At 59.6% G+C, this 112,651-nt stretch carries 104 protein-coding genes and 1 pseudogene (2 of these 105 cut by a window edge); 54 read left to right on the top strand and 51 right to left on the bottom strand.

What is annotated here, in order from left to right; all coding sequences use genetic code 11:
- From KW841_RS15330 to KW841_RS15350, 5 genes are all read left to right on the top strand, one after another.
- Positions 1-393 carry the 3' portion of an amino acid ABC transporter permease gene (locus tag KW841_RS15330; RefSeq protein WP_218477565.1) on the top strand. Its footprint begins 789 nt before the window's first position, so only the last 393 of its 1,182 coding nucleotides appear in the window; the start codon falls outside the window, past its left edge; its stop codon occupies positions 391-393.
- A 10-nt stretch (positions 394-403) separates the two neighbouring features.
- Positions 404-1,501: an amino acid ABC transporter permease gene (locus tag KW841_RS15335; RefSeq protein WP_102698484.1), complete on the top strand. Its 1,098-nt coding sequence runs from the start codon at positions 404-406 to the stop codon at positions 1,499-1,501.
- A gap of 10 nt (positions 1,502-1,511) precedes the next feature.
- Entirely contained in the window at positions 1,512-2,276 is a 765-nt protein-coding gene (locus KW841_RS15340; protein WP_007972685.1) for an amino acid ABC transporter ATP-binding protein, read from the top strand.
- Between the two features lie 270 nt (positions 2,277-2,546).
- The gene (locus KW841_RS15345; RefSeq protein ID WP_007972687.1) at positions 2,547-3,206 is read left to right on the top strand and encodes a FadR/GntR family transcriptional regulator; all 660 of its coding nucleotides are present in this window, start codon (positions 2,547-2,549) and stop codon (positions 3,204-3,206) included.
- Positions 3,196-4,500 (top strand): CynX/NimT family MFS transporter, encoded by a 1,305-nt coding sequence (locus tag KW841_RS15350; RefSeq protein WP_218477568.1) that lies wholly within the window; start codon positions 3,196-3,198, stop codon positions 4,498-4,500. Before KW841_RS15345 ends, KW841_RS15350 begins: the two co-directional genes overlap by 11 nt.
- Before the next feature lie 9 nt (positions 4,501-4,509).
- Here the strand turns inward: KW841_RS15350 and KW841_RS15355 are convergent, their stop codons facing one another.
- From KW841_RS15355 to KW841_RS15375, 5 genes and pseudogenes are all read right to left on the bottom strand, one after another.
- Positions 4,510-5,160, bottom strand: a complete 651-nt coding sequence (locus KW841_RS15355; RefSeq protein WP_218477578.1) for a DUF1120 domain-containing protein — start codon at positions 5,158-5,160, stop codon at positions 4,510-4,512.
- Between the two features lie 91 nt (positions 5,161-5,251).
- Positions 5,252-5,875 carry a DUF1120 domain-containing protein gene (locus KW841_RS15360; RefSeq protein WP_218477580.1) on the bottom strand — a complete coding sequence of 208 codons (624 nt, stop codon included), beginning with the start codon at positions 5,873-5,875 and terminating at the stop codon, positions 5,252-5,254.
- 84 nt (positions 5,876-5,959) lie between these two features.
- A pseudogene (locus KW841_RS15365) lies at positions 5,960-7,101 on the bottom strand (DUF1120 domain-containing protein).
- A 10-nt stretch (positions 7,102-7,111) separates the two neighbouring features.
- Complete coding sequence (locus tag KW841_RS15370; RefSeq protein WP_218477589.1) at positions 7,112-9,580, bottom strand: fimbria/pilus outer membrane usher protein; 2,469 nt, start codon at positions 9,578-9,580, stop codon at positions 7,112-7,114.
- A gap of 141 nt (positions 9,581-9,721) precedes the next feature.
- Positions 9,722-10,438, bottom strand: coding sequence for a fimbria/pilus chaperone family protein (locus KW841_RS15375; RefSeq protein ID WP_218477590.1), 717 nt, complete (start codon positions 10,436-10,438; stop codon positions 9,722-9,724).
- A 357-nt stretch (positions 10,439-10,795) separates the two neighbouring features.
- Here KW841_RS15375 and KW841_RS15380 point away from each other — a divergent pair, with 357 nt between their 5' ends.
- The 4 genes from KW841_RS15380 (at position 10,796) to KW841_RS15395 (ending at position 13,345) form a co-directional block, all read left to right on the top strand.
- Entirely contained in the window at positions 10,796-11,419 is a 624-nt protein-coding gene (locus KW841_RS15380; RefSeq protein ID WP_218477592.1) for a response regulator, read from the top strand.
- A 110-nt stretch (positions 11,420-11,529) separates the two neighbouring features.
- Entirely contained in the window at positions 11,530-12,000 is a 471-nt protein-coding gene (locus tag KW841_RS15385; RefSeq protein ID WP_218477594.1) for a nuclear transport factor 2 family protein, read from the top strand.
- A 40-nt stretch (positions 12,001-12,040) separates the two neighbouring features.
- Positions 12,041-12,325 carry a GIY-YIG nuclease family protein gene (locus KW841_RS15390; protein WP_218477595.1) on the top strand — a complete coding sequence of 95 codons (285 nt, stop codon included), beginning with the start codon at positions 12,041-12,043 and terminating at the stop codon, positions 12,323-12,325.
- 84 nt (positions 12,326-12,409) lie between these two features.
- Positions 12,410-13,345 (top strand): glutathione S-transferase family protein, encoded by a 936-nt coding sequence (locus KW841_RS15395; protein ID WP_218477597.1) that lies wholly within the window; start codon positions 12,410-12,412, stop codon positions 13,343-13,345.
- Positions 13,346-13,452: 107 nt separating this feature from the next.
- On the opposite strand, the gene KW841_RS15400 is transcribed toward KW841_RS15395, so the two are convergent.
- Both KW841_RS15400 and yejK read right to left on the bottom strand, forming a co-directional pair.
- Positions 13,453-13,803 carry a glutaredoxin family protein gene (locus tag KW841_RS15400; protein WP_218477599.1) on the bottom strand — a complete coding sequence of 117 codons (351 nt, stop codon included), beginning with the start codon at positions 13,801-13,803 and terminating at the stop codon, positions 13,453-13,455.
- Positions 13,803-14,807, bottom strand: a complete 1,005-nt coding sequence (gene yejK, locus KW841_RS15405) for a nucleoid-associated protein YejK (protein WP_007972706.1) — start codon at positions 14,805-14,807, stop codon at positions 13,803-13,805. The genes KW841_RS15400 and yejK overlap by 1 nt, the downstream gene beginning before the upstream one ends.
- Before the next feature lie 396 nt (positions 14,808-15,203).
- Between yejK and KW841_RS15410 the strand changes: the two genes are divergently transcribed.
- On the top strand, positions 15,204-15,485 hold the full coding sequence (locus tag KW841_RS15410; protein WP_007905514.1) for an HU family DNA-binding protein: 282 nt from the start codon (positions 15,204-15,206) through the stop codon (positions 15,483-15,485).
- 302 nt (positions 15,486-15,787) lie between these two features.
- Positions 15,788-16,225: a DUF3757 domain-containing protein gene (locus KW841_RS15415; RefSeq protein ID WP_218477601.1), complete on the top strand. Its 438-nt coding sequence runs from the start codon at positions 15,788-15,790 to the stop codon at positions 16,223-16,225.
- 156 nt (positions 16,226-16,381) lie between these two features.
- Here the strand turns inward: KW841_RS15415 and rlmF are convergent, their stop codons facing one another.
- From rlmF to KW841_RS15445, 6 genes are all read right to left on the bottom strand, one after another.
- Positions 16,382-17,407 (bottom strand): 23S rRNA (adenine(1618)-N(6))-methyltransferase RlmF, encoded by a 1,026-nt coding sequence (gene rlmF, locus KW841_RS15420; protein WP_218477603.1) that lies wholly within the window; start codon positions 17,405-17,407, stop codon positions 16,382-16,384.
- Positions 17,408-17,635: 228 nt separating this feature from the next.
- The gene (locus tag KW841_RS15425; RefSeq protein ID WP_218477606.1) at positions 17,636-18,115 is read right to left on the bottom strand and encodes a hypothetical protein; all 480 of its coding nucleotides are present in this window, start codon (positions 18,113-18,115) and stop codon (positions 17,636-17,638) included.
- Positions 18,116-18,280: 165 nt separating this feature from the next.
- Positions 18,281-21,127, bottom strand: a complete 2,847-nt coding sequence (locus KW841_RS15430) for a valine--tRNA ligase (RefSeq protein ID WP_218477622.1) — start codon at positions 21,125-21,127, stop codon at positions 18,281-18,283.
- Between the two features lie 240 nt (positions 21,128-21,367).
- On the bottom strand, positions 21,368-22,684 hold the full coding sequence (locus tag KW841_RS15435) for an MFS transporter (protein ID WP_218477624.1): 1,317 nt from the start codon (positions 22,682-22,684) through the stop codon (positions 21,368-21,370).
- A 240-nt stretch (positions 22,685-22,924) separates the two neighbouring features.
- Positions 22,925-24,166 carry a transporter associated domain-containing protein gene (locus tag KW841_RS15440; RefSeq protein ID WP_218477634.1) on the bottom strand — a complete coding sequence of 414 codons (1,242 nt, stop codon included), beginning with the start codon at positions 24,164-24,166 and terminating at the stop codon, positions 22,925-22,927.
- Between the two features lie 12 nt (positions 24,167-24,178).
- Positions 24,179-24,991, bottom strand: coding sequence for an inner membrane protein YpjD (locus KW841_RS15445; RefSeq protein ID WP_007972717.1), 813 nt, complete (start codon positions 24,989-24,991; stop codon positions 24,179-24,181).
- A gap of 210 nt (positions 24,992-25,201) precedes the next feature.
- On the opposite strand from KW841_RS15445, the gene ffh reads away from it, so the two are divergent.
- The 11 genes from ffh to KW841_RS15500 all read left to right on the top strand — a co-directional run bounded on the left by ffh (position 25,202) and on the right by KW841_RS15500 (position 35,761).
- Positions 25,202-26,578 (top strand): signal recognition particle protein, encoded by a 1,377-nt coding sequence (ffh, locus tag KW841_RS15450; protein ID WP_218477635.1) that lies wholly within the window; start codon positions 25,202-25,204, stop codon positions 26,576-26,578.
- Positions 26,579-26,986: 408 nt separating this feature from the next.
- A complete protein-coding gene (rpsP, locus tag KW841_RS15455; RefSeq protein WP_007972721.1) occupies positions 26,987-27,238 on the top strand; it encodes a 30S ribosomal protein S16 in 252 nt (83 codons plus the stop codon).
- 5 nt (positions 27,239-27,243) lie between these two features.
- Positions 27,244-27,780: a ribosome maturation factor RimM gene (gene rimM, locus KW841_RS15460; protein WP_007972729.1), complete on the top strand. Its 537-nt coding sequence runs from the start codon at positions 27,244-27,246 to the stop codon at positions 27,778-27,780.
- Between the two features lie 2 nt (positions 27,781-27,782).
- On the top strand, positions 27,783-28,535 hold the full coding sequence (gene trmD / locus KW841_RS15465; protein WP_007897583.1) for a tRNA (guanosine(37)-N1)-methyltransferase TrmD: 753 nt from the start codon (positions 27,783-27,785) through the stop codon (positions 28,533-28,535).
- A gap of 45 nt (positions 28,536-28,580) precedes the next feature.
- A complete protein-coding gene (gene rplS / locus KW841_RS15470) occupies positions 28,581-28,931 on the top strand; it encodes a 50S ribosomal protein L19 (protein WP_003175895.1) in 351 nt (116 codons plus the stop codon).
- Positions 28,932-29,029: 98 nt separating this feature from the next.
- Positions 29,030-29,926, top strand: coding sequence for a site-specific tyrosine recombinase XerD (gene xerD / locus KW841_RS15475; RefSeq protein WP_218477644.1), 897 nt, complete (start codon positions 29,030-29,032; stop codon positions 29,924-29,926).
- Between the two features lie 265 nt (positions 29,927-30,191).
- On the top strand, positions 30,192-30,923 hold the full coding sequence (dsbC, locus tag KW841_RS15480) for a bifunctional protein-disulfide isomerase/oxidoreductase DsbC (protein ID WP_007971283.1): 732 nt from the start codon (positions 30,192-30,194) through the stop codon (positions 30,921-30,923).
- Positions 30,924-31,056: 133 nt separating this feature from the next.
- The gene (locus KW841_RS15485) at positions 31,057-32,361 is read left to right on the top strand and encodes a homoserine dehydrogenase (RefSeq protein WP_008053502.1); all 1,305 of its coding nucleotides are present in this window, start codon (positions 31,057-31,059) and stop codon (positions 32,359-32,361) included.
- 66 nt (positions 32,362-32,427) lie between these two features.
- Positions 32,428-33,837, top strand: a complete 1,410-nt coding sequence (gene thrC, locus KW841_RS15490) for a threonine synthase (RefSeq protein WP_218477646.1) — start codon at positions 32,428-32,430, stop codon at positions 33,835-33,837.
- A gap of 119 nt (positions 33,838-33,956) precedes the next feature.
- Positions 33,957-35,312, top strand: coding sequence for a transporter substrate-binding domain-containing protein (locus tag KW841_RS15495; protein WP_218477648.1), 1,356 nt, complete (start codon positions 33,957-33,959; stop codon positions 35,310-35,312).
- 161 nt (positions 35,313-35,473) lie between these two features.
- A complete protein-coding gene (locus KW841_RS15500; protein WP_007971293.1) occupies positions 35,474-35,761 on the top strand; it encodes a DUF3509 domain-containing protein in 288 nt (95 codons plus the stop codon).
- 170 nt (positions 35,762-35,931) lie between these two features.
- Here the strand turns inward: KW841_RS15500 and KW841_RS15505 are convergent, their stop codons facing one another.
- Together KW841_RS15505 and KW841_RS15510 are read right to left on the bottom strand one after the other, a co-directional pair.
- On the bottom strand, positions 35,932-36,900 hold the full coding sequence (locus KW841_RS15505) for a TIGR02285 family protein (protein ID WP_218477650.1): 969 nt from the start codon (positions 36,898-36,900) through the stop codon (positions 35,932-35,934).
- Positions 36,854-38,053 carry a CaiB/BaiF CoA-transferase family protein gene (locus tag KW841_RS15510; RefSeq protein ID WP_218477663.1) on the bottom strand — a complete coding sequence of 400 codons (1,200 nt, stop codon included), beginning with the start codon at positions 38,051-38,053 and terminating at the stop codon, positions 36,854-36,856. The genes KW841_RS15505 and KW841_RS15510 overlap by 47 nt, the downstream gene beginning before the upstream one ends.
- A gap of 147 nt (positions 38,054-38,200) precedes the next feature.
- Here KW841_RS15510 and KW841_RS15515 point away from each other — a divergent pair, with 147 nt between their 5' ends.
- The 3 genes from KW841_RS15515 to KW841_RS15525 all read left to right on the top strand — a co-directional run bounded on the left by KW841_RS15515 (position 38,201) and on the right by KW841_RS15525 (position 41,906).
- Positions 38,201-38,743 carry a YaeQ family protein gene (locus KW841_RS15515; RefSeq protein WP_007971297.1) on the top strand — a complete coding sequence of 181 codons (543 nt, stop codon included), beginning with the start codon at positions 38,201-38,203 and terminating at the stop codon, positions 38,741-38,743.
- A 66-nt stretch (positions 38,744-38,809) separates the two neighbouring features.
- A complete protein-coding gene (gene recJ, locus KW841_RS15520; RefSeq protein ID WP_218477665.1) occupies positions 38,810-40,519 on the top strand; it encodes a single-stranded-DNA-specific exonuclease RecJ in 1,710 nt (569 codons plus the stop codon).
- 280 nt (positions 40,520-40,799) lie between these two features.
- The gene (locus KW841_RS15525; RefSeq protein ID WP_007971299.1) at positions 40,800-41,906 is read left to right on the top strand and encodes an NADH:flavin oxidoreductase/NADH oxidase; all 1,107 of its coding nucleotides are present in this window, start codon (positions 40,800-40,802) and stop codon (positions 41,904-41,906) included.
- Between the two features lie 67 nt (positions 41,907-41,973).
- Here KW841_RS15525 and glpD read toward each other — a convergent pair whose 3' ends face one another.
- From glpD to KW841_RS15545, 4 genes are all read right to left on the bottom strand, one after another.
- Positions 41,974-43,512, bottom strand: a complete 1,539-nt coding sequence (glpD, locus tag KW841_RS15530) for a glycerol-3-phosphate dehydrogenase (protein WP_218477667.1) — start codon at positions 43,510-43,512, stop codon at positions 41,974-41,976.
- A gap of 325 nt (positions 43,513-43,837) precedes the next feature.
- Entirely contained in the window at positions 43,838-44,593 is a 756-nt protein-coding gene (locus KW841_RS15535; protein WP_007971301.1) for a DeoR/GlpR family transcriptional regulator, read from the bottom strand.
- A 95-nt stretch (positions 44,594-44,688) separates the two neighbouring features.
- On the bottom strand, positions 44,689-46,194 hold the full coding sequence (glpK, locus tag KW841_RS15540; RefSeq protein ID WP_104449299.1) for a glycerol kinase GlpK: 1,506 nt from the start codon (positions 46,192-46,194) through the stop codon (positions 44,689-44,691).
- 74 nt (positions 46,195-46,268) lie between these two features.
- Positions 46,269-47,120: an MIP/aquaporin family protein gene (locus tag KW841_RS15545; RefSeq protein ID WP_218477669.1), complete on the bottom strand. Its 852-nt coding sequence runs from the start codon at positions 47,118-47,120 to the stop codon at positions 46,269-46,271.
- A 349-nt stretch (positions 47,121-47,469) separates the two neighbouring features.
- On the opposite strand from KW841_RS15545, the gene ybaK reads away from it, so the two are divergent.
- Both ybaK and KW841_RS15555 read left to right on the top strand, forming a co-directional pair.
- On the top strand, positions 47,470-47,940 hold the full coding sequence (ybaK, locus tag KW841_RS15550) for a Cys-tRNA(Pro) deacylase (RefSeq protein WP_007971306.1): 471 nt from the start codon (positions 47,470-47,472) through the stop codon (positions 47,938-47,940).
- A 94-nt stretch (positions 47,941-48,034) separates the two neighbouring features.
- Entirely contained in the window at positions 48,035-48,817 is a 783-nt protein-coding gene (locus KW841_RS15555) for a PhzF family phenazine biosynthesis protein (RefSeq protein WP_218477671.1), read from the top strand.
- 124 nt (positions 48,818-48,941) lie between these two features.
- Here KW841_RS15555 and KW841_RS15560 read toward each other — a convergent pair whose 3' ends face one another.
- Both KW841_RS15560 and argF read right to left on the bottom strand, forming a co-directional pair.
- Positions 48,942-50,051, bottom strand: coding sequence for an ABC transporter ATP-binding protein (locus KW841_RS15560; protein WP_116262071.1), 1,110 nt, complete (start codon positions 50,049-50,051; stop codon positions 48,942-48,944).
- Positions 50,048-50,968: an ornithine carbamoyltransferase gene (gene argF / locus KW841_RS15565; protein WP_033047492.1), complete on the bottom strand. Its 921-nt coding sequence runs from the start codon at positions 50,966-50,968 to the stop codon at positions 50,048-50,050. Before argF ends, KW841_RS15560 begins: the two co-directional genes overlap by 4 nt.
- A 573-nt stretch (positions 50,969-51,541) precedes the next feature.
- On the opposite strand from argF, the gene KW841_RS15570 reads away from it, so the two are divergent.
- Both KW841_RS15570 and grxD read left to right on the top strand, forming a co-directional pair.
- Complete coding sequence (locus KW841_RS15570) at positions 51,542-53,650, top strand: molybdopterin oxidoreductase family protein (RefSeq protein ID WP_218477674.1); 2,109 nt, start codon at positions 51,542-51,544, stop codon at positions 53,648-53,650.
- Positions 53,651-53,747: 97 nt separating this feature from the next.
- Entirely contained in the window at positions 53,748-54,089 is a 342-nt protein-coding gene (gene grxD, locus KW841_RS15575; RefSeq protein ID WP_007971318.1) for a Grx4 family monothiol glutaredoxin, read from the top strand.
- A 250-nt stretch (positions 54,090-54,339) separates the two neighbouring features.
- On the opposite strand, the gene bfr is transcribed toward grxD, so the two are convergent.
- Positions 54,340-54,816: a bacterioferritin gene (bfr, locus tag KW841_RS15580; RefSeq protein ID WP_007985870.1), complete on the bottom strand. Its 477-nt coding sequence runs from the start codon at positions 54,814-54,816 to the stop codon at positions 54,340-54,342.
- Positions 54,817-55,016: 200 nt separating this feature from the next.
- Complete coding sequence (locus KW841_RS15585) at positions 55,017-55,235, bottom strand: bacterioferritin-associated ferredoxin (protein WP_007971322.1); 219 nt, start codon at positions 55,233-55,235, stop codon at positions 55,017-55,019.
- Positions 55,236-55,546: 311 nt separating this feature from the next.
- Here KW841_RS15585 and KW841_RS15590 point away from each other — a divergent pair, with 311 nt between their 5' ends.
- A complete protein-coding gene (locus KW841_RS15590; RefSeq protein ID WP_007971324.1) occupies positions 55,547-56,149 on the top strand; it encodes a peroxiredoxin in 603 nt (200 codons plus the stop codon).
- Between the two features lie 192 nt (positions 56,150-56,341).
- Here KW841_RS15590 and rnt read toward each other — a convergent pair whose 3' ends face one another.
- Both rnt and pyrC read right to left on the bottom strand, forming a co-directional pair.
- Positions 56,342-57,019: a ribonuclease T gene (gene rnt / locus KW841_RS15595; protein WP_007972317.1), complete on the bottom strand. Its 678-nt coding sequence runs from the start codon at positions 57,017-57,019 to the stop codon at positions 56,342-56,344.
- Positions 57,016-58,062, bottom strand: a complete 1,047-nt coding sequence (gene pyrC, locus KW841_RS15600) for a dihydroorotase (RefSeq protein WP_218477676.1) — start codon at positions 58,060-58,062, stop codon at positions 57,016-57,018. Before pyrC ends, rnt begins: the two co-directional genes overlap by 4 nt.
- A 159-nt stretch (positions 58,063-58,221) precedes the next feature.
- Here pyrC and KW841_RS15605 point away from each other — a divergent pair, with 159 nt between their 5' ends.
- Positions 58,222-59,127 (top strand): OmpA family protein, encoded by a 906-nt coding sequence (locus KW841_RS15605; protein WP_218477679.1) that lies wholly within the window; start codon positions 58,222-58,224, stop codon positions 59,125-59,127.
- 129 nt (positions 59,128-59,256) lie between these two features.
- On the top strand, positions 59,257-60,474 hold the full coding sequence (locus tag KW841_RS15610) for an argininosuccinate synthase (protein ID WP_007972320.1): 1,218 nt from the start codon (positions 59,257-59,259) through the stop codon (positions 60,472-60,474).
- Between the two features lie 148 nt (positions 60,475-60,622).
- Here KW841_RS15610 and KW841_RS15615 read toward each other — a convergent pair whose 3' ends face one another.
- Complete coding sequence (locus tag KW841_RS15615; protein WP_116581123.1) at positions 60,623-61,333, bottom strand: hypothetical protein; 711 nt, start codon at positions 61,331-61,333, stop codon at positions 60,623-60,625.
- 474 nt (positions 61,334-61,807) lie between these two features.
- Here KW841_RS15615 and KW841_RS15620 point away from each other — a divergent pair, with 474 nt between their 5' ends.
- Positions 61,808-62,434 (top strand): response regulator transcription factor, encoded by a 627-nt coding sequence (locus KW841_RS15620; protein WP_007972324.1) that lies wholly within the window; start codon positions 61,808-61,810, stop codon positions 62,432-62,434.
- A 78-nt stretch (positions 62,435-62,512) separates the two neighbouring features.
- Here KW841_RS15620 and KW841_RS15625 read toward each other — a convergent pair whose 3' ends face one another.
- The 8 genes from KW841_RS15625 to metG form a co-directional block, all read right to left on the bottom strand.
- On the bottom strand, positions 62,513-62,692 hold the full coding sequence (locus KW841_RS15625) for a PA3496 family putative envelope integrity protein (protein ID WP_110660665.1): 180 nt from the start codon (positions 62,690-62,692) through the stop codon (positions 62,513-62,515).
- Between the two features lie 106 nt (positions 62,693-62,798).
- Positions 62,799-63,437: an endonuclease III gene (gene nth / locus KW841_RS15630; RefSeq protein WP_218477681.1), complete on the bottom strand. Its 639-nt coding sequence runs from the start codon at positions 63,435-63,437 to the stop codon at positions 62,799-62,801.
- Positions 63,438-63,462: 25 nt separating this feature from the next.
- Positions 63,463-64,047: an Rnf-Nqr domain containing protein gene (locus KW841_RS15635; protein ID WP_218477684.1), complete on the bottom strand. Its 585-nt coding sequence runs from the start codon at positions 64,045-64,047 to the stop codon at positions 63,463-63,465.
- Positions 64,040-64,651 carry an RnfABCDGE type electron transport complex subunit G gene (locus tag KW841_RS15640; protein WP_218477686.1) on the bottom strand — a complete coding sequence of 204 codons (612 nt, stop codon included), beginning with the start codon at positions 64,649-64,651 and terminating at the stop codon, positions 64,040-64,042. Before KW841_RS15640 ends, KW841_RS15635 begins: the two co-directional genes overlap by 8 nt.
- Positions 64,648-65,634 carry an RnfABCDGE type electron transport complex subunit D gene (locus KW841_RS15645; RefSeq protein WP_218477689.1) on the bottom strand — a complete coding sequence of 329 codons (987 nt, stop codon included), beginning with the start codon at positions 65,632-65,634 and terminating at the stop codon, positions 64,648-64,650. Before KW841_RS15645 ends, KW841_RS15640 begins: the two co-directional genes overlap by 4 nt.
- A complete protein-coding gene (gene rsxB, locus KW841_RS15650) occupies positions 65,621-66,634 on the bottom strand; it encodes an electron transport complex subunit RsxB (RefSeq protein ID WP_218477713.1) in 1,014 nt (337 codons plus the stop codon). The genes KW841_RS15645 and rsxB overlap by 14 nt, the downstream gene beginning before the upstream one ends.
- A complete protein-coding gene (locus KW841_RS15655) occupies positions 66,631-67,200 on the bottom strand; it encodes an electron transport complex protein RnfA (RefSeq protein WP_218477715.1) in 570 nt (189 codons plus the stop codon). The genes rsxB and KW841_RS15655 overlap by 4 nt, the downstream gene beginning before the upstream one ends.
- Positions 67,201-67,383: 183 nt before the next feature.
- Positions 67,384-69,435, bottom strand: a complete 2,052-nt coding sequence (gene metG / locus KW841_RS15660; RefSeq protein ID WP_007978555.1) for a methionine--tRNA ligase — start codon at positions 69,433-69,435, stop codon at positions 67,384-67,386.
- Between the two features lie 221 nt (positions 69,436-69,656).
- Here metG and apbC point away from each other — a divergent pair, with 221 nt between their 5' ends.
- Positions 69,657-70,751, top strand: coding sequence for an iron-sulfur cluster carrier protein ApbC (gene apbC / locus KW841_RS15665; RefSeq protein WP_218477728.1), 1,095 nt, complete (start codon positions 69,657-69,659; stop codon positions 70,749-70,751).
- Between the two features lie 95 nt (positions 70,752-70,846).
- Here the strand turns inward: apbC and KW841_RS15670 are convergent, their stop codons facing one another.
- Complete coding sequence (locus tag KW841_RS15670) at positions 70,847-71,605, bottom strand: SDR family oxidoreductase (protein ID WP_218477730.1); 759 nt, start codon at positions 71,603-71,605, stop codon at positions 70,847-70,849.
- 166 nt (positions 71,606-71,771) lie between these two features.
- On the opposite strand from KW841_RS15670, the gene KW841_RS15675 reads away from it, so the two are divergent.
- The 4 genes from KW841_RS15675 to groL all read left to right on the top strand — a co-directional run bounded on the left by KW841_RS15675 (position 71,772) and on the right by groL (position 75,284).
- Complete coding sequence (locus tag KW841_RS15675) at positions 71,772-72,503, top strand: HugZ family protein (protein ID WP_218477733.1); 732 nt, start codon at positions 71,772-71,774, stop codon at positions 72,501-72,503.
- Positions 72,504-72,569: 66 nt separating this feature from the next.
- A complete protein-coding gene (locus KW841_RS15680; RefSeq protein ID WP_015096676.1) occupies positions 72,570-73,046 on the top strand; it encodes an FxsA family protein in 477 nt (158 codons plus the stop codon).
- A 248-nt stretch (positions 73,047-73,294) separates the two neighbouring features.
- The gene (locus tag KW841_RS15685) at positions 73,295-73,588 is read left to right on the top strand and encodes a co-chaperone GroES (RefSeq protein ID WP_007978564.1); all 294 of its coding nucleotides are present in this window, start codon (positions 73,295-73,297) and stop codon (positions 73,586-73,588) included.
- A gap of 49 nt (positions 73,589-73,637) precedes the next feature.
- Positions 73,638-75,284, top strand: a complete 1,647-nt coding sequence (groL, locus tag KW841_RS15690; RefSeq protein WP_015096675.1) for a chaperonin GroEL — start codon at positions 73,638-73,640, stop codon at positions 75,282-75,284.
- Positions 75,285-75,476: 192 nt separating this feature from the next.
- Here the strand turns inward: groL and KW841_RS15695 are convergent, their stop codons facing one another.
- Positions 75,477-76,220, bottom strand: a complete 744-nt coding sequence (locus tag KW841_RS15695; RefSeq protein WP_218477755.1) for a phosphatase PAP2 family protein — start codon at positions 76,218-76,220, stop codon at positions 75,477-75,479.
- A gap of 217 nt (positions 76,221-76,437) precedes the next feature.
- Between KW841_RS15695 and colR the strand changes: the two genes are divergently transcribed.
- From colR to KW841_RS29705, 5 genes are all read left to right on the top strand, one after another.
- Positions 76,438-77,121 carry a two-component system response regulator ColR gene (gene colR / locus KW841_RS15700; RefSeq protein ID WP_007985839.1) on the top strand — a complete coding sequence of 228 codons (684 nt, stop codon included), beginning with the start codon at positions 76,438-76,440 and terminating at the stop codon, positions 77,119-77,121.
- A complete protein-coding gene (locus KW841_RS15705) occupies positions 77,111-78,385 on the top strand; it encodes a HAMP domain-containing sensor histidine kinase (protein ID WP_218477765.1) in 1,275 nt (424 codons plus the stop codon). Before colR ends, KW841_RS15705 begins: the two co-directional genes overlap by 11 nt.
- A gap of 154 nt (positions 78,386-78,539) precedes the next feature.
- Positions 78,540-79,208, top strand: coding sequence for a class I SAM-dependent methyltransferase (locus tag KW841_RS15710; protein ID WP_218478244.1), 669 nt, complete (start codon positions 78,540-78,542; stop codon positions 79,206-79,208).
- Positions 79,209-79,212: 4 nt separating this feature from the next.
- The gene (locus KW841_RS15715; RefSeq protein WP_218477768.1) at positions 79,213-79,926 is read left to right on the top strand and encodes a lipopolysaccharide kinase InaA family protein; all 714 of its coding nucleotides are present in this window, start codon (positions 79,213-79,215) and stop codon (positions 79,924-79,926) included.
- A gap of 2 nt (positions 79,927-79,928) precedes the next feature.
- A complete protein-coding gene (locus tag KW841_RS29705) occupies positions 79,929-80,156 on the top strand; it encodes a hypothetical protein (RefSeq protein WP_015096670.1) in 228 nt (75 codons plus the stop codon).
- Positions 80,157-80,338: 182 nt separating this feature from the next.
- Here the strand turns inward: KW841_RS29705 and KW841_RS15720 are convergent, their stop codons facing one another.
- The 7 genes from KW841_RS15720 to KW841_RS15750 all read right to left on the bottom strand — a co-directional run bounded on the left by KW841_RS15720 (position 80,339) and on the right by KW841_RS15750 (position 92,271).
- Complete coding sequence (locus tag KW841_RS15720; protein WP_218477770.1) at positions 80,339-83,365, bottom strand: multidrug efflux RND transporter permease subunit; 3,027 nt, start codon at positions 83,363-83,365, stop codon at positions 80,339-80,341.
- A gap of 13 nt (positions 83,366-83,378) precedes the next feature.
- Positions 83,379-84,527 carry an efflux RND transporter periplasmic adaptor subunit gene (locus KW841_RS15725; RefSeq protein WP_218477773.1) on the bottom strand — a complete coding sequence of 383 codons (1,149 nt, stop codon included), beginning with the start codon at positions 84,525-84,527 and terminating at the stop codon, positions 83,379-83,381.
- Positions 84,528-84,726: 199 nt separating this feature from the next.
- A complete protein-coding gene (locus tag KW841_RS15730) occupies positions 84,727-85,827 on the bottom strand; it encodes a DUF1513 domain-containing protein (protein ID WP_218477775.1) in 1,101 nt (366 codons plus the stop codon).
- Positions 85,828-85,841: 14 nt separating this feature from the next.
- A complete protein-coding gene (locus KW841_RS15735) occupies positions 85,842-86,906 on the bottom strand; it encodes an imelysin family protein (protein ID WP_218477776.1) in 1,065 nt (354 codons plus the stop codon).
- A 27-nt stretch (positions 86,907-86,933) separates the two neighbouring features.
- Entirely contained in the window at positions 86,934-88,361 is a 1,428-nt protein-coding gene (locus KW841_RS15740) for a di-heme oxidoredictase family protein (RefSeq protein ID WP_218477778.1), read from the bottom strand.
- A 283-nt stretch (positions 88,362-88,644) separates the two neighbouring features.
- Complete coding sequence (locus KW841_RS15745; protein ID WP_218477781.1) at positions 88,645-89,988, bottom strand: imelysin family protein; 1,344 nt, start codon at positions 89,986-89,988, stop codon at positions 88,645-88,647.
- A 231-nt stretch (positions 89,989-90,219) separates the two neighbouring features.
- The gene (locus tag KW841_RS15750; RefSeq protein ID WP_218477784.1) at positions 90,220-92,271 is read right to left on the bottom strand and encodes a bifunctional diguanylate cyclase/phosphodiesterase; all 2,052 of its coding nucleotides are present in this window, start codon (positions 92,269-92,271) and stop codon (positions 90,220-90,222) included.
- Between the two features lie 1,433 nt (positions 92,272-93,704).
- Between KW841_RS15750 and KW841_RS15755 the strand changes: the two genes are divergently transcribed.
- Positions 93,705-93,968 (top strand): DUF6124 family protein, encoded by a 264-nt coding sequence (locus KW841_RS15755; RefSeq protein WP_218477787.1) that lies wholly within the window; start codon positions 93,705-93,707, stop codon positions 93,966-93,968.
- A 180-nt stretch (positions 93,969-94,148) separates the two neighbouring features.
- Here the strand turns inward: KW841_RS15755 and KW841_RS15760 are convergent, their stop codons facing one another.
- The 3 genes from KW841_RS15760 to KW841_RS15770 form a co-directional block, all read right to left on the bottom strand.
- The gene (locus KW841_RS15760) at positions 94,149-94,745 is read right to left on the bottom strand and encodes a superoxide dismutase (protein WP_008022038.1); all 597 of its coding nucleotides are present in this window, start codon (positions 94,743-94,745) and stop codon (positions 94,149-94,151) included.
- A gap of 164 nt (positions 94,746-94,909) precedes the next feature.
- A complete protein-coding gene (locus KW841_RS15765) occupies positions 94,910-95,512 on the bottom strand; it encodes a LysE/ArgO family amino acid transporter (RefSeq protein ID WP_007978535.1) in 603 nt (200 codons plus the stop codon).
- 6 nt (positions 95,513-95,518) lie between these two features.
- Complete coding sequence (locus KW841_RS15770) at positions 95,519-95,920, bottom strand: ACT domain-containing protein (protein WP_218477790.1); 402 nt, start codon at positions 95,918-95,920, stop codon at positions 95,519-95,521.
- Positions 95,921-96,016: 96 nt separating this feature from the next.
- On the opposite strand from KW841_RS15770, the gene KW841_RS15775 reads away from it, so the two are divergent.
- The 4 genes from KW841_RS15775 (at position 96,017) to KW841_RS15790 (ending at position 100,075) form a co-directional block, all read left to right on the top strand.
- Positions 96,017-96,910, top strand: a complete 894-nt coding sequence (locus tag KW841_RS15775) for a LysR family transcriptional regulator ArgP (RefSeq protein WP_007978530.1) — start codon at positions 96,017-96,019, stop codon at positions 96,908-96,910.
- Positions 96,911-96,964: 54 nt separating this feature from the next.
- A complete protein-coding gene (locus KW841_RS15780) occupies positions 96,965-97,957 on the top strand; it encodes an NAD(P)-dependent oxidoreductase (RefSeq protein ID WP_015096658.1) in 993 nt (330 codons plus the stop codon).
- 116 nt (positions 97,958-98,073) lie between these two features.
- Positions 98,074-98,946 carry an ATPase gene (locus KW841_RS15785; protein ID WP_218477792.1) on the top strand — a complete coding sequence of 291 codons (873 nt, stop codon included), beginning with the start codon at positions 98,074-98,076 and terminating at the stop codon, positions 98,944-98,946.
- A 280-nt stretch (positions 98,947-99,226) separates the two neighbouring features.
- Positions 99,227-100,075: a cache domain-containing protein gene (locus tag KW841_RS15790; RefSeq protein WP_007978522.1), complete on the top strand. Its 849-nt coding sequence runs from the start codon at positions 99,227-99,229 to the stop codon at positions 100,073-100,075.
- Between the two features lie 133 nt (positions 100,076-100,208).
- Here the strand turns inward: KW841_RS15790 and KW841_RS15795 are convergent, their stop codons facing one another.
- Both KW841_RS15795 and pobA read right to left on the bottom strand, forming a co-directional pair.
- Entirely contained in the window at positions 100,209-101,726 is a 1,518-nt protein-coding gene (locus KW841_RS15795) for an MDR family MFS transporter (protein ID WP_218477801.1), read from the bottom strand.
- Between the two features lie 78 nt (positions 101,727-101,804).
- Positions 101,805-102,989 carry a 4-hydroxybenzoate 3-monooxygenase gene (gene pobA, locus KW841_RS15800; protein ID WP_218478246.1) on the bottom strand — a complete coding sequence of 395 codons (1,185 nt, stop codon included), beginning with the start codon at positions 102,987-102,989 and terminating at the stop codon, positions 101,805-101,807.
- Positions 102,990-103,180: 191 nt separating this feature from the next.
- On the opposite strand from pobA, the gene KW841_RS15805 reads away from it, so the two are divergent.
- Positions 103,181-104,077 carry a helix-turn-helix domain-containing protein gene (locus KW841_RS15805; protein ID WP_218477810.1) on the top strand — a complete coding sequence of 299 codons (897 nt, stop codon included), beginning with the start codon at positions 103,181-103,183 and terminating at the stop codon, positions 104,075-104,077.
- Positions 104,078-104,085: 8 nt separating this feature from the next.
- On the opposite strand, the gene KW841_RS15810 is transcribed toward KW841_RS15805, so the two are convergent.
- Together KW841_RS15810 and KW841_RS15815 are read right to left on the bottom strand one after the other, a co-directional pair.
- Entirely contained in the window at positions 104,086-104,262 is a 177-nt protein-coding gene (locus KW841_RS15810) for a hypothetical protein (protein ID WP_007978514.1), read from the bottom strand.
- Positions 104,263-104,459: 197 nt separating this feature from the next.
- Complete coding sequence (locus tag KW841_RS15815; RefSeq protein WP_218477819.1) at positions 104,460-105,365, bottom strand: LysR family transcriptional regulator; 906 nt, start codon at positions 105,363-105,365, stop codon at positions 104,460-104,462.
- A 222-nt stretch (positions 105,366-105,587) separates the two neighbouring features.
- Here KW841_RS15815 and KW841_RS15820 point away from each other — a divergent pair, with 222 nt between their 5' ends.
- Together KW841_RS15820 and KW841_RS15825 are read left to right on the top strand one after the other, a co-directional pair.
- Positions 105,588-106,469, top strand: a complete 882-nt coding sequence (locus tag KW841_RS15820; protein ID WP_218477822.1) for an MBL fold metallo-hydrolase — start codon at positions 105,588-105,590, stop codon at positions 106,467-106,469.
- 213 nt (positions 106,470-106,682) lie between these two features.
- Positions 106,683-107,297 (top strand): NAD(P)-dependent oxidoreductase, encoded by a 615-nt coding sequence (locus tag KW841_RS15825; protein ID WP_218477823.1) that lies wholly within the window; start codon positions 106,683-106,685, stop codon positions 107,295-107,297.
- Between the two features lie 115 nt (positions 107,298-107,412).
- On the opposite strand, the gene KW841_RS15830 is transcribed toward KW841_RS15825, so the two are convergent.
- A complete protein-coding gene (locus KW841_RS15830; RefSeq protein ID WP_218477825.1) occupies positions 107,413-108,294 on the bottom strand; it encodes a LysR substrate-binding domain-containing protein in 882 nt (293 codons plus the stop codon).
- 159 nt (positions 108,295-108,453) lie between these two features.
- Between KW841_RS15830 and KW841_RS15835 the strand changes: the two genes are divergently transcribed.
- The 3 genes from KW841_RS15835 to KW841_RS15845 all read left to right on the top strand — a co-directional run.
- Positions 108,454-110,091, top strand: a complete 1,638-nt coding sequence (locus KW841_RS15835; RefSeq protein WP_218477827.1) for a 5-guanidino-2-oxopentanoate decarboxylase — start codon at positions 108,454-108,456, stop codon at positions 110,089-110,091.
- Positions 110,088-111,536 carry an aldehyde dehydrogenase family protein gene (locus tag KW841_RS15840; protein ID WP_218477829.1) on the top strand — a complete coding sequence of 483 codons (1,449 nt, stop codon included), beginning with the start codon at positions 110,088-110,090 and terminating at the stop codon, positions 111,534-111,536. Before KW841_RS15835 ends, KW841_RS15840 begins: the two co-directional genes overlap by 4 nt.
- Positions 111,537-111,856: 320 nt before the next feature.
- A protein-coding gene (locus KW841_RS15845) for an extracellular solute-binding protein (RefSeq protein WP_007978499.1) crosses the window boundary here: on the top strand, positions 111,857-112,651 show its 5' portion. It continues 309 nt past the right edge of the window; only the first 795 of its 1,104 coding nucleotides appear in the window; it begins with the start codon at positions 111,857-111,859; its stop codon lies beyond the right edge, outside the window.

Here is a 112,651-nt window from a genome sequence, read left to right on the forward strand (position 1 = left end):
CTGACCCTGGCTTTGACCGTGTACACCGCGGCATTCATCGCCGAGATCGTGCGCTCGGGCATCAAGTCGGTCAGCCACGGCCAGACCGAAGCGGCGCATTCCCTCGGCCTGCGCAACGGTCCGACCCTGCGCAAGGTGATCATCCCGCAAGCCCTGCGCGTGATCATTCCACCGCTGACCAGCCAATACCTGAACCTGGCGAAGAATTCCTCGCTGGCGGCCGGTATCGGTTATCCGGAAATGGTCTCGCTGTTCGCAGGAACGGTGCTGAACCAGACCGGCCAGGCGATCGAGGTGATTGCGATCACCATGAGCGTGTACCTGGCGATCAGTATCAGCATTTCCCTGCTGATGAACTGGTACAACAAGCGCATTGCGCTGATCGAGCGGTAAGGAAAAGCGCATGAGCACTCATACTTTCAAACCTGACATGCCCCCACCGAGCAGCAGCATCGGTGCGGTGGCGTGGATGCGCGCGAACATGTTCTCCAGCTGGCTCAACACGCTGTTGACCCTGTTTGCGTTCTATCTGATTTACCTGGTTGTCCCGCCGATCCTGCAGTGGGCGATCCTCGATGCCAACTGGGTTGGCACCAGCCAGGCCGACTGCACCAAGGAGGGCGCCTGTTGGGTGTTCATCCAGCAGCGCTTCGGCCAATTCATGTACGGCTACTACCCGCCGGTACTGCGCTGGCGCGTGGACCTGACGGTGTGGCTGGCGATCGTTGGCGTGGCGCCGTTGTTCATCTCGCGCTTTCACCATAAGGCGGTGTACGGGCTGAGCTTTCTGGTGCTGTACCCGATCATTGCCTGGTGCCTGCTGCATGGCGGCGTATTGGGTCTGGACGCCGTGGCGACCAGCCAGTGGGGCGGCCTGATGCTGACCCTGGTGATCGCCACCGTCGGCATCGCCGGTGCGCTGCCGCTGGGGATTGTCCTGGCCCTGGGGCGTCGTTCCAACATGCCGGCGATTCGCGTGGTCTGCGTGACCTTCATCGAATTCTGGCGCGGCGTGCCGTTGATCACGGTGCTGTTCATGTCCTCGGTGATGCTGCCGCTGTTCCTGCCTGAAGGCATGAACTTCGACAAGCTGCTGCGGGCCCTGATCGGCGTGATCCTGTTCCAGTCGGCCTACGTGGCCGAGGTGGTGCGCGGTGGTCTGCAAGCGATTCCCAAGGGGCAGTACGAAGCGGCTGCAGCGATGGGGCTGGGCTACTGGCGCAGCATGGGCCTGGTGATTTTGCCGCAAGCCCTGAAGCTGGTGATCCCAGGCATCGTCAACACCTTCATCGCGCTGTTCAAGGACACTAGCCTTGTGATCATCATCGGCCTGTTCGACCTGCTCAACAGCGTCAAGCAAGCCGCCGCCGATCCGAAGTGGCTGGGCATGGCCACCGAAGGCTATGTGTTCGCTGCCCTGGTGTTCTGGATTTTCTGTTTTGGTATGTCGCGCTATTCCATGCATCTGGAACGCAAGCTCGACACAGGCCACAAGCGTTAGGAGTTCTTTTATGAGCGAAGCAAATAAAAAGCCTGTGAGCCCTGAAGGCATTATTCAGATGCAGGGCGTGAACAAGTGGTACGGCCAGTTCCACGTGCTGAAAGACATCAACCTCAACGTCAAGCAGGGCGAGCGTATCGTGTTGTGCGGTCCGTCGGGTTCCGGCAAGTCCACCACCATCCGCTGCCTCAACCGCCTGGAAGAACACCAGCAGGGCCGCATCGTGGTCGATGGCGTGGAACTGACCAACGACCTCAAGCAGATTGAAGCGATCCGCCGCGAAGTCGGCATGGTGTTCCAGCATTTCAACCTGTTCCCGCACCTGACCATCCTGCAGAACTGCACGCTGGCGCCGATGTGGGTGCGCAAGATGCCCAAGCGCAAGGCCGAGGAAATCGCCATGCACTACCTGGAACGCGTACGCATTCCGGAGCAGGCGCATAAATACCCGGGGCAATTGTCCGGCGGCCAGCAACAGCGTGTGGCGATCGCCCGCGCGCTGTGTATGAAACCGAAAATCATGCTGTTCGACGAGCCGACGTCGGCCCTCGACCCGGAGATGGTGAAAGAGGTACTGGACACCATGATCGGCCTGGCCGAAGACGGCATGACCATGCTCTGCGTGACCCACGAAATGGGCTTCGCCCGCACCGTGGCCAACCGCGTGATCTTCATGGACAAGGGCGAAATCGTCGAACAGGCCGCGCCGAACGACTTCTTCGATCACCCACAGAATGATCGCACCAAGCTGTTCCTAAGCCAGATCCTGCATTGATCGAACCCAGGCACTGGAATAAACCCGGACATGTTCCGGGTTTTTTTTGCCCGCGATTTAACGTCCGAATGCAAAAAACTGTGGGAGCGGGCTTGCTCGCGAAAGCGGAGTGTCAGGCAACATACTCGTTGAATGTTAAGCCGCCTTCGCGAGCGAGCCCGCTCCCACAGGGGGTGTGCTACGCGCCAATTCTGAACGGTTGCCCTCTTGGAATATGTTGACTAACATGTCAGAAAATTCATCCTATGATTGGATGAGAGGGCGAATTCCATGTCAGAAATCTCTCCATTGGTAAAACGATCCCTGGTCGATCAGGCCCTGGACCAACTGCGCCAGCGTATCAACCAGGGCATCTGGGTCGTTGGCCAGCGATTGCCCACCGAGCCCGAGTTGTCGGCGGAACTGGGCATCAGCCGCAACACCGTGCGTGAAGCCATGCGCGTGTTGGCGTTTTCCGGGTTGATCGAAATCCGCCAGGGCGACGGCAGTTACCTGCGGGCGGTGGTCGATCCGCTCGATACCCTGAAGGCGCTGTCCCGTTGCTCCCTTGAGCAGGCCCGGGAAACCCGGCACATCCTTGAAGTCGAGGCCATCGGCCTGGCAGCCATGCGCCGCACCGATGAAGACCTGGTGGCATTGCGCGAGGCGCTGGGTGTCAGCGGCAGTCACTACCATGGCGATCTCGACACCTACATTGCCTGCGATCTGGTGTTCCACCGCCGTCTGGTGGACGCCGCGCATAACCCGACCCTCAGCGAGTTGTATCGCTATTTCTCCAGCATCGTCGGCGCACAGTTGCGCCAGACCCTGAGCATCGTTCCGCGCCGCCAGGAAGTGTTCGACCTGCATATCGAATTGCTCGATGCCGTCGAACAACGCGATCCGGAGCGGGCCAAATCCTTGTCGAGGCAGTTGATCAATGAACCTTGAAACCGAGAAGTCGATACCGCGCAGCGATTTATCCACAGGCGCAAAACGTTCGGCAGAGCTGGAAGAGCTGCTGATCGACGCCGAGGCTGATGACGAACAGGTTCAGCAAACCCACCCGGTTCTGCGCCGGCCGTGGTTGTTGCTGCTGGGCCTGATTCTGGTGGCGCTGAACCTGCGCCCGGCGCTGTCGAGCATGGCGCCGATGCTCAGCGAGGTCTCGAAGTCCCTCGGCTTGTCGGCGTCTGCGGCAGGATTGCTGACCACGTTGCCGGTGCTGTGCCTTGGCCTGTTTGCGCCCTTGGCACCGCTGCTGGCCAGACGCTTTGGGGCTGAGCGGGTGGTGCTGGGCATTCTTCTGACGCTGGCTGGCGGGATCATCCTGCGCAGTTCATTCGGTGGGATCGGCCTGTTTGCAGGCAGTGTGCTGGCCGGTGCCAGCATCGGCGTGATTGGTGTGTTGCTGCCAGGCATCGTCAAGCGCGATTTCCCGAAACAGGCCGGGACCATGACCGGTGTCTACACCATGGCTCTGTGCCTGGGCGCGGCGATGGCGGCGGGTGCGACCGTGCCGCTGAGTGAGCACTTCGACAACAGCTGGGCGCTGGGCCTCGGCTTCTGGGTTATTCCGGCATTGGCGGCAGCGCTGTTCTGGCTGCCGCAAGTCAGCCAGCAACACGGCGCGCACAATGTTGCCTACCGCGTTCGAGGCTTGCTGCGCGATCCGCTGGCCTGGCAGGTGACCTTGTACATGGGCCTGCAATCGTCCCTGGCCTACATCGTGTTCGGCTGGTTGCCGTCGATCCTGATCGGTCGCGGCCTGACCCCGACCCAGGCCGGGCTGGTGCTGTCGGGTTCGGTGATCGTGCAACTGGTCAGCTCACTCGCCGCGCCATGGCTGGCTACACGTGGCAAGGACCAGCGCCTGGCGATCGTGATCGTGATGGTCCTGACTCTCGGCGGTCTGTTCGGTTGCCTGTATGCGCCGATCGAAGGTTTGTGGGGCTGGGCGATCGTGCTGGGGCTGGGGCAGGGCGCCACGTTCAGCCTGGCCTTGACCCTGATCGTGCTGCGCTCGCGGGACTCCCACGTGGCGGCGAACCTGTCGAGCATGGCCCAGGGTTTCGGTTACACCCTGGCGTCCATGGGGCCGTTCGCGGTCGGTCTCGTGCATGACTGGACCGGTGGCTGGACGGCGGTGGGCTGGATCTTCGGCGTCATCGGCCTGGGGGCGATCATCGCCGGTCTGGGTGCTGGCCGTTCGCTGTACGTTCAGGTACAAAGCGAGAAAGTCTGAAGTACAGCGCTACAGGTAAACAATCTCCAGCGTCGCCGAGCCATCGATTTGTACATCGGTGCTCAGGTCCAGCTCGGAGGTTGGCGCGATAACGGTTTCGACGATGACCCGGCTTGTCAGATGGCGGATGGCGATCGGGCCGGCATTGCTTCCTGCTCTGTCGGTGAAGCCCAGATAGCTCCTGGCAGCAATGGGTATGGCGCGGTTGCTCGATGTACTCCAGGCCGCGCCACCGGTGGTCGAATCGGTGCTAAAGACCTGCGACAGGTCGTCCACGACCGTATTTTCAGGATTGAAATTCAATTTGTACAAGCCGATTTTGTTGCCGCTGCCGTCGTAGTTCAGACCGTAATAAATCTGACTGTCGGTGATGGCCGAGCCCTCGCGGTCGTCACGCATTCGCAGGGCGAAGCGGCCGGGGGCCGAGCACTGGATGCTGAAGTCGAGTGCCTGGTCACGCAGCCGCGTGCGCTTATCGACATTCAGATCTCGCCGGGGGATTTTTCCGAATTCCACGAGGCCGCTGTTGGACAGGCTGGGTGTGCAGGCCAGTGGGGTGATGAGGCCTTTGACGGTCAATTTATCGGCCGACGCGGATAGGGCATGAGGCGCCAGGCCAATCAACCCGGTGAGCGAGAGTGCTGCGAAGTGATTTTTCATCCATGGATGCTCATTCATTTGAGTGGGTTGTCCTTGCAGGCGCTGAACCGCTCACGTTCGCTGACGCTGCGAGCGGTTCAGCGTCATGACTTTACTTGTACCAAACCTCAATCGTTGCGAGGCCGTCGATAGGGATTTCGTTGTCTATGGTCAAGGAGTTGGCGGCGGCAATGTAGGTGTCGATTTCCAGGTCCATGGTGAGATCCTTGACTTCAATCCGCGTGGAGTGATCACTCAAAGCGGCAACCGATGACTGTTTGTCTTTCATGATGCGGTCTTGTTTGACCCAGGTTGCCCCGCCATCAGAAGAGCCAATCGCCTGTACTTGGGTTGTATCTGCCTTGGATTCATTGATCTTTATATCAAAGAAGCCGAGTTTTTCATTGTCAGGGGTCAATCCCACTCCAAAGTAATCGCCTATTCCTGCTGCAGTACCTGGCCTGAGATCGATTGGGTTCAGCATGAAAAGCATCGATTCACTACACGTCATGGTCAGTTGCATCTTTGTTGAATTCAGCAAGGTGTTGTTAGTGGGATGAAGGTCATTCACCGATCTCGTGCCGATGTCGACAATCCCCCCACGACTCAAGTTGATATCACACGCGGCCGGCGTGATGCTGCCTGTGACTGTCAGGGGAGTATTCGACGCCGCAAGGGCATGCGGTGCGACGCAGATCAGTGCGGTGGTTGAAAGTGCTGCAAAGTACTTTTTCATTTTTTTAACTCACTTCTGTGGTTGTTTTCCTGGCTAGTCCGAGAGGCCTGTTTCGCCCCGTTTCCAGCAGGATTGGGTTGGGTGTTACAAATAGATAATCTCGATCGTCCCCGCGCCATCGAGCTCGATGGCGCTGCTCAAGTCCAGGCTGCTGGTCGGTGCAATGACGGCGTCGACGGTCAAGGTGGTGCTGAGGTTCTGGATCGGGATCGGGCCCGAGCTAGTGCCGACGGTGTCGGTAAAGCCCAGGTAACTGGTTGTTCCGATTGAGCGCGCGTTGATGCTGGACGTATTCCAGGCCACGCCACCGCTAGTGGAGTGGGTTTGAAAGAGCCTGGCAAAACTGTCGGCCCTGGCGCCGGTGGGTTCGACGCTCACTGAATACAGGCCGATCTTGTTGTTGCGGTAGTCGGTGCCCAGGCCGTAGGTACTTTCGCTGCTGACCGTCGCCGAGCCTGAGCGGTTGTCGTGCATGGTCAGGGCGAATGCGGTGGGCGCATCGCAATTGACACTCAACGTCAGGGACTTGGGCGGCAGGCGAGTGCTTGTGTCAGTGTTCAGGTCGTTTCTGGACAGCGTGCCGAAGTCGACCACGCCACCGTCGGACAGCGTCGGCTCACAAGCCGCCGGAGCGAAACGGGCACGCAAAGTAATCTCCGGGTGCGCCCGATAGCCACGGCATCAAATACACCGGAGGCCTGCCAGGTGACCGCGTCGCGCACTTGCAGCCCGCGCTCTTGAACCCACGCAGTCAGCTCAAGCTGCGCCGAGAATTGACGGCCCTGTAATGGCATGCCAGCGAGTACGGGAACGATCCCGTGCGCCGGTCGCCAGATCAGGCTCGACGCCGTTTCTGCGGGCGATTGACCGACTCCGGCAATCAACCCGATCGCTACTGATTGACCATCCAGCACCGCTTCGCGAATACGGATCTGATAGCTGCCGCGTTCAGCAAAGTGAAAACGTTCGGCGGTCGCGGCCAGGGCCCGATAAAACAGGCTCATGTCGGTGGGATGTGAGCAGTTCAGGCTCAGACTCAGCTGACGCTGGCCCAGGTTTCGCTCCGGTGCCGAATCAGGGCGAAGCGCCCGATTCATCAGTCCGTAATCGAGCAAGGGCTGGCTCAGGTTGAATTGGCAGTCGTCAGCCGACGCCGAGGCGAGCGAAGTGAATCCGCTCACTGCCAGGGACGCGAGGGTAGGCAGCCAATAACCGGATAGATTCATGAAGTCCTCCTCATAGGGCTCGGCACTTGGCGGGGGCGGTTTCGTAGTACGCCTGGGGATCGACGTCCTGGGGCAATTCGAAGCTCAGTTCGCAGCGCTCCAACCCCGGCGCGGTGACCCGCAACGTGCGGGAGTCAAGGGCGTTTGGCAGGAACACCAGGCCGCCGTCCTGCACCAGGGTGATGAATTCGCCATCCGCGGTGTTCACCGCGGCGCCGCGCGGCAAGGGCGCGCCGTTGGCGGTGGTGACCTTGAGCAATGCCCGACGGGTGAGGCTGATGCCGAACTCGACGCTGTCGACGGCACCGCGACCGGCAGTAATCATCGCCAACCCGTTGTGGATGTCGACGTTGCGAGGCAGGCTTTTGGGGTCGACTTCCACCTTGCTGCGGCCGTAAGCCGCCACTTGCGGGATCACTGCCTGACCTTGCCAGTCGGTCCAGACCGGGCCGCTGGGCGTCGTTACCTTGATGGCGCCCATGTCACCGACCGAGAGCAGTGCAAAAGTGTCGCTCACCGGGTAAGGCGACAGCGTCAGGCCACCACCGTGCAGCACGGCACCGCCTCGGGCGCTGGCCTGATAGCTGGAGCGCTCGGCATCGGCGCGGGTGTAATTCAGGTCCAGTTGGGTGTAGCGCGGCAGCAGCGAAACACCGGCGGTGGACTGCACCTGCCTGTCGCGCGTGTCCCGTTCGACGCCGACCCGATACGCCAGTTGATCGCCGATCTGCTCACTCAAGCCCACACCGCTGCGGGATTCGCCAGCCGAACTGCGCACCCAGGTATGCGCCCGGCGGTTCTCCCCCAAAGGGATGCTTAGACTCAGGTAAACACTGTTGTCTGCGCGGTTCATGCCGCTGATCTGCCATTCGGCGGTCGTCGATACCGACACACTGGCAATGCGGGTGCCCCAGGAGGCGATGGCGCGGCTGCTGCTTTGGCCGTCAAACGTGCTTGACCGGCTCAAACCACCACTGAAAGCGCCGAGCCAGGGATGCGACCAGGAGAGGCTGGCGCTTTGTTGGTCGCGGTAACGGGATTGACTGAAGTCGGAGGTGCGGTCGAACACCGTATCTTCCAGCTCACGGTAACCAAAGGTTCGATAGGCGCTTCCTCCATTGAGCGCCCATTGATCGCTCAAGCGGTGGGTGACGTTAAGGTCAGCTTGAAGTCCCTGACTGGCTTTGCTGCCAGTGGCGTCAGCAGCTGTCAGTGTGGCTTGAACCTGGGTGCCGGGCGAGGGCAGCAGACCCACGCCGACACCTGCCGCGCGGTAGTCGGCCGCGCCAGTCAGGCCTGCACTGAACAGTGCTTGCGGAGCGATTGCAGCGCTCCAGCCGCCACTGATCACCCAGGGGTCATCACCCTGTTCGGCGCCTGTACTGCGGACCTGGCCAGCCGCTAGAGAATAACCGGGCGCCGGCAAGTCGATGCCGAGCATTGCCGCGGAAATGGTAAAGCTGCGCTCGCTGCCATCGGCCTCCCTGACCGTGACGTGCACATCGGAGCGGCTGTTGAGGCGGCGCACGTTATTCAAGGCAAACGGGCCGGCGGGAACCACCGTCGAATGAATCAGCGAACCGTTCTGCCGAATCTCGACCTGCGCCTGGCTATGGGCAATGCCTTCGATGACGGCGTTTTGTCCTTCCATCTGCAAGGCGTGCTCATTGAGTATCTGCACCCCGGTGATCTGCGCGCCGGCGAGAACCGGGTTATAGAGGTTGATCTGACCCACTTGCAGCACGGCCTCCTGGCTGACGAACGTGCGCTGGGCATACGCGGCGATATGAGTCGTTCGAGAACGGTCGTCCTGCCAGCTCTGTACCTGGCGACTGCGAACGATCCAGTCCCCGGCGTTGAAACCGAGTTCGGTGTTGGCCGCTGCGTAGCGATTCGATCGATCGCCAAAACGGCTGTGCAGACCGGTGACGTCGTAATTGAGCAGGCTGGCGAAGCCGCCGGTTCGATAGCCGGAAAAATCCCGAGCAGTGGAACGTATTGCGTCGGTGGGCACGATCAATGCCAAGGCAAGGTTCGCCGGATCCTGTTCGATGACAGTCTGCGGCGAGGTGCCGAGAAAATCGTGGCACTGGCTGTCACCCAGCAGCCCACTTGGCACCTTCAGGCTGGCCGCATCAAGCAGGGTGCGATCGAAGCACAACGCTCCCTCGCGGTTGAATCTTACGTCTACTCGACCATGGTGCTGGCCATTGACCGTGAGGGTGACCGGGTGCTTTCCGGCCGTGAATCGCGGCGCTTGCATCAGCGACGTGGCCAGCGCTGGGTCAATGCCTCGCAGCAGCAACGTGTTTTTGTCGAACGAAGTAGGCAAGGAAACATCTCCTTGGGCGTTGAGTATCATCAACGCATTGGTCAGCAGCAGCGCCAGCGGGGCCGGCCGGCGTAACAGAGGAGGGCGAGCAGCGGCTTGAATGGCGGGCACGGCTTCGCCATCACGGTAAATTAATGCTGTGTTCATCGGATTCGCTTGGGTGAGGTCGGCGTGCTCGCCTGTTTTGCTCTGGCTTCAGACACGCTCTTGGCAATGGCTAGAGGGCCGTCGCCTTGAATCATCAGCGCTCACTGTTCTTCAGGGGGGGCGCTGTGGAGTGGTTGTGGTTCAGGGTTTGATGGGCGCCTCATGGTGAGGCACGCTGAAGCCGTAGACGGTGGCCGGCTGAAAACGCACTTGCGTGGCGGCACTTGATGGAACCGGAACACTGATGTGTTCACCGGGCAATACATAGGTTTTAGGTAGCAGGACGTTGCCGGCAGAAGGTAACAAGGTCACTTCCTGGCCCAGGCGTACCACGTAGGGCGTATCGTTGCGCACGGTCAGTTGCGCGCCCTTCAACGACCATTGCAGGTCGGTCCAGGGCGTGCGATTAGGCGCCAGGCCTTTGGGGTGAAGGATCAGCGGCAGATTCTGGCGCACTGTCACACCCACGCGGGCATGTCCGGCTTCGACTGCAGGTTTGGCTTGGGGAATGCCTTCGAAGATCACCCGCTTCAGACGCTGGGTGAGCAAGGGTTTGTCCGCTTGAAGAATGAACCGAACCAATTGTGTTTTCGACGCTTCGACGCGCGCCAGCGGTGGTGTGACAAATGCCAGGGGCTCGGTGTCCTCGGGGATGTCTTCGATGGTGACATGCATCAAGGCCAGCGTGGAGTCAGTGTTGGTGACTGTAACGGACGCTTCGCCATCAGCTTCGTTGACGATGACAACGGAAGTATTCGGCACCATGCCATCGGCCTGGGCCTGTACGGTCAGCAGGAGAGCGAGTGTGCCGATGCCTGAGTTGAGCAGGCGGCGTGTGATTGTTGAAAACATCGTCATGACGTGTCTCGTTGAGCGTTTCGTAAAAAGTAAATGCCGGGGTGGTGCGGGCAGGATTCAATCTATCGGTCGAAGTCACTGGGTGGTATGCAACTAATACGAAAAGAGAGCAGGCGTGTATGAAAGAGTGTTGCGGACTACGCAGCGTTTTCTAAGAGGACTCTTTTAGTTGTAGTCCTCCTGCGTAGTCTTCAGCGCGCTGTAATGTAGGAACCATCTGTTTGTTGGATGGGCAAAGAGTTAGCCCATTGAATACATTGGGCGCGCGACGTCAGAGGGGTTTTCGAGGCGTTGTGGAAGGGGCAGGAACGGCGCTACTTTCCGCGTTTTTGCGCCACAAGCAGGAGGTATCCCACAATGCGAGTCGTTATTGCTGACGACCATTCCGTCGTTCGTGTCGGGCTGCGCATACTCATCAACGCCAGTCGACGATGCGTGATCGTCGGCGAGGCCGACAGTGTCGACAACTTGATGAATCTGCTTTCAAGTACGCCCTGCGAACTGCTGATCACCGACTTTTCCATGCCGGGAGGGCAGCAGGCCGATGGCTTGAAAATGTTGAGTGCGATTCAGCGTCATTACCCGACCTTGCCGATCATTCTGGTGACCATGTTTACCAGTGTGGTGACGGCAAGGGCTGCACTGGCGCAAGGGGTAATGGCCATCGTCGCCAAAACCGCATCGGCGGCGGAGTTGCCCCTGGCAATCAATGCGGTGCAGGAAGGGCGCCATTACCTCAGCAAGTCCCTGCGCACACTGTTGGATAATACCCGCGATCCGTTTCACGAATCACCCTTGTCAGCCAAGGAGCACGAAGTTGTCCGAATGCTCGCCAGTGGCATGACCGTCAGCGAAATCGCCGTTCACTTCAATCGCAGCGTGTCGACCATCAGTAAACAAAAGAAAATGGCCATGCACCGGTTAGGTATTTCCACGGACGTTGATCTTTTTTCCTACGCTCGGGACTGCGGAATGACCTGAATAGTCATCGCGTTATTTTCGTCGTGAATGCCGATAGTGTTTGATGCATTTGCAGACTATCGTGCGGGCACTCTTTCGAAATCATTATGCAAACCCAGGGGAACCCGCAGATGAGTGAAGCCCATAGCGCCTTGATCACCCGTTTCTACCAGGCTTTCCAGCGCCTGGATGCCGAAGCCATGGCGGCTTGCTACACCGATGACGTGGTGTTCAGTGACCCGGCGTTCGGTGAGCTTCACGGTCGTGATGCCGGTGACATGTGGCGCATGCTGACTACTCGAGCCAAGGATTTTTCCCTGACCTTCGATCATGTTCACGCCGACGGGCGCACCGGTGGTGCCCATTGGGTGGCAACCTACCTGTTCAGCCAGACCGGCAACACCGTGGTCAACGACATCCAGGCGCGTTTTATCTTCCGTGACGGCAGGATCTGCGAACATCACGACAGCTTTGATCTCTGGACCTGGTCACGTCAGGCCTTGGGTTTCAAAGGTCTGCTGCTGGGCTGGACGCCACTGGTGCGCAACGCCGTTCGCGCCCAGGCATTGAAGGGGCTGAAGGCATTTCAGGCCGGTCGCTGATAAGATCGCGGCTCGTTTCCTTTCAAGCCTTGATCGTACCGTGACCACCCCAAGCGAGTCTCCCGTCAGCAAGCCCTGGTTCGTCTACCTCGTTCGCGCGGCCAATGGCTCGCTGTATTGCGGGGTCAGCGATGATCCCGTGCGCCGCTTCGCCAAGCATCAAAGTGGCAAGGGTGCACGGTTCTTTCTGTCCAGCCCGGCCATGGCACTGGTCTACACCGAACGTTGTCGCGACAAAAGCGAAGCGCTGCGCCAGGAACGGCTGATCAAGAAACTGCGCAAAAGCGCCAAGGAATGTCTGGTCGCGTCTTATCAATCTGGCTGATCGGCTCCCATCAGGCACATCTGTAGGCTGCCAACCGATTGCGCGCTAAGCTGCGGATTCCTAATTTGTGCGGCGGAGCCGAGCATGTCCGAGTTGATTCTGCATCATTACCCGACGTCCCTCTTTGCCGAGAAGGCCCGCCTGCTGCTGGGCTTCAAGGGCTTGTCATGGCGCTCGGTGAAGATCTCGCCAGTGATGCCCAAACCGGACCTTACGGCGTTGACCGGTGGCTACCGCAAGACACCGGTTTTGCAGGTCGGTGCAGATATTTATTGCGATACGGCATTGATTGCCCGGCGACTGGAACAGGAAAAAGCCTTGCCGGCATTCTTTCCGGAAGGTCAGGAAATGATCACCGCGTCCTTTGCAGCCTGGGCCGACTCTGTTGTGTTCCAGCACGCGGTCAGCCTGGTGTTCCAGCCGGAATCGATAGCGGTGCGCTTTGGCAATTTATCGCCGGAAGCGATCAAGGCGTTTCTGGCCGACCGTGCCGGTTTGTTCAGTGGTGGTAGCGCGACAAAATTGTCTGCCGAACAGGCCAGGCATCAGTGGCCAACGATCATGTCGCGGCTGGAGCTGCAGTTGCAGCGTGAAGAGGGTGATTTCCTGTTTGGTGAACCTTCGATTGCCGACTTTGCCCTGGCCCATTGCCTCTGGTTCCTCAAGGCCACACCGGTGACGGCTCCGCTGGTCGAGGCTTATCCGGCAGTCAATGCGTGGCACTCTCGGGTATTGGGCTTTGGTCATGGGGCCTCCAGCGAGATGACGTCCGAAGAGGCACTGGAGGTGGCGCGCAGTTCCACACCAGCGGCATTGCCGGATGAGCAGTTCGTCGATCCCAACGGATTCACGGTGGGCCAGCAGGTGGTGATCGCGGCCACGGACTATGGCGTTGATCCGGTCGCGGGAGAGCTGCTGTTTGCCGGCAGCGAAGAATTGATCTTACGGCGCAAGGACGAGCGTGGCGGCGTGGTGCATGTGCACTTCCCGCGGTTTGGATTCCGTATCGAGGCCATCTGACCTCTGTAGGAGCGAGCTTGCTCGCGAAGATCGTGAGCGATCACGCGTAAAACCGGATGCCCAGCGGCGTCCATGGTTTTTTCGCGAGCAAGCTCGCTCCTACAGGGTTATCTCAATGCCGCCAGAATCGCATCCGGGTCATACCCGCGAATCAGGGTTCCGTTCACATCGATGATCGGAATCCCTCCGCCACCCAAGGCCTGGTAGTCCTTGCGCGCGACGGCATCTTTCTCGATATCGAACTCCTTGTACGGAATGCCTTTCTGATCGAGAAAGCGCCGGGTCAGCTTGCAGTAACCACACCATTCGGTGGCGTAGAGCACGACGTTGGCCCGGGCCTGCGTCTGTGCTGGCACCACTTGCGAAGGGTTGAACACCCGCTCGATCTTGCCCCAGTTCTGGTAGACCACGACCACCAGCAGGATCAGCAGGAATTTTTTCAGTACGCCGCCGAGCATCAGTTGCGACGCTTCAGCTGATCGGTGAGCGAAGTCGGTAAGCCCTTGATGATCAGGGTGCCGGCTTCTTCGTCGTACTCGATCTTCGAACCCAGCAGGTGCGCTTCGAAACTGATCGACAGGCCTTCAGCGCGGCCGGTGAACCGGCGGAACTGGTTAAGGGTGCGTTTATCGGCCGGGATTTCCGGCGACAGTCCGTAGTCCTTGTTGCGAATGTGATCGTAGAAGGCCTTCGGGCGTTCTTCGTCGATCAGCCCCGACAATTCTTCCAGGCCCATCGGCTCACCGAGCTTGGCCTGGCTGCTGGCGTAATCCACCAGGGTCTTGGTCTTCTCGCGGGCGTCGTCTTCCGGCAGGTCTTCGCTTTCAACGAAATCACTGAAGGCCTTGAGCAGGGTGCGGGTTTCACCGGGACCGTCGACACCTTCCTGGCAGCCGATGAAGTCGCGGAAATACTCCGAAACCTTTTTGCCGTTCTTGCCTTTGATGAACGAAATGTACTGCTTGGATTGTTTATTGTTCTGCCACTCGGACACGTTGATCCGCGCTGCCAGGTGCAATTGACCCAGGTCCAGGTGACGGGACGGAGTCACGTCCAGTTCATCGGTCACGGCCACGCCTTCGCTGTGGTGCAGCAGGGCGATGGCCAGGTAGTCGGTCATGCCTTGCTGGTAGTGTGCGAACAACACATGGCCGCCGACGGACAGGTTCGATTCTTCCATCAGTTTTTGCAGGTGCTCGACCGCCACGCGGCTGAACGCCGTGAAATCCTGGCTGCCCTCGAGGTACTCCTTCAGCCAGCCGCTGAACGGAAATGCACCGGATTCCGGATGGAACAGGCCCCAGGCTTTACCCTGTTTGGCGTTATAGCTTTCGTTGAGGTCGGCGAGCATGTTCTCGATGGCCGCGGATTCGGCCAGTTCGGAGTCACGGGCGTGGAGAACTGCAGGTGTGCCGTCGGGTTTTTTGTCGATCAGGTGGACGATGCAATGACGGATCGGCATGGGCTTCTCGGCTGAATGAGGAGAGGAGGGCGTGCTCCCCCGAAAAAGCGCTCAGTGTACCGCAACCACTGGTTTTGGCGCGGTGCGAAGGGCAATTGGCAGGCGACCGACGGCGCTTATGCGTTTTTTTCCTGTTTTAGCGCAATAAAGCTGACCAAATGGGTAGCTAGAGGCGGATATTTCCACGTCTGTGTGCTAGCTTTGCCCGGTCTTGCGCGAAGTCACTGCGTTAAGCGTGCAGTCAGCATTTGTCAGGTCGAACCAAACCCTGATTTCGGTATCTATAACCCCGATCCCGAGGTTATTTGGCCGAGGGTGCCAGATCCAGAAGATCGGGCTCGATGGCTGACATTGCACTCTGCAATCCATATGAATTTGATAGGGAAGGAACACTAAATGGCTCTTACTAAAGACCAACTGATCGCCGACATCGCTGAAGCTATCGACGCGCCGAAAACCACCGCGCGTAACGCTCTGGACCAACTGGGCCAAATCGTTGCCGATCAGCTGGAAAACGGCGGCGAAATCACTCTGCCAGGTATCGGCAAGCTGAAAGTGACTGAGCGTCCTGCCCGCACTGGCCGTAACCCTTCGACTGGCGCTGCCATCGAAATCGCTGCCAAGAAAGTGATCAAGCTGGTTGTGGCCAAAGGCCTGACCGACGCTGTTAACAAGTAAGACTTGTTAAGAAAAAACCGTGCGCCGGAGCAATCCGGGCACGGTTTTTTTATGAGCGTTGAAAAAGCTTACGCAAGGTAAACTTTGGCAATAATTTTTTGTGCGGGCGGTTGTTGCCGCGCGTTTCGTCGGGATAGCTCGCCTGTTCCGAATAACACTTTTCTCCTTGTATAAAACGAACGCTCCTACAGAACTGATAGTTGAGTGTGCGCCTTGGGTCGGTAGTATCGATAAGGTGTAGCGCACGGCTTTGCGTAAAAGCCAAAACCAAATTTCAGTTGTTCGTTACAGGGACGTTTTTTATGAAAGTTAAACAGTTATTGATGTGCGTATCATTTCTGGTGTCCGGTCAGGCGTTGGCCAATGTGACCGAGTACTGCCCAAGCCCTGCTGACATCAAGGAGTTGGCAGCCGGTGCCTATAAAGCCCCGACAGCAAGTGGAAGCGGGGAATGGTACGGTGTCTCGCAAACCGGGCGTGGGCCGGTAGGTGAGTTCGAACTGGCGATATTCGCACCTCGCATAGCGGCCGATATCAGCACTGTGGCCGGTGAAATTCTGCGTTGCGGTTACATGCTGCAAAATGGAGGGGAACTGGATATGAGATACAAGCGAGAGGGAACTGTCGTGAGCATTGATACTAATGGGCCGTGGGAGGAATGGTTTGGTCAGTATTACTGCGATAGCAAGGAGGTACGAGCCTGTGCGTTCAAAGAAGTTGTTCGTACAACAAAACGCTGAAATGAATGTGTCTGAACTTGCTTGTTATCGAAGTTGCCAGGAAAGCTCAGGCAGTTTGTGGTTATAGATATTAGCGACATTGCTAACCGCTTAGGCTTGCTAAAAAGCCGTGTACAGGAGTCATCCGGGCACGGCTTTTTTGTGCGTTTTACTTTTTTACTCAGCTGTAGCCTTCGACCATCGTGCCTGACGCCAGGCCTGTTGCTGCGCCTGGGTCTGGAAGGTCCAGGCGACGAAGCGGCTCTGCTTCTGTCCCTGACCCATTTCCACCACTCGACTGTCCAGCGCGCCGGCCTTGCTCAGGGCCGTCTGGATTGCCGGCAGGTTCGATGCTTTCGACACCAGCGTGCTGAACCACAGCACTTGTTGCGACACCTGCACGCTCTCGCTGACCAGTTGCGTGACGAAACGAACTTCCCCGCCCTCACACCACAGTTCCGCCGCCTGCCCGCCAAAGTTCAGCACCGGCAGCTTGCGTTTCGGATCGGCCTTGCCCAGAGCTCGCCATTTGCGCGTACTGCCCCGCGTGGCCTCGTCCAGCGAGGCGTGGAATGGCGGGTTGCACATGGTCAGGTCGAACCGCTCTGCGCTCTCCAGCAGGCCTGTGAGGATCTGTTTGGGGTTGCTCTGCTGGCGTACCTGGATCGCCTTGTTCAGGCCATTGGATTGAATGATGACCTTCGCCGCGGCGATGGCGGTCGCATCGATGTCGGAGCCAAGGAATTGCCAGCGATAATCGCTGTAACCGATCAGCGGATACACGCAGTTGGCGCCCATGCCGATGTCCAGCACCTTCACGGCAGCACCACGGGGGATCGCTCCGTCATTCCCGCTGGCCAGCAGGTCGGCGAGGAAGTGCACGTAATCGGCACGGCCTGGCACTGGCGGGCACAGGTAGTCGGCGGGGATGTCCCAGTGAGCGATGCCATAGAACGACTTGAGCAGCGCCCGGTTGAACACCCGCACGGCCTCCGGGCTGGCAAAGTCGATGCTTTCCTTGCCGTACGGATTGACGATCACGAATTTTTTCAGTTCCGGCGTGCTTTTGATCAGCGCCGGAAAGTCGTAGTGACCCTGATGGCGATTGCGCGGGTGCAGGCTGGCTTTTTCACGCGGCGCCACAGAAAGCGTTGGAGGATTTGGCTGCTTGCGCGGTGCTTTGGGTTTGCTGGGGGCGGTCATGGGGGCGTCGATTCAGGAGGTGGTTCAATATGACGCCCATTCTCCCACAAATGAGAATCTCACGTGCCTGATTGAGCTCTGGGCACCCCTTCTCCATGGTGCATGTTTTTTTAAAAAGCTCCGACGCCGTTTAGACTTTAAAATACCTTGTCGTCGCCTGGTTTTATCTGCATTAGCGTTAGCCCCTGGTTGTTAGGGGCTAACTATCTAGCATTTGAGCAAATGATTTTAAATTTCGTCTGGGTCGCTAAGGTAAGGCGTATTGCGTTCGATAATGTTAAGGTCAAGGGTTATATTGACTTGGCCATTTGCGAGCAGTCTTGCTCCCCCTTCAAGGAATATAAATTCAGCATTGACGCGCTCGTCACTACGAGTGCGCAAATATACTTTTTCGTTATCGGTATTCAGCTCATCCAAGGTGAGCGTTTCGCCTTCCTTGTTGACGATTTTGAATGTTTCTGAGTCGTGCGGTTCGCTGTAAGTGAAAAAATTTCCGCTACGGCCTATTGCCTTGCCGAAATAATCACCCTGAGATCGAATGTAAAGTGTGTACGCATCGTCCGTGCATCGGAAATAAAAAATGTCTGCTTCGCCCGTAAGTTTTTGGCTCAAAACTGGAACTGTATTGCCGGGGTGTGAAATCAATCCTATTGGTTTAGTGCTAAGGCTTAACGTGGCAAGAAAAGATTTTTGACGATTGGTGCTCATGCTGAAAGTCCTTTTTCAGAGTTGTTTGATGTGGAAGTTTTTATGTGTTTGGAGTGTTGATATTAGCAAAGTTAAAAGTGATAAGGCACTATTTACACGTTTGGTAATTATCAAAAAAATGCCCCGAAGATCGGGGCATTTTATGTGTAAGCGGCGAATTAAAACTTACAAACTGGCAATCCGCGCATGCTGCTCGGCCAACTTGCCCAGAGCCTGTTCCGCTTCGGCCAGTTTGGCTCGTTCCTTTTCGATGACTTCGGCGGGCGCCTTGTCTACGAAACCGGCGTTGGACAACTTGCCGCCGACACGTTGCACTTCACCCTGCAGACGCTGGATTTCCTTGTCCAGACGGGCCAGTTCCGCACCTTTGTCGATCAGGCCGGCCATTGGCACCAGCACTTCCATCTCGCCGACCAGTGCGGTGGCGGACAGCGGGGCTTCTTCGCCAGCAGCCAGCACGGTGATCGATTCGAGGCGCGCCAGCTTCTTCAGCAGGGCTTCGTTCTCGGTCAGGCGGCGCTGATCCTCGGCGCTGACGTTCTTCAGGAACAGCGGCAGCGGTTTGCCCGGGCCGATGTTCATTTCGCCACGGATGTTACGCGTGCCGAGCATCAGGCCCTTGAGCCATTCGATGTCGTCTTCGGCCGCCTGATCGATGCGGGTTTCGTTGGCCACCGGCCAAGGTTGCAGCATGATCGTCTTGCCTTCGATGCCGGCCAGCGGCGCGATGCGCTGCCAGATTTCTTCGGTGATGAACGGCATGAACGGGTGCGCCAGGCGCAGGGCGACTTCCAGTACGCGCACCAGGGTGCGACGGGTGCCGCGCTGGCGTTCGACCGGAGCATTTTCGTCCCACAGCACAGGCTTGGACAGTTCCAGGTACCAGTCGCAGTACTGGTTCCAGATGAACTCGTACAGCGCTTGTGCCGCCAGGTCGAAACGGAACTGGTCGAGTTGGCGGGTCACTTCGGCTTCGGTGCGCTGCAGCTGCGAAATGATCCAGCGGTCAGCCAGCGACAGCTCATAGGCTTCGCCGTTCTGGCCGCAGTCTTCGCCCTTGTCCAGCACGTAGCGCGCTGCGTTCCAGATCTTGTTGCAGAAGTTGCGATAGCCCTCGACGCGGCCCATGTCGAACTTGATGTCGCGACCGGTGGACGCCAGCGAGCAGAAGGTGAAGCGCAGGGCGTCGGTGCCGTAGCTGGCGATGCCTTCGGCGAATTCGTCGCGGGTCTGCTTCTCGATCTTCTTCGCCAGTTTCGGCTGCATCATGCCGGAGGTGCGCTTCTGCACCAGGGCTTCGAGCTCGATACCGTCGATGATGTCCAGCGGGTCCAGGACGTTGCCCTTGGACTTGGACATCTTCTGGCCCTGGCCATCACGCACCAGGCCGTGAACGTACACGGTCTTGAACGGAACCTGCGGCGTGCCGTCTTCGTTTTTCACCAGATGCATGGTGAGCATGATCATCCGGGCAACCCAGAAGAAAATGATGTCGAAGCCAGTCACCAGAACGTCAGTGGAGTGGAATTTCTTCAGGAACTCGGTTTTTTCAGGCCAGCCGAGGGTGGAGAAGGTCCACAGGCCCGAGCTGAACCAGGTGTCGAGAACGTCATTGTCCTGTTGCAGGGCAACGTCCGGGCCGAGGTTGTGCTTGGCACGCACTTCGGCTTCGTCGCGACCGACGTAGACCTTGCCCGACTCGTCGTACCAGGCCGGAATGCGGTGGCCCCACCAGAGTTGACGGCTGATGCACCAGTCCTGGATGTCGCGCATCCACGAGAAGTACATGTTTTCGTACTGTTTCGGTACGAACTGGATGCGGCCGTCTTCAACGGCGGCGATCGCAGGTTCGGCCAATGGCTTGGTGGACACGTACCACTGGTCGGTCAGCCATGGCTCGATGACGGTGCCGGAACGGTCGCCTTTCGGCACTTTCAGGGCGTGATCGTCAACGCTGACCAACAGGCCGGCAGCGTCGAACGCGGCCACGATCTGCTTGCGCGCTTCGAAGCGGTCGAGACCGGCGTATTCGGACGGGATCTTGCCGTCGATGGTCTCGTTCAGCGTGCCGTCGAGGTTGAACACCTGGCAAGCCGGCAGGACCGCTGCGTTCTTGTCGAAGATGTTCAGCAGCGGCAGGTTGTGACGCTTGCCGACTTCGTAGTCGTTGAAGTCGTGGGCCGGGGTGATTTTCACGCAGCCGGTGCCGAATTCAGGGTCGCAGTAATCGTCGGCGATGATCGGGATGCGGCGGCCAACCAGCGGCAGCTCGACAAATTTGCCGATCAGGGCTTTGTAGCGCTCATCGTTCGGGTTCACGGCCACGGCGGAGTCGCCGAGCATGGTTTCCGGGCGAGTGGTCGCGACGATCAGGAAATCGTTGCCTTCAGCCGTCTTGGCGCCGTCGGCAAGTGGGTATTTCAGGTTCCACAGGAAACCTTTCTCGTCGTGGTTCTCCACTTCGAGGTCGGAAATCGCCGTGTGTAGCTTGGTGTCCCAGTTGACCAGGCGCTTGCCGCGGTAGATCAGGCCGTCTTCGTGCAGGCGTACGAAGGCTTCTTTAACGGCTTCCGAGAGGCCGTCGTCCATGGTGAAGCGCTCGCGGCTCCAGTCGACGGACGAGCCGAGGCGACGGATCTGACGGCTGATGTTGCCACCGGACTCATCCTTCCATTCCCAGACTTTCTCGAGGAATTTTTCGCGGCCCAGGTCGTGGCGGCTCTGGCCCTTGGCTTCGAGCTGACGCTCGACCAGCATCTGCGTGGCGATACCGGCGTGGTCGGTACCCGGCTGCCACAGGGTGTTGCGACCCTGCATGCGGCGGAAACGGATCAGGGCGTCCATGATCGCGTTGTTGAAGCCGTGACCCATGTGCAGGCTGCCGGTGACGTTCGGCGGCGGGATCATGATGGTGTAGGACTCGCCCGCGCCTTGCGGGGCGAAGTAATTCTCTGACTCCCAGGTGTTGTACCAGGAAGTTTCAATGGCGTGCGGCTGGTAGGTCTTATCCATGCGCGGCGGGACCCTATTGGCATTTATTCAGGAAAAGCCGGGAAGTATAGCGGGGATGAGCCGAAGCGCGTAGAGCGAGGTGACAATGGGCGGGGGAAAAATTGTGGTTGTTTGGTGGCTATTTCGTCAGTTATGACCCCTTCGCGGGCAAGCCCGCTCCCACAGGGGCTGGTGTCGATCACAAAATAGTGGCTCGACAAAAGACCTGTGGGAGCGTGGCTTGCCCGCGATAACGTTCTATCAGGCGACCTGATTCAAATCGTTATGCCGCGTTTCCTTCAGGCACAGCACCGCAATCAAACTCAGCACCGCGGCCCCGGACACATAACCGCCGACGTAGCTCAGTCCGCCCATCGCCACCAGTTTCTGGGCGAAGAACGGCGCCGCGGAAGCGCCCACGATACCGCCCAGGTTGTAGGCCGCCGACGCACCGGTGTAGCGCACGTGGGTGGGGAACAGCTCCGGCAGCAGCGCGCCCATGGGCGCAAATGTCACGCCCATCAGAAACAGTTCGATGCACAGGAACAACGCCACACCCCAGGTCGAACCTTGGGTCAGCAGCGGTTCCATGAGGAAACCGGACAGGATCGCCAGCACGCCACCGATGATCAGCACCGGCTTGCGCCCGTAACGGTCGCTGGCCCAAGCCGACAGCGGGGTGGCGGCCGCCATGAACAGCACTGCGAAGCACAGCAGGCCGAGAAAGGTTTCGCGGCTGTAGCCGAGTGTTGCAACGCCGTAGCTCAGGGAAAACACCGTGGAGATGTAAAACAGCGCATAGCACACCACCATCGCGCCGGCGCCCAGCAGGACGGGCACCCAGTATTGGCCGAACAGTTCGAACAGCGGGATCTTCACCCGTTCCTGGCGCGCCATGGCGTTGGCGAATACCGGGGTCTCATGCAGCTTGAGGCGTACGTACAGGCCGACCATCACCAGCGCGGCGCTGAGCAGGAACGGAATACGCCAGCCCCATGAGCGGAACTGTTCATCGTCCAGCACCACGGCCAAGGTCAGGAACAGGCCGTTGGCCGCCAGGAAGCCAATGGATGGGCCCAGCTGCGGGAACATGCCGAACCAGGCGCGCTTGCCTTTCGGCGCGTTCTCCGTGGCCAGCAATGCCGCGCCACCCCATTCACCGCCCAACCCCAGGCCCTGGCCGAAGCGCAGGACGCACAGCAGAATCGGTGCCCAGGCGCCAATGCTGTCGTATCCCGGCAGCACGCCGATCAGCGTGGTGCATACACCCATCAGCAGCAACGAGGCGACCAGGGTCGACTTGCGGCCGATACGGTCGCCGAAGTGGCCGAAAAGGGCCGAACCCAAGGGGCGCGCGAGAAAGGCGATGCCGAACGTGAGAAACGCCGACAGCATCTGGGCGGTGCCGGATGTCTGCGGAAAGAACACCGGGCCGATCACCAGCGCCGCGGCGGTGGCATAGACATAGAAATCGTAGAACTCGATTGCGGTACCGATGAAGCTCGCAGTGGCCACGCGGGTGGCGGAGTTCGTCGGTTGTGCAGGTGTGGAGTCGCTGTAAGTCGTGCTGGTCGTCATGCGGTGATCCCTGACAGTCATGTGCTCCAGTGGAGCGAATTATTATGGTCGAGAACCCAGGGATGTGGGCTTAACGCAGAGTGCGGGTGGCACAGGTGTGGCGGGGCTTGGGTAAGCGGTTCGATTATAGGAAGGTGGCTAACGATTCAACAAGCGCAAAAGATCGCAGCCTGCGGCAGCTCCTACATTGGAATGCGTTCCCCTTGTAGGAGCTGCCGCAGGCTGCGATCTTTCAACAATCTAACGGGCGGGTAAAGCAGTGGGAGCCGGGCTGGTAGGCCAAATCAACACCCGCGTCACGCGGTTATCCTCGGTGGCGAGAATTTCCAGTCGATAGCGGCCGATTTTCAGGCAGACAGGGCAGTCCGGGATGGTTTCCAGCGCTTCGGTGACCAAGCCGTTCAGGGTTTTCGGGCCATCGCTGGGCAGATGCCAGCCGAGGCTCTTGTTCAGTTCGCGGATGGATGCGGCTCCATCGATCACCAGGCGTCCGTCGGCTTGCGGATGAATGTGCGGGTTGTCCAGGCTGTGTTGGCTTTCGAACTCGCCGACGATTTCTTCGAGGATGTCTTCCAGGGTGACGATGCCCAGCACTTCGCCGTATTCATCGACCACCATGCCCAGGCGTCGCTGCTGTTTGTGGAAATTGAGCAGTTGCAGCTGCAGCGGGGTGCTTTCCGGCACGAAGTACGGCTCGTGACTGGCCGCCAGCAAGGCTTCCCTGGTCAGGCTCGCATCGGGCAGCAAGTGCAGGATGTGCCGGGTGTTGAGGACGGCTTCGACCTGGTTGATATCACTGTGGAACACCGGCAGGCGCGTGCGCTTGTTGTGGCGCAATTGTTCGATGATTTCTTCGATGGAGTCATCGAGATTGATGCCGTCCACGTCGCTGCGCGGTACCAGGATGTCATTGACGGTGATGTTGTCCAGCGCGTGGATGCCAGGCAGTGGGTGAGTGCGGCTTACAGTTTCGGAGGGTGCATGCCGCTCCGTCAGTGCTTCATCCTCACTCTGTTGCACCACTTTGGCTTTACGGACAAATGGGCGCGTCAGCAAGCGGCTGATGCTGGTGAGCAGCCATGCCGCGGGATAGATGACTTTTAGCGGCAACCGCAGCAGGTTGTTGCCCTGGGCCAGGATCGCATCCGGATAGCGAGCGGCGAGGGTGCGTGGCAAGTAGTCGGAAAACACCAGCAACATGGCGCCAGCCCCGAGGCAGGCGACCCACGGGCCGTTCTCGGCCCAGGTGAAAATGGCCAGCAAGGTGCTGATGACCACCACGAGTGCACGGCACAGTGTGTTGCAAAAAATCAGGCTGGCCAGGGGGAAGCTGAGTTTCGCCACCGGTTTGTCGCTGGAACGCGTTGCTGTGCGCTGAGCCAGCAAATGCTGGTGCGCCGCTTCGATGGCGGTAAACAGCCCCGACCATAAAACCAGCAGGGTCACTACCGCGAGCATCGGCCCTATGGGCAAGTCGTCCATTAATGCCGCCCGTCAGATATGCAGGATGTATTCACGAACCAGCTTGCTGCCGAAATACGCCAGCATCAGCAGGCAAAAGCCGGCCAGGGTCCAGCGAATGGCTTTGTGCCCGCGCCAGCCGAGGCGATTGCGCCCCCACAGCAGCACGCTGAAAACGACCCAGGCCAGGCAGGCCAGCAGGGTTTTGTGCACCAGATGCTGGGCGAACAGGTTCTCGACGAACAGCCAGCCGGAAATCAGCGACAGCGACAACAGCGTCCAGCCGGCCCAGAGAAAACCGAACAGCAAGCTTTCCATGGTTTGCAGCGGCGGGAAGTTCTTGATCAGCCCGGAGGGGTGCTTGTGCTTGAGCTGGTGGTCCTGGACCAGCAGCAGCAAGGACTGGAACACCGCGATGGTGAACATGCCATAGGCCAGAATCGAAAGCAGGATGTGGGCGAGGATACCCGGCTCCTCATCGATGACCTGTACCGTGCCGGCGGGGGCAAAGTGCGCCAGCATCACGGTCAAGGCCCCAAGCGGGAACAGCAGGACCAGCAGGTTTTCCACCGGAATCCGCGAGCAGGCCAGCAAGGTCAGTGCGATGACTGCCACGGCAATCAGGCTGGCGGCACTGAAGAAGTCCAGGGCCAGGCCGGTCGGGGTCAGCAGGTGGGTGAGCAGGCTGACGCTGTGGGCCAATACGGCGAGCACGCCGAGCATGACCAGCAGGCGTTTGTTGACCTTGGCGCCGGACGCCAGGCGAGTGCCCTGGTAAATGGTCGCAGCGGCATACAAGCAGGCGGCGGCGAGGGTAGTTAGCAAGCTGGGTGACAAGGGGAGCATAAATCCTGTTAGGCAAGCCCGAAAGTCGCTGAGTTTGGCATAGAACCCCTGCCACACGAAAGACCGCGCAACCCGACGGCGAGGTGTCCGCCGGCCCCAGTCTTCGCTATAATCCGCGACCTGCCCACGCCGCAGGCTCGCCGAGCACACATTTAGTCCGGTCCGGGCCGCCATTATCCCGGTCTACACAGGGCCTGAAAGGATCGCGCAATGTTTGAAAACTTAACCGAACGTCTCTCGCAGACGCTGCGCCATGTCACCGGCAAGGCCAAGCTGACTGAAGACAACATCAAAGACACCCTGCGTGAAGTGCGCATGGCGTTGCTCGAAGCCGACGTCGCCCTGCCGGTGGTCAAGGACTTCGTCAATTCGGTCAAGGAGCGTGCCGTCGGTACCGAGGTGTCGCGCAGCCTGACGCCGGGCCAGGCCTTCGTGAAAATCGTCCAGGCCGAACTCGAAAGCCTGATGGGCGCGGCCAACGAAGACCTGAACCTGAGCGCAGTGCCGCCAGCGGTCATCCTCATGGCCGGTTTGCAGGGCGCTGGTAAAACCACCACCGCCGGCAAGCTCGCGCGCTTCCTTAAAGAGCGCAAGAAGAAATCGGTCATGGTCGTGTCCGCCGACGTCTACCGTCCGGCGGCGATCAAGCAGCTGGAAACCCTGGCCAACGACATCGGCGTGACCTTCTTCCCGTCGGACCTGAGCCAGAAGCCGGTCGACATCGCCAATGCGGCTATTAAGGAAGCAAAACTCAAATTCATCGACGTGGTCATCGTCGACACCGCCGGTCGCCTGCACATCGATGAAGAGATGATGGGCGAGATCAAGGCCCTGCATGCCGCGATCAACCCGGTCGAAACCCTGTTCGTGGTCGACGCCATGACCGGTCAGGACGCCGCCAACACGGCCAAGGCCTTCGGCGATGCATTGCCGCTGACCGGCGTGATCCTGACCAAGGTCGACGGCGACGCCCGTGGCGGTGCCGCGCTGTCGGTGCGAGCCATCACCGGCAAGCCGATCAAGTTCATCGGTATGGGCGAGAAGAGCGAAGCGCTCGATCCGTTCCACCCTGAGCGTATCGCCTCGCGCATCCTCGGCATGGGCGACGTGCTCAGCCTGATCGAGCAGGCGGAAGCGACCCTCGATAAGGATAAGGCCGACAAGCTGGCCAAGAAGCTGAAGAAGGGTAAGGGCTTCGACCTCGAAGACTTCCGCGATCAGCTGCAACAGATGAAGAACATGGGCGGCCTCGGCGGGCTCATGGACAAGCTGCCGAACATGGGTGGCGTGAACCTGGCGCAAATGGGCAACGCCCAGGGTGCGGCAGAAAAGCAATTCAAGCAGATGGAAGCCATCATCAACTCGATGACCCCGGCCGAGCGCCGCGATCCCGAGATGATCAGTGGTTCGCGCAAGCGCCGGATCGCCATGGGTTCCGGCACCCAGGTCCAGGACATCGGCCGCTTGATCAAGCAGCACAAGCAGATGCAGAAGATGATGAAGAAATTCTCTGCAAAAGGCGGAATGGCCAAGATGATGCGCGGCATGGGCGGTATGTTGCCCGGCGGCGGCATGCCCAAAATATAGTGTCCTTTCACGCCAATACTGCTCACTTTTGGCGGCGTCTGGTGCCCTCATGCGGCGTTGCCGCTCCTCGCCATAGCGGGCTATGACTCGTCGCGGCGCCTTGCCTGAGGGCACCAGTCACTCGCCAAAATGTGAGCGTATTGGCGAGAAAGGACACACGAATTCGCGCCGGTCGTCGCACCGGCGCTAACCCACACGGACGTGGGATACACAGCAAACCCGCACTTGGCGGGAGCTGACCGGCCGTTTTCAACGACGGCTCTATAGCAAATCTGCATGGCGGCCGATAGGCCGCCGGAAAAAGTCATTTGCAAAAGTCCGGATATTCCTTAGAATATGCGGCCTTTCGGGCACCCATGCCCGCTGTGCCTTTAGATTTGCAGCACCGACTACAGGAACGATGTTCACATGCTAACAATCCGTCTTGCCCTTGGCGGCTCCAAAAAGCGCCCGTTTTACCACTTGACCGTAACCGACAGCCGCAACCCGCGCGACGGTTCGCACAAGGAACAGGTTGGCTACTTCAACCCTGTTGCCCGTGGTCAGGAAGTTCGTCTGTCCGTGAACCAAGAGCGCGTAGCCTACTGGCTGAGCGTTGGTGCACAACCTTCTGAGCGCGTTGCTCAGTTGTTGAAGGAATCTGCTAAGGCTGCGGCCTGAGCAATATGAACGCGACGCCAGCTGTTGCTGATGATTTGATCGTTATCGGCAAGATTTATTCTGTTCACGGCGTTCGCGGCGAAGTGAAGGTGTACTCCTTTACTGATCCGATTAAGAACCTGCTGGATTACAAAACCTGGACGCTCAAGCGTGACGGCAATGTAAAGCAGGTAGAGCTGGTCAGCGGACGCGGGAATGACAAGTTCCTGGTCGCAAAGCTCAAGGGTCTCGATGATCGCGAAGAAGCTCGTCTTCTGGCTGGTTATGAGATCTGCGTGCCGCGCAACCTGTTCCCTGAACTGACCGACGGCGAGTATTACTGGTACCAGCTGGAAGGTCTCAAGGTCATCGACACCCTCGGGCAACTGTTCGGGAAGATCGATCACCTGCTGGAGACCGGCTCGAACGATGTCATGGTGGTCAAGCCTTGCGCTGGCAGCCTGGATGATCGCGAACGCCTGTTGCCCTATACCGAGCAATGCGTGTTGGCTGTCGACCTGGCGGCAGGCGAGATGAAGGTGGATTGGGACGCGGATTTCTAAGCGTGGCTAACTTGCGCGTAGAAGTGATCAGTCTGTTTCCCGAGATGTTCTCTGCCATCAGCGAGTACGGCATCACCAGTCGTGCGGTGAAACAGGGGCTCTTGCAGCTCACCTGTTGGAATCCGCGAGACTACACGACGGATCGACATCACACTGTGGACGATCGCCCGTTTGGCGGTGGTCCGGGCATGGTGATGAAGATCAAGCCCCTGGAAGATGCTCTGGTTCAGGCCAAGGCAGCAGCCGGGGAGGCGGCGAAGGTAATTTACCTGTCGCCCCAAGGCCGCCAGCTGACTCAGTCGGCGGTACGCGAGTTGGCGAATCTGGATGCATTGATCCTGATTGCCGGCCGCTATGAAGGCATTGACGAGCGTTTTATTGATGCTCATGTCGATGAAGAGTGGTCGATTGGCGACTATGTACTGTCTGGCGGCGAGCTGCCGGCGATGGTCCTGATCGATGCGGTTACACGACTGCTGCCTGGAGCTTTAGGGCATGCGGACTCCGCCGAGGAAGATTCCTTTACGGATGGTTTGCTGGATTGCCCGCACTACACCCGACCGGAGGTGTATGCGGATCAGCGTGTTCCCGACGTATTGCTAAGTGGCAATCACGCGCACATCCGGCGTTGGCGTTTACAGCAGTCCCTTGGTCGGACCTTTGAACGACGCGCCGATCTTCTGGAAAGCCGCTCGCTTTCTGGAGAAGAGAAGAAGCTGCTCGAGGAATACATCCGCGAGCGGGACGATAGTTAACAACGTATCGATGGTAGATCCGACGATTTACCTTAGGAGCACAGCATGACTAACAAAATCATCCTTGCACTCGAAGCAGAGCAGATGACCAAAGAGATCCCTACCTTTGCCCCGGGCGACACCATTGTCGTTCAGGTGAAAGTGAAGGAAGGCGACCGTTCGCGTCTGCAAGCGTTCGAAGGTGTTGTTATCGCCAAGCGTAACCGCGGCGTAAACAGTGCATTCACCGTTCGTAAAATCTCCAACGGTGTTGGCGTAGAGCGTACTTTCCAGACCTACTCCCCGCAAATCGACAGCATGGCTGTCAAGCGTCGCGGTGACGTACGTAAAGCCAAGCTGTACTACCTGCGCGACCTGTCGGGTAAAGCAGCTCGCATCAAGGAAAAACTGGCTTAAGTCCAGCTTCCGATGCAAAAAAAGCAGCCTGCGGGCTGCTTTTTTGTTGCCTGCGATTTATCTTCGTTGACCGTGTTATCGGTCTTGCCTGAGCCTTTATGCCCGCCATTGATCATCCCCTGATAGACCAGTTCCTCGACGCCCTCTGGCTGGAGAAGGGCCTTTCCGACAACACCCGCGATGCCTATCGCAGTGACCTGGCTCTGTTCAATGCCTGGCTGCAGGAAAAAGGCCTGGAGCCGATCAGCGCCGGACGCGAATTGATCCTCGATCACCTGGCCTGGCGCCTGGAGCAAAACTATAAGCCCCGTTCAACGGCAAGGTTTCTCTCTGGCGTGCGTGGCTTCTATCGCTATCTGCTGCGGGAAAAGTTGATCGCCGTCGATCCAACGTTACGGGTTGATATGCCGCAGCTCGGCAGGCCGTTGCCGAAATCCTTGTCAGAGGCCGACGTCGAAGCGCTGCTGGCAGCGCCGGACTTGAGCGAAGCCATTGGTCAGCGCGATCGGGCCATGCTTGAAGTGCTGTATGCCTGTGGCTTGCGGGTAACCGAGCTGATCAGTCTGACGCTGGAGCAGGTCAATTTGCGTCAAGGCGTGTTGCGGGTGATGGGCAAGGGCAGCAAGGAGCGATTGGTGCCGATGGGCGAGGAGGCGATTGTCTGGATCGAGCGCTACATGCGTGATGCCCGCAGCGAACTGCTTGGCGGGCGTCCCAGCGATGTGCTGTTTCCCAGCCAGCGTGGCGAGCAGATGACCCGCCAGACCTTCTGGCATCGGATCAAGCACCAGGCCAAGGTTGCCGGGATTGGCAAGTCGCTGTCGCCGCACACGCTGCGCCATGCCTTCGCCACGCATCTGCTCAACCATGGTGCCGATTTACGGGTGGTACAGATGCTGCTGGGGCACAGCGATTTGTCGACCACGCAGATTTACACCCACGTCGCCAGGGCGCGGTTGCAGGATCTGCATGCCAAACACCATCCGCGCGGCTGACGCAGTGCTACAAATGGAATGCGGACCTGTGGCGAGGGGGCTTGCCCCCGTTCGGCTGCACAGCAGTCGTCAAACCTAATGGTACGGTCTATCTGTCGGATTGAGATCGCCAAGCAGGGCTGCTTCGCAACCCAACGGGGGCAAGCCCCCTCGCCACAGGGGCCTTATGTGATAGTCTTGACCGGTTTGCACGATGGGCGGTTATGACCCGGTGTTTCGGCACGGGCGTTCTGATCGTCCCATATGTTCGCCTTCAGGAGTTCTCATGCGTCTGACCCAGATTTTCGCCGCTGCAGCCATTGCGTTGGTCAGCACCTTTGCCGTCGCCGATGACGCGGCCGACAAAGCCATTCGTAAAAGCCTGGAAAACCTCCAGCTCGAAGTACCGGTAGAAACAATCACCGCCAGTCCGTTGCCGGGCCTGTACGAAGTCAAACTCAAGGGCAGCCGTGTGCTGTACGCCAGCGCCGACGGCCAGTACGTGGTTCAGGGCTACCTGTTCGATCTCAAGGACGGCAAGCCGGTCAATCTGACCGAGAAGACCGAGCGCCTGGGCATCTCCAAGCTGATCAACGATATTCCGGTTGCAGAAACCGTGGTGTACCCGGCCATTGGCGAAACCAAGTCGCACATCACCGTATTCACCGATACCACCTGCCCGTACTGCCACAAGCTCCACGCCGAAGTGCCGGAGCTGAACAAGCGCGGCATCGAAGTGCGTTACGTCGCGTTCCCGCGCCAGGGCCTGGGCTCGCCGGGTGACGAGCAGCTGCAAGCCGTGTGGTGCTCGAAAGACAAGAAAGCGGCCATGGACAAGATGGTCGACGGCAAGGAAATCAAGGCCGCCAAGTGCGATAACCCGGTTTCCAAGCAGTTCGCTCTTGGCCAGTCGATTGGCGTGAACGGCACACCGGCCATCGTTTTGGCCGACGGACAGGTCATTCCGGGCTACCAGCCTGCGCCACAAGTCGCCAAACTGGCGCTGGGCGCGAAGTAAATTCGCATCGTCACGGGCAGCCATTGACGATCATGGTCCGGCAGCGACATCGCTGGGCCATTAATAGAGAGCCGCGAGCATGCGGCTGTTTTCACGGCCGGCCTTGAGTCGGCCGTTTTATGGGGAGTTCACAGTGAAACCGGTCAAAGTAGGCATCTGTGGGTTAGGGACCGTCGGTGGCGGTACCTTCAACGTACTTCAGCGCAACGCCGAGGAAATTGCTCGTCGTGCCGGGCGTGGGATTGAAGTGGCACAAATTGCCATTCGCACGCCAAAGCCTCAGTTCCAAACGACCGGTATTGCGATTACCAACGATGTCTTCGAAGTGGCCACGAACCCTGAGATCGACATCGTTATAGAGCTGATGGGCGGCTACACCGTTGCCCGCGAGCTGGTACTCAAGGCCATCGAGAATGGCAAGCATGTGGTCACCGCGAACAAGGCGCTTATTGCTGTTCACGGTAATGAAATTTTCGCCAAGGCACGCGAGAAAGGCGTGATCGTTGCGTTCGAAGCGGCGGTGGCTGGTGGCATTCCGGTGATCAAGGCGATCCGCGAAGGCCTGTCCGCCAACCGTATCAACTGGGTGGCCGGTATCATCAACGGCACCGGCAACTTCATCCTGACGGAAATGCGCGAGAAGGGTCGCACCTTCGAGGACGTATTGGCCGAAGCCCAGGCTCTGGGTTACGCCGAAGCCGATCCGACCTTCGACGTTGAGGGGATCGACGCTGCTCACAAACTGACGATCCTCGCCTCCATCGCATTCGGCATCCCGCTGCAATTCGACAAGGCCTACACCGAAGGGATCACCAAGCTGACCACCGCTGACGTGAACTACGCCGAAGCGCTGGGTTACCGCATCAAGCACCTGGGCGTGGCGCGCAGCACCGCGGCCGGTATCGAGTTGCGTGTGCACCCGACGCTGATCCCGGCCGATCGCCTGATCGCCAACGTCAACGGCGTGATGAACGCGGTGATGGTCAATGGCGACGCCGCCGGTTCGACCCTGTTCTATGGTGCCGGTGCCGGCATGGAGCCGACCGCTTCGTCGGTGATCGCCGACCTGGTGGACGTGGTCCGTGCCATGACGTCCGATCCGGAGAACCGCGTGCCGCACCTGGCGTTCCAGCCGGATTCGCTGTCGGCTCACCCGATCCTGCCGATCGAAGCCTGTGAAAGCGCCTATTACCTGCGCATTCAGGCCAAGGACCATCCGGGCGTATTGGCTCAGGTCGCGAGCATCCTCTCGGAGCGCGGCATCAACATCGAGTCGATCATGCAGAAGGAAGCCGAGGAGCACGACGGCCTGGTGCCGATGATCCTGCTGACCCACCGCGTGCTGGAGCAGCACATCAACGATGCCATCGCTGCTTTGGAAGCCTTGGCGGGTGTGGTCGGTCCGGTTGTTCGGATCCGTGTCGAGCACCTGAACTAAGCCGATATCGTTGACCGGGCTCGCTTGCGGGTCCGGCACTACGAACACTGTCCATTGGAGTCAGTCATGCGTTACATCAGTACCCGCGGCCAGGCACCGGCCCTGAATTTCGAAGACGTCCTGCTGGCAGGCCTTGCCACCGACGGCGGTCTGTACGTCCCGGAAAACCTGCCACGTTTCACCCAGGAGGAAATCGCTTCCTGGGCCGGCCTGCCGTATCACGAGCTGGCCTTCCGCGTCATGCGCCCGTTTGTCACCGGCAGCATTCCAGACGCTGATTTCAAGAAAATCCTTGAAGAAACCTACGGCGTGTTCGCCCACAGCGCCGTTGCGCCGCTGCGTCAGTTGAACGGCAACGAATGGGTGCTGGAGCTGTTCCACGGCCCGACCCTGGCGTTCAAGGACTTCGCCCTGCAACTGCTCGGTCGTTTGCTCGACTACGTGCTGGAAAAGCGCGGCGAACGCGTGGTGATCGTCGGCGCTACCTCCGGTGACACCGGTTCGGCCGCCATCGAAGGCTGCAAGCACTGCGAAAACGTCGACATCTTCATCCTGCACCCGCACAACCGCGTGTCCGAGGTGCAACGTCGGCAGATGACCACCATCTTCGGTGAGAACATCCACAACATCGCCATCGAAGGCAACTTCGATGACTGCCAGGAAATGGTCAAGGCCAGCTTTGCCGACCAGGGCTTCCTCAAGGGCACTCGCCTGGTCGCCGTGAACTCGATCAACTGGGCGCGGATCATGGCCCAGATCGTTTACTACTTCCACGCAGCCCTGCAGTTGGGCGGTCCGGCGCGCTCGGTGGCGTTCTCGGTTCCGACCGGCAACTTCGGCGACATCTTCGCCGGTTACCTGGCACGCAACATGGGCCTGCCGATCAACCAGTTGATCGTCGCCACCAACCGCAACGACATCCTGCACCGCTTCATGAGCGGCAACCAGTACATCAAGGAAACCCTGCACGCCACGCTGTCGCCGTCCATGGACATCATGGTGTCGTCGAACTTCGAACGCCTGCTGTTCGACCTGCATGGCCGCAACGGCGCGGCAATCGCCGGCCTGATGGATTCGTTCAAGCAGGGCGGCGGTTTCAGCGTCGAGCAAGAGCGCTGGACCGAAGCCCGCAAGTTGTTCGACTCGCTGGCCGTGGATGACGCGCAAACCTGCGAAACCATCGCCGAAGTCTACGAGCAGACCGGTGAAGTACTCGACCCACACACGGCCATCGGGGTGAAAGCTGCACGCGAATGCCGTCGTAGCCTGGACATTCCAATGGTGATCCTGGGTACCGCCCACCCGGTCAAATTCCCGGATGCCGTGGAAAAAGCCGGTGTAGGAAAAGCACTCGAACTGCCTGTGCATCTTTCTGATTTGTTTGAACGAGACGAACGTTGCACCGTATTGCCAAATGACCTGAAGGCCGTGCAGGCCTTTGTCAGCCAGCATGGCAACCGTGGCAAGCCGTTGTAACCGGTCAGCGCTGTTACATTTTGAAGCCCGTCTCCTGACGGGCTTTTTCATTTCTGCATGCACACTTGTCGAGTTCTCGCCGCGAAGGGACAGGCGAGTGGATCACCAAGGACATGGGAATGCGGTTTACAAGTGTGTTCAAGCCAGTCGCGCGCTGGCTGGTTTTATTCGGCATCGTGGGAGTCGCCGAATGGGGAGGGGCAAGCCCTGCATCGATTCAGGAACGTGGGAAGACTGTTGCCAGTTCAGCGGTCGTGCTGGATGAGCAGGAGCTGCAATGGATAGCCAGCCATCCACGGGTCGTAGTCACGGCGCTGGAATACCCGTTGTACCAGTTCAAGGATGAGCAGGGGCAATGGACAGGCCTGAACAGCGACCTGCTCAAGCGCATCAGTGACATGACGGGGTTGCAGTTCGTTTACGAAGAGTCTTTTTCCGTTGATCAGATGCTGGCTCGCCTGGAAAGCGGCGCGGCGGATTTGAGCACCACGCTCTCAATGAATGATGAGCGCCGGACGTTTCTCGATTTCAGCCATGCGTACGGCGGCGCAGGATGGGTCTTTGTCGGCTTGGCCGGGGCACCGCCGGTGCAGTCGCTGGAGGATCTGGCGAAGCGGGTACTGGTGCTGCCGACCCGACATGCACTGGAAGGGATGATCCGTCGCGATTTTCCGTCCATCGAACTACGTTCGGTCAAAACCTACGCCGAAGCCCATGCCTGGGTTGAAAGCGGCGAAGCCTATGCCACCATTGAAAGCGAAATCGGCGCCCGGCTTTTTCCGTCGGGCCGACTGCAGATCGGAGCTACGGTGCCGGACAAATGGGATGCGGATTATCTGGCGGTGCGCAAAGGTCAGCCGCAGTTGCTGAGCATCCTCAACAAGGCGCTCGAAGCCTTTCCTGCGCCGGAGTTGCGCGATCTTCGCCGCAAGTGGTTCGGTGGCGCTACCACGGCACAGGCGCCTGGCCTTTGGCAGCGGCTTGACCAGTGGGTCTGCTGGGGCATGTTTGTGCTGAGCCTGTTCGGCCTGTTGTCCCTGCTCTGGAACCGACGGTTGGCGGTGGTCGTCAGGCAGCGGGTCGAGGCCCAAAGGAGCTTGCGCGATCAGCTCGCATTCCAGCATGCCCTGATGGATGCCATGCCTGACCCGATGTTTGTCCGTGATCTGCAAGGGCGTTTGATCATGTGCAACAAAAGTTATGAGGATGCCTTGTCGACACGTTTTGACCGGATGCAGGGGCGGCAGTTGATCGAGGTCGATGTCATGCCCAGACAAACCGCGGAACTGTTGCATGCCGAGTTCATGGCGCAGTTGAGTACGCGCAGGACGCGCTTCTTCGAACGCCAATTGCTGTTCAAGGAGGGGGTCAGGGATATCTACCAGTGGACGGTGCCGTTTTACACGGCGGATGGCCAGATGAAAGGCTTGTTGGGAGGCTGGGCCGACATCGCCCGGCGTACCCGACAAACGTGACGGCCGGGTTTTTTCTCTGTCATGTTCGCCGTGCATGCTCTCTTGACTGCACGGCAGGTTCGCCTGCGGTCAGTATCCCGAACTTTCTTCTCGGGCAAGTGGTCATCTGTTACAGGCATGCCCCTGGCACGTTGTTTTCGGACTAATGAGTGGTGATCGGGATGGAAAGTATCAGTCTGTTGCTCGGTGAGGCGCTGAGCCCGTATCAGGTCACATTGACCCCGTCAGGCATTCGTGGCGAATGTCGGGTGACCCTGAAAAATGCTATCGGCGCGACCGTGGTCGAGCGCGAGTTCAATCAGGCCCAGTTGAATGACAAGCGCCTGCTGACGGATGTGGTCGATGGTTTGCATCGCGATGTGCTTATCGCTGAAGGACGCCTTGAGCCCTGTGTCATCGCGGCATTGCGTAATGCTGCCCGGGACAAACTTCTGGCCAGCCGCAATTGAACGGATTTTTGTGGGAACCTTCCCACGCTCAGGTCAGTCAGACCTTGTAACAGCAGGATCAAGCATTGTGCTCCGGTGCTTGTAGCTTGCTGCTACTGGTCTCCAAGCAGGCCACGTTTAACCCCGAGTCGTTTCCCCACTTCTCGGGGTTTCTTTTTGCCCGGGATTGATCATGGCTGCGCCAGATTGTCGAAAAACACCTTGGTGTCTTTCAGGTATTCACTGCGGCTTTGCGGATCCAGCCAGGCGGCATAAGCCTCGTCCAGGCGCTCGCGGGGCAGGGTACGCAGCACCTGATTGATTTCGACAATGGCCTGTCGGCCCTTTGGCGTGTCGGTGCAACCGATGTAGCCGGACAGGTATTTGCCCGTGCCCCGGATTGGATAGAACTGCAATTCATCCTCGGCGATACCTTGCAGCGAAGCCTGGTAGCGGATCTCCGGGCGATAGCCCAGCAGCAGGCGCAAACGCCCAAGGCGCTGCATTTGCAGGAGGCTGCCCAAGGCGTCGTCGCCGTAATGAGGTGTCAGCACGTCGGCGGGTGCTTGCTTGAGCAGCCCGTCGAGGTATTCGCCGTAATTGCGCTCGGCGACGATCCCCAGTTTTTCGTTGCCGCTGGCGAGCAACTTTACGAGGTCCACTTCGCCATCTTTGATAAAGGGGGCCAGTACCTTCTGGTCAGCGCGCCGCACGGCCAGGCCATTGCTCATGGCACGGAAGACCGGGATGGAAAAGGCGATCCACTGTTCCCGTTCCTTGCTCCAGTTCAGCGCCGCGTCGCAGACGAGGGACGGTTCGTGAAGCATTTGCAGGCCACGCGCGCGATTGACCCTCATCACGCTGTGCTGGTACTGCGGCATGCCGGCTATCAACAGGGGAAGCAGTTGATCGATGACGCCCTGGCCCTTTTTCGGTCCGTCGAAGATCGTCAGTGGCGGCAGGTCGCGTTTGAGCCAGATCAGGGTTTCCCTGGATTGCGCCAGGGCTGACGGGACCGGTTCAATCAGCAGGAGCAGGGTCGCCAGCACGCAAAGCAAGCAGGCAGCCCGAGAGCGGCAGTACCGAATGCCCCATACAGGCAGGCGCCTCAGTTCAGATGGCTCCGTCTTTGCGCAACTGTGCGATCTGCGTCGCGTCATAGCCAAGTTCCTGGAGTACCTGTGCGTTGTGCTCACCCAGTTGTGGCCCGACCCATTCACATTCACCGGGTGTCTCTGAGAGTTTCGGCACGATTCCCGGCATCTTGAAGTCTTTACCGTCCGGCAGTTTGGCTTGCAGGAACATTTCACGCGCCAGGTACTGAGGGTCATTGAACATGTCTTCGGCGCTGAAGATCCGGCTGGCCGGCACGTCGGCCTGATTGAGCAGCGACAGCACCTTGTCCAGCGGCTGCGAATTGACCCAACGATCGATGACGCCATAGATCTCGTCGCGCCGCGCATCACGGCCATCGTTGCTGGCCAGCAGCGGGTCATTGGCGAGGTCCTCCCGGCCAATGATCAGCATGAAGCGTTTGAAAATGGCGTCGCCATTGGCGCCGATCTGCACGTGCTTGCCGTCGGCGCTGGTGTGGATCGAGGACGGGGTGATGCCCGGCATGATATTGCCCGTGCGTTCTCGGATAAAGCCGAACACGTCGAATTCCGGGACCATGCTTTCCATCATGGCGAAGATGGCTTCGTACAGCGCCACGTCCACCACTTGCCCCTGGCCGCCGTTGACCTCGCGATGACGCAGGGCCATCAACGCGCCGATCACGCCCCAGAGCGCGGCAATCGAGTCACCGATGGAAATGCCGGTGCGCACCGGTGGCCGGTCTTCGAAGCCGGTGATGTAGCGCAGGCCGCCCATGGACTCACCAACCGCGCCAAAGCCGGGCTGATCTTTCATCGGGCCGGTCTGGCCGAAACCCGACAGCCGCACCATGACCAGTTTCGGGTTCAAGGCGTGCAGGACGTCCCAGCCCAGGCCGAGTTTTTCCAGGACGCCGGGACGAAAATTCTCGATCAGAATGTCGGCTTCACCCAGCAACTGTTTCAGGATCGCCTGACCGTCGGGGTGCTTGAGATTGAGGGTCAGGGACTTTTTGTTGCGCGCCTGGACGAACCACCACAACGAAGTGCCTTCATACAATTTGCGCCATTTGCGTAACGGATCACCGCCGTCCGGGGATTCGACCTTGATCACATCGGCACCGAATTCAGCGCAAATGCGCGAAGCAAACGGGCCGGCAATCAAGGTACCCAATTCGATGACTTTCAGACCGGAAAGCGGTTTGGCGGTGAACGGCATGTGGGATCCTGCTGGACAAGGGATGGGCGAATACAGCGTTTTAACATAGCCGACTGTCAGGCGCTTCAGGTTGATCACCTTCAATTCGTGGATTGCCCGTCGCATCGGTTAGACTTGCCGCCTTTCCTCGTATCAAGAAGCCCGTTCATGGCCCAGCCGTCCACGACCTACAAGTTTGAACTGAACCTCACCGACCTCGACCGCAGCGTCTATGAGAGCGTGAAGCAGACCATCGCCCGTCACCCTTCGGAAACCGAGGAGCGCATGACCGTGCGCCTGCTGGCCTACGCCCTCTGGTACAACGAACAACTCTCGTTCGGTCGTGGTCTGTCGGAAGTGGATGAACCGGCCTTGTGGGAAAAAAGCCTGGATGACCGCGTTTTGCACTGGATCGAAGTCGGCCAGCCGGATGCCGAGCGCCTGACCTGGTGCTCGCGCCGCACCGAGCGCACCAGCCTGCTGGCCTACGGCAGCCTGCGGGTGTGGGAAGGCAAAGTGGTGCCCGCGGTGAAAAACCTGAAAAACGTCAACATCGCTGCCGTGCCTCAGGAAGTCCTCGAGACGCTGGCCAAAGACATGCCACGCGTCATCAAGTGGGACGTGATGATCAGCGAAGGGACGATCTTCGTCACCGACGATCGTGGCCAGCACGAAGTTCAGTTGCAGTGGCTGGCCGGTGAGCGCGGCTGATTTCTCGCCGTTTCAGCGCGTCACCCGGTTTTATCCTACGTATTGAAGAGAAGCATCTTTCACCCCATGCGCATCGAACCTCGCCTGCTGCCCGACACCCTGCCATTCCTCGGTGATATTCCGCCACTGCTGACCCGCCTTTATGCGGCGCGGGGCGTGCAATCGGAGGCGGAACTGGACAAGAGCCTGGCGCGGCTGATTCCGTTCCAGCAACTCAAGGGCATTGATGCCGCGGTGGATTTACTGGTGACGGCGATCGAACAGCGCCAGCGCATTCTGATCGTCGGCGACTTCGATGCCGACGGCGCAACGGCGAGCACCGTGGGCACCCTGGGTTTGCGCCTGTTGGGTGCGGCACATGTCGATTATCTGGTGCCCAACCGATTCGACTATGGTTACGGCCTTACACCGGAAATCGTCGCGGTCGCACTGGAGCGTCAGCCTCATTTGCTGATCACCGTGGATAACGGCATCTCGAGCGTCGAAGGCGTGGCCGCGGCGAAAAAGGCCGGGCTCAAGGTGCTGGTTACCGATCACCACTTGCCCGGCGACGAACTGCCATTGGCCGATGCCATCGTCAATCCGAACCAGCCAGGTTGCGCGTTCCCGAGCAAAGCCCTGGCCGGTGTCGGGGTGATTTTCTATGTGCTGATGGCCCTGCGTGCGCGTTTGCGCGAACTCGGCTGGTACACCAGCAAGCCGCAGCCGAATATCGGCGAATTGCTCGATCTGGTGGCCTTGGGCAGCGTGGCCGACGTGGTGCCGCTGGATGCCAACAACCGGATTCTGGTGCATCAGGGCCTCGAGCGGATTCGCGCCGGACGTGCCCGGCCAGGAGTCAAGGCGATCCTCGAGGTGGCCAAGCGTGACCATGCGCGCATCACCTCCACCGACCTGGGTTTCATCGTCGGTCCCCGCCTGAACGCCGCAGGGCGCCTGGATGACATGAGCCTGGGCATCGAATGCCTGTTGACCGAAGACGCCGCTCTGGCCCGTGAGATGGCGGCCCAACTGGACGGCATGAACCAGGATCGCAAATCCATCGAGCAGGGCATGCAGCGCGAAGCGCTGGCCCAGCTCAAGGATCTGCCGGTGGAGTCGATGCCGTTCGGTTTGTGCCTGTTCGATCCCGAGTGGCATCAGGGCGTCATCGGTATCCTCGCGTCTCGGATGAAAGAGCGTTATTTCCGCCCGACCATCGCCTTTGCCGATGCCGGTGACGGCCTGCTCAAGGGGTCCGGGCGTTCGGTCCAGGGCTTTCACATCCGCGACGCCCTGAGCGTGGTGGCGGCGCAGCATCCGAATCTGATCACCAAGTATGGTGGCCACGCAATGGCGGCCGGCCTGACGCTGCCGGAAGCGAATTTCCCCTTGTTCGCCGAGGCCTTTGACGCTGAAGTGCGCCGGCAACTGCGCGAAGAAGACCTGACTGGCCGCTTGTTGTCGGACGGCACCCTGGCAGTGGAAGAGTTTCACCTGGAACTGGCCCGCGCCCTGCGGCATGCCGGTCCTTGGGGGCAGCACTTCCCGGAACCGTTGTTTCATGGGGTGTTCCAGTTGGTCGAGCAGCGCGTGGTGGGCGAACGGCACCTCAAAGTGGTGCTCAAAAGTGAATGTGGTTCGGTGAAACTCGACGGCATTGCCTTCGGGATCGACCGCGACATCTGGCCGAATCCGACCATCAAGTGGGTGGAACTGGCCTACAAGCTCGACCTCAACGAGTTTCGTGGCAACGAGACGGTTCAACTGATGATTGCCCATATCGAACCGCGTTGACCCCACACCTGTAGGAGCGAGCTTGCTCGCGATGGTCGTGAACGATGGCGCTGGGAACCTGATACCCCGCGGTGTCCTGTCGTCCATCGCGAGCGAGCTCGCTCCTACAAGGGGGCGACATCCGTCGATGTCGACTAGGCTCTAATCACTGCTTGATTTTGGTCTTGTGACGTCTTGTCGAATTTTTTGCCCGCGGGGGCGGGTGTTGTACCTTTTTCCTGTCACTCGTCGACTATTCAAACAGAACCTGGAGCCTGCCCACTGATTCGAGAGGTGCCCCATGAGTCTGCTGCTTGAACCCTTTACCCTTCGCCAATTGACCCTGCCCAACCGCATCGCGGTATCGCCAATGTGCCAGTATTCCAGTGCCGACGGCCTGGCCAATGACTGGCACCTGGTCCACCTCGGCAGCCGTGCTGTCGGCGGGGCCGGGCTAGTGTTTACCGAAGCCACGGCGGTCACCGCCGACGGGCGTATCACGGCTCAGGACCTCGGTCTGTGGAATGACGAGCAGATCGAACCCCTGCAACGCATCACCCGCTTCATCAACGCCCAGGGCGGCGTTGCCGGTATTCAACTGGCCCATGCCGGGCGCAAGGCCAGTACCTACAGGCCATGGCTTGGCAAGCACGGCAGCGTCAAACCCGATGAGGGCGGCTGGGTGCCGGTCGGACCCTCACCGATTGCGTTCGACCCACAGCACACCCAACCCAGGCAACTGGATGACGGCGAGATCGCCCAAGTGATCCAGGCCTTTGTCGATGCGGCAAAGCGCTCGCTGACGGCCGGTTTCAAGGTGGTCGAAGTGCACGCCGCCCATGGCTACCTGCTGCATCAGTTCCTGTCGCCGTTGAGCAATCAGCGTCGCGATCAATATGGCGGCTCGTTCGAAAATCGTATTCGGCTGGTGCTGCAGGTCACTGAAGCGATACGCGCGGTGTGGCCTGAAGAGTTGCCGGTGTTTGTCCGGGTGTCGGCCACCGACTGGGTCGAAGACGGCTGGAACCCCGATGAAACCGTGGAACTGGCACGTCGCCTCAAAGCCTTGGGCGTGGACCTGATCGACGTCTCGTCGGGCGGAACGGCGGTGAATGCCGAAATTCCCACAGGCCCCGGCTACCAGACCCGCTTCGCCGAACGTGTGCGCAAGGAGTCGGGCATGGCCACCGGCACGGTCGGCATGATCACCGAGCCAGCCCAGGCCGAACACATCCTGCGCACCTGCCAGGCGGACATCATCTTCCTGGCCCGTGAATTGTTGCGCGATCCGTACTGGGCGCTGCACGCCGATGATGATCTGGGCGGGCACAAGGCTGTGTGGCCGGCGCAGTATCAGCGGGCGACTCACCGTGAGCAGCCGATTCATGAATCGGATTTGCGCGACTGAAATCCATCGATAAACAAAAGCCCCTGAATCGCGAGATCCAGGGGCTTTTGTTTATGCCGGTGACCGATCAGGCCGCTTCGATCTTGCTGCGGTTCTGTTCGACCTGATTCAGGTAGTCCTTGAGCTTGTCCTGCTCGGCCACTGTCGTGAACAAGCCGAGCTTGCTGCGACGCCAGAGGATGTCGTGGGCGCTGGTGGCCCATTCTTCGCTGCACAGGTAGTCGACTTCACGGGTGTAGAGACCGCCGCCGATATGCTCGCCCATGTCGCTGAGGTCTTGTACACCTTCAAGCATGCGCCAGGTACGGCTGCCGTAGGTGGTGGCCCAGCGGCGCGCGATCTCGCTTGGTATCCAGTCGAACTGGTCGCGGATACGCGAGCTCAAGGCTTGCGGGGTAGTCATGTCTTCACCGCCCGGTAGTGGGGCGCTGGCGGTCCAGCTCGGCTTGATGTGCTTGAAGTAAGGGGCCAGCTGCGCCAGCGCCGACTCGGCGAGCTTACGGTAAGTGGTGAGCTTGCCACCGAACACCGACAGCAACGGCGCTTCTTCGCCACTGCCCGACAGCGCCAGGGTGTAATCGCGGGTCACGGCCGATGGGTTGTCGGATTCGTCGTTGCACAGCGGACGCACACCGGAATAGCTGTGCAGGATGTCGTCGCGGCTGATCTGCTTTTTGAAATGGGCGTTGACCACGTTCAACAAGTAATCGGTTTCGCCGTCGGTGATTGCAACGGCGGCAGGATCGCCGGTGTACTCGCGGTCCGTAGTGCCGATCAGGGTGAAGTGGTTAAGGTACGGAATGGTGAACACGATGCGCTGATCTTCGTTTTGCAGGATGTGCGCGTGTTCGCCTTCATACAGCTTCGGCACGATCAGGTGGCTGCCCTGGATCAGGCGAATGCCGTAAGGCGATTCCATCTTCAGGTCATCGCGAATGAACCTGGCGACCCATGGCCCGGCCGCATTGACCAATGCCTTGGCGCGAATCGAAAACAGGCTGCCATCGCTGCGTTCCAGGTGCAAGTGCCACAGGCCCTTGGTACGGCGCGCGCTGACGCAGCGGGTTTGGGTGTGAACGTGGGCGCCTTGTTCCCGGGCGGCCATGGCGTTCAACACCACCAGGCGCGCGTCGTCGACCCAGCAATCGGAGTATTCGAAACCCTTGGTGATCTCGCTTTTCAGCGCACTGTCGGGGCCGAACTTCAAGCTTTTCGAACCCTGGAGTTGCTCGCGCTTGCCCAGATTGTCATAGAGAAACAGCCCGGCGCGGATCATCCATGCCGGGCGCAGGTGCGGGCGGTGTGGCAACACGAAGCGCATTTGCTTGACGATGTGCGGTGCCTTGGCCAACAGCACTTCACGCTCGGCCAGGGCTTCACGCACCAGGCGAAATTCGTAATGTTCGAGGTAGCGCAGGCCGCCGTGGATCAACTTGCTGCTGGCCGATGAAGTATGGCTGGCCAGGTCATCCTTTTCGCAAAGGAACACCGAAAGACCGCGACCGGCGGCATCTGCTGCGATCCCCACGCCATTGATCCCGCCACCGATGACGGCGATATCGTAGACCTCGGCGAGAGGGGGCGTAGGCAAGGTGGAAGTGGGCATCGGCACGGCCTCGGAATTCTTTGATGTTCTGTATTTGAATTCGAACATTAATGTTCATTTGCGAAAATACTAGCCCATAAAGAGGCGCACAGCCAGTCAGCTTCGATTGAAAATACTCATCGAAGGGCCGTTAAAGGAAAATTTACGAACATTTTGAAATGTGGCTGGCTTGAGATCGACGGAGTTTAAGTGACCGCCATCGCGAGCAAGCTCGCTCCCACAAGGAATTGAGTCGGTCACAAAACTTGTGTACGCCATCAATCACTGTGGGAGCGAGCTTGCTCGCGATGGCGGCAGTGCAGGCGCCGTAGATATAGCGGTGAGGTTAAACGACTTCCAACCGAACCTTGTGCTGGTTCAACAGCTGCGCCAGCGCCGGGGATGGCTGCTGATCGGTGACCAGGCAATCGACCAGGCTGATCGGTCCCAGGCGAATCATTGCGTTGCGCCCGAACTTGCTCGAGTCAGCCGCGAGGATCACTTGTCGGGCATTGGCGATGATCGCCTGGGATACCCGCACTTCCTGATAATCGAAGTCCAGCAGGCTGCCGTCCTCATCGATACCGCTGATGCCGACCAGGGCGAAATCGACCTTGAACTGGTTGATGAAGTCGACACTGGCCTGACCGACCACGCCGCCGTCGCGCCGCACGTTGCCACCGGTCAGCAGCACGTCGAAGTCGTCCTTGGCGCTGAGCATGGAGGCCACATGCAGGTTGTTGGTGATGATCTTCAGGTGACTGTGGTTGAGCAGCGCCCGGGCGATGGATTCGGTGGTGGTGCCGATGTTGATGAACAACGAGGCGTGGTCGGGAATCTGCGCGGCAATGGCTTCGCCGATACGCTGTTTTTCATCGCGCATCTGATCGGCACGCATGGCGTAGGCGGTGTTTTCGACACTGGAGTCATAGGCGGCGCCACCGTGGTAGCGACGCAACAAGTTGGCTTCCGCGAGCTGATTGATGTCGCGGCGGATGGTCTGCGGTGTAACGACGAACAACGTGGCCATTTCCTCGATGCTGACATAGCCGCGTTCGCGAACCAGCTCGAGGATTTGCTGCTGACGGGGAGGCAGATTCATGGGGCGTCCTTTGGGCTGCCGTGCAAAATTTGCCCATGATGCCGCAGGAATCTGCTCCCGACCAGTTACATACAGATACGAGCCCGTATCCCGGTTTATTCAGCCTCGTCTTCAACCGCCCAATCGCGGGTACGGCTGACGGCTTTTTTCCACCCGGCGTAGAGTTTTTCCTTCGCCCCTTCATCCAGCGTCGGCTCGAACCGGCGCTCGATCACGGCCTTGCCACGCAACTCTTCCAGGCTACCCCAGAAGCCACAGGCCAGGCCTGCCAGGTAAGCGGCGCCGAGTGCTGTGGTTTCGCGCATTTGCGGGCGCTCGACCTGCGTGCCGAGGATGTCGGCCTGGAATTGCATGAGGAAGTTGTTGGCCACCGCGCCGCCGTCCACGCGCAGCGCTTTCAGGCGCTCCCCGGAGTCCTGCTGCATGGCGTCCAGTACGTCGCGGGTCTGGTAGGCAATCGACTCCAGCGCGGCGCGAATGATGTGGTCCACGCGTACACCGCGGGTCAGACCGAACAATGCGCCACGGGCGTACGGGTCCCAGTACGGTGCGCCAAGTCCGGTGAAGGCCGGCACCAGGTACACGCCGTTGCTGTCCTTGACCTTGTTGGCAAAGTATTCGGTGTCGTGGGCGTCGTTGATGATTTTCAGCTCGTCACGCAGCCATTGCACGGTGGAGCCGCCGTTGAACACTGCGCCTTCCAGTGCATAAGCCACTTCGCCGCGAGGGCCGCAAGCGATGGTGGTCAGCATGCCATGCTTGGATTTCACCGCTTTGTCACCGGTGTTCATCAGCAGGAAGCAGCCAGTGCCGTAGGTGTTTTTCGCCTGGCCTGGCTCGACGCACATCTGGCCGAACAGAGCGGCTTGCTGGTCACCGGCGATACCGCCGATGGCGATGCCGCTTTTGGTGTGGCCGTAGATTTCCGAGGATGATTTAACTTCCGGGAGCATTTCGCGTGGAATATCCAGCAGCTCCAGCATCTTCGCGTCCCACTCCAGGGTATGGATGTTGAAGAGCATGGTGCGCGAGGCGTTGGTGTAGTCAGTGACATGCACCTTGCCGCCGGTAAATTTCCAGATCAACCAGCTGTCGACGGTGCCGAACAGCAGTTCGCCGTTGCGCGCACGTTCGCGGCTGCCTTCGACGTTATCGAGAATCCACTTGAGCTTGGTGCCGGAGAAGTAGGGGTCGGTGACCAGGCCGGTGGTGTCGCTGATGTATTGCTCGTGGCCATCGCGCTTGAGCTGTTGGCAGATCTCGGTGCTGCGCCGGCACTGCCAGACGATGGCATTGTAGATCGGGCGACCGGTGTTCTTGTCCCAGACCACGGTGGTTTCGCGCTGGTTGGTGATGCCGATGGCGGCTACCTGATCGTGGTGCAGGCCGGCTTGTGCCAGGGCCTCGACCATCACGGCGCTTTGGGTGGCGAAGATCTCCATCGGGTCATGCTCGACCCAGCCGGCTTGCGGGTAATGCTGGGCGAACTCCCGTTGGGCGGTGCAGACCACGTTCGCGTCGCGGTCGAAAATGATCGCGCGGGAGCTGGTCGTACCCTGATCGAGGGCAATGATGTAGTTCTTATTCTGTGTGTCGGTCATGTCGATTGCCTTGGACGAAAAAAGGGAGTGAGGTCTGGCGCGTGATCAAAGGGCAGGGGCACGCGCCAACGGTATCAGGACGTTCTGGGTTTGCCGTCAATGGCAGGTCGCTCATCCTTTGTAGCAGGTACGGCGCCGGGCAGATGGCGGGCAATCAGCCCGCGATAGGCGGCGGCGCCGAGGCAGGCACCGACAATCGGCGCAAAAACAGGAATCAGGAAGTACGGAATATCGCGTCCGCCAGTGAAGGAAATTTCACCCCAGCCGGCGAAGAAAGTCATCAGTTTAGGGCCGAAGTCCCGCGCAGGGTTCATGGCAAAACCGGTCAGCGGTCCCATCGAGCTACCGATCACCGCAATCAGCAAGCCGATCAGCAGCGGTGCCAACGGGCCTTTTGGCAGGCCATTGTTGTCGTCGGTCAGGGACATGATTACGCCCATCAGGATGGCCGTAATGATCACCTCCACCAGAAATGCCTGGGCGGTGGTGAGCGCAGGATTCGGGAAGGTGGAGAACACGGAGGCCAATTCAAGGCTGGCTTGCGTGCCACGAACCATGTGCTGTGTTTGTTCGAATTCGAAGAATAGATTGCTATAGAGCGTGTAAACCAACAACGCGCCACAGAAGGCACCTGCCACTTGGGCGAGTACGTAGAAAGGCAGTTTGCGCTTTTCGAAGTCCGCAAAAATGCTCAGGGCAATGCTGACGGCAGGGTTCAGATGAGCCCCGGAAACCCCGGCGGTGAGGTAGATCGCCATGCTGACGCCGACGCCCCAGATAATGCTGATTTCCCACAAACCAAAACTGGCACCCGCGACCTTGAGCGCGGCAACACAACCGGTACCAAAAAAGATCAGCAGCGCCGTACCCAGAAACTCGGCCATGCATTGGCTCGAGAGCGACGGTTGTTGTAAAGCAGTAGTCATTGAAACCTCATTTTTTTTGTTGTCTGGCGCGTTCTTGCCTTCATGGTCAACGCGCGTTTTTCACCGAGGCAGGATCCCCATCCTGGTCGCGGTTTACTGCCGGGTACAGCGGTAGGATGTTTCGTGCAGTTTCAGAAACGAAAAAATATAGACAAGAAACGCTGCTGTCAAAGGTCGAAAGTGAACCGCTGGTCACAAAAAAACTATTCGTTGCATGAATGAATGAGTCATTGCGCAAATGGCATGGCCAGGTAATGGCGTTATGGCTGCGCCGCCGTAGAGCCTTTTGACGACCAATGTCCTAGAATCCGCCGCAGTATTTTCTTCTGCCGCCCAGTCTGGAGCTGCCATGACCCCCGCATTGGATTTATTGAAAAAGGTTCGGGCCGAACATCGCGTACACAGTTACGAACATGACCCGAAGGCCGCTTCCTATGGTCTGGAAGCCGCGGAAAAACTCGGTCTCGACCCTGCGCAAGTGTTCAAGACCTTGCTGGCGGCCAGCGAGAAAGGAGAGTTGCTGGTGGCTGTGGTGCCGGTTGTCGGCAGTCTGGACTTGAAAGGGCTGGCCCATGCCGCTGGCGTGAAGAAGGTCGAAATGGCCGATCCGGCGGCAGCGCAGCGCTCTACGGGTTATCTGTTGGGCGGGATCAGTCCGCTGGGGCAGAAAAAGCGTTTGCGTACCTTCATCGATAACTCGGCTCAGCCCTTCGCCAGCATTTTTGTCAGTGCTGGCCGGCGTGGACTGGAAGTCGAACTGGCGCCGGCCGTGCTGGCCGAACACACCCAGGCGAAGTTTGCCGATATCGGCCGTGCGTGAGCGCAGCGCTGTATGGTGAAAATCAGCCGGTTCTGTCACTGGTGCCGGTTCGGTCGGCGCTGCATGCTCTGTGGCCTGACAAAGGGAGAAGGTTATGCAGTTGGAGTTTCATCAGGTCGACGCGTTCAGCAATCAGCCATTCAGCGGCAACCCGGCGATGGTCTATCGGCTCGATACCTGGCTAGCCGATGAGTTGATGCAGAAGATTGCCGCCGAGCACAACCTCGCCGAAACGGCGTTTGTCGTGCGCGAAGGGCAGGGCTGGCACATCCGCTGGTTTACACCGACCACCGAGGTACCACTGTGCGGTCACGCGACACTGGCCAGCGCCCACGTTTTGTTTGAGGTCTATAAAGAGCCGGTCGAGCGACTGGACTTTATCTGCACATCCGGTCCGTTGAGCGTGACCCGTGAAGATGGACGACTGTGGCTGGATTTCCCGTCGATCACTGCGTCGCCGGTGAGTGTGATCTCGGACATCGAGCGTGCACTGGGCGTGGAGGCTGTCGAGGTACTGGCTTCGAATGAGCTGTTCGTGGTGCTGGAGTCGGAACAAGCCGTGCTCGACTGCAAGCCGGACATGGTGGCCCTGGCGAAACTGCCATGGTTGGGTGCTATCGTGACGGCGCGGGGCGAGCAGCACGATTTCGTGTCCCGGTACTTCGCCCCGGCGATCGGCATCAATGAAGACCCGGTGACCGGATCGACCCATTGCCTTCTGATTCCGTACTGGTCGAAGCGTTTGGACAAGTCGAGCCTGACGGCCTGTCAGCGTTCGACGCGGGGCGGGGAGTTGTTCTGCCGGCTGGAAGGCGAGCGGGTGAAGATCGGCGGGGATGCGACGCTGGTTGCCAGTGGTACGCTGATGCTGGGCTAACGCAAACCCAGTGTAGGAGCGAGCCTGCTCGCGATGGACGACAACGATAACGCGTGCAACCGGAATGAACGCGTTATCCAGACGTTTTTCGCGAGCAAGCTCGCTCCTACAGGGTTTTTGTGTATCAGTTGGCCGCGCTGTAGCGCCGGACACCCGATTCAACGGCAGGAATCTGCGCCGCCGTGCTGCCGGACGCCTGGAACAGCACCAGGTGTTCAGCCGCGACACGAATCCCCACATCCGCCCCGACCTGACGATCGACATGGCTCGGGAAGATCGACTCCAACTGCGCGCCTGTCGGCAGTTGCAAACGATACAGGGTCGACGCACCGAGGAACGTCTTGCCGGCGATTCGTGCCTTCAGTGCGCTGTCCGGTGCGTAGACGATATCGTCCGGACGCAGCAGCACGTCCACGGCGCCGCCTACCGGCCAGGTGTAGGCCCGGTTGCCGCGCAACTCACCCAGCTCGGTTTGCACCGACTCCGGGCTGCTCAACTGACCGCGAATGAAATAGCCCTGGCCGATGAAGCTGGCGACAAAGGGCGTCAGTGGTTCGTGATACAGGTTGTAGGGCGTATCCCACTGTTCCAGTCGACCTTCCTTGAACACGCCAACGTGGTCGCTGACCGCGAAGGCTTCTTCCTGGTCGTGTGTCACCAGAATCGCGCTGGTGCCACGGGCCTTGAGGATGTCGCGTACTTCATGGCTGAGCTTGCGGCGCAATTCGCCATCGAGGTTCGAGAACGGCTCGTCGAGCAACAGCAGTTGCGGTTCCGGCGCCAGTGCGCGGGCCAGGGCGACACGTTGCTGCTGCCCACCGGAAAGCTCGTGGGGGAAACGCTTGCCGAGGTTCTTCAGGTTGACCAGTTCCAGCAGTTCTTCGGTGACGCGATCCTTTTGCGGATGCTTGCGAATGCCGAAGGCGATGTTGTCGGCCACGCTCAAGTGCGGGAACAGCGCGTAGTCCTGGAACACCATGCCGATGCGGCGTTTCTCCGGGGCGAGGGTGAAGCCGGCGCTGGAGATGGTCTCGCCGGCCAGCTGGATTTCGCCTTCGTGTACCGGTTCGAAACCGGCAATCGCCCGCAGTGTGGTGGTCTTGCCGCAGCCGGAAGAGCCCAGCAGGCAACCGATGTCACCGGCGTTCAAATGCAGGTTCAGGTTCTGCACCACGCGCTGGTCTTGATAGCCGCAGGCGAGGTTGCGCAGGTTAAGCAGTAATGGCTGGCTCATGCGTGGTGATACGCCGGTTCGACGAGGAACTCTAGCAGGGCTTTTTGCGCATGCAGACGGTTTTCGGCTTGATCCCAGGCCACCGAGCGTTTGTCGTCGAGCAGGTCGACGCTGATTTCCTCGCCACGGTGCGCCGGCAGGCAGTGCATGAACAGCACATCGTCAGCGGCCAGGTCGAGCAGGGCGCGGTTGACCTGGAACGGTGCGAACAGTTGCAGGCGCTTGGCGGTTTCCTCTTCCTGGCCCATGGAGGTCCAGACGTCGGTGCTCACCAGGTGTGCACCGCGCACGGCGTCTTTCGGGTCGCGAACGATGGAGACGCGATCACCGGCCTTGGCCAGGAACACTGGGTTGGGCTCGTAGCCTTCCGGGCAGGCAACGCGCAACTGGAAGTCGAACTGGATCGCCGCTTCTATATAGCTGTTGCACATGTTGTTGCCATCGCCAATCCAGGCCACGGTCTTGCCCTGGATCGAGCCGCGGTGTTCGAGGAAGGTCTGCATGTCGGCCAGCAGCTGGCACGGGTGCAGGTCATCGGACAGGCCGTTGATCACAGGTACGCGGGAGTTGGCGGCGAACTCGGTCAGGTTGCTGTGGGCAAAGGTACGGATCATCACCGCGTCGAGCATGCTCGACATGACGATGGCGCAGTCGCCGATCGGCTCGCCACGGCCCAGTTGGGTATCACGTGGTGACAGGAAGATCGCCTGGCCGCCGAGCTGGATCATGCCGGCCTCGAAGGAGATCCGGGTGCGGGTCGAGGATTTCTCGAAAATCATCCCCAGGACGCGGTTTTTCAAAGGCTCGAACAGTACGCCGCGGTTACGCAGGTCCTTGAGCTCAACGCCTCGACGGATCACGCTGACCAGCTCTTCGGGCGTGCAATCCATCAGGGAGAGAAAGTGCCTTGCGCTCATCATTGACTACCTTTTTGCTACAAACCGCAGATGCTCAAAGCCTTGTTTGACGGAACAACGGGCGAGACCTGCGGCGTAAGCCGCACGGGGCGACGAAATAGGGGAAGGCGCGATCTTATAATTAAATGTCGCGTCTTACCAATAGGGCTACAGTTTTTAGGGAGTTTCAGAGGTGCTACGGGTTCACCGAGGTAGCGCTTTTGAAGCCTGTTTCCTGACAGCAGCGGTTCATTTGTACACCGGCCTCTCGGGGCTTGGCAATCAGGCGGGGCGGCAATGGTGCGCTGACAGTCGGTTTCGGACCTGTCATTCATTCCTGCCGGTCTCGACGAACACTGGCGCCTGATTGGCGAACTGACCGGTGTCGATGTCGCTCGCGGGGCGTTCGAAAACCTCCAGGAAATCCAGTTGCAGGCACCGCCCAGGCTGCCGTCGAACTGAACCCGCGCGGCCATCGGCTGGCCTGATATCCCTCGATTCACAAGACGAACGTCGCTGGCGTGGCATCGGGGCTGGCGCCATAGTTTTGTTTCCGCGGCTATCGTTGCCCGCCCATAACAAGACAGACTGGCCATGACCAAGACTCTCCATCACCGTGCGTGCCATTTGTGCGAAGCCATCTGTGGCCTGACCATTGAAACCACCGAAGTCGAAGGTGGTAAAGTGCAGATCACGTCGATCAAAGGCGATCCCCAGGACACATTCAGTCGTGGCCACATCTGCCCCAAGGCCGTGGCCCTGCAAGACATCCAGAACGATCCGGATCGCCTGCATCAGCCGATGCAGCGGGTGGGCAATGAATGGCAGCCCATCGAATGGGAAGCGGCATTCAACCTGGTGGCCGAGCGCCTGGCGGCGATTCAGGAGCGTCATGGGCAAAACGCCGTGGCGGTCTATCAAGGCAACCCGAGCGTGCACAATTACGGGCTGATGACCCACAGCAATTACTTCCTCGGCCTGCTGAAAACCCGCAACCGGTTTTCCGCGACGTCGGTCGATCAATTGCCCCATCACCTGACCAGTCATTTGATGTACGGCCACGGTTTGCTGCTTCCGATCCCGGACATCGATCACACCGATTTCATGCTGATCCTGGGCGGCAACCCGCTGGCTTCGAACGGCAGCATCATGACCGTGCCCGATGTGGAAAAACGCTTGAAGGCGATACAGTCCCAGGGTGGCAAAGTGGTGGTGGTCGACCCTCGCCGCAGTGAAACGGCGGCGATTGCCGATCAGCATCTGTTCGTGCGCCCGGGCGGTGATGCCGCGCTGTTGTTCGGGTTGCTCAACACCTTGTTCGCTGAGGGTCTGACTCGCGAGAGCCATCTGCCGGTAGACGGTCTTGAGGACGTGCGGGAGGCCGTCGCACCGTTCACCGCCGAGGCCATGAGTCCGTTGTGCGCGGTACCGGCCGAACAGATCCGCCAATTGGCGCGAGACTTCGCCGCGGCGCCCTCGGCTGTCTGTTATGGCCGCATGGGCGTCTCGACTCAGGCCTTCGGAACACTTTGTCACTGGGTGGTGCAGTTGATCAATCTGGTCACCGGCAACCTCGACCGCGTGGGTGGTGCCTTGTGCACCGAGCCGGCGGTGGATCTGGTGGCGACGACTTCGGGCGGGCATTTCAATTTGTGGCAGAGCCGGGTTTCCGGGCGTCCGGAATACGCCGGAGAGTTGCCGGTCTCTGCGCTGGCCGAAGAGATGCTTACCGAAGGGCAAGGGCAAGTGCGGGCGCTGATCACCGTGGCGGGTAATCCGGTGTTGTCCACGCCCAATGGCCGAAAACTCGAGCAGGCACTGGACGGGTTGGATTTCATGGTCAGCATCGACTTGTACATCAATGAAACCACGCGCTACGCCGACCTGATCCTGCCGTCCACATCGGCCCTGGAAAACGACCATTACGACACCACATTCAACCTGTTCGCGGTGCGCAACGTCAGTCGTTTCAACCGTGCAATCCTCGCCAAGCCCGAAGGGGCATTGCACGACTGGGAGATCTTCGTCGGGCTGGCCAAGGCGTTTGCCGCCAGAACCGGCAAAGAGTTGAAACCTACCATCGCCCCGGCGCAAATGATCGATCGCGGCCTGCGCATGGGGATGTACGGCGACACCTCAGAGCACAAGCTATCGCTGGCGACTTTGTTCGATCATCCCCATGGCGTCGATCTTGGCGCGCTCAAGCCTAACCTTGCACCGCGCCTGAAGACTGCCAATCAACGCATCCAGGCCGCGCCGGCGGCGATTCTCGCTGACCTGGCGCGCTTCGCCGCCTTGAAGGCGCCGGCCGCCGACGAGTTGTTGATGATTGGCCGCCGGCATGTACGCAGCAACAACTCATGGATGCATAACTATCATCGGTTGGTGAAGGGCAAGCCACGACACCAGTTGCTGATGCATCCGGACGACCTGGCCAGTCGCGGGCTCAGTGACGGACAGCGCGTTCGGGTCAGTTCGCGGGTGGGTGTGATTGAGGTCGAAGTGCTGGGCAGTCTTGATATGATGAAAGGTGTGGTCAGCCTGCCGCACGGCTGGGGTCACGCGCGGCCGGGCGTGCAGATGTCGATTGCCAGCAGCCAGCCGGGCTCCAGCGCCAACGACCTGACCGACGAATGCCGGATTGACGAACTGTCGGGAAATGCCGCGCTCAATGGCGTGCCAGTGACCGTGGCGGCGGCTTGAATCAGTCTGACGGAGAGACCGAGCAGGGCGCTCGGCTTTCCGTTACAATGCGCCACCGTGCCGACCCATGAGTCGGAAAGTTCAGCCGAGGTGCTCCATGGATATCATCGAAACGATTAAAGAGCAGATTGCCAACAACACCATTCTGCTTTACATGAAAGGCTCGCCAAATGCCCCGCAGTGCGGCTTCTCCGCGAAAGCTGCACAGGCCGTGATGGCGTGTGGTGAAAAGTTTGCGTACGTGGACATCCTGCAGAACCCGGAAATCCGCGCCAACCTGCCAAAATACGCCAACTGGCCAACCTTCCCGCAACTGTGGGTTGCCGGTGAGCTGGTCGGCGGTAGCGACATCATGACTGAAATGGCTGCTGACGGTTCGCTGCAGAGCCTGATCAAGGACGCCGCTGCCAAGGCCGCTGCTCCAAAGACCGAAGCCTGATTCGCTTCCTGTAGGAGCGAGCTCGCTCGCGATGGACTAAAGAACGCCGCGGGGAACCAGATTTCCCGCGTTATCGTTGACCACCATCGTCGGAACGCCGCCCGGAGCAAGCTCGCTCCTACAACAGCAGGCACAAAAAAAGCCCCGCCACTCGAAAGAGGGCGGGGCTTTTTATTGTGTCTATTGGGGCTGTCGCCGGCTGCGATCTTTTGATCCTGGAAAGTCAAAAGATCGCAGCCTTCGGCAGCTCCTACTCGTCTTCGCCCATCTGCGATTGCAGATAGTTTTCGATACCGATCTTGTCGATCAGGCCCAACTGGGTTTCCAGCCAGTCGATATGTTCTTCTTCAGACTCGAGGATATCTTCAAGCAGCTCACGGCTGCCGAAGTCGCCCACTGTTTCGCAGTGCGCGATAGCCACTTTCAAGTCGGCATGGCCGGTTTTCTCGATGCGCAGGTCGCACTCCAGCATTTCCTTGGTGTGCTCGCCGATGTGCAACTTGCCCAGGTCCTGGACGTTCGGCAGGCCTTCAAGGAACAGGATCCGCTTGATCAGCTTGTCCGCGTGCTTCATCTCGTCGATGGATTCGTGGTACTCGTGCTTGCCGAGCTTGTTCAGGCCCCAATCTTCGTACATGCGCGCATGCAGGAAGTATTGATTGATCGCGACCAGCTCATTGGCAAGGATCTTGTTGAGATGCTGGATGACTGTAACGTCGCCTTTCATGATGGGGTCCTGCCCTTTGTTAGCTGTCAATAGAACACAGAGTTTGAGCCGCGTATTTAATAGTGTCAAACCTAAGTTATTGAAACTTAAATGAAAATTAATCGGAATAAGAATGTTTGTGTTCCGCGTCTAGAGCATAACTAGTTGATTTTGAGACATAAAAAAACCGGACATATGTCCGGTTCTTTGAAATTCGATAGTTAAGCCGCGGTAAATTCTGCTGGATAGGGAATTGCAGCCTGGGCCGTTTGCAGTTTGGTCAGGGTCTCGCGGACCACTTCCTTGGCAAGGCAGGCGCATTTTCCGCATTGGCTGGCAACGCCGGTAGCCGCACGGACTTCCTTGTAGCTGCAGCATCCTTCATAGATCGCATCGCGGATTTGACCGTCGGTGACGCCAGTGCAGAGGCAGACATACATAAGGAAGGACCGTCGCTGATTGTGACTCAATTGCGATGGATCTTAATGTTAACGAGAATGATTGTCAAAGTGGTTTCAGAGTACTTTTCGTCATAAGCGAGGGTGGCTGACGAACGGTCAATACGGCAAACCGGTGATACAAAACCGTTGGGGATTTCATCGTACCGGGAAAAAACAGCTAAGCCAGCTCAAATACGCGGTGTATGATGACCGGTCTTTTGCGACCGGGGTTCGTGTCACAGGGCTGTCGCCTCAGGGTGGCAGGCTGATGCGAACCCTGTTTCTCACGCTATTACACCAGGAGATATCCAATGAGCGTACTCGTAGGCAAACAAGCCCCTGACTTCACCGTACCGGCCGTACTCGGCAATGGCGAGATCGTAGACAGCTTCACCCTGTCTTCGGCGATCAAAGGCAAATACGGCCTGGTGTTCTTCTACCCGCTGGACTTCACCTTCGTTTGCCCGTCCGAGCTGATCGCTCTGGACAACCGCATGTCCGAGTTCAAGGCGCGTAACGTTGAAGTGGTCGCCGTGTCGATCGACTCGCACTTCACCCACAATGCCTGGCGCAACACTCCGGTCAACAATGGCGGTATCGGCGAAGTCCGTTACACCATGGCTGCCGACATCAAGCAGGAAATCATGAAGGCCTACGACGTTCAGTCCGCTGACGGCGTAGCGTTCCGTGGCGCGTTCCTGATCGACGACAAAGGCGTTGTCCGTTCGCAGATCATCAACGACCTGCCGCTGGGCCGTAACATGGAAGAGCTGCTGCGTCTGGTCGACGCTCTGCAATTCCACGAAGAGCACGGCGAAGTCTGCCCTGCCAACTGGAAGAAAGGCGACAAAGGCATGAACGCTTCGCCAGAAGGCGTTGCAGCTTACCTGACCGAGCACGCTGCCGCCCTGTAAGGCGCACGCTGCAGGTAAAAAAAACCGGCCATCGAGGCCGGTTTTTTTATGCGCGGGATATACAAAACACTGTAGGAGCGAGCCTGCTCGCGATGGACTCAGGAACACCGCGGTGTGTCAGGCTCCCAGCGTTATCGTTGACGACCATCGCGAGCAGGCTCGCTCCCACAAAGAGCAAAGCGCCGACTGTCATCAATCGTTGAAATCTTCCCAGCCACCCATCTGTTTCCAGCGATTGACGATGCCGCAGAACAGCTCTGCCGTCTTCTCGGTGTCATAGCGCGCCGAGTGGGCTTCGCGACCGTCGAAGTCGATGTCCGCTGCCTGACACGCCTTGGCCAGCACGGTCTGGCCATAGGCCAGGCCAGCGAGCGTCGCGGTATCGAAACTGGAGAACGGATGGAACGGATTGCGCTTCATGTCCAGGCGCGCAACCGCCGCGTTCAGGAAGCCCAGGTCGAAGCTGCTGTTATGCCCGACCAGGATCGCCCGTTTGCAACCGTTGGCCTTGAGGGCCTTGCGCACGCCGCGGAAGATATCGTTCAGGGCAGACTCTTCACTCACGGCCATGCGCAGCGGGTGATCGAGCTTGATCCCGGTGAACTCCAGGGCCGCCGCTTCGATGTTCGCGCCTTCGAATGGCTCGACACGGAAGAAGTAGGTGTGATCCGGGTAGACAAAACCCTTTTCATCCATGGCGATGGTGGTCGCGGCGATTTCCAGCAGGGCATCGGTGGCCGAGTTGAAGCCACCGGTTTCTACGTCGACGACAACCGGCAGGTAACCACGAAACCTGGCAGCCATTGGATGACGGGAACCGCCACCGCCGCCATTGCCTTCCAGTTCGTCGTCGAAATGGTCTTCACTCACGCGTGTTCCTCCAGCAGGCGCCAGCGCAGTTTTTCACCGGCGCGCAGCGGGATAACGGTCAGCTCGCCAAACGGCAGGCTGGCAGGGGCGGTCCATTCTTCGCGGACCAGAGTGATGCGATCGGTGTTGGCCGGCAGGCCATAGAAACGCGGGCCGTTGAGGCTGGCGAAGGCTTCGAGCTTGTCCAGCGCATTGCGTTGTTCGAACGCTTCGGCGTACATCTCGATCGCCGCATAAGCGGTGTAGCAGCCGGCACAACCACAAGCGGCTTCCTTGGCGTGCTGGGCGTGGGGGGCCGAGTCGGTGCCGAGGAAGAATTTTTCGCTGCCGCTGGTGGCGGCGTCGAGCAGGGCTTCCTGGTGCGTATTGCGCTTGAGGATCGGCAGGCAGTAGAAATGCGGCCGAATCCCGCCCACCAGCATGTGGTTGCGGTTGTACAGCAGGTGATGCGCGGTGATGGTCGCGCCCACGTTGGCCGAAGCCGAGTTGACGAACTGTACGGCGTCAGCGGTGGTGATGTGTTCGAACACCACCTTGAGCGTCGGGAAACGCTCGACCACACGACGCATGTGCTCGTCGATGAAGATTTTTTCGCGGTCGAACACGTCGACATCGCCACGGGTGACTTCGCCGTGGATCAGCAGCGGCATCCCGATTTCGGCCATGGCCTCGAGTGCAGGAAAAATCTTGTCGATGCTGGTAACACCAGAGTCCGAGTTGGTGGTCGCGCCGGCCGGGTACAGCTTGGCGGCGTGCACGAATCCGCTGGCCTTGGCCTCACGGATCTCTTCAGGCTGGGTGCGGTCGGTCAGGTACAGGACCATCAGCGGCTCGAACGGGCTGCCGGCCGGGCGGGCAGCGAGAATCCGCTGGCGATAGCCGTCGGCTTCGGCCGCGTTGCGCACCGGTGGAACCAGGTTGGGCATGATGATGGCGCGGCCAAAGGTGCGCGCGACATCCGCGACGGTATTGGTCAACACGGCACCATCGCGAAGATGAATGTGCCAGTCGTCGGGACGCAGCAGGGTCAGGCGGTCGGACATGAGGGGATTCCAGGCGGGTCAAACTCAAGGGAATGCTACCGGAAAAGACTCTTGCAGGCACTCGCTATCAAGTTTTGCCGCCAGCTTCCGATATCCAACAGGTATGCCGTAATCATGTGTGTGTCGGTCTTTTTGTTGTAGAAGCCAGTGGAGCCTCCCGTGCGCCAGCGTTATTTAGCCTTGCTCAGTGTGTTTGCCAGCCTTCCCGCGATGGCGCTCACTTTTCAGACCCGCCTGGAGAGCATTGAGTGGACGGTCGAAGGCGACAAGTTCGAATGCCGCCTGGCGCAGCCGATTACCGACTTCGGTTCGGGTGAGTTCGTGCGCAAGGCCGGTGAGCAGGCAACGTTTCGTCTGAAAGCCTATAACCCGATGATGGGCGGAGGTTCGGCGACCTTGCTGGCCGCTGCTGCACCGTGGCAGCCGGGGCGTGAGGATATAAACCTGGGCACGGTGAGAATCGGCAGCGGCAACGTGTTGTTCAACAGTTCACAGGTGCAGGCCGGACGCCTGATCAGCGGTCTCATGGACGGTCGCAGCCCGGTGGTTCGCCATTCCTCGGGAGATGGCCGGGTGTCGGAAGTGCGCTTGCTGCCGGTCAGGTTCACCCAGGCGTTTGCCGATTATCAAGGCTGCGTGGCCAAACTGTTGCCACAGAACTTCGAGCAGGTGAAACAATCCCAAATCGGCTTCCCTGGCGGCGGTATCGAGCTCGACAATGCCGCGAAAGCCAAGCTGCAGGTCATGCTGGAGTACATGAAGGCTGATCCGACGGTCAATCACATCGAGCTCGACGGTCACTCCGACAACAGCGGTAACCGCCTGACCAATCGCGATCTGTCGCGGCGCCGGGCCCTGGCAGTGATGGAGTTCTTCAAGGCCAACGGCATCCAGGAGTCGCAAATCACCTTGCGTTTCCATGGTGAACGTTATCCGCTGGCGCCCAATACCAACAACGCCAACCGTGCGAAGAATCGTCGGGTCGCGGTACGCCTGGAGCGGGGAGCGCCCGCGGAACAAGTCGCCCCGCAAGCGACGAAAGCGGCCAATTCGGCAACTTCCTGACTTTTCGGTCATCGTCGCGCTCTCGACAGATTCTGTCGCTTGGTCGTCATAAGCTGTCGCGCCTCTGTAAATTATCCTGCATGAGCGGTAGACTTCACGGCTTTCCGTAGAACCCCGTGGAGTGATGGCATGGCGGACGTAAACAAGGTCGTTCTGGCGTATTCCGGCGGCCTGGACACTTCGGTGATCCTCAAGTGGCTGCAGGATACATATAACTGTGAAGTGGTGACCTTCACCGCTGACCTGGGTCAGGGCGAAGAGGTCGAACCTGCACGCGCCAAGGCTCAGGCCATGGGCGTCAAAGAGATCTATATCGACGACTTGCGCGAAGAGTTCGTGCGCGATTTCGTTTTCCCGATGTTCCGCGCCAACACCGTTTACGAAGGCGAGTACCTGTTGGGTACTTCCATCGCTCGTCCGCTGATCGCCAAGCGCCTGATCGAAATCGCCAACGAAACCGGCGCTGATGCCATTTCCCATGGCGCCACCGGCAAGGGCAACGACCAGGTTCGTTTCGAATTGGGCGCGTACGCCTTGAAGCCTGGCGTGAAAGTGATTGCCCCCTGGCGTGAGTGGGACCTGCTGTCCCGTGAAAAACTGATGGACTACGCCGCGAAGCACGCGATCCCGATCGAGCGTCACGGCAAGAAGAAGTCCCCGTACTCCATGGATGCCAACCTGCTGCACATTTCCTATGAAGGCGGCGTGCTGGAAGACACCTGGACCGAGCACGAAGAAGACATGTGGCGTTGGACCGTTTCCCCGGAAAACGCTCCAGACAAGCCGCAGTATCTGGAACTGACCTACCGCAACGGCGACATCGTCGCGCTGGATGGCGTCGAAATGACGCCGGCCACCGTGCTGGCGACCCTGAACCGTATCGGTGGCGAGCACGGTATCGGTCGTCTCGACATCGTCGAGAACCGCTATGTGGGCATGAAGTCCCGTGGCTGCTACGAAACCCCTGGCGGCACCATCATGCTGCGTGCCCACCGTGCGATCGAATCGATCACCCTGGACCGCGAAGTGGCTCACCTCAAAGACGAGTTGATGCCCAAGTACGCCAGCCTGATCTACACCGGCTACTGGTGGAGCCCTGAGCGTCTGATGCTGCAACAGATGATCGATGCGTCCCAGGTCAACGTGAACGGCGTTGTGCGCCTGAAACTGTACAAGGGCAATGTGATTGTCACTGGCCGCAAGTCCGACGACTCGCTGTTCGACGCCAACATTGCTACTTTCGAAGAAGATGGCGGCGCGTACAACCAGGCGGATGCTGCGGGCTTCATCAAGCTCAACGCCCTGCGCATGCGCATTGCGGCGAACAAAGGCCGGAAGCTGTTCTGAGACCTTTGAACTCGTGATGGAAACCTGACCTCGTCCTCGACGAGGTCAGGCACCTGAAACGGGGTGTGATGCCAGTTACTGCGTTGTCGGGGATATTCGTTGCCGCCGACGGTTTCCTGTCTTTCTCCTTCCAATGGCCTGTCCTGTACTACGCGTTGTTGTTTGCCGGTTGTCCGGCTTGATCAATGACTGTCAACCGGTGCGAGACCGGATCGTAGGCAATGTAAAAGGCGGGGCAGTGCTTCCTGGTCTGCCTGGAATGCTTGAGCGCACTGGCCTTCAGTAAAGTCTCTGAAATGGCACAAGTGACAAACAGAATCACGTACGCCATCTTTTCCCGCGGCTTCTGGATTTTTTCCAGTAGCGTTTCAAATTCGACCTCCTGGCTCATCCAGCGTGTATCAACGATGCAAAGGTCTTTTACATATTCCGGTAACTGAAGTTGATGCTGAACGTAGACGGTGCTGTGCAGACCTATCTCCGTTGGCGGGTCCTGTGCACCGCAGGGCGACCGAGCTGACGACTGGCCATTCGTTGACGTTTCCATAGCGGGGTTCGCGGACGGCTTTCCGGATACTTTTTTTTCCGACCGCCCAGCATCTTCCATTACCTTCATGAAATGTTTTCCCTTTTCAAAGTCGGAAGGCGCATACAGTGATCGGTAGTTGAAGTTAAGTGTCGCGAAAAAAAGCAAAAGTAAGTAAAACGGAAAGCTGATCAGAAACCAGACATAGAGTTCTCTTTCCTCTTGGTTAAGAAAAGGCAGGGAAACGGCGGCCGAGGTTTCAGAGAGTGCTGCGAATATCGCAATGATAGTCATTGGGTTGGTGATTAGCTTTCTGTCATGTTCTGTGCTCATGTTGAATTCTCATTTGTTGAATGTTTTTTGAAGTATGGTCGATGTAGTTGCTTTGGAGTTTTTTTGAAGATTGCTGGTGGTGTTTTAATGATTGCTCAAAAAATATAATTTGCTGTAAGAGTAATTGGATGTCTGGTGTGTGATATTTCTGGTGTGAATGTTGAATGTGAAAATATCAGTTACGTTTTAGCGCAGAAGTAGATACTTATGTTTGTCAGAGCGCAGCTGTTCACGCTGGCTTTTGGAAAATTCTGGTTGTAAATCGATAGAACCGATTGCTGAAAACTGCACCGCCATGACGCTGATACAGTTTTCAACCCATTCCGTTCGAGGGATTTTTGTAGGAGAAATCCGTGTTGTTTGTAGGGTATGTCTCTTGGTGTGGGTGGTTGGAAGGGGCGACATGCCATGGGTGAAACGACTAGGCTATTGTGCGGGCTCTAAAAATTCGAACAGCGAAAATTGGACTTGCCCATGAATAAAGTGCTGATCGTGGATGATCACCCCGTCATTCGTCTTGCGGTACGTATGCTAATGGAACGTCATGGCTACGAAGTTATTGCAGAAACCGATAATGGTGTGGATGCACTGCAACTAGCTCGTGAACTTACGCCGGATATTGTCATTCTGGATATCGGGATTCCGAAGCTGGACGGATTGGAAGTCATCGCGCGTTTGTCGTCGACTTCAATGCCGATGAAAGTGCTGATCCTGACTTCCCAGGCACCGGGGCATTTTTCCATGCGTTGCATGCAATCCGGTGCAGCCGGTTATGTCTGCAAACAGCAAGATCTGACGGAGTTGCTCAGTGCAATAAAGGCCGTGTTGTCAGGCTACAGTTACTTTCCCAATCAAGCCTTGCATACCGTGCGTTGCAGTTTGGGGAACGCCAGTGAGGCGGACATGGTTGATCGGTTGTCGGGGCGGGAAATGATGGTCTTGCAGCAATTGGCCAGAGGGAAGACCAATAAGGAAATTGCCGATGGAATGTTTTTGAGCAATAAAACTGTCAGTACTTACAAGACCCGCCTGTTGCTCAAGCTCAATGCAAGGTCCCTGGTCGATTTGATCGAACTGGCACAACGCAACGGTCTGGTGTGATGGCGTATCTGCGCGACGAGGGGTGTTTACCGAAGTATGGCACTTAAAAAAGCCTCCGTTTCGGGAGGCTTTCAGGTGTCATAAGTCAAAATCGTAGTCGGCCAATTGCTTTTGCAGTCGGCGCTCCTCCAGCAGATTGTCGATGGTGCGGCGTTTGCTCAGATTAGTTTTCGCTACTTCAACCACCGGCTCGGTGTCATCGGTTTCGGCGGTGGTGAAGTCGTCTTCTACGTCCAATTGCTCTTTGCCAGTACTCATTTAGTTGCTCCAGGCTAAGAAGGCCTTTGGCGCTCCTTATATCGACAATCTCCCGGCGGGTAAAAAAGATTTTTTCAATCGACTATTCAATAATCCCAATAGCGCCTCAATCATCGGAGGTTTTGTGCTTGTATTCGCACAAGTCTTCGATCCGGCAGCTTCCGCATCGGGGCTTGCGCGCGAGGCAGACATAGCGGCCGTGAAGGATCAGCCAGTGATGGGAGTCGAGCAGGTACTCCCTGGGCACGAATTTCATGAGTTTTTTCTCGACTTCCACCACATTCTTGCCGGGCGCAATACCGGTGCGGTTGCTGACCCTGAAAATGTGCGTGTCGACAGCCATGGTCAGCTGACGGAATGCGGTATTGAGTACCACATTGGCGGTTTTGCGGCCGACGCCGGGCAGCGCTTCCAGTTCTTCGCGGGTTTGCGGCACTTCACCGGCATGACGCTCGACCAGCAAGCGGCAGGTTTCGATCACGTTTTTCGCTTTGCTGTTGTACAGGCCGATGGTCTTGATGTACTCCGACAGTCCCTCGACACCCAGGGCATGCATCGCTGCCGGGGTATTGGCAACCGGGAACAGTTTGGCGGTGGCCTTGTTGACGCCGACATCAGTCGACTGGGCCGAGAGAATCACGGCAATCAGCAATTCGAACGGTGAGGAGTAGGCCAGTTCGGTCTTGGGTTCCGGGTTGTCTTCGTGCAGTCTGCGGAAAATTTCCAGACGTTTTGCTGCATTCATGGGCAGTGCGCTTCCTCGTAGGCAATCAATGTGTGGGTTTGGGGTGCCAGGCCTGCCAAGCGGCGATCAGCAGTCCGAGCAGAATGAACCCGCCAGGGACCAATGTGGCCAGGCGCAGACCACCATCGGTCACCAGCACCCAGCCTTGCCAGTCAGTTTGCGTTGCACTGGACAGCCACGATAGTCGGTTTCCAAGGGTTGCGTTGCCGATGAGTTCGCGCAGCAGTCCCATAGCGATCATCAGTGTGACAAACAGCCCGCTGAGTCGCAGGCGCTGGCGCCAGCCGTTCTGAAAGAATCCGGTTTGCTCCAGTACGACGCATTGCAAGGCGAGCATGGCGCCATAAACCCCCAGATGCTGCTGCCATTGCAGCGACCAGGCTTGTGCCATGACTTCCGTGCAACTGGTGAGCGTGGCGGCCAACAGAGCGCTGGCTGGCAAGCGGGCCGCCGGGACCAGTCGGGATCGCAGGGCGCCCATGGCCGGACTGAACAACTGGGTCACCACCATGAACATCAGGCACAGACCAAGTGCGGCCATCAGCGAGTGGGTGGCACCGATCAGCGGCGTCAGCATCAGGGCGTTGCGCAGAGCCGATGAGTTATCCATGGGCAGGGTTCCCGAGCAGTTGTTGCCGGTGTTCATCAAAGTAGCGCAAGGCATCGTGCACGGCATTGATCACCGCTCTTGAGGTGATGGTCGCGCCTGCGATCTGATCGAACTGCCCCTGATCCTTTTTCAGCGCCCAACCGCTGTCGGCGGGTTCTGTTCGGGATTTTCCGGAAAAAACCTGCAGCCAGCCATTGGGCCACTCGGCGATCCGTGCCCCCAGCCCAGGTGTTTCCGACTGTTTGAGGGTTTTGACTCCCAGCAACCTGCCATTCGCATCGACAGCGATCAGTAGCTCAATGGCACCGGTGTAGCCGAGGGTTTGACTGCGCAGCAACACGGCGACGGGTTGGTCGCCCCGGGTCGCCAGATAGCCACCCAGCAAGGTGCTGTTTGCCAGGGTGGTTTTTTCGATCCTGATGGGGTGGTCGAGTGGTTGATTGTCGTAGCTGTCTGACGGTATCAGGTCCAGCAGATTCCGGCTGTCGAGCAGGCGCTGTTCGGCTGCAATGCGCGGCGCGCTGCCGAGTTGCACGAAGTACGTCACGCCCATGCCCAGTGCGGCCAATAACACCAGAAGCGTGATGCTTGATGTCCGGTTCATGACGCCTCCGGCTGTTGTCTGGCCGCCACGAACCGCTCCAGCGCCGGCACACACAGGTTCATCAACAGCACGGCAAAGGCGAGGCCGTCCGGATAGCCGCCCCAGGTACGAATCAGATAAGTCAGGAGCCCGACGCCGACGCCGAACAGCAGTTTTGCCCCGGGGCTTCTGGCGCCGGATACCGGTTCGGTGATGATAAAGAACACCCCGAGCATGGTCGCACCGGTCAGCAGGTGAAACAGCGGCGAGCCATGGGAGTCGGAGCCCGACCCGTTCCAGCACAGCAGGCTGATGACGAACAGGCTGGCCAGCATGCCGACCGGGGCATGCCAGCTGATCACTCTTCGTTGCAGGAGAAACATTCCGCCCGCCAGAAACGCCAGGTTCACCCACTCCACACCGCGTCCGCCGAAGTGGCCGAATGCCGGATTGCCGGCAAACAGTTCATCCATGGTCAGGCTTTTGTTGATCCGCAGGCTGTCCAGCGCCGTGGCCTGCACCCACGCATCCGGTGCCTGGCCGAATCCGAACACTTGCTGCAAGCCACTCAACAGGTCCATGCCATGGGGTGATGGCCAATGGGTCATGGGTTGGGGAAAGGTCACCAGCACCAGAGCAAATCCGAGCATCGCCGGGTTGAAGGGATTTGAGCCGACGCCGCCATACAAGTGTTTGCCAAAGATCATCGCAAAGGCAGCAGCACTGAGGGGCAGCCACCATGGGCAGTAAGGCGGCAGCGCCAGAGCCAGCAAGGTGGCACTGACCAGCGCGCTGCCATCACTCAGGGTTGGCATCAGCGGTCGCTTGCGCCATTGCACGACGGCCGCTTCAACGGCCAGCGCAGCAGCGGCCGCCAGAACCAGGTTGATCAATACGCCCCAGCCGTATAGCCAGAACGCGGCGAGCAGTCCCGGCAGCGTGGCCAGCAGCACCAGCTTCATGGCCTGCTGCAGGCGCTCATCAACGGTTTCAAGGGCTGGCATGGGCGTTCACCTGGCGTTCGGCTTCGCCGAGTGCGCGCTCCAGGGCTTCGATGTGCTCCGCCGGTGCTTCGTTGGCCTGAGCCTTCTTGAGTTCGGCACGGCGCATGGCCAACTGGATCTTGGCCCGTTTCAGATCGGCATCATTTGATGACACCGTTGCGACTGTCGGCGCAGGGGCTGGTGGCGCGGCGCTTTCCAGTTGCACCAGGTTTTGTTCGGCGTCTTCGAACTGCTGTTGCAGGACAATCAACTGCGATTGCTGTTCGAAGGTCGGTGGATGTCCGAAGGCTTTCAGCGATTTGTGCAGTTGGGCCCGACTCATCGCCACATCGATCTTCGCCTTTTTCAGCGCGGCATCGGCATTGGCGGCTTTCTGTGCACGGACGCGCTCGAGGGCGGCCTGTACCGGGTTGACTGCCGCTTCGCTAGGTTGCGTGGCACGTTGGCGGGCCTGGCGTTCGGCGATTTTCTGTTGCTCTTCGCGCTGCAAGCGCGCATTGCGCTGTTCGAAGCGGCGCCGTGCGTGATCGCGCTTGAGAGCACGGGCCTGCCGCGCTTGCGGTGTGAGGGCCAGGCCCCCGACCACCGGCAATCCAGTGTCCAGCGGCAGCGGGCGCATTTCGATGCAGTCCACCGGGCAGGGTGCTACGCAGAGGTCGCAACCGGTGCACTCATCGATGATCACCGTGTGCATCAATTTGGCCGCCCCGACGATGGCATCGACCGGGCAGGCCTGAATGCACTTGGTGCAACCGATACACTCGGCTTCTCGGATATAGGCGATCTGTGCAGGTGCCGAACCGCGAGTGATGTCCAGCTCCAGCACCGGCACCTTCAGCAACTCGGCCAGGGCCGCGATGGTTTCGTTGCCGCCGGGCGGGCACTTGTTGATCGGCTCGCCGCTGGCAATGCCTTCGGCGTACGGTTTGCACCCAGGGTGGCCGCACTTGCCGCATTGGGTTTGCGGCAAGAGTGCGTCGATGAGTTGAATCAGACTCATGTTTTGATCAGTCCGCTGAATCCGAGAAAAACCACTGCGATCAGGCCGGCACCGATCAGATCGATCGGCAGGCCGCGAAAGGGCAGGGGCACATCGTTGTCGGCCGTGCGTTCACGCAAATCAGTGAACAGGTTCAACACCAACCAGAAACCCAACCCGGCACCCAGGCTCAAGGCTATGGCGTGAAACAAGCCTTTGTCCTCCTGAACATTGAGCAAGGCCACGCCGAGCACGCCGGCATTGCCCAGCAGCAATGGCCAGAGGCCTTCGAACGACAGTGTCGAAAACACCCGCGCCAGCAGCTTCAGCAACGGGGCGATCAGCAACACGCTCAATGGCAGAAACACAAACAGGCGCAGCGCCGTCAATTGCAGCGGCATCAGCAGCCAGTGATAGAGCGCGTAGCCGAGCATGCCCACGATCAGCATCAGGCACGTCGTCGCAATGCCCAAGGCATGGACCTGACGGCGCTGGCCGGCCAACAGCGGATCTACGCCCAGCGGCCAGTGCAACACGAGGTTGTTGATCAGGGCTGCACTGATAAGCGTCAGAAGCGTTTCGGTCATGATCGTCCATATCCGATGTTGGATAACTCTGTAGGAGCTGCCGCAGGCTGCGATCTTTTGATCTTGCTCTTGCAAAAGCCAAGATCGCAGCCTGCGGCAGCTCCTGCAGGAGTCAGTATGGGCCAGACATGAAAATCCCACAGTCGCGCCAGGCACGACTGTGGGATCGATTTGCCACGGATCTTACTTGATGCGCTGACCCGGCTTGGCGCCGCTGTCAGGGCTGAGCAGGTAGATTTCTTCACCGCCAGGACCGGCTGCCATCACCATGCCTTCGGAGATGCCGAACTTCATTTTCCGTGGCTTGAGGTTGGCGATCATCATGGTCAGGCGGCCATCGAGCTTGGACGGATCCGGGTAAGCGCTCTTGATCCCGGAGAACACGTTGCGTTGCTCGTCACCGATGTCCAGGGTCAGGCGCAGCAGCTTGTCGGCGCCTTCCACGTGTTCGGCCTTGACGATCAGCGCGACGCGCAAATCGACTGCCGCGAAGGTGTCGAACTCGATTTCCGGCGACAGAGGATCCTTGGCCAGTTCGCCATTGCCGGCCGGTGCGGCTTCGCCGGTGTCGGTCTGGCTGGCGGTCAGGTCTTCTTTCGAGGCGTCGGTCATGGCTTGCACCTTGACCGGGTCGATACGGGTCATCAGCGGCTTGAACTCGTTCAACTGATGGTTGGCGAGCAAGGTCGCGTGGTCGTTCCAGGTCAGCGGTGCGACGTTGAGGAACGCCTCGGCGTCGGCGGCCAGCAGTGGCAGCACAGGCTTGAGGAAAATCACCAACTGGCGGAACAGGTTGACGCCGGTGGCGCAGATCGCCTGGACTTCATCCTGCTTGCCTTCCTGCTTGTTCAGCGACCACGGTGCCTTGTCGGCGATCCAGGCGTTGGCGCGGTCGGCCAGGCCCATGATCTCACGCATGGCGCGGGCGAAGTCGCGGGCTTCGTAGGCGTCGGCAATGCCTGGCGCGGCGGCCAGGAATGCGTCGGTCAGCTCAGGCGCGGCGTTGGTGTCGACCATCACGCCGGCATTGCCTTTGTGAATGAACCCGGCGCAACGGCTGGCGATGTTGACGACCTTGCCCACCAGGTCGGAGTTGACCTTCTGCACGAAGTCCTCGAGGTTCAGGTCGAGGTCGTCGACGCCACGGCCGAGCTTGGACGCGTAGTAATAGCGCAGGTATTCCGGCGACAGGTGATCCAGGTAGGTGCGGGCCTTGATGAACGTGCCGCGGGACTTGGACATCTTCTGGCCATTGACGGTCAGGTAGCCGTGTACGTTGATCCCGGTCGGCTTGCGGTAGCCGGCGCCTTCGAGCATGGCAGGCCAGAACAGGGCGTGGAAGTTGACGATGTCCTTGCCGATGAAGTGGTACAGCTCGGCGGTGGAGTCCTTGCCCCAGAACGCGTCGAAGTCCAGTTCCGGCGTGCGGTTGCACAGGTTCTTGAAGCTGGCCATGTAGCCGATCGGTGCATCCAGCCACACGTAGAAGTACTTGCCTGGCTCGTCGGGGATCTCGAAACCGAAGTACGGCGCATCGCGGGAGATGTCCCACTGTTGCAGGCCGGCATCCAGCCATTCGGCGATCTTGTTGGCCACGGCATCCTGCAGGGTGCCGCTGCGGGTCCAGGTTTGCAGCATGGCCTGGAAGTCCGGCAGCTTGAAGAAGAAGTGCTGGGAATCCTTGAGCACCGGGGTGGCGCCGGAGATCGCCGACTTCGGATCCTTCAGGTCGGTTGGCGCGTAGGTTGCGCCGCATTTTTCGCAGTTGTCGCCGTACTGGTCTTCGGTGCCGCATTTCGGGCAGGTGCCCTTGATGAAGCGGTCGGCCAGGAACATTTTCTTTTCCGGGTCGAAATACTGGGTGATCGAGCGCGTGGCGATGTGCCCGGCGTCACGCAGTTTCAGGTAGATCTGGCTCGACAGCTCACGGTTTTCTTCGGCGTGAGTGGAGTGGAAGTTGTCGAAGTCGACCAGGAACTCGGCAAAGTCGGCGCTGTGTTCAGCCTGGACGTTGGCGATCAGTTGTTCCGGGGTGATGCCTTCCTTTTCCGCGCGCAGCATGATCGCCGAACCGTGGGCGTCGTCGGCGCAGACATAGATGCATTGATTGCCGCGGTGCTTCTGGAAGCGCACCCACATATCGGTCTGGATGTATTCCAGCATGTGGCCAAGATGGATCGAACCATTGGCATAGGGCAGGGCGCTGGTGACGAGGATCTTGCGTGGCTCGGACATGGGGCTCGGCTACTTGATGAAACGGAGGTCGGCCACTATAAAGCGCTGGCGCATATTTTTCATCCTGTGAGCCTGTTTCATTGGATGAGCAGCCAGAAAAGATCGCGGCCTGCGGCAGCTCCTACAGGGAATCGGCGTACATCTGCAGGAGCAGCCGAAGGCGGCGATCTTTTGAGGTACGATAGCCATCATCTTTTCCAGTCCCGTTTTCGGAGTTGCCCATGAGCGCCGTCAATCGCGCAGCGGTGGAAGCCGTCCTTCGCCAATACACCGACCCTTACCTGAACCAGGACCCGGTCAGCGCCGGGTGCGTGCGCAACATCGACATCCAGGGCGACCGCGTCAGCGTCCAGCTCCAATTGGGTTACGCCGCCGGTCTGTTCAAGAGTGGCTGGGCGCAGATGCTGGAAATGGCCATTCAAGGTCTGGACGGCGTGTCGAGTGCCAAAGTCGATATCACCAGCGTGATCGCCGCGCACAAGGCCCAGGCGCAGATCCCGGGGCTGGCCAACGTCAAGAACGTGGTGGCCGTGGCGTCCGGCAAGGGGGGCGTGGGCAAATCCACCACCGCGGCCAACCTGGCCCTGGCCCTGGCTCGCGAAGGCGCCAAGGTCGGGATTCTCGATGCGGACATCTACGGGCCGAGCCAGGGCATCATGTTTGGTATCCCGGAGCGCACCCGTCCTGAGGTCAAGGATCAGAAATGGTTCGTTCCGCTCAAGTCCCATGGCGTCGAAGTGATGTCCATGGCCTTCCTCACCGATGACAACACACCGATGGTCTGGCGTGGTCCGATGGTCTCCGGCGCCTTGCTGCAACTGGTGACCCAAACCGCATGGGGCGACCTGGATTACCTGGTCATCGACATGCCCCCGGGTACCGGTGACATCCAGCTGACCCTGGCGCAGAAAGTGCCGGTGGCCGGTGCAGTCATCGTGACCACCCCGCAGGACCTTGCCTTGCTGGACGCGCGCAAGGGCGTGGAAATGTTCCGCAAGGTCAACATTCCGGTGCTGGGCGTGGTGGAAAACATGGCCGTGCACATCTGCTCCAACTGCGGACATGCCGAGCATCTGTTCGGTGAGGGCGGTGGTGTGAAGCTGGCCAACCAGTATGGCGTCGAGCTGCTGGCCTCGTTGCCGCTATCGATGGTCATCCGCGAACAGGCCGATGGCGGCAAGCCGACGGTGATCGCCGAGCCTGACAGCCAGATCGCCATGGTTTACCAGGAGCTGGCGCGTCATGTCGGTGCGCGGATCGTATTGCAGGAAGCTTTGACGCCGGCGATGCCGAACATCAGCATCAGCGACGATTGATCCCTGTTAAAAGATCGCAGCCTGCGGCAGCTCCTACACGGGATTGATGTTCACCCTGTAGGAGCTGCCGCAGGCTGCGATCTTTTGATCTTGCCTTAGATCCGCAACCCGCCATCCATCTCCAGAATCCGACCGGTGTAATAGTCGTTCTCGAAGATGTAAACCGCCGAATGGGCGATTTCCTCAGGTTTGCCCATACGCTTGAGCGGAATCCCGGCGGTCATCTTTTCCAGCGCTTCAGGCTTCATGCCCAGGGTCATTTCGGTTTCGATGAAGCCCGGTGCAATACCGGCCACGCGAATGCCGTAGCGCGCCAGTTCCTTGGCCCAGGTTACGGTCGCTGCAGCGACCCCGGCCTTGGCTGCCGAGTAGTTGGTCTGGCCGATGTTGCCGGCACGGGAAATCGACGAGATATTGATGATCGCGCCGCTGTTGTTCAGCTCGACCATTTTCGCCGCGACTTCACGGGTGCACAGGAACACGCCGGTCAAGTTGACGTCGATGACCGACTGCCACTGGGCCAGGCTCATCTTGGTCATTTCGCCATCCTTGACCTTGAGCAACAGGCCGTCACGCAGGATCCCGGCATTGTTGATCAGGCCGTGGATCGCGCCGAAATCTTCGGCGACCTGGGCGACCATGTGGGTCACTTGCTCTTCGTTGGCGACGTTGCACAGGTAAGCTCGGGCTTCGACACCCTTGGCCTTGCAGGCCGCGACGGCGGCGTCGAGTTTTTCCTGATTGAGGTCGACCAGGGCGAGTTTTGCGCCCTTGCCGGCGAAATACTCGGCCATGGAACGACCTAAACCCTGGCAACCGCCAGTGATAATGATTACTTTGTCAGTGAGTTGCATTCGCATGTCCCCCGGTAGCAGGTCTGAGTGGTTTCCTTGTAGAGAGCCTCTCGATCTGCGCCTGATGTGGCCCGGCTGCACATGAGAACTGCCCCCGATGGCATGCTGGGACTTTCACCAGCAGCTTGTCCGTTTTTATGACGGATTCTATTTAAGGAGTCATAAATTGAGCGTTGAAGCGGCTAAGCATGCACGAGAATTGCTCCTCAAGGAATACCGTGGAGTGCTCTCGACGCACTCCAAGTCAATGCCCGGTTTTCCGTTCGGCTCCGTGGTGCCGTACTGCCTGGACGAGCAGGGTCGGCCGCTGATCCTGATCAGCCGCATCGCGCAGCACACGCATAATCTGCAGAAAGACCCGAAATGCTCGCTGTTCGTGGGCGAGCGTGGGGCTGAGGATGTCCAGGCCGTTGGTCGCCTGACTTATCTGGCTGAAGCGCAGCAACTTGAAGACGAAGCCGCCATCGAAGTCGCCTCCGAGCGTTACTACCGCTACTTCCCGGAGTCGCAGGGTTATCACAAGGCCCACGATTTCGACTTCTGGGTGCTCAAGCCGGTGCGCCACCGTTACATCGGCGGTTTTGGCGCGATTCATTGGGTCAACGACCTGACCCTGGCCAACCCGTTCGCCGGCAAGGCCGAAGTGAGCATGGTCGAGCACATGAACGCGGATCACGCCAAGGCCATCGCCCATTACGTCGAACTGGCCGGGCTGCCGAAAAACGTGCCGGCGCAAATGGCCGGCATCGATACCGAAGGCATGCACCTGCGTATCGGCCAGAGCCTGTACTGGTTGCCGTTTCAAGCACCTTGTAATACGCCGACACAAGTCCGCGAAGCCTTGGTTTCTCTGGCTCACGCCGAACATTGGCCGAAAAATGAAGTGGCCGACGCTTGAATTCACGAAACGGCGACGTCATCTAAGGTGAACTGGCAAGGCATTCTTGCGTTGAGGAACCATTTGATGCGCCCTTTTTTGTTGCTCTTTCTGCTGTTCCCGGTGTTGGAGCTGTTCGTATTCGTCAAGGTGGCAGGGTCCATCGGGTTTTTCCCGGCCCTGCTGCTGATCATTCTCGGCTCGATGTTCGGTGTGTTCGTGCTGCGCATCGCCGGCCTGGCCACGGCCCTGCGTGCCCGTGAAAGCCTGAATCGCGGCGAGTTGCCGGCCCAGACCATGCTCGAAGGCCTGATGCTGGCATTGGCCGGTGGCCTGTTGATTCTCCCGGGTTTCATCAGCGATGTGATCGGCCTGTTCCTGCTGCTCCCGTTCAGTCGCCGTCTGCTGGCGGGCAAGATGCGCCAGCGCGCCGAAGAGCAGGCCATGCGTCAGCGCGCGTTCGCCGACGACCTGCAGGCACGCGGCGGTCCAGCCCCCCGCGAGCCGTTGGGGCGTGAACCGAATGTGATCGAAGGCGAGTTCGAACACCGCGATACCAAGTAATACGCCCATCGACACGGCACCTTCGGGTGCCGTGTTCGTTTGCGGGGCATCGACCTGAAAAATTTTCGCTGCCCGCCCTTGTAATAAGCTTATGCGCCCTTATGTAACGGTCACCGCAAGGTTTCTGGCGAACACGCCAGACAGACTTCCGCGGTTCGCTTGACGAACCGCAACCGGCACCGCCGGCCTTTGTTAAACCCGCCGGGACTACACCGGCCGATGAAAACCACAATTAGGAGAGATCGACAATGAAGCTTCGTCCTCTGCATGACCGCGTCGTCATCCGTCGCAGCGAAGAAGAAAAGAAAACCGCTGGCGGTATCGTCCTGCCAGGTTCGGCTGCTGAAAAAGCCAACAGCGGCGAAATCCTCGCTGTAGGCACCGGCCGCGTACTGGAAAGCGGTGAAGTGCGTGCACTGTCCGTGAAAGTGGGCGACAAGGTTGTGTTCGGTCCTTACTCCGGCAGCAACACTGTGAAAGTCGACGGCGAAGACCTGCTGGTAATGAGCGAGAACGAAATCCTCGCTGTTATCGAAGGCTGATTACCCGCTCATTTTCCCGCTACTTCAAAGTATTTAAGGAATATCGATCATGGCTGCTAAAGAAGTTAAATTCGGCGATTCCGCCCGCAAGAAAATGCTCACCGGTGTCAACGTCCTGGCTGACGCAGTAAAAGCGACCCTGGGCCCGAAAGGCCGTAACGTGATCATCGAGAAGAGCTTCGGCGCTCCGACCATCACCAAGGACGGCGTTTCCGTAGCCAAAGAAATCGAACTGGAAGACCGTTTCGAAAACATGGGCGCGCAGCTGGTCAAAGACGTTGCCTCCCGTGCCAACGATGACGCAGGCGACGGCACCACCACCGCTACCGTTCTGGCTCAGTCGATCGTCAACGAAGGCCTGAAGGCCGTCGCTGCCGGCATGAACCCGATGGATCTGAAGCGCGGTATCGACAAAGCGACCATCGCGATCGTCAAAGAGCTGAAAGCCCTGTCCAAGCCATGCGCCGACACCAAGGCTATCGCTCAGGTAGGCACCATCTCCGCCAACTCCGACAACTCCATCGGCGACATCATTGCCGAAGCCATGGAAAAAGTCGGTAAAGAAGGCGTGATCACCGTTGAAGAAGGCTCGGGCCTGGAAAACGAACTGTCGGTTGTTGAAGGCATGCAGTTCGACCGTGGCTACCTGTCCCCGTACTTCGTCAACAAGCCAGAGACCATGGTCGCTGAGCTGGACGGCCCGCTGATCCTGCTGGTCGACAAGAAGATCTCGAACATCCGCGAAATGCTGCCAGTGCTGGAAGCCGTTGCCAAAGCCGGCCGTCCACTGCTGATCGTGGCCGAAGACGTTGAAGGCGAAGCCCTGGCGACTCTGGTTGTGAACAACATGCGTGGCATCGTCAAAGTCGCAGCCGTCAAGGCGCCAGGCTTCGGCGACCGTCGCAAGGCCATGCTGCAGGACATCGCCGTTCTGACCGGCGGTACCGTGATCTCCGAAGAGATCGGCCTGAGCCTGGAAAGCGCAACCCTGGAAAACCTGGGCAGCGCCAAGCGCGTGACCCTGTCCAAGGAAAACACCATCATCGTTGACGGTGCTGGCGTACACGGCGACATCGAAGCACGCATCACTCAGATCCGTGCCCAGGTTGCCGAGACTTCCTCGGACTACGACCGTGAAAAACTGCAAGAGCGTCTGGCCAAGCTGTCCGGCGGCGTTGCAGTGATCAAGGTTGGCGCTGGTTCCGAAGTTGAAATGAAAGAGAAGAAAGCCCGCGTTGAAGACGCCCTGCACGCTACCCGTGCAGCCGTCGAAGAAGGCGTGGTACCTGGCGGTGGCGTGGCACTGATCCGTGCCCTGGAAGCTATCCTGAACCTGAAAGGCGACAACGCTGACCAGGACGTAGGTATCGCTGTACTGCGTCGTGCCATTGAAGCGCCGCTGCGTCAGATCGCTGCCAACAGCGGTGACGAGCCAAGCGTTGTGGTCAACGAAGTCAAGAACGGCAAAGGTAACTTCGGTTACAACGCTGCGACTGGCGAATACGGCGACATGATCGAAATGGGTATCCTGGACCCAACCAAGGTAACCCGTTCCGCTCTGCAAGCTGCATCGTCGATCGGCGGTCTGATCCTGACCACCGAAGCCGCTGTTGCTGAAGCACCGAAGAAAGACGGCGGTGCTGGCGGCGGTATGCCAGACATGGGCGGTATGGGCGGCATGGGCGGCATGATGTAAGCCAGCTACCCCTGTACGAAGAAACCCCGCCTGCGAAAGCAGGCGGGGTTTTTTATTGACGGGAATTTGAAGGACGCCTCGGTCTAGTGTGGGAGCGGGCTTGCTCGCGAAAGCGGTTCAACATTCAACAAACATGTTGTCTGACACATCGCTTTCGCGAGCAAGCCCGCTCCCACATTTTCGATCTGTGTTTCAGGCACTCACCGGTTGTGCTTTGGCAACAGCGTCGGCTCGGGAAGCAGGCCGATAAAGAATGCAGTAGTAAGACCCCAGACAAATCAGCCAGCAGAACACCGCCGTCCACACGTTGTGCGAGAAAAAGTGCGCCCCCTGCATCATCCGCCCGATGGAAAACACCGAACCCAGGGCAAATGCAAAGACAAATGCCGCACGAGCCATACGCGGGCGACGGTCACGCAGTACGAAAAACAGGGCAAACAGGGTGAAGCCGGTGGCCGCATGGCCGCCAGGCCAGCAACGTCCCGGTTTATCGGTATGCGGGCGAGGGCTCAACAGTTCGCTGTACGTTTCATGACCGCCGAATTGCTCAAGGCTCCAAGGGCATTGCACCGCGGTCACTGCTTTCATTGGCGTGACAAAGGAGGTGGCCAGGCCCAGGGACAACACCAGGCAACCCAGTTCCCGCTTGAACGGTTTGAGCCTGGCCATGAAAAACGAGGCGATGAAGCCGAGGATGGCAAACACCGAGAAGGCGATGACTACCTGCTTGGCGCGATCGTGCAGGATATCCTCGAGGAAGTAACTGTGGCGTCCGATGAATTCCCCGGCGACCGGGTCGTAAAACAGCTTGGCCAGGTCCATGTCCAGACTGGTCAATTCGAGCAACACCAGAATGATCGCGGCAATGGCAGGAATTCCAAGGCACACCCAGAAATTGAGCGGACGAGGAGCGGGGCGGGCGAGGGTCGAAACCATGCGAGTTCCTTGGTCGGTAAAGTGTTCTGAAAGGCGCAGCCGCGCAGAGTTTGAACCCGATTATGTCGTCAACGTGTGAGTCGATAGTGAAAAAGTCGTTAATGCCGCAAACGTTTGATTTCAACGGTTACAGCAGCACGCAATCCTAGCCCTGAGCCACACTTGGCCTTAAGCTGCGCGGGCCACGACGGCCGTTACTGTGGACGGAGAGATACCCATGCGAATTCTATTGGTTGAAGACAACCGCGATATCCTGGCCAACCTGGCCGATTACCTGGGGCTCAAAGGCTATACCGTGGATTGCGCGCAGGATGGTCTGTCTGGCCTGCATCTGGCGGCCACCGAGCATTACGACTTGATCGTGCTCGATATCATGCTGCCCGGCATCGATGGCTACACCCTGTGCAAACGGCTACGCGAAGATGCGCGCCGCGAAACGCCGGTGATCATGCTCACGGCCCGCGATCAACTGGACGACCGTCTGCAAGGCTTCAAGTCCGGCGCCGATGATTACCTGATCAAGCCGTTCGCCCTGTCGGAACTGGCAGCGCGTATCGAAGCGGTCATGCGCCGGACCCAGGGCGGCGGGCGGCGCACTTTGCAGGTCGGCGACCTGAGCTATGACCTCGACACCCTGGAAGTCACCCGCGAAGGCCGATTGCTGAAACTCAACCCGGTTGGCCTGAAATTGCTGGCCGTGTTGATGCAGAAAAGCCCGCATGTGTTGCGTCGTGAAATTCTTGAAGAGGCGCTGTGGGGGGACGACTGTCCGGATAGCGATAGCCTGCGCAGCCATGTCCACCAACTGCGCCAGGTGATCGACAAGCCGTTCGCCAAGCCGTTGTTGCAAACCGTTCACGGCGTGGGGTATCGCCTGGCCGAGGGGCGTGATGGAGTTTAAGCAGAGCCTTTCCCAACGCATCATCATTGCCTTTGCGCTGATGAGCGCACTGGTGGCGGGGGCCTTTGCCATGGGCATCGTGGCGACCGTGCACCTGGTGGAGGAAAAACTGATTTCGGCAGGCCTGGGCGGTGATTTGCAACGCCTGTTGCTGATGGACAACGTCACGGACTGGAGCCATCGCCCCGAACCGGACCAATTGTTCTACTTCAGCAACGGGCCCGGCGATTTCAGGTTGCCCAAGGATTTGCGCCATCTGGAGCCGGGTTTTCACGAAGTCTTCCGTGAAAACCTGTCGTACCACGCGATGGTCGAAATCGTCGACGGCCGACGTTACGTGCTGTTGCAGGACCAGAGCGACTTCGAAGAACGTGAACGGGTGCTGTTTGCCGTGGTGCTGGTGGGTTTCGTACTGAGCCTGGCACTGGCGGTGTTTCTCGGCTGGGTCCTGGCACGCAAGGTCATGGCACCGGTGGTGCGGCTGGCCCGGCAGGTGCGCCATCGCGATCAACTGCTCGGCCTGGCCCCCCCTTTGGCCCCGGATTATGCCGCCGACGAAGTGGGCGAGTTGGCCGTGGCATTCGACGCGACCCTCGGGCGCTTGCGTCAGGCTCTGACTCGTGAGCGCCTGTTTACCAGCGACGTCAGTCATGAATTGCGCACGCCCCTGATGATATTGGCCAGTTCCTGCGAGTTGTTGCTGGAAAACCCTGGTCTCGATCAACGTGGCCGCGCCCAGGTCGAGCGCATTGCCCGGGCGTGTGAAGAAATGCGTGAGCTGGTGCAAACCTTCCTGATGCTGGCCCGTGCCCAGCGCGAAGACGCCAGCATGTCACCGCAGCAGTCCCTGGGCCAGGTGGCCGAGGGACTGCTCGTTCTGTGGCGCGAGCCCATTGAAAGCAAAGGGTTGAAGCTGATCTTCGAGCCGGGCAACCCTGAGGCCAGGAGTTACAACGCGACGCTCCTGCACGCAGTGATGGGTAACTTGCTGCGCAACGCCTTGCATTACACGGAACGGGGCTTCATTCGCCTGAGCCTGACGGGCACGGGATTTCTGGTCGAAGACAGCGGTGTGGGCATTCCCGAGGAAAAACGCGAGGCGATGTTCGAACCCTTCGTTCGGGGCACTGAAAAACGCGGGGAAGGCCTGGGCCTGGGGCTTTCACTGGTGCAGCGGATTTGTGAAAACCAGGGTTGGAGCGTCAGCCTGACTACGATGGAGCCCAGTGGCTGCTGTTTTCAGGTGGAGCTGTCCCGAACTTGATCTGTTGAGTCAGGTCGTCCAGAAAACCCTATCAATTCAGTAAAACCCTGTAATAATTCCGGGTTTCCCATAACGATTTTTTCACAAATGGATGACCAGTCACCGACACCACAAAATCTAAGGTAGTTGCATCAGAAGTTCAGGAGACCTGATGATGGACGGCCCGATCAAACTCGATTTTTCAGAAAAGTACGACGATCAACACGCGCAACGCTATTTGCGCAAACACCAGGAAGGTCTCGGCCGTCGATTGTCTCACTGGCGTGACGAGCAACTGGCGCGCAAGGCGCTGGCCTTGGTTGGCGAACCTGGTCTGGTCCTCGATTTGCCTTGTGGTGCAGGGCGTTTCTGGCCCTTGTTGGCGGAAAAATCCAACCGTGTGATCATCGGTGCCGATAACTCGAAGTCCATGCTGAAGATCGCAACCCAGGCGCAACCGGCCGATGTGGTGAAGCGGGTACAGCCCTTGCACACATCAGCGTTCGACATCGCCTTGCCGGACAACGCCGTCGACAGCATTTTTTGCATGCGCTTGCTCCACCACATCGGTGAAGCCGGGCATCGCATGGCTATCCTGCGTGAATTCGAGCGGGTTTCCCGCGACAGCGTGATCCTTTCGTTGTGGGTCGATGGCAACTTCAAGGCCTGGAAACGCAAGCGTTCGGAGAAAACCCGTGGGCAGGAAGGTTACCAAAACCGGTTTGTGTTACCGGCCGCTACCGTAGAGAAGGAATTTGAGCAGGCGGGTTTCCGGATCCAGGAACAACTGGACTTTTTGCCGCTCTATGCCATGTGGCGAGTTTACGTATTACGCAAGAGGTAACAGGATGGCAGTGCAGTGTGCAGCAGAAACGGAAGTCGTTCCCCAGGACCGCTTCGATTACTTCTGGAATCAGCGCGGTGAATGGGTAGAAGAACCCAACGTCCGTCGCGGCGGCGAAAGCGGGGTTCAACGCCTGATGGGCAGTGATGGTCAACTGCTCTACGTCAAGCGCCAGACCGGGCATATCCATCGTAGCTTGCAGCACCCTTTCGGGCGGCCTACGGTCATGCGCGAGCATGCGGCGCTCACCGGTGTGACCGTGCTTGGCGTACGGGTTCCGGAGATCGTGTTCTGTGGGGCACAGCGCGATCCCGTGCACAAGTGGCGCGCCTTGCTGGTCACCAAGTCGCTGGACGGCTTCGAGGAAATCGATCGCTGGTACGCCGGTGGCGGTCGCGAGCGTCATGGTGAAGCCATTAACGAACGAGTGCTCAAGGACCTGGCTGAAAACCTGGCTCGCATGCACAAGGGCCGCTGGCAGCACGGTTGCCTTTACGACAAGCACGTATTCGTTCGCGTGACGGGTGAGGGCGAGACGGCCAAGGTCGAAGTGGCCCTGATCGATCTGGAGAAATGCCGACAGCGTTTTACGGCTCGTCGCGCAGCTCTCCATGACATGAAACAGTTGCGTCGCCACTCGTCGTTCAGCGACGCAGACTGGAAAAAGCTCGTCTACTTTTATGAGACGGCGTTTGGCAGCGCTATCAAGGGTTTATAGCGATGAAACTCGAAATTGCACGAGGTTTGTTTCTGGTAGGAGCCTTGGCAGTTGCATCGATCGCGATGGCAACCTGGGAGCAACCACGCCCCCAGGTTCTCAGCTCGATAAGCGCAGAAGAACATTGTCCGTTGCCGCGGGTTGCGAAGGCATCCGTGGCCACTCGACCCGATCATGATTTATTGTTATTCATGTTCGGGCTTTCTCAGGGATTGAGGCCGCAAAGTTGAATCGATTGAAGCCAAAATGAAAGGCCTCGCAATTGCGAGGCCTTTTTTTTTGCCCTGACTTCCAAACATGCACGATTCAATGTGGGAGCAGGCTTGCTCGCGAAAGCGGTGTGTCATTCAACCAATAAGTTGACTGATCAATCGCCTTCGCGAGCAAGCCCGCTCCCACAGGTTTTTCTGCGTCAGCGCTTATCGGGTTTGGCCAGAACCGTGTAGACGCAAGGCAACACAAACAGGGTGAACAAGGTGCCGATCGACATGCCGGTCGCGATGACCGTGCCGATGTCGAACCGGCTGACCGCGCCAGCACCGGTGGCGATGATCAAGGGCACCATGCCGAACACCATCGCCGCGGTGGTCATCAACACCGGACGCAAGCGGATGGCCGCCGCTTCCTCCACGGCTTCCCGCGCCGTCAGGCCCTTGTCCTTGCGTAGCTGGTTGGCGAACTCGACGATCAGAATGCCATGCTTGCTGATCAGCCCGATCAACGTCACCAGCCCGACCTGGGTGTAGATGTTCATGCTCGACCACCCCAGGAACAGCGGAATCAACGCGCCGCAGATGGACAGGGGGACGGTGACCAGGATCACCAGCGGGTCGCGGAAGCTTTCGAACTGCGCCGCCAACACCAGGAAAATGATCGCCAGTGCCAGGGCAAAGGTGACCCACAGGGCGCTGCCTTCCTGTACGTACTGCCTCGACGCGCCGGCGTAGTCGAAGGCAAAGCCGACCGGTGCCTCTTCCCGGGCGATCTGGCGCACGAGGTCGATGGCTTCCCCCATGCTCACCAGCGGCACGCCGGACAGGATGGCGGAGTTGAGTTGCTGGAACTGGTTCAGCTGTCTCGGTCGAGCGCGGTCGGTGACCGTGATCAGGGTCGACAATGCCAACAGCTCGCCCTGGGTGTTTTTCACGTAGTAATTGTTCAGCCAGTCCGGATTGTCGCGGAACGCTCGCTCGACCTGGGCAATGACCTTGTAGCTGCGACCTTCAATGGTGAAACGGTTGATCTCGGCTTCGCCCAGCAGGGTTGCCAGGGTTCCCCCCAGATCCTGCATGGAAACCCCCATCTGCGCTGCCTTGGCGCGGTCGATATCCACCACCACTTCCGGCTTGTCGAAGGCCAGGTCAACGTCGACAAATGCAAACTTGCCGGATTCCATCGCCCGTTTTTTTACCCGGTCGACCACTTGCAGCAGCAGTTCGTAATCGTTGGAGGAGTTGATGACGAACTGAAACGGCAAGCCTTCGCCGGTGCCTGGCAGGGACGGCAGGTTGAAGCCGAAAATCTGCAACCCCGGGATGCTTTCCAGTTTGGCCTGAACCTCGGGCAGGATCGCCATCTGAGTGCGACTACGCTCGTTCCAGGGCTTGAGCAGGAAACCGCCGATGCCCGATTGCACGCCGTTGAATCCGTTGATCTGGAATGACGAGTAGTACTCGGGAAACCCCTTGAAGATCGCGACGAACTCGTCGGTGTAGGTGTTCAGGTAGTCGAGGTTGGTCGGTTGCGGGGCGTTGGCAATCATGAAAATGATGCCCTGGTCCTCATCCGGCGCCAGTTCCGATTTGGTGAACTTCAGAAGGACCGGAATCAGGCACAACACGATCACGGCGAACACCAGCACCACCGGGCGGGTGTTGAGGGTGCCGTGGAGCATGCTCTGGTAGCGGCGCTTGAGGCGTTCGAAAATCATGTCGAGGCGATGGGCCAGGCCGCTGGGGTTCTCGTCGTGACGCAGCAGAAACGCACACATCATTGGCGACAGGGTGAGGGCGACGATGCCGGAAATCACCACCGCACCGGCCAGGGTCAGGGCGAACTCCTTGAACAGCGCCCCGGTCAGGCCGGTCAGGAAGCCGATCGGCGCATACACCGCCGCCAGGGTGATGGTCATCGAGATCACTGGCATGGCGATTTCCCGGGCGCCTTCAATGGCGGCGTCCAGCGGTGTCTTGCCTTCCTCGATGTGGCGATGAATGTTTTCCACCACCACGATGGCGTCATCCACCACCAGGCCGATGGCCAATACCATCGCCAGCAGGGTGAGCAGGTTGATCGAGTACCCCATCATCTGCATGAAGAACATGACGCCGATCATTGACAGCGGGATGGTCACCACCGGGATCACCACCGAGCGCAGGGCGCCAAGGAACAGGAACACCACCACGATCACGATCAGCACCGCTTCGAACAGCGTTTTCACCACTTCGTCGATCGAGGCCTGGATGAACAGCGTGGCGTCGTAGGCGATTTCACCCTTGAGGTTCGGCGGTAGCTGGGCCTCAAGTTCCGGCATGATCTTGCGTACTTCCTTGATCACATCCAGCGGGTTGGCGGCAGGTGTCGCCTTGATGCCGATGTACACCGAAGGGGTGCCACCGAAGGAACTGATGGAGTCGTAGTTTTCCGCACCCATTTCCACGCGCGCCACATCCCGCAGCAGCACACGGCTGTCGCCATCGACCTTGAGCGGAATCGCCCCGAAGGCCTCGGCGGACTTGAGTTCGGTATTGGCGTTGATGCTGGTGACCACGTATTCGCCTTTCACCTCGCCGGCGGCCGAGAGAAAGTTGTACTGGCGCACCGCGTTGGTCACATCGCTGGCACTGAGGCCGAAACCCGCGAGCTTCACCGGATCCAGCCACAGGCGCATGGCAAATACCTGGTTGCCGAGGATTTCGGCCTCGGCCATGCCGGGCAAGGTCGCCAGTTTGGGCTGGATCACCCGCGACAGGTAATCGGTAATCTGCGGGTTGCTCAATTCCTTGCTGAAGAAACTCATGTACATCAGCACTGACGCATTGGCAGATTCTTTGCTCAGCACCGGGTCTTCTGCGTCCTGGGGCAGCTGGTTCTTGACCTCGTTGGCCTTGGCCAGCAGTTCGGTAAACAGACGGTCGCTGTTGGAGCCGACGCGCGCGTAGATCGATATCACCGAAAAGTTCTGGCGACTCACCGAGGTCATGTAGTCGATACCCTCGGCGCTGGCGAGGCTTTGCTGCATCGGTTGGGTAATGTAGCCCTGGATGGTCTCGGCGTTGGCTCCGGGATAGGCGGTGGTCACCGTGATCAGGGCGTTTTCCATTTGTGGATACTGGCGCAGCGGCAGCTTGCTCCAGGCCTGAAAGCCCAGCAGCACAATCAGCAGGCTGACAACGGTTGCGAGAACCGGGCGGCGAATGAACGGATCGGTAAAAGCCATAGGGATTCCTTGATCAGTCCGCGCGAGGCGGGCTGTTCTGCCCGGCCAGGGTCTTGTCGTCGCTGATGGCAATGTGCGCGCCGTTATCCAGTTTGAGCTGGCCGGCGGTCACCACTTTCTCGCCGTTCTGCACGCCTTTGGTGATCATCACTTGCCCATCGCGGCGTTCGCCGGTTTCGACAAATCGCCGTTCGGCGATCAGCACCGGCTGGCCCTTGTCATCCTTTACCGGGCTGCCGTCTTCGGCCTTCTTTTGCACGGCCATATACACCGAGTTGCCGTAGAGCGTGTAGGTAATCGCGCTTTCCGGCACCACGATGCGCGGTTGCGGGTCGGGCAGGAGCACCTGGAGGTTGGCGAACATGCCTGGCATCAACTTGCCATCGGGGTTGGCCAGGGTGGCGCGGACCTGCACGTTACGGGTGCTGTTCTCGACTTTCGGGTTGATTGCACTGATGGTGCCCGGGTACTCCTGGTTCGGATACGCCGCGACAATGACCTGCACTGGCTGGCCGAGTGCAATCTTCGGCACCGACTGCTCGGGCACAAAAAAGTCGACATACAGGCTACTGAGGTCTTGCAGGGTGGCGATCATGGTGCCACTGGCAAGATAGTCGCCAACGTCTACATGACGAATGCCGATGGTCCCGCTAAAGGGCGCGACGATGCTTTTTTTGCCGAGCGCAGCCTTGAGTTGATTGACCGTGGCCCGGCTCTTTTTCAGCACCGCCGAAAGCCGGTCGAACTCGCCTTTGGAAATGGCCTGGCTGCCGACCAGTTGGCTACCGCGACCGTAATCGAGCTGGGCCAGCCCGAGGTCGGCCAGAGCCGTTTCCAGCAGGGCGCTTTCAACGGCGCTGTCGAGGCGCAGGAGTGGTTGACCGGCCTTGACCTTTTGCCCTGACTCGAACTGCAAATCGATGACGGTGCCATCGGTCTCCAGGCTCAGGTCCACGCCTTGCAATGCCTTGAGCGTGCCAACGGTAGGCAGGCGGGCTTGCCACGGACGCTCGGTGGCGGTGGCCACGGCAACGCTGATGGCCGGTCTGGGGGCAGAGAAGCCTTGAACCATCGTGTAGATCGAGAAGGCTTTGTAGGCGGCCAGGACCAGCACAATCAGTAGTACTACACCCAACATGATCAGCATGCGGCGACGCAGCATATTCCAGTTCCTTGGAGAAAATCAGGTGAGACAGCAGGGCACATTACCGGGAGTGTAGAGGTAATCCAACTGCCGTTTTTACAGGTTGTGAGGTATTAGAGGGGGGAAAGCCTGAAAAGATTCGCCGTCTCGGGTCGCGCTGCGGGGTGTACGTCATCCCGATACAGGCGCGGCCCAAGGCGGCGATCTTTTCAATGATTCAGGCCATCAGATGCAGATGGTTGTCCCAGAGCCCTGCGGGTAGCTCCAGCGGTTTGGCGACCAGGTTTGTCTGGCGGCAGTCGTAGTAACGGCAGCGCCCCTGGCCCGATGTCACGACAAAACCATCGGCCACGGCGCCGACCCCGGCGCAGTCGGGCAGGGGGGCATCCAGGCGTACTTCACCGCTGTCCAGGTCCCAGATGAAGAAACGGTTGCCCCGCGGCGCAGTCAATGCCACCAGGCGCAAGTCGTTGTGCACCGCGACGCTGGCGGTGTAGTGCCCCATGGCCTGCAACTGGTGCTCGGGCACCGGGAACGCCACGAAAGGCTGGCCGGGACGCTTGATCGCCAACAGCTCCGACGACTCGTGGGCCGCGCCCATGAATTGTTGGCTGGCGACGATGGTGCCGTCGCTGGCGATGGCCAGATGGCGCACGCTGTTCATCTGCTGGGCGAGGGTTTCCTTGCTCAGCAAGGTGCCGTCACGTTGCATCAGGACCAGGCTCGGTTCCATGGCGTTGAGGTTCATCTCCACCCGGCTTTCGGCCTCGGTGCGAATCCCGCCGTTGGCCACCACCAGGGTTTCGCCATCGGGCATCCACGACAACTGGTGCGGACCCAGGCCGTGGGTGGAAATCTCACCGCTGTGCACCAGCCTTTCGCCTTCGAACTTATACACACCGAGCAGGCCGCGGCCCGGATCGGAGGTGTCATTTTCGGTGGCGTACAGCCAGTCGCCGCTGTGGTGAATGACCGCGTGTCCGTAGAAGTGCCGATTGGGCTGCGACACCACGGTTTGCAGGAGCGCGCCGTCGCGCAGGTCGATCAGGTAGCTCTCGGTGCCCGGACGGCGGGCGACGAACAGTGCAATCGGCTGTGTCGGGTGGTTGATGATGTCGTGGCAACGCTGGCCGACCCGGGTGGCGAACACCTGGGTGCCATCGAGCCGATAACCGACGGCGTAATGCTGGCCATCGGTATCGTCCCGTGCCGAAAGCAACAACGGACTCTTGTCCTTTTGCTTGAACAGCGTCCAGCCGCCCAGCGTCACCGCACCCAGCAGCAAACTCCCTAATGTCAGAACCTGGCGTCGCAACATGGAACGGGCCCTCATCAGTCACCGTCGTTGGCATTGAAGCCCAGCTGGATGCCCAATGCCTTGGCCAGATCGGCCTCGTGCAGTCGATGGACGACGTTGAGGCTGTCATACAGCTCGTTGAGTTGCTGGCGGCCGGCCTCGTCATTGAGCATGTCGGTCAGCGAACGCTGGTTGCCGGCAAACAGTTTCAGCGAGGCGGCATAGGCTGCATCGATCTTGTCGGCCAACGGCTTCTGCTCGCTCGGCAACAGTCCGCGCAGGCCTTTGTTATCCACACCTTCCCAGACCGTTTTGGCAGCCGCGAGGCTGGCTTCGAGGCTGGTCAGGGACGACTGGCTGCGCCAGGCATCGGCCTGGAACGGTTGCGGCACGCCCTTGCTCTGGCGACCCATCGGCGTGCCGAGTTTTTTCTTCAGGGTGTCGATAGCGGTGACTTGAACCCGCAGCAGATCGGCAATCGCTTCGTGGGAGTCGGCGTAGCGCTGGTTCGGGAATTTGCTCATCTGCGCGAGCATGCCGTCAGTGTTGTTCCAGGTTTGCAGAATCTCTTCGGCCAACTGTTTCTGGCGTTCGCCGATGGCGATCAGCAGTGGGCAGTATTTGCTCTTCTGCTCAGCGTTGGCCACGTCAGGCTTGCTGTCGAACAGAATGTATTCGTAGGCCGAGAGGCCCTGCACCACGACACTGGACTTGGCCAGGGCGGCGGCATCGATCTGCGGCTGGGCGCTGACCAGTTGCTCGACCTGACGGCCGACCAGGTTTTTCTTGTCCGGCCAGAACTGCACTTGCCACGAACGGTTGCCTTCGGCCAACGGCCCGATCAGCAGCGGTTGCAGCTCGGCCCAGGCTTTTTGCGCGTGCAGGAAGTCGGCACGGGCGGTTTCCAGGGTTTCCTTGCCTTCGCAGTAGGCGAGAGCGCTGACCGCCAGTTGACGGTCAGCTTCAACCCAGCGGGTGTAGGTCGGCAGGATCACCGACTTGGCGATGGCCGCCGACGTGACCGCTTGCGGATCCTGGGGCGAGCAGGCGCCCAGGGCGAGGGCGGCAAGGCTGGTGAACAACAGTTTGGGACGGAACATGTCGGGCTCCCGCGATTGGAATGCGTGTTAAAGGGAATTCAGGAACGCCAGCAACGCGGCGCGCTGCTCGGCATTGAAAGACAAAACCTGTTGCTGCGCCGCTGTCGCCTCGCCGCCATGCCAGAGCACGGCTTCGAGCAGGTTGCGGGCGCGGCCGTCGTGCAGGAACTGGGTATGGCCGCTGACCGCCTGTGTCAGGCCGATGCCCCACAACGGCGGGGTGCGCCATTCGCGGCCACTGGCCTGGAATTCACTACGGTTGTCGGCCAGGCCGTCGCCCATGTCATGCAGCAGCAGGTCGCTGTAGGGGCGAATCACTTGATTGGCCAGCTCAGGTTCGGCGGCGTTGGCGGCGGTGGTGTATTTCGGTGTGTGACAGGACTGGCAACCGGCCTGATAGAACAAGGTTTTGCCGGCCAGCACTTCAGGTGCGTTGACGTCACGACGGGCCGGTACGGCGAGGTTACGGCTGTAGAACAGCACCAGGCGCAGGATGTTATCGCTGACTTCCGGCTCGCCATCAGGGCCGTTGCCATTGGGTGCCTGTTTGCAGGCCGTTTGCGCGTCCGTGCAGTCATCAACGGGCCGCAGGCTGGTCGTGAGGCCCATATCGCCCGAAAACGCGTGAACATTCTGTTGATTGAGGTTCGGTTGTCCGGCTTTCCAGCCAAATCTTCCCAAAACCGTCTTTTGCTCGGCGTCATCCCAGACCCGGTTCGGTCGTCCGCTGATGCCGTTGTTCGCCTTGGCCTGTGCCTCGGCGTTGGCCAGGATCGCCTCGTCAGGGATCGCCTCGAGCAGGCCCAGGCCAATCATCGGCGGGGCAACCCGCGCCGAGAAGCGGGTGTCGGGGTGCATCGGGCCGTAGCCCAGCTGGGTAATGTTCAGGCTGGGTTTGCGCAGCTCGACTTCGGTGCCGTCCTTGAAGCGAACCGGCACGGCGGTGTAATCGACCCGCACTTTGCCTTCGGGGGCTACACCGGGTACGGCCATGTCCTGGAACTGACCGCCGTAGACGGGCTCCGGCACCACGCCGATCTGCTCGATGACCTTGGCATACGCCGGGGTGTCGGGAATCGACAGGCGTACCAGCATCGACACGGCGTTCACATCGTCCGCAGCCGGTGGATGACCGCGGCCGTCCTTGATGTGACAGCCCTGGCAGGCATTGGTGTTGAACAACGGGCCGAGGCCATCGCGCGCGGTCGTCGTCGAAGGGGCGATCACCCAAGGGCTGCGGAAGAAGCTGTTGCCGACGCTGAAATCCACACGCCGGGACGGCGGCAGGTTCGCCGAGGGCATGGAAAACGCGTTCTGATCGGTCTTGCGCACCGTTGCACTGCCGCCGGAGCGGGCTTCACCGGGTTCTGCCTGGGTGAATTTCGGGGCGTCATCGCAGGCACTCAGGCCCAGGGCCAGAAACAGTGCGGACAAGCGAAGAGGCAGCGAGGGCATCAGGGATCCTGCAAGACGAGCAAAACAAGGGCGCAAAGTCTAACAGGGGATGGGAATTTGAATAAGAGGAATTATCGTTTGCTTGATGTGGGGCAGCGTTTATCTGGAAACGATGATCCCTCTGTGGGAGCGAGCTTGCTCGCGATGGGGCCATCATGACCAATATCAATGTTGAATGTGCTACCGCTATCGCGAGCAAGCTCGCTCCCACAGGGGATGAGCTGTGGCGGACACAAAAAAGGCGACCCGAAGGTCGCCTTTCTACTCACTCAGCCAGCGTTGATCAGAATTCGTGATCAGCATTGTCCGGGTTCAGGTCGTTGATGCCCAGTTTGCCAGCGGCGGCTTCGATCGAACCGGTCTGCTTGACCAGCGTAGCGATGGCGTCACGGACGATCTGGTTGCCTGCGGTGTTGCCGGCAGCGATCAGCTGGTCGTAGTGCTCACCCTTGTTGGCGTGATCAACCATGATCTGGATCTTGGCTTCGGTAGCGGCCAGGTCGTCTTTGAGCGCGGTGTCGGCAGCCGGGTCGGCCTTGGCCACCAGGGACGACAGGCTGGCGCCGGTCATTTTGGTACCGTCGACACGGGTGTATTCACCCAGGTACACGTTACGAATGCCCTTGGCATCGTAGAAGTGCGAGTTGTGGGTGTTGTCGCTGAAGCAATCCTGTTCGTCTTCAGGGGAGTTGGCTTCCAGGGAAACCTTCATGCGCTCGCCCGCAAGTTCGCCCAGGGACAGGCTGCCCATGCCGAACAGCATTTTGCGCAGGCCGGTTTCGGCCGGTTCCGCTTCCAGGGTGGCGCGGTAGTTGTCGGCCACGTTCGGCTTCCAGTTACCGACCATTTCTTCCAGGTCGCTGACCAGCAACTGAGTCACGGACTTCAGGTAGGCACGACGACGATCGTTGTGACCGCCGGTAGCCCCTTTGCCTTCCAGGTAGTCCGAAGCCGGACGGTTGCCGGCGCCAGGGCCGGTGCCGTTCAGGTCCTGGCCCCAGAGCAGGAATTCGATGGCGTGGTAACCGGTGGCGACGTTGGCCTCGGAACCGCCCAGCTCGTTCAGGCTGGCGAGTTTTTCCGGGGTGATGTCTTTGACGTCGACCTTGTCTTCGCCGATCTGCACTTCAGTGTTGGCGATGATGTTGGCGGTGGCACCCGGGTTGCCCAAGGCGTGCTCGTAGGACTTGTCGACGTAGTCGATCAGGCCTTCGTCCAGTGGCCAGGAGTTCAACTGACCTTCCCAGTCGTCAACGATGGTGTTGCCGAAGCGGAACACTTCGCTCTGCAGGTAAGGCACGCGAGCGGCAACCCAGGCAGCCTTGGCGGCTTTCAGGGTGTCGTCGTTCGGCTTGGCGAGGAAGGCGTCTACGGCGGTTTGCAGGGTCTTCGCGGTGGATTCGGCATCGCTGTAAACGGCAAAAACGATGTCGGCGTAGTGAGCGACAACGGCTTTGGCGGCGGCTTCGTCGACTTTACCGGCAGCGGCAGGCGCAGCAGCCGGGGTGGCCGCGGTGCTGGCAGCTGGCGCAGGCGCGGCAGCTTTTTCTTTGTCACCTTCGCCACAACCGGCGAGGGAAATAGCGATGGCCAACAGACTGGCGGTAGCCAGAGGCATACGAATCATGGCGAACATCCTGCTTCGATAGGGGTGGAGTGGCGCTATGCGCACGCAAAACTGCGACATAATGCAAATCTTTCGCATTATGTGTAAAGGGTTGTAGGTGGAAATATTTCTTATTCACGAATCCCTGTAGGAGCGAGCCTGCTCGCGATGGACGTCAACGATAACGCCGGGAACCTGATACCCCGCGGTGTTCTCAAGTTCATCGCGAGCAGGCTCGCTCCTGCAGGGGGGTTACAAAATAGCCGCGTTACTGCGTTGGGCCTGCTTGAGGTAAACGCCCAGTTCCCGCGCCGGCAATGGCTTGCTGTAGTGATATCCCTGACCTTCGTGGCAGCCTTCGGAAATGATGTAGGCCTCTTGTTCGGCGGTCTCCACACCTTCGGCAATCACCTGCATGCCCAGGCTCTTGCCCAGTTGGATGATGGCGCGAACGATGGTCGCATCGTCGTCGTCATCGAGCAGGTCCTGAACGAAGCTCTTGTCGATCTTGATCTTGTCCAGCGGCAGGCTCTTGAGATAGCTCAAGGATGAATAGCCGGTTCCAAAGTCATCGATGGCGATCAGCGCACCGGAGCGGCGCAGGCTGAGCAGATGCTGGGCTGCGGTGCTGATGTCTTCCATCAGGCCGGTCTCGGTGACTTCCAGTTCCAGGCTGCGTGGCGGCAGGCGGTACATTTGCAGCAGGTTGTTGACCACCCGTGGCAGTTCGGCGTGGTGCAATTGAACCGTGGACAGGTTGACCGCCATGCGCAGGTCACTGAAGCCTTGGTCATGCCACTCGCGTAATTGTTTGCAGGCCTGGTCCAGCACCCATTCGCCGATGGCAATGATGGTGCCGTTCTGTTCGGCCAGCGGGATGAACAGGTCCGGTGGCACCATGCCGTGCTCGGGGTGCTGCCAGCGAATCAGGGCTTCGACGCCCACTACGCGGTTGTCTCGGTAACTGATCTGCGGCTGGTAGACGAGGTAGAACTGATTGCGGACCAGCGCATCGCGCAGGTCTTTTTCCAACTCGCGGCGGCGGCGCATTTCCGTGTCGACGCTGGCGATATAGAACTGATAGCGGTTGCGCGAGCGGGTCTTGGCCAGCGTCATGGTCTGCTCGGCCTTTTGTAGCAGCTTCTCGGTGCTGTCGCCGTCCTCGGGGAACAGGGTGATGCCGATGGTGGCGCGCAGGCGAATCTCCTGATGGTCGAGGGCAAACGCCGCTTCCAGATCATCGAGAATGCTTTGTGCCAGCTCGGCGGCTTCGTAGGGTTGTTCGATATCGGCCTGGACCAGGGCGAACTGGTCGCCACCGAGGCGGGCGAGGGCACCCAGGCGACCGCTATGGCCGCGCAGGCGATCGGCCAGGGCCAGTAGCAACTGGTCGCCGGTCTGGTAGCTGAACTGCTCGTTGATGCCCTTGAAATCGTCGAGGCCGACACACAACACCGCGACCCGGCGCTGCAACCTGCCGGCGTCGATGAGGATCTTGTCCAGTTGCTGCTGCAATTGCTGCCGGTTCGGCAGTCCCGTCAGGAAATCGTATTGGGACATGCGCAACAGGCTGTTTTCCGCCTCGTGGCGCAGATGGGTGTTGCGTTCGATGGACTCGAGCAACTGGTTGGCGGTGTTGATCCAGATGCCCAGTTCGTTTTTCTCGTGGCCCTTGAGCAGCGGAATCTTGTGTTCGCTGGGACGATCCGGATTGATTTCCGTGAGGTGCTCGATGATTCGCGACAGCGGCTTGGTCAGCAGCCAGTGATAGACCAGATACAGGACCAGCCCCATGGCGAGCGCGCGCAGTACGCCGGAGATGAAGATGATCACCGAGCTGACAATGAACCCTTGGCCGTAGGTGGCGGTATCGAGGGTGATGCTCAGGTCGCCGTAATACTCGCTGTAAGGCCCGCGACCGACCAGTTGGGTGGTGAAGGTGCGTTCTTTGCCAAGAATCAGGTCGGTCAGCCAGCGGCTGTGGGAGTGCTGCAATTCGCGGGTTTTTTGCGCGAGCATGGCTTCGTTGGGATGGCCGATGGAGGCCTTGCGCACGGCGGCGTCCTGAAACAGGCCTTCGATCACCTGCATGCCCATTTCCCGGTCCAGGCTGTAGACGGCCTGGGTCGAGGGGTCGCGAAACATGTCGAGGATGCGTTCGGCATCGCTGGCGACGGCCTGGCGTGTTTTATAGGCATCGAACACAATCTGCGCGCAGCTCAAGACCACACCGACGATCAATGCCGACAGGAGCACGACCCGGAGCAACTTCACCGACAAGCTGTTCTTGAGTTCCAGCTTCAAAGGGATATTCCTTGTTCCGTGCGGGTAGTATCAAGTTGCCATGAGTATTGGCAATCCCGTGATGGCAGTCAAAGGGACAATCATCCTTGGGGGATTTTGCCTGCAGCTTGGCTGATTTGCAGTTGTCTTGACGAGTTAGCCTATTCGCACTGTGTCGGTTGTCGAGTCCTTCAACTTGAGGGGCGGGGTGGAGATATTTTCCTTTTGTTTGATGTTAGCTGTCTGTGGCGGTGGGGCAAGGGGCTCGAGGCTTGTTTCGTTGTTGGGTTTTTAACCGGGTACATATCCGTTTCTGCGGTAACGGCGGCTTATGGTTTCGCCCTTACGGCGAGTCCCTTTGGCAAACGCCCCAAAGGAACCAAAGGTCTCGCCCCTTACGTACGGCCCCTCGCTGAGGCTCGGGGTTCCTTCGCTCCGGCATTCATCCGGGGGCATTGCCCTCCGGTCGGCTTCGCTTCGACCTACATGCAATGAGTTCGACTGCGTCGAACGGCGCTGCGCGCCCATCCCCGGATGAACACCTCCACTCAGCCTGCCGAGGGGGCGGGTGGATCAAGATCAAGAGCTGCAGGCGAGCTAACGCTCGGCCTGATGAGTGGTGAAGAGCCTCTGTGTACGCCGCTCTGCCTTTGCTCTTCTGTGGGAGCGGGCTTGCTCGCGATGGCGGCCTGACAGCCGACCTGAATCTGGCGGATGTACTTTGACCCTGTGGGAGCTGGCTTGCCTGCGATGACGGCTTGCCAGCCGACCTGAATCTGGCGGATGTACTTTGACCCTGTGGGAGCTGGCTTGCCTGCGATGGCGGCCTGACAGCCGACCTGAATCTGGCGGATGTACTTTGACCCTGTGGGAGCTGGCTTGCCTGCGAAGGCGGCCTGACAGCCGACCTGAATCTGGCGGATGTACTTTGACCCTGTGGGAGCTGGCTTGCCTGCGAAGACGGCCTGACAGCCGACCTGAATCTGGCGGATGTACTTTGACCCTGTGGGAGCTGGCTTGCCTGCGATGACGGCCTGTCAGCCGACCAATCTCCCACTCCTCCACGCTGATCAATCCCAGACGCCCGCGTGGGAGTGATGCCAGGGACGCTCCGCGTTACGTTTCTGCGAGATGGCGCGGTGTAGGAAAGCGCCAGAAGTTTCCCACGCTGTTTTCAGGTTGCCCGTCGGAAGTGGACTCAATAGCCTCTGACTGTCGCTGAAAACTCAGCGACCGGGTGTGAGAACCCGGCAAGTCATAGTCATCCAGTGCCAGTATCCGCATAATTGCCGCCAGCTTTTCCGCTGTCTGTAAATGCGTTATGGCGGCTGTGTGCGGGCAGACTTTTGTCTGGCCGGGTGCCTATGACCGGTTTTCTCACCTCGCACATAGCTGCCACCTCTTTGCCGTGTGAGAACGGCTATGGGTGGCACCCACCGCATAGGAATATTTCAGTGGATAAGTTAATCCCCGATCCCCCCAGCAGCACCACCAAACCCTACAGCCCCCACACCATGTTCATGATCGTTCCCGACATGGACACTGAAACCCTTCTTGCCCACGCCTGTGAATCACTGGCTTCAGCCAATGTCCTGGCGAGTGATTTCGCCACCTACCTGAATGGCCCCCAGCGCAACACAGCGTTGGCCATTTCGCAGATTGTCATGTTGGCGGAGCTGGCGGGGAGTCGCGCGTTGGATAACCTCGATCCGCAGTAGTTGGCAGGCTAACTGCGTCATCGTTCTTCGCGAGCAAGCCCGCTCCCACACTGGATCGGGTCGTATACAGATCAAATGTGGGAGCGAGCCTGCTCGCGAAGGGGCCCTGCAGAACGCTGAAAAATCCCGGGCAATAAAAAACCCGGCTAAAAAGCCGGGTTTTTTTGACTGGCGTCGAGCTTAAGCGGTGAAGGTTTTGCCTTCGAACTGCTCAGCCACGAATTTCCAGTTGACCAGGTTCCAGAACGCTTCGACGTACTTCGGACGCAGGTTGCGGTAGTCGATGTAGTAAGCGTGTTCCCAGACGTCGCAGGTCAGCAGCGGGGTGTCGCCGTTGGTCAGCGGGTTGCCGGCGCCGATGGTGCTGGCCAGGGCCAGGGAACCGTCAGCCTTCTTCACCAGCCAGCCCCAGCCGGAACCGAAGGTGCCGATGGAAGTCTTGCTGAACTCTTCCTTGAACTTGTCGAACGAACCGAAAGCTGCATTGATGGCTTCAGCCAGTGCGCCGGTTGGTTGACCGCCAGCGTTTGGCGCCAGGCAGTTCCAGTAGAAAGTGTGGTTCCAGACCTGTGCGGCGTTGTTGAAGATACCGCCCGAGGAAGTCTTGACGATTTCTTCCAGGGTCTTGCCTTCGAACTCGGTGCCTGGCACCAGGTTGTTCAGGTTCACGACGTAGGTGTTGTGGTGCTTGTCGTGGTGGAATTCCAGAGTTTCCTTGGAAATGTGCGGCTGCAGGGCATCGTGTGCGTACGGCAGCGGCGGCAATTCGAAAGCCATGATGATTCTCCTAATCAGGTCAGTTGCGGTGAGCGCAAGGCCGATCACGGGCGGCCAGACAAGCGCCGGGGAGTTTGTACTCTTTGCGGCGCAGGGAGACGGATCATAGCACCGGGGGGGCGGCATAACCACGCAACAACTGTGTGGAATAGAGGTTCCGCGAATCAGATGGCCGCGATCAACTGCAGCGCTACGGCAAACATCATCACCGCCACCAACAGATCGAGAATTCGCCAGGTACCGGGGCGGGCGAGCCAGGGTGCCAGCCATGCCGCCCCCAGCGCCAGGGTGAAGAACCACAGCAGCGAGGCACTGGCCGCGCCGACCACATAAGCGCCGGGCTCGGTTTGTTGTGCGCCCAGGGAGCCGATCAGCAAAACGGTATCCAGGTAGACGTGCGGGTTGAGCAAGGTCACCGCCAGCGCGCTGAGCATCACCGCCCGTAGCGAGCGTACGGTCTGACCCTCGCCCTGCTCAAGGCTCTGTTTCGAAAAAGCCCGGCGCAGTGCCTGGCTGCCATACCACAACAGAAACGCTGCACCGCCCCAGCGGGCGATGGCCAGCAAGGTCGGGTTCTGAGCCAATACCGTCGCCAGGCCGAACACCCCGGCCGCCACCAACAGGGCGTCGCAGGCCACGCAGAGTGCCGCGACCGGCAGGTGATGTTCACGCCGCAGGCTTTGCGCGAGGACAAACGCATTCTGGGTGCCGATCGCCATGATCAGGCCAAAGGCCACCAGCAGGCCGTTCATATAACTTTGCCACATGATTTTTTACTCCGCGTTGGCTGCCAGATCCCGCAGCACCTGCAGGGCACGGTCGGCGTCGGCCTGGCCGACAAACAAATGGTCGTGGTAGTAGCCGGCAATCACGTTGCAGCTGATGCCGGCCTTGCCCAATGCCGTGGCGAATGCGGCGGTCAGGCCAACCGCTTCGAGTGCCGAATGCACGTTCAGGGTGATCCAGGCGGCGACGTAGTCGAAGCTGAACCCGGCTTTTTCGGCTTGGGAGCGTTCGAGTATCACGGTCAGGCCTTCCTGCTCACGGAAGCTGCCGACAATCTCCAGGCCCGCAGGCAACTGGCCGTCGCGCAGGGTGCAGAACACGTATTCGCCGGCATTGAGTTGCGGGCTCATGCTGCGCAGCAGCGTTGCCAATGAAGTTTCGCCAGCCATGGGGGTGATCCTTGTTCAAGAGTTCTTGCTGGTCATTGTCCCTGTGAAGGCTGTATAAGAAAAACCAATCTTGCTGATCGCTCATTAGGAAAACTGATGTTCGACTATAAATTGCTTTCTGCCCTGGCCGCCGTGGTCGAACAGGCCGGTTTTGAACGGGCAGCCCAGGTGCTGGGCCTGTCGCAATCGGCGATATCCCAGCGCATCAAGCTACTTGAAGCGCGGGTTGGCCAGCCGGTGCTGGTGCGGGCTACACCGCCAACGCCAACGGAAATCGGTCGACGGTTGCTCAACCATGTGCAGCAGGTGCGCTTGCTTGAGCGGGATTTGCAAAGCCTGGTGCCGGCACTGGATGAAGAAGGCCTGCCCGAACGCCTGCGGATCGCCCTGAACGCCGACAGCCTGGCCACTTGGTGGGCGCAGGCGGTGGGGGAGTTTTGCGCGCAACAGCATCTGTTGATGGATCTGGTGGTCGAAGACCAGACCGTCGGCCTCAAGCGCATGCGTGCCGGCGAGGTGGCAGCCTGTGTCTGCGCCAGCGAGCGTCCGGTGGCGGGCGCGCGCAGCGTGTTGCTGGGGGCCATGCGTTACCGTGCACTGGCCAGTCCGGCTTTTATTGCCCGGCATTTTCCACAAGGCGTACGCGCCGATCAGTTGGCCCGCACCCCGGCGCTGGTGTTTGGCCCGGACGATTTCCTGCAGCATCGGTATCTTGCGTCCCTCGGTGTCGAGGGTGGTTTCGAGCACCATTTATGCCCGTCTTCGGAAGGCTTCATTCGATTGACCGAAGCCGGTCTGGGCTGGGGCCTGGTTCCGGAACTGCAGGTACGCGAGCAGCTTGAAAGGGGCGTATTGCGGGAGTTATTGCCAGATAAGCCGATCGATGTGCCGCTGTACTGGCATCATTGGCGTAATGGCGGTCAGTTGCTGGGGCTGCTCACCGATCAATTGGTCAGCGCATCGAAGCAATGGCTGGTGCCCTTGGACTGACGCGCAGCGTCAAGACCTCACGTAATACGCAAAACGAAATATTCGGAGCAATTCATGAAAATTCTGGTTACCGGCGCAAGCGGCTTCATCGGCGGACGCTTTGCGCGTTTTGCCCTGGAGCAGGGCCTGGACGTGCGGGTCAACGGTCGCCGGGCCGAAAGTGTGGAGCATCTGGTTCGCCGCGGCGCCGAATTCATCCAGGGGGATTTGAGCGACCCGGAACTGGCGCGCGAACTGTGTTCGGACGTCGAGGCCGTGGTGCATTGCGCCGGTGCCGTCGGTTTGTGGGGGCGTTATCAGGATTTCCATCAGGGCAACGTCCAGGTCACCGAGAACGTGGTTGAAGCCTGCCTGAAGCAACGGGTACGGCGGCTGGTGCATTTGTCCTCGCCGTCGATCTATTTCGATGGTCGAGATCACCTGGGCCTGACCGAAGAGCAGGTGCCCAAGCGCTTCAAACATCCCTACGCCGCCACCAAGTACCTGGCCGAGCAAAAAGTCTTCGGCGCCCAGGAGTTCGGTCTCGAAACCCTGGCCCTGCGCCCGCGTTTCGTGACCGGGGCCGGCGACATGAGCATCTTCCCGCGCCTGTTGAACATGCAGCGCAAGGGGCGCCTGGCAATCATCGGCAACGGTCTGAACAAAGTTGACTTCACCAGCGTGCAAAACCTCAACGAGGCGTTGCTCAGCAGTTTGCTGGCCAGCGGTTCCGCGCTGGGCAAGGCTTACAACATCAGCAACGGCACGCCGATTCCTTTGTGGGACGTGGTCAATTACGTCATGCGCAAAATGGACGTCCCGCAGGTTACCCGCTACCGCTCCTACGGTCTGGGCTACAGCGTGGCGGCGCTCAACGAGGGCGTGTGCAAGATGTGGCCGGGGCGTCCCGAACCGACGCTGTCGCGCCTGGGCATGCAAGTCATGAACAAAAATTTCACCCTGGACATCAGCCGCGCCCGGCATTATCTGGATTACGATCCCAAAGTCAGCCTCTGGACGGCGCTCGATGAATTCTGTGGTTGGTGGAAGGCGCAGGATATTCGCTGAGGCTCGAACACCGTGCCATTTCTGAACCGGATACGGGCTTGGGGGTCAATGGTTGCGGCTGTGGGGTTTATACTGCGCGGCATAAAGCCATTATGTGATTCACTAAGGTTGATTCAATGTCCATGCGAAACGATGCCAACGACGACTTCGACGATGTACCGAGCCTGCGTGCAGACGTTCTCGATGACGATTATCCGCCGACTGTTCGCACGGTCGTGCATTCGCGCACGGCGCCGGTGGTGAAGGTCAAGGCGGCGAGTACCGGTCCCCTGTGGGCGTTGGTCGGGGCGTTGTTCTTTGCGTTCGCGGGCCTGGCCTGGTGGAGCTTTCAGCAGATCTCCCTGATGGAACAGCAACTGGTGGCGACCCAGGAAAGTTTCGCCCGGATCAGCGAGGAAGCGGCGGGGCGCCTGCAGGATATTTCCGGAAAGGTTGTGGCCAGCCAGACCAGTGTCACCAGCGACAGCGAGGCCTTGAAGCTGCAAATCCGCCAGCTGGAAGGCAAGCTCCAGGACCAGAGCACCCAGCAGCAAGGTGTGGCCGGCCAGGCCTCGGAACTGGACAAGCGACTGGCGCAAATGACCGCGCAAACCACCGAAGTGGACAAGCGCCTTGCACAGATGACTGCCCAGGACACCGAACATCAGGCGGTCAATGCGCAGTTGCAGGCCGAGGTCAAAGCCTTGAGTGCTGAAGTGGCCGCCCTGAAAAGTGCCCCGTCCGACGCGGAAAAATTCGATGCGCAGTTGAAAAGCCTGGGTGCCGATATCGTCGCTCTGAAGAAACAAGGCAACCCCAGCGCTGCCATCGAGCGTCTCGAGCAAGACATCGTCGTGCTCAAGAGCGTGCAGGACAACCGTCCGGCCGCCGCACCGGGCGCGACCAATACCGCCGAGTTCGATGCCTTCCGCAGCCAGGTCACCCGCAACATCAATACCCTTCAGGCGCAGATCCAGAACCTGCAACAGCAGTTGCGCGCCCGGCAGTAAAACAAGCACTTGTGGCGAGGGAGTCCTTGCTGTGGCGAGGGGGCTTGTCGGAATGCCGCACCACCCCGTTCGGCTGCGCAGCAGTCGTAAAACCGGTAACCGCGGTGTGTCAGGCCATCACCGGTCGCAGGTTTTAGCGCCGCTTCGCAGCGCAACGGGGGCAAGCCCCCTCACCACACAAGCCCGTCGCACCACAGCACTCAGCGTTTTCCTGAATATCCATGCCTCCCCCCATTGCCGTCTACGCTCTTGAAACACCATCAGGAACGAGGGATGCGCAATGGGGTTTCTGCATAAGGCCGCCTTGCTATGCGGCATGTTTTTACTGTCCCTGGGCCAGGCACAAGCCGCCGGGACGGAAAAGGACGACAGCAAGGCGGCCATCGCCCTGCTGGAAAAAGCCTTGGCCTACTACCACCAGAACGGCGACAAGGCCTTTGCGGCGTTCAGTCGCCAGGGCGAGTTTGTCGACAAGGACCGTTACGTCTTTGTGCTCGACACCAAGGGCGTGATGCTTGCCAGCGGCGGACCGTCGTCGGCGTTGATTGGCCGGGACGTATCGGAAGTGCTTGGGCCGGACTTGCAGAAAACCTTCAAGGACGCCCTGAAAGTACCGGAGGGTAATGGCATTCAGCAGGCGGAGTATCGCTGGCAGAACTGGAACGACGGCAAGGTCGAGCGCAAGCATGTCTACTACCAGCGCATCGGCCAGCGGATACTGGCGGTCGGTTATTACCTGCCCCGGGCCTCCGCTGAACAGGCCATGGCCTTGCTGAATAAAGCGGCAACCGATCTGGCCAAGGACGAAAAGGGCACCCTGACGGCGATCAATTCCCTCAAGGGCGGCTACCTGCAGGATGATCTGTATGTGTTTGTCGTCGACCTGGACACCCGGCGTTATGTGGCCCACGGCACCAACCTGCGGCTGATCAATACCGACTTCAGCAAGATCGAAGACCCGGAAGGCAAGCCGGTGGGCGAGCCGATCCTGGCGTTGATGGCCAAACAGGATTACGGCGAATACGAATACCGCTGGAAAAACCCGGTGACCGGCAAGGTCGAGAACAAGCATGCCTACCTGAAGAAGGTCGGGCATTTTCTGGTGGCAGTGGGGTATTACAGCCCTTGATTTTAGGGTTTCAATGAGGATGCCATCGCGGGCAAGCCCGCTCCCACAGGTTTGAGTGTTGACCACAGATTTTGTGAACGACATCAATACTTGTGGGAGCGGGCTTGCCCGCGATGAAGGCAACACGGTCTACCTATCGAACCTTGTCCTCGCGCCCGCGCAACAACATGTTCGGCATGGCAATCGCCGCCGCCAGCCCCAGCAACGACACCACCGCACTGACCGTCAGCAAGTGCCGGAACGTCAGCAGCAATTCAGCACGCAAGGCGTTCTGCGCCTCACCTGGTGCGGCGTTCAACCCGTCGAGCAGCACATTCCCGGAACTGCCTTCGGCAATCAGCGACGAGCCGGCCAGGTGCGCAAAACTTGAATCCTGCAACAAGGCCAGCAGCAGCGCCGACATCAACGCCACACCCACGGCACCCCCCAGCGAACGGAACAGGTTGGTGGTACTGGTGGCGACGCCGATGTCCCGCTGGTCCACCGAGTTCTGTGTGCCGACCAACGATGTCGGGAACTGCATACCCGAGGCAATCCCGCAGAGCAGCATGAACAAGCTGCTCACGACGAACGCCTGCGGCGGGCTGAACGCCATGCCGATAATCGCGATGGGCATCAGCGCGGCACCGGTGAGGATCATCGGTTTGTAGCGCCCGGTCACCGAGGTGCGGCGGCCGGCGAAATACGCGCCCATCGGCAAGCCCATGGCCAGTGGCAACAGATGCAGGGCGGCGCTGTCGGCCCCGGCGCCGGTGACACTCTGGAAGCGCAACGGCATCAATACGATCAGCGAGATGGCCTGGAAACTGGTGAAGAAAATCGTGCACCAGCACAGGATCGCAGGGCGGTTGGCGAACAGATGCATAGGCAGCAACGGCTCCCGTGCCCGTCGCTCGTGAACGACAAACAGCCCCAGCACCAGCACCGCACAAGCGAGCAGCGCCAGCACTTCGGTACTGCGCCAGGAATGACCCTGACCAACCTGCGTGATGCCCAGCAACAATGCCGTCAGCCCGATGATCATCAACACGGTGCCCAGGTAATCGATGACTGGTTTGCGTTGCGGAACCGGCAGACCCGCCAGCGTGCGATGGGCCACCAGCCAGGCACCCAGGCCCAGCGGCAGGTTGATCAGGAACACCCAGCGCCAGGACAGGTATTCGGTCATGTAACCGCCGAGCACCGGGCCGGCCACGCTGGCCACCGCGTACATGCTGCTGAAATAACCCTGATAACGACCGCGCTCCCGTGGCGGCACGATGTCACCGATGATCGCCTGGCTCACCGAAATCATCCCGCCGGCCCCGATGCCCTGGAAGATTCGCGCCAGAACCAGTTGCTCCATGCTCTGGGCCATGCCGCAGAACACCGACGCCAGAGTGAACAGGCCCATGCCGAACAGCATCAACTTGCGCCGCCCGTACAGGTCGCCCAGTTTGCCGTAGATCGGCACCGCCACGGTCATGGCCACCATGTAGCCGGAAATCACCCAGGCCAGCAGGCTCACTTCCTTGAACTGTGCGGAGATGGCCGGCATCGACACGGCGACGATGGTCTGGTCCAGCGCCCCGAGGAAGATTGCCAGCATCAGCGCGATCAGCACGCTGCGGATGGCGGGTTTGGGCGTTTCAGGCTGATGGAGATTGGTCACGGGAAAACCTGCGGGCAGTGATTGACCCGCACGAGGCAAGGCGAGCGGGGATGCTCGCCAGTGTAAGTCGATAGCAGGCTATTCGATAGCCTCATAAGGAAGCCCGACGTAGTTTTCCGCGATGGTTTTTCGACCCGCCTCGGAGCCGATGAAATACTCCAGTTCCGACTCGGCAATACGCTGGCTAAAGGCATCGTGGTCCTCGAAACGGTGCAGCATCGAGGTCATCCACCAGGAAAACCGCTCGGCCTTCCACACCCGGCGCAGGCAGATTTGCGAGTATTTCTCCAGCAGATCAAGGCGGTTTTCACGGTAAACCTTGAGCAGGATATTGAACAGCGTACTCACATCGCTGGCTGCCAGGTTCAGGCCCTTGGCGCCGGTGGGCGGAACGATGTGCGCGGCATCGCCGACCAGGAACATCCGCCCGTATTGCATCGGTTCGACCACGAAGCTGCGCAGCGGCGCGATGCTTTTTTCGATGGACGGGCCGGTCACCAGTTTGTCTGCCAACGCCTGTGGCAAACGCGTCTTGAGTTCATCCCAGAAGCGTTGATCCGACCAGTGATCGACATGATCGCTGGTGGGCACTTGAAGGTAGTAACGGGTGCGTGTCGGCGAGCGCATGCTGCACAGGGCAAAACCACGCTCATGGCGGGCGTAGACCAGTTCGTCGTGGACCGGTGGGGTATCGGCCAGGATCCCGAGCCAGCCGAAGGGGTAGATCCGTTCGAAGACTTTCAGGCTGTCGGCGGGAATCGATTGCCGCGCCACCCCATGGAAGCCGTCGCAACCGGCGATGTAGTCGCAATCGAGTCGCCAGGTCTCACCATCCTTCTCAAAAGTGACAAAGGCTTCATCGGTTTTCATTCCGTGGGGAACGACGTTGGCTGCCTGGTAAATCGTCTGCGCGCCGGCCTCCCGACGGGCGGCCATCAGGTCGCGGGTGACCTCGGTCTGGCCGTAGATCATCACGGTTTTGCCACCCGTGAGGGCGTGCAGATCGATGTGCACCTGGCGCCCGTCGAGGGCCAGTTCGAAGCCGCCATGCACCAGCCCCTCGGCGTCCATGCGCTGACTCACGCCGGCCTGGCGCAACAGCTCTACCATGCCTTGTTCAAGCACGCCGGCGCGGATTCTGCCCAGTACATAGTCTGGGGTCTGACGTTCGAGAATGAGGGTGTCGATACCGGCGTTGTGCAGCAATTGGCCAAGCAGCAAGCCAGAGGGGCCGGCGCCAATGATGGCGACCTGGGTTTTCAGCGTTTTCATTGTTTTTATGACTCGCAAGCTTCACGCGACCAGGGTCGGTGAATGATTTTTATGGATCGAGTGCTTGCATTTTTCCCTTGCGAGTCTGTCAATTGAAGGTGAAAACTGAGCCGATAGCTGTACATTCTGCCAATCGGTGCGATTATCGCCCGCCATCAAACTCCGAGGCCTGGATTGAAGTGATGAACAAGCCTGACCTGCCTTCGATTCCGGTGTTCAAGCTCTACGGTGAAAGCCTGGATTGGCCGACCCCGGACTTGCTGCACTGTGAAACCATTTCCAAACGCAGCCGCGAACATCATTGGGAAATCAAACCCCACCGCCACGCTGATTTATGCCAACTGCTCTTCGTATTCAAAGGTCAGGCAGAGCTTGAAATCGAAGGCAACCGTACGCAACTGGTGGAACCGGGGATCCAGATCCTGCCACCGCTGTCGGTGCATGGCTTTCGTTTTTCCGAAGACGTGGAAGGCTTTGTCGTGACCCTGGCCGCGCCGTTGATCGCCCACCTGCAGATGCAGTTGGGACACTCGGTCAATGCCCTGGCCCAGGCCGAAAGTTACCCGGCAGGCAAGGACGCTGAGTACCTCAACAGCCTGTTCAGTGCCTTGCAGAGCGAATACAACAGCCATCAACCGGCGCGGGAAATGCTCATGCATTCGCTGGTCAGCGTGATCGTGGTGTGGGTCAGCCGCCAGGTGATCCAGCGTCGCACCGCCATGGCGCGACCGCAGCGGGCCCGGGAATACCTCAACGGCTTCATTCAGCTGGTGGAGGAGACCTATCGCCAGCACGTCAAGGTCGAGGATCTGGCGCACCGGCTGGGGATTTCCGTGTCGCACCTCAACGGCACCTGCCGTGAGTTGGCGGGGCAACCGGCGTTGCAGATCATGCACGAACGGCAATTGCTGGAGGCCAAGCGCTTGCTGACCTACACCAGCATGACCATTTATGAAATGTCCGACGTGTTGGGGTTTTCCGATCCGACCAACTTCACGCGCCTGTTCCGGCGTCGTGTGGGGATTTCGCCCAAGGCCTTCCGCGACCGCTTGAAGGCCGATCAGGACAACGAAGCCTGACCCCCTCGTTACCGGAGGGCGTTGAGGGTAGCGTTGTGGGGGATGCAGCGCTCGAAGTTGCAGCTCGCAGCTTCACGGGGCAGGTTGCGCAGTTGCTCGACGCGCCAGGCGGCAGCGCCATACAGCCCGAGCGTGACCGCGCAGGTGATGAAGATCGCGAGGTACCTTCTTGTTCTGATGTTCATGGCGTTGACCTCTGAACGAATACCTTTCGGTATTACATTGAGCATAGGTCAGCGCCATTGAGTTGCCAGCAATAGCGCGGTATTCAGAACACTGATGTCCCCTGTGGGAGCGGGCTTGCCCGCGATGGCGTCAGGTCAGTCGATGACAGTGTTGAATGATCAACCGCAATCGCGGGCAAGCCCGCTCCCACAGGGTCCTATAGCCCCGCATCCCACTCCGGTTCTTCCGGAAATCTCACCACCAGAAAATCCAGCAAGCTGCGCAACGCCGCCGGCATGTGCTTGCGCGAGGCATACACCGCATACACGTTCATTTGCCGGGGTTCGGCCGCCGGCAGCAGGCGAATCAATTCGCCGCTGTGAATGTGCACGCCGGCCTGGTAGGTGGGCAGCATCGCCACCCCGGCGCCCGCGATCGTTGCGCGCAACAGTGTGCTGGCCTCGTTGGCGCTGATGTTGCCCTGCACCGGTACTGAAACCTGCTCGCTGTCTTGCTCGAAATGCCAGAGGCTTTTGCCGAAGTAGGAGTGGGTCAGGCAGTTGTGCAGGCTCAGGTCCTCGACCCGTTGCGGCGCCGGATGTTCGAGCAGGTAAGCAGGGGAAGCGCAAATCACCGAACGGCAAACCGTCAGGCGGCGGGCGATCAGGTTCGGGTCCAGGTCGTTGCTGGTGCGGATCGCCAGGTCGATGCGCTCGTCCACCAGGTTCACGGTGCGGTCGAGCATCTGCATGTCGACGCTGACGCCGGGGTAGCGCTTGACGTACGCGGCCATGGCATCGGCCAGTTGCGCCTGGCCGAACGAGGTGCTGACGCTGATCCGCAGCAGGCCGCGCGGTGCGTCATCCGGTTCGCTGACGGCGGCTTGCATGTCGCTGGACAAGTCGAGCATCTGCCGGCAGCGGGGCAGGATTTCGTTGCCGGCGGCGGTCAGGCTCAACTTGCGTGTGGTGCGGTGCATCAGGCGCGCACCGACCCAATCTTCCAGTTCCGCCAGATACCTCGATACCACCGGCCGTGACAGCTCCAGGTGATCGGCGGCGGCCGACTGGCTGCCGAGGTCGACCACCGTGACGAACACGCGCATTGCTTGAAGACGATCCATGATTTGCCCGCTTTCAGAAACAAACTATGTTCAAGCATCGCATTTTTTGTACCGAGTCAGGCAATTAAGCTCTGGATTCATGTAGGAGCGAGCCTGCTCGCGATGGACTCGCAGACAACGCGAATATCCGATAAGTACGCGTCATCGTTTACGTCCATCGCGAGCAGGCTCGCTCCTACAAAAGGCATTGCCAAATATGGCATCGGGATCACGGAGCAACAGATGATCGGTTTCACCTCACTTAAGCGAGTTTTGCTGGCCACCACCTTCGGCTTTGCCGCCCACGCCAGCGCCTCGACCCTGACGCTGGATGTCTACAACCCCGGCGAAAAAGCCATCTTCCCGGTGACCTCGGTGCTGGTCAGCGGTGAAAAGGAAGCGATTCTGGTGGATGCCCAATTCGGCAAATCCCAGGCCGAGCAGGTGGTGGAAAAAATCCGCGCCAGCGGCAAGCAACTGACCACCATCTACATCAGTCACGGCGACCCGGACTACTACTTCGGCCTCGACACCCTGACGGCCGCGTTCCCCAAGGCCAAGGTCCTCGCCTCGCAGCCGACCGTCGACCACATCAAGCAAACCGTCGACGGCAAACTGGCCTTCTGGGGCCCGAAAATGGGCGTCGATGTGCCGGCCAAAACCATCGTGCCGGACGTGCTCAAGGGCGACAGCCTGATCCTCGAAGGGCAGAAGTTGCAGGTGCTTGGACTTGAGGGGCCGCAGCCGGATCGCAGCTTTGTGTGGATTCCCTCGATCAAGGCGGTCGTCGGTGGTGTCGTGGTGGCGCAAAACATCCACGTGTGGATGGCCGACACGCAAACGCCACAGTCCCATGCCGATTGGTTGGCTACGCTGCATTCCATTGAAACCCTGAAACCGCAGGTCGTGGTGCCGGGTCATTACCTCGGTGAGAGCGATCGCGCCCTGGCAGCCGTGCAGTTCACCGCCGCTTACATCAAGGCCTTCGACGAAGAAACCGCCAAGGCCAGGGATTCCGCTGAACTGATTGCGGCAATGAAAAAACGCTTCCCGACACTGGGCGATGAAAGCTCCCTGGAACTGAGCGCCAAAGTCGCCAAGGGCGAGATGAAGTGGGGGGAGTGAGTTGATGCTGTGATGCTTTTTTGTGGCGAGGGGGCTTGTCTGTGGCGAGGGGGCTTGCCCCCGTTCGGCTGCGTAGCAGTCGTAAAACCCGTACTTGCGGTGTGACGGATGGAATGCAGGGGGAGCGCTTCGCACTCCAACGGGGGCAAGCCCCCTCGCCACAAAGGCCTGCGCTAATTGATACCGATACTTTCAAGCCAACTGGAGTACGTCATGAGCAACATCGCAATCATCGGTGCCACCGGTCGTGCCGGTAGCCAACTGCTGGAAGAAGCCCTGCGTCGCGGTCACAGCGTTACCGCGATCGCCCGCAACACGGCGAAAATCGGCCAGCGTGCCGGTGTGGTCACACGCGACATCGACGCTCTGGATGCCAGTGCATTGCTAGCGGCCATCGAAGGGCATGACGCAGTCATCAGCGCCGCACATTTCGCAACGCTGCCTGCCAGTGCCGTCATCGGGCCGGTGAAGCAGGCCGGGGTCAAACGCTTGCTGGTAGTGGGTGGCGCCGGGTCGCTCTTGTTGCCCGATGGTACTCGGGTGATCGATAGCGAAGGTTTCCCTGAGGCTTACAAGGCAGAGGCCAGCGCCGGTGCCGAATTCCTCGCAGACTTGCGTGAAGAGCGGGATCTGGACTGGACCTTCCTGTCGCCTTCGGCCGAATTTGTCGAAGGCGAGCGCACCGGGACATTCCGCCTCGGCCAGGATGATTTGCTGGTGAGCAGCGAAGGGCGTAGCTGGATCACGTTCGCCGACTATGCGATTGCGATGCTCGATGAAGTCGAGGTGCCAAAGCATTCGCGGCAGCGGTTTACAGTCGGCTACTGACACCGCAACCCATGTAGGAGCTGCCGAAGGCTGCGATCTCTTGATCTTAAAATCAAAGTCTAAAGATCGCAGCCTGCGGCAGCTCCTACAGATACCGTGGTGCAGATCCCGTGGTTCAGCGAGACTGCGCCTGCTCCACCAACCACCCCATCAATTCACGTAACTTCGGTGAAGGTCCGGGTTTTTCGGGGAACACCAGGTAATACGCCAGCCCTGTGGTGACCTTCAATTCGAATGGCATGACCAGCCGCCCGGCATTCAGGTCATCGCCGATCAGCGACCAGTCGCCAATCGCCACCCCCGTTCCCTGGGACGCCATCGACATCGCCAGGTCCAGTGTTTCGAAGTGCTGGCCCTTGCCGACATTGGTCAAATTCACATCCGCGGCCTTCAACCAGGCCTTCCAGTCCCGTTCATCGCGGGTCGGGTGCAGCAGCAGGTGTTGTTGCAGATCGGCAGGTATCTGCAGGGGCATGGGGCCTTCGAGCATCGGTCTGGAACACACCGGCGTGAGTTGCTCGTCGAAGAGTTTTTGCGACATCAATGAATTGTCTGGCGGTGCGCCGTACATCACCGCCGCATCGAACTGTTCGAGATGAAAATCCACGCCGTGCTTGACCGTGGTGGTCAATTCCACCGGCACGTCCGGGCGTTCCCTTTGCCATTGCAGCAGGCGCGGTAGCAACCAGCGCATGACGCAGGTCGGTGCCTTGAGTTGCAGGGTTTCGCGCTTCTCGCCGATCTGCTCCACGGCCTCGTCGATCAGGCCGAAAATCTGCTGCACCCGTGGCAGCCACTCCCGTCCTTCGGCGGTCAGGTCCAGGCCTCGGGCCTGGCGAATGAACAGCTCATAACCCAGGTGATCTTCCAGCCCGGCGATCTGCCGGCTGACCGCGCCCTGGGTGATGTGCAGTTGTTCGGCAGCCCGGGTGAAATTGCAGCACTGCGCGGTAATCAGAAAAGTGTGCAGCGCCGGCAGGGGAGGCAGTCGTTTCATTGGGATCCAAGGTATGACGTGAGGACATGGCTAGTATGACTTTTTATCCATTGTTGCGGCTACGTGTCGCCCGTTCCAATGAGGCCATTCCCGGGCCTGCCAATCCATCATAAACACAGCGCATGCCCGGCGTCTCAAACGAACAAAAAGGGCAAAGACATGGCGACGTGTGGCGAAGTATTGGTCAAGTTACTCGAAAACTACGGAGTCGAGCAGGTGTTCGGCATTCCGGGGGTTCATACCGTGGAGCTGTATCGCGGGCTGGCCCGTTCGAGCATCAACCACGTGACGCCGCGCCATGAACAGGGCGCCGGCTTCATGGCCGACGGCTACGCCCGCACCAGCGGCAAACCGGGCGTATGCTTTATCATCACAGGCCCTGGCATGACCAACATCACCACCGCCATGGGCCAGGCCTACGCCGATTCGATCCCGATGCTGGTGATCTCCAGCGTGCAATCGCGCAGCCAGTTGGGCGGCGGTCGCGGCAAGTTGCATGAACTGCCGAACCAGGGCGCACTGTGCGCCGGTGTCGCGGCGTTCTCCCACACCCTGATGTCGGCGTCGGAATTGCCGGTTGTGCTGGCTCGCGCCTTTGCGCTGTTCCAGGCGGGCCGTCCGCGTCCGGTGCACATTGAAATTCCATTGGACGTGTTGGTCGAAGACGCTGACGAACTGCTCAGCAGCCTGCCGGTCAACATCGACCGCGCCGGTGCTTCGCCGAGTGCCGTGTCGCGCATGACCGAATTGCTGGCCAACGCCAAGCGTCCGCTGATTCTCGCCGGTGGCGGTGCCATCGACGCGGCGCCCGAGCTGACCGAACTGGCCGAACTGCTGGACGCGCCGGTCGCACTGACCATCAATGCCAAGGGCATGCTCGCCTCCGGCCACCCGTTGCTGATCGGCTCGACCCAGAGCCTGGTCGCCACCCGTGCGCTGGTCGCCGAGGCCGACGTGGTCCTGGCCATCGGCACCGAACTGGCCGAGACCGACTACGACGTGACCTTCGCCGGTGGCTTCGAAATTCCTGGCAAGTTGCTGCGCGTCGATATCGACCCGGACCAGACCGTGCGCAACTACCCGCCGCACGTGGCGCTGGTGGCCGACTCGCGCAACGCCGCCCAGGCCTTGCTCAGCGCCTTGTCGCACAAATCCCTGGCCGAACGCCGCAACGATTGGGGCCAGATGCGGGCCGCTCGCCTGCGTGCAGACCTGTCCGCGACCTGGGACGCACCGACCCTGGCCCAGACCCTTTTCCTCGAAACCGTCCTGCACGAACTGCCGGACGTGGTGTTCGTCGGTGATTCGACCCAACCGGTATACACCGGCAACCTGACGTTCAACCCGGAGCGCCCGCGTCGCTGGTTCAACTCGTCCACCGGTTACGGCACCCTCGGTTACGCCTTGCCGGCGGCGATTGGCGCCTGGCTCGGCGGCAGCGCTGAGAACGGTGCTCGCCCGCCAGTGGTGTGCCTGATCGGCGACGGCGGCCTGCAGTTCACCCTGCCGGAACTGGCCAGCGCCGTTGAAGCGCGCACTCCGGTCATCGTGCTGCTGTGGAATAACCAGGGCTACGAAGAGATCAAGAAATACATGGTCAACCGTGCCATCGAGCCGGTCGGCGTGGACATCTACACCCCGGACTTCATCGGTGTGGCCAAGGCCTTGGGCTGCGCGGCCGAAGCCGTCAGCAGTGTCGAGCAATTGCGCGGCGCATTGCGTGTGGCCCACGATCGCCAGGGCCCGACCCTGATTGAAATCGACCAGGCCGAGTGGATGAAGGCGGTGTCGAAATGACTTTCCCGACTACCCTGGATGGCCTGTACATCAACGGCCAATGGTCGGCCGGCAATGAACACCTGCGCGTGATCAACCCGGCGACCGAAGCCCTGTTGACCACGGTCAATGGCGGCGATGAGCGTGCGGTTGATCAAGCGGTGAGCGCGGCGACCCAGGCGTTCGCCGGCTGGTCGAAAACCACCGGCGTCGAACGCGCTGCCATCCTGCGCAAAATCGCCGCGGGCGTGCAGGCCAGCCGTGAAAAACTGATGCACTTGCAGTCGAGCAACAACGGCAAGCCGCAATTCGAAGCCGCGATCGACGTCGATGACGTAATCGCCACGTTCGAGTACTACGCCGGTCTGGCCGAAGGGCTGGACGCGAAGCAGGACAGCACCATCGAATTGCCGAGCGACGATTTCAGCGCTCGCCTGCGCCGCGAACCTTGCGGTGTAGTCGGCCTGATCGTGCCGTGGAACTTCCCGATGGTCACCACCGCCTGGAAACTCGCCCCGGCCCTGGCCGCCGGTTGCTGCGTGGTGCTCAAGCCTTCGGAAGTCACGCCGCTGCCAGAGCTGGAACTGGCAACGATCATTGCTGAGGCCGGTTTGCCGGCGGGCGTGTTCAACCTGGTGTGTGGCACCGGCCTGGCTGTTGGCGCGCCATTGTCGGCGGATCCGCGTATCGCGAAAGTTTCCTTCACTGGCAGCAACGCCGTTGGCGTGCAGGTCATGCAGCGGGCGGCGGAAACCGTCAAAGGCGTGAGCCTGGAACTGGGCGGCAAATCATCGCTGCTGGTGTTGGCCGATGCCGATCTCGACCTGGCGGTGGAAGTGGCTTGCGGCGGTGGTTTCTTCAACGCCGGGCAGATGTGCTCCGCCACCAGCCGCGTGCTGGTCGCCGATGAACTGGCCGATGAATTCCTCAGCCGCGTGAAGGCCCGTGCCGAAGCGATTCGCGTGGCCGACCCGTTCGACCCGAACGTGGAAATGGGCGCGCTGGTCAATCAGGCGCAATACCAGCGTGTCCTGGGTCACATCGATCGTGGTTTGAGCGCTGGCGCCAAACTGGTTTGCGGTGGCAATCGCCCGGCGGACCTGCCGCGCGGATATTTTTTGCAGCCGACGGTTTTCACCGAAGTGCCCCTCGACTGTGCGTTGTGGTGTGAAGAGATTTTCGGCCCGGTGATCTGCGTGCGCAGTTTCGCCTCTGAAGCCGAGGCGATTGCCTTGGCCAACGACAGCCAGTTCGGCCTGGTCGCCAGTGTGGTCACGCGCAATGTCGAGACCGCCGACCGCGTCGCCAACGCCTTGCAGGCGGGGCTTGTGTGGATCAACGCACCGCAGGTGATCTTCCCGCAGACCGCCTGGGGCGGCTACAAGCAAAGCAGCATAGGCCGTGAATTGGGGCCGTGGGGCTTGCAGGCTTTCCAGGAAATCAAACACGTCATCCGGGCCGTCTGACACCGATCACCTGTAGGAGCGAGCCTGCTCGCGATGGACGTCAACGATAACGCGGGGTACCTGAATGAGCGCGGTGCCCTTGCGTCCATCGCGAGCAGGCTCGCTCCTACAGAAAAGCCATCCGCATGCCCCGAAAGAAGGCATGCGTTGGCGTCATGGCTTCAATGAGTTTTTATCGATAGTCAGCTGTTTTGCACAACCTCAGGATGAACTCGCTGGCTCAGCCAAGCCCCGAAAATACGAGGGCTAACGCTGATCCGGTCGCGCGGATGCAACAGTTTCGACCTGCCTTATACCTACAAAAACAAAGGGAGTCCGTAATGGGCGAGCATGATCTGAACAGACGTCAATTTATCAAGACCGTGGGCGTAGCCTCGGTTGCAGCGGCAGCCATGAGCATGCCGTTCATCAAGGCCAATGCCAGCGACACACGTTTTGCCGGCAAGACCCTGCGCTTGCTGACCTGGTCCGATGACACCGGCCTGGCTGCACTGCGCAATATCGCCGCGACGTTCGAAGACAAGTACGGCTGCAAGGTCATCGCTGACCGCACCGGCAGTACCTCGGAAATGGTCGCCAAACTCAAGGCCGGCGGTGATCGTCCGCAGTACGACATCATCACCCTGGCAGGCGTCGGCGCCGAAGGTCTGGCCGCCGCCAACCTGCTGGAAAAACCCGACCTCAACCGCATTCCCAACCTGGTCGATGTACCGGAGAAGTACCGCACCGGCGCCAATGGCCACGGTATCGGTTACTTGCTGTGGTGCAACAGCCTGGTCTACAGCACCCGCACCCAGAAAGAAGCTCCGACCAGCTACGCCTCCCTGTGGGATGCCGACGCGGCGCCGAACATCTTCCTGCCGCCGCCGAACTGGACCGAGGCCATGGACCTGATCATCATCGCCGCCAAACTGGCCGGTGGTGACGAGCACAACATTGAACCGGGCTTCAAGAAACTCGCCGAGCTGAAAGATCGTGTGGTGACCCTGGGTGAAAACCCGAACCAGATCGCCGAACTGTTCCGCACCGGCTCCCTGGACATGGGTGGCCTGTACGCACCGGCGTTCTTCCCGAAACAGATCCGCGATCCGAACTACGGTCTGGGCGCGACCTTT

This window comes from Pseudomonas sp. PDM28 (genome assembly GCF_019219115.1).
GTDB classification, from domain to species: domain Bacteria; phylum Pseudomonadota; class Gammaproteobacteria; order Pseudomonadales; family Pseudomonadaceae; genus Aquipseudomonas; species Aquipseudomonas laurylsulfatiphila.

What these genes read in the sequence shown, in the direction of transcription:
- KW841_RS15515 (WP_007971297.1), top strand. Translation starts at nt 38,201, where the DNA reads ATGGCCCAGCCGTCCACGACCTACAAGTTTGAACTGAACCTCACCGAC.
- KW841_RS15535 (WP_007971301.1), bottom strand. Translation starts at nt 44,593, where the DNA reads ATGAATCTGCCTCCCCGTCAGCAGCAAATCCTCGAGCTGGTTCGCGAA.
- metG (WP_007978555.1), bottom strand. Translation starts at nt 69,435, where the DNA reads ATGTCCGAGCCACGCAAGATCCTCGTCACCAGCGCCCTGCCCTATGCC.
- KW841_RS15730 (WP_218477775.1), bottom strand. Translation starts at nt 85,827, where the DNA reads ATGTTGCGACGCCAGGTTCTGACATTAGGGAGTTTGCTGCTGGGTGCG.
- KW841_RS15395 (WP_218477597.1), top strand. Translation starts at nt 12,410, where the DNA reads ATGTCCGAGTTGATTCTGCATCATTACCCGACGTCCCTCTTTGCCGAG.
- recJ (WP_218477665.1), top strand. Translation starts at nt 38,810, where the DNA reads ATGCGCATCGAACCTCGCCTGCTGCCCGACACCCTGCCATTCCTCGGT.
- rsxB (WP_218477713.1), bottom strand. Translation starts at nt 66,634, where the DNA reads ATGAGTCTGATTCAACTCATCGACGCACTCTTGCCGCAAACCCAATGC.
- KW841_RS15545 (WP_218477669.1), bottom strand. Translation starts at nt 47,120, where the DNA reads ATGACTACTGCTTTACAACAACCGTCGCTCTCGAGCCAATGCATGGCC.
- KW841_RS15820 (WP_218477822.1), top strand. Translation starts at nt 105,588, where the DNA reads ATGATCGGTTTCACCTCACTTAAGCGAGTTTTGCTGGCCACCACCTTC.
- KW841_RS15445 (WP_007972717.1), bottom strand. Translation starts at nt 24,991, where the DNA reads ATGCTCCCCTTGTCACCCAGCTTGCTAACTACCCTCGCCGCCGCCTGC.
- KW841_RS15400 (WP_218477599.1), bottom strand. Translation starts at nt 13,803, where the DNA reads ATGCTCGGCGGCGTACTGAAAAAATTCCTGCTGATCCTGCTGGTGGTC.
- KW841_RS15435 (WP_218477624.1), bottom strand. Translation starts at nt 22,684, where the DNA reads ATGACGACCAGCACGACTTACAGCGACTCCACACCTGCACAACCGACG.
- KW841_RS15440 (WP_218477634.1), bottom strand. Translation starts at nt 24,166, where the DNA reads ATGGACGACTTGCCCATAGGGCCGATGCTCGCGGTAGTGACCCTGCTG.
- KW841_RS15505 (WP_218477650.1), bottom strand. Translation starts at nt 36,900, where the DNA reads ATGACGCGACGCAGATCGCACAGTTGCGCAAAGACGGAGCCATCTGAA.
- colR (WP_007985839.1), top strand. Translation starts at nt 76,438, where the DNA reads ATGCGAATTCTATTGGTTGAAGACAACCGCGATATCCTGGCCAACCTG.
- KW841_RS15815 (WP_218477819.1), bottom strand. Translation starts at nt 105,365, where the DNA reads ATGGATCGTCTTCAAGCAATGCGCGTGTTCGTCACGGTGGTCGACCTC.
- KW841_RS15810 (WP_007978514.1), bottom strand. Translation starts at nt 104,262, where the DNA reads ATGAACATCAGAACAAGAAGGTACCTCGCGATCTTCATCACCTGCGCG.
- KW841_RS15340 (WP_007972685.1), top strand. Translation starts at nt 1,512, where the DNA reads ATGAGCGAAGCAAATAAAAAGCCTGTGAGCCCTGAAGGCATTATTCAG.
- KW841_RS15500 (WP_007971293.1), top strand. Translation starts at nt 35,474, where the DNA reads ATGGAAAGTATCAGTCTGTTGCTCGGTGAGGCGCTGAGCCCGTATCAG.
- KW841_RS15765 (WP_007978535.1), bottom strand. Translation starts at nt 95,512, where the DNA reads ATGTGGCAAAGTTATATGAACGGCCTGCTGGTGGCCTTTGGCCTGATC.
- glpK (WP_104449299.1), bottom strand. Translation starts at nt 46,194, where the DNA reads ATGACCGACACACAGAATAAGAACTACATCATTGCCCTCGATCAGGGT.
- rlmF (WP_218477603.1), bottom strand. Translation starts at nt 17,407, where the DNA reads ATGACCGCCCCCAGCAAACCCAAAGCACCGCGCAAGCAGCCAAATCCT.
- KW841_RS15625 (WP_110660665.1), bottom strand. Translation starts at nt 62,692, where the DNA reads ATGAGTACTGGCAAAGAGCAATTGGACGTAGAAGACGACTTCACCACC.
- KW841_RS15385 (WP_218477594.1), top strand. Translation starts at nt 11,530, where the DNA reads ATGAGTGAAGCCCATAGCGCCTTGATCACCCGTTTCTACCAGGCTTTC.
- KW841_RS15780 (WP_015096658.1), top strand. Translation starts at nt 96,965, where the DNA reads ATGAAAATTCTGGTTACCGGCGCAAGCGGCTTCATCGGCGGACGCTTT.
- KW841_RS15740 (WP_218477778.1), bottom strand. Translation starts at nt 88,361, where the DNA reads ATGCCCTCGCTGCCTCTTCGCTTGTCCGCACTGTTTCTGGCCCTGGGC.
- rplS (WP_003175895.1), top strand. Translation starts at nt 28,581, where the DNA reads ATGACTAACAAAATCATCCTTGCACTCGAAGCAGAGCAGATGACCAAA.
- KW841_RS15725 (WP_218477773.1), bottom strand. Translation starts at nt 84,527, where the DNA reads ATGCTGCGTCGCCGCATGCTGATCATGTTGGGTGTAGTACTACTGATT.
- KW841_RS15430 (WP_218477622.1), bottom strand. Translation starts at nt 21,127, where the DNA reads ATGGATAAGACCTACCAGCCGCACGCCATTGAAACTTCCTGGTACAAC.
- KW841_RS15645 (WP_218477689.1), bottom strand. Translation starts at nt 65,634, where the DNA reads ATGCCAGCCCTTGAAACCGTTGATGAGCGCCTGCAGCAGGCCATGAAG.
- argF (WP_033047492.1), bottom strand. Translation starts at nt 50,968, where the DNA reads ATGAGCGCAAGGCACTTTCTCTCCCTGATGGATTGCACGCCCGAAGAG.
- KW841_RS15635 (WP_218477684.1), bottom strand. Translation starts at nt 64,047, where the DNA reads ATGGATAACTCATCGGCTCTGCGCAACGCCCTGATGCTGACGCCGCTG.
- KW841_RS15590 (WP_007971324.1), top strand. Translation starts at nt 55,547, where the DNA reads ATGAGCGTACTCGTAGGCAAACAAGCCCCTGACTTCACCGTACCGGCC.
- KW841_RS15360 (WP_218477580.1), bottom strand. Translation starts at nt 5,875, where the DNA reads ATGAAAAAGTACTTTGCAGCACTTTCAACCACCGCACTGATCTGCGTC.
- ffh (WP_218477635.1), top strand. Translation starts at nt 25,202, where the DNA reads ATGTTTGAAAACTTAACCGAACGTCTCTCGCAGACGCTGCGCCATGTC.
- KW841_RS15710 (WP_218478244.1), top strand. Translation starts at nt 78,540, where the DNA reads ATGGACGGCCCGATCAAACTCGATTTTTCAGAAAAGTACGACGATCAA.
- KW841_RS15670 (WP_218477730.1), bottom strand. Translation starts at nt 71,605, where the DNA reads ATGCAACTCACTGACAAAGTAATCATTATCACTGGCGGTTGCCAGGGT.
- KW841_RS15745 (WP_218477781.1), bottom strand. Translation starts at nt 89,988, where the DNA reads ATGATTCGTATGCCTCTGGCTACCGCCAGTCTGTTGGCCATCGCTATT.
- KW841_RS15685 (WP_007978564.1), top strand. Translation starts at nt 73,295, where the DNA reads ATGAAGCTTCGTCCTCTGCATGACCGCGTCGTCATCCGTCGCAGCGAA.
- ybaK (WP_007971306.1), top strand. Translation starts at nt 47,470, where the DNA reads ATGACCCCCGCATTGGATTTATTGAAAAAGGTTCGGGCCGAACATCGC.
- KW841_RS29705 (WP_015096670.1), top strand. Translation starts at nt 79,929, where the DNA reads ATGAAACTCGAAATTGCACGAGGTTTGTTTCTGGTAGGAGCCTTGGCA.
- dsbC (WP_007971283.1), top strand. Translation starts at nt 30,192, where the DNA reads ATGCGTCTGACCCAGATTTTCGCCGCTGCAGCCATTGCGTTGGTCAGC.
- KW841_RS15715 (WP_218477768.1), top strand. Translation starts at nt 79,213, where the DNA reads ATGGCAGTGCAGTGTGCAGCAGAAACGGAAGTCGTTCCCCAGGACCGC.
- KW841_RS15835 (WP_218477827.1), top strand. Translation starts at nt 108,454, where the DNA reads ATGGCGACGTGTGGCGAAGTATTGGTCAAGTTACTCGAAAACTACGGA.
- KW841_RS15335 (WP_102698484.1), top strand. Translation starts at nt 404, where the DNA reads ATGAGCACTCATACTTTCAAACCTGACATGCCCCCACCGAGCAGCAGC.
- yejK (WP_007972706.1), bottom strand. Translation starts at nt 14,807, where the DNA reads ATGCCGATCCGTCATTGCATCGTCCACCTGATCGACAAAAAACCCGAC.
- KW841_RS15695 (WP_218477755.1), bottom strand. Translation starts at nt 76,220, where the DNA reads ATGGTTTCGACCCTCGCCCGCCCCGCTCCTCGTCCGCTCAATTTCTGG.
- KW841_RS15525 (WP_007971299.1), top strand. Translation starts at nt 40,800, where the DNA reads ATGAGTCTGCTGCTTGAACCCTTTACCCTTCGCCAATTGACCCTGCCC.
- KW841_RS15770 (WP_218477790.1), bottom strand. Translation starts at nt 95,920, where the DNA reads ATGGCTGGCGAAACTTCATTGGCAACGCTGCTGCGCAGCATGAGCCCG.
- KW841_RS15680 (WP_015096676.1), top strand. Translation starts at nt 72,570, where the DNA reads ATGCGCCCTTTTTTGTTGCTCTTTCTGCTGTTCCCGGTGTTGGAGCTG.
- KW841_RS15705 (WP_218477765.1), top strand. Translation starts at nt 77,111, where the DNA reads ATGGAGTTTAAGCAGAGCCTTTCCCAACGCATCATCATTGCCTTTGCG.
- KW841_RS15345 (WP_007972687.1), top strand. Translation starts at nt 2,547, where the DNA reads ATGTCAGAAATCTCTCCATTGGTAAAACGATCCCTGGTCGATCAGGCC.
- KW841_RS15495 (WP_218477648.1), top strand. Translation starts at nt 33,957, where the DNA reads ATGCGGTTTACAAGTGTGTTCAAGCCAGTCGCGCGCTGGCTGGTTTTA.
- KW841_RS15375 (WP_218477590.1), bottom strand. Translation starts at nt 10,438, where the DNA reads ATGACGATGTTTTCAACAATCACACGCCGCCTGCTCAACTCAGGCATC.
- apbC (WP_218477728.1), top strand. Translation starts at nt 69,657, where the DNA reads ATGAGCGCCGTCAATCGCGCAGCGGTGGAAGCCGTCCTTCGCCAATAC.
- KW841_RS15775 (WP_007978530.1), top strand. Translation starts at nt 96,017, where the DNA reads ATGTTCGACTATAAATTGCTTTCTGCCCTGGCCGCCGTGGTCGAACAG.
- KW841_RS15410 (WP_007905514.1), top strand. Translation starts at nt 15,204, where the DNA reads ATGGCTCTTACTAAAGACCAACTGATCGCCGACATCGCTGAAGCTATC.
- KW841_RS15805 (WP_218477810.1), top strand. Translation starts at nt 103,181, where the DNA reads ATGAACAAGCCTGACCTGCCTTCGATTCCGGTGTTCAAGCTCTACGGT.
- KW841_RS15370 (WP_218477589.1), bottom strand. Translation starts at nt 9,580, where the DNA reads ATGAACACAGCATTAATTTACCGTGATGGCGAAGCCGTGCCCGCCATT.
- bfr (WP_007985870.1), bottom strand. Translation starts at nt 54,816, where the DNA reads ATGAAAGGCGACGTTACAGTCATCCAGCATCTCAACAAGATCCTTGCC.
- pyrC (WP_218477676.1), bottom strand. Translation starts at nt 58,062, where the DNA reads ATGTCCGACCGCCTGACCCTGCTGCGTCCCGACGACTGGCACATTCAT.
- KW841_RS15570 (WP_218477674.1), top strand. Translation starts at nt 51,542, where the DNA reads ATGACCAAGACTCTCCATCACCGTGCGTGCCATTTGTGCGAAGCCATC.
- KW841_RS15655 (WP_218477715.1), bottom strand. Translation starts at nt 67,200, where the DNA reads ATGACCGAAACGCTTCTGACGCTTATCAGTGCAGCCCTGATCAACAAC.
- KW841_RS15560 (WP_116262071.1), bottom strand. Translation starts at nt 50,051, where the DNA reads ATGAGCCAGCCATTACTGCTTAACCTGCGCAACCTCGCCTGCGGCTAT.
- KW841_RS15830 (WP_218477825.1), bottom strand. Translation starts at nt 108,294, where the DNA reads ATGAAACGACTGCCTCCCCTGCCGGCGCTGCACACTTTTCTGATTACC.
- groL (WP_015096675.1), top strand. Translation starts at nt 73,638, where the DNA reads ATGGCTGCTAAAGAAGTTAAATTCGGCGATTCCGCCCGCAAGAAAATG.
- KW841_RS15790 (WP_007978522.1), top strand. Translation starts at nt 99,227, where the DNA reads ATGGGGTTTCTGCATAAGGCCGCCTTGCTATGCGGCATGTTTTTACTG.
- grxD (WP_007971318.1), top strand. Translation starts at nt 53,748, where the DNA reads ATGGATATCATCGAAACGATTAAAGAGCAGATTGCCAACAACACCATT.
- thrC (WP_218477646.1), top strand. Translation starts at nt 32,428, where the DNA reads ATGCGTTACATCAGTACCCGCGGCCAGGCACCGGCCCTGAATTTCGAA.
- KW841_RS15735 (WP_218477776.1), bottom strand. Translation starts at nt 86,906, where the DNA reads ATGTTCCGTCCCAAACTGTTGTTCACCAGCCTTGCCGCCCTCGCCCTG.
- KW841_RS15415 (WP_218477601.1), top strand. Translation starts at nt 15,788, where the DNA reads ATGAAAGTTAAACAGTTATTGATGTGCGTATCATTTCTGGTGTCCGGT.
- KW841_RS15555 (WP_218477671.1), top strand. Translation starts at nt 48,035, where the DNA reads ATGCAGTTGGAGTTTCATCAGGTCGACGCGTTCAGCAATCAGCCATTC.
- KW841_RS15720 (WP_218477770.1), bottom strand. Translation starts at nt 83,365, where the DNA reads ATGGCTTTTACCGATCCGTTCATTCGCCGCCCGGTTCTCGCAACCGTT.
- KW841_RS15380 (WP_218477592.1), top strand. Translation starts at nt 10,796, where the DNA reads ATGCGAGTCGTTATTGCTGACGACCATTCCGTCGTTCGTGTCGGGCTG.
- KW841_RS15350 (WP_218477568.1), top strand. Translation starts at nt 3,196, where the DNA reads ATGAACCTTGAAACCGAGAAGTCGATACCGCGCAGCGATTTATCCACA.
- rimM (WP_007972729.1), top strand. Translation starts at nt 27,244, where the DNA reads ATGAACGCGACGCCAGCTGTTGCTGATGATTTGATCGTTATCGGCAAG.
- KW841_RS15610 (WP_007972320.1), top strand. Translation starts at nt 59,257, where the DNA reads ATGGCGGACGTAAACAAGGTCGTTCTGGCGTATTCCGGCGGCCTGGAC.
- KW841_RS15355 (WP_218477578.1), bottom strand. Translation starts at nt 5,160, where the DNA reads ATGAAAAATCACTTCGCAGCACTCTCGCTCACCGGGTTGATTGGCCTG.
- KW841_RS15785 (WP_218477792.1), top strand. Translation starts at nt 98,074, where the DNA reads ATGTCCATGCGAAACGATGCCAACGACGACTTCGACGATGTACCGAGC.
- rpsP (WP_007972721.1), top strand. Translation starts at nt 26,987, where the DNA reads ATGCTAACAATCCGTCTTGCCCTTGGCGGCTCCAAAAAGCGCCCGTTT.
- KW841_RS15425 (WP_218477606.1), bottom strand. Translation starts at nt 18,115, where the DNA reads ATGAGCACCAATCGTCAAAAATCTTTTCTTGCCACGTTAAGCCTTAGC.
- xerD (WP_218477644.1), top strand. Translation starts at nt 29,030, where the DNA reads ATGCCCGCCATTGATCATCCCCTGATAGACCAGTTCCTCGACGCCCTC.
- KW841_RS15840 (WP_218477829.1), top strand. Translation starts at nt 110,088, where the DNA reads ATGACTTTCCCGACTACCCTGGATGGCCTGTACATCAACGGCCAATGG.
- KW841_RS15510 (WP_218477663.1), bottom strand. Translation starts at nt 38,053, where the DNA reads ATGCCGTTCACCGCCAAACCGCTTTCCGGTCTGAAAGTCATCGAATTG.
- KW841_RS15585 (WP_007971322.1), bottom strand. Translation starts at nt 55,235, where the DNA reads ATGTATGTCTGCCTCTGCACTGGCGTCACCGACGGTCAAATCCGCGAT.
- KW841_RS15620 (WP_007972324.1), top strand. Translation starts at nt 61,808, where the DNA reads ATGAATAAAGTGCTGATCGTGGATGATCACCCCGTCATTCGTCTTGCG.
- glpD (WP_218477667.1), bottom strand. Translation starts at nt 43,512, where the DNA reads ATGCCCACTTCCACCTTGCCTACGCCCCCTCTCGCCGAGGTCTACGAT.
- nth (WP_218477681.1), bottom strand. Translation starts at nt 63,437, where the DNA reads ATGAATGCAGCAAAACGTCTGGAAATTTTCCGCAGACTGCACGAAGAC.
- KW841_RS15760 (WP_008022038.1), bottom strand. Translation starts at nt 94,745, where the DNA reads ATGGCTTTCGAATTGCCGCCGCTGCCGTACGCACACGATGCCCTGCAG.
- KW841_RS15825 (WP_218477823.1), top strand. Translation starts at nt 106,683, where the DNA reads ATGAGCAACATCGCAATCATCGGTGCCACCGGTCGTGCCGGTAGCCAA.
- KW841_RS15615 (WP_116581123.1), bottom strand. Translation starts at nt 61,333, where the DNA reads ATGAGCACAGAACATGACAGAAAGCTAATCACCAACCCAATGACTATC.
- KW841_RS15640 (WP_218477686.1), bottom strand. Translation starts at nt 64,651, where the DNA reads ATGAACCGGACATCAAGCATCACGCTTCTGGTGTTATTGGCCGCACTG.